This is a genomic window from Oceanobacillus sp. M60, from assembly GCF_053839645.1.
Window position 1 is genome coordinate 1 of the sequence record NZ_JBSSNH010000011.1, and the last position, 100,963, is coordinate 100,963.

The following is a 100,963-nucleotide window of genomic DNA, read 5'->3' on the forward strand; positions in this document are numbered from 1 at the left end:
CCGAACACAGAAGTTAAGTTCTTCAGCGCCAATGGTAGTTGGGGGCTTCCCCCTGCGAGAGTAGGACGTTGCCAGGCTTATTGAAAAAGAGTTAAGCATCATGCTTAGCTCTTTTTTTGCATATTTTTAGGAGAAATGCCGTTTTATGTCATCTGAATCTGTTCATAGTAGGTACGATGACAAAATATACAAATGTTACGTTTTTTCCACCATAAAATAGGATTTATTGTCGTAAAGGCGGATCCTTGAATGAATGCTTTGCCAGTGATAGCCATCCATGGGTTTGGTTTTTCCTCGACAAAATAGATATTTCTACATACGCCGTTTTGTGAATAACCCCGCAACGAAATGACTTTCTTCTCTGATTCCCTGCGTTTTCGCTTCACATAGACACCTTTTATTCCTAAATAACACCGTGGCAAATGAAGTGTATTTTTTTGTCTTCACTCTATCTATAATTGAAAACAAGAGGATGTGCCACACTTAGTATAGAGTCAAAAAATGTTTCATTGCTGATACGGCTCGTCTAATGGGTTTTTGCTTGTTTATCTTCAAATATCCTTTCTTTGGTATTTATTTCTGGAAGATAAATCAATTTACTGCTAAAGTAAAAATACACTTATTGCAATGAATACTTCTATTTAAATAGTTTAAAATTAATTTTCATGATAGTTGGTATGGAAAGACCCCCGCTGAATAAAGTTTTATTTTATAAAATGAAATGATAGCCTATACATATAAATAAACTGTAAAATATATAAAACAATAAGGGGGTGCAGGGAATGGAGTTAGAACAATTTATCGGTGATGATTTCGGAGTTATCGTGTTACGTTTGTTTATTGCTTTGCTGTTATCCGGTTTAATTGGTTTTGAGAGAGAAATTAATAATCATTCAGCCGGGTTTCGTACGCATATACTGGTAGGAGTAGGCTCTTGTTTGATGATGATTTTATCGATTTTTGGTTTTATTACATTTATGAATCAATACGATAACATTCAATTTGACCCTGCTCGTATCCCTTCTTATGTAATTAGCGGTATCGGTTTTCTTGGGGCTGGTACCATTATTGTATATGGAGGAACCATCAAAGGATTAACAACAGCTGCTTCTATATGGGCTGTAGCAGGAATAGGATTAGTGATTGGAGCCGGCATGTATAGTGTTGCTATTGTAACGACACTTATTATCCTTATCAGTTTAATATTTTTTAACCGGATGGAGCATTTTTTCCCTCGGTTTACAACCAGTAATTTTATTGAATTGATTGCTTCAGAGGAATTTGAAATACATGAAGCTGTAAAATCAGTGGAAAAGAACGGTTTTACGATAAAGCAGGTTGAGATAAAGCTGTTAGAAGGTAACAGGCGCAGAATTCATATATGGACAAATATGAAAAAGGATAATAAGTTAATTTATTTATTTGATGAAATATCGAAGCTTCCGGGAGTGGTTAATATAACAAAGCGAAATTAAAACATAAATATTTTCATAGATTTTTATAATTATGTTTTGTTTTTTGGCCTGTTTGTCCAAAATAGAAATATCATCCATTTGCAACTGTGGCAATTTCTTATTATAATAAAACCATAGTCAAAGTTAGTCAAAGTCAAAAGGAATAATTTATCAAATAAATTATTTGATTTGAGGTGCGAAGGATGAGTAACATTTCAGATATCATTGAACAATATTTGAAAAAAGTATTACAGTCAGAAGAACAACAAGCGATTGAGATTAAAAGGAGTGAAATTGCAGATCAGTTTCAATGTGTACCTTCTCAAATAAATTATGTTATTAATACGCGTTTTACCATTGAGAAAGGGTATATCGTAGAAAGTAAACGCGGCGGTGGCGGCTATATTCGTATTATGCGCATACGGCATCAGGATAAATCGGAATTGATTGATGAGATTATTTATTTAATCGGTGATTCGATTCCGCAGCGTGCTGCTATAGATATTTTAGATCGGCTTTTAGAGGAGGAGCTGATTACAGCACGTGAAGCAAAGCTGATATTGGCAAGTATTGATCGAACAACGTTAGCTTTTCAATTGCCGCTAAGAGATGAATTGCGTGCACGTATTCTTAAATCTGCATTAACTGCACTCAAGTATCTGAACGATTAATTACCTGAAGGGGGGAGGAATCGTATGGAATGCCAAGAATGCCATGAAAGAAAGGCTACCCTGCATTTTAAGCACATTATAAACGGTCAGGAGACGAAAGTGAGCCTTTGTGAAGTATGTGCAAAGAAAAAAGGTTATTTGACCTATCCGGAGGAAGGATTCTCATTAAATGACCTTTTATCTGGGCTTTTTCAAAAAGATGGAATACCTTTGAACGCTGCAGGGACAGCAAATTCCAATCAGCCTAAACAGCCGCAGGAGCTGAAATGTTCTTCTTGCGGGAGAACTTTTAGTGAATTTAAAAAAGCAGGGAAATTTGGATGTGCAAATTGTTATGCGTCCTTTGACTCCAAGGTAGAGCCTATTTTACGGCGTGTGCATGCTGGGAATACCAAACATACTGGCAGGATTCCAAAGCGTGCCGGGAAGTATATTCAGCAAAAGCAATTAATATCCTCCCACAAAGAGGAATTAAAACAGCTGATTGAAGATGAAGAATTTGAAAAAGCAGCAGTTCTGCGCGATAAAATCAGAGAGCTGGAAAAAGCGAATCATCAAGATAAGGAAGCGGGTGATAACACGTGACATTAGAATCATTTATCAATGAAGCGATTAGCCCGTGGATGCTGGAGGACGGTCCGGATAAAGACATTGTAATGAGCAGCCGTGTCCGTCTGGCCCGCAACTTTGCGGATAAATTGTACCCGACATCCGGTAATAAGGAAGCGTTGGAAGAGGTACTGCAATTTATAAAGAAAAATTATATAAAGGAAGAGGATACGGAGCAGGATTCACTAACTTTTATACCAATGAAGCAATTAAATATGATTGAAAAACTTGTTCTGGTGGAAAAACACTTAATAAGTCCACATTTAATCAAACATAGTGATTATGCTGCAGTGTTATTATCCGAACAGGAGCAGACCTCCATTATGGTAAATGAAGAGGATCATTTGCGTATTCAGGTGTATTATCCTGGACTTCAGCTGAAAAAAGCTTTAGAGGAAGCGTACTACTTAGATGATTGGCTGGAGGAAGAAGCCGACTATGCATTTGATGAAACAAAAGGTTATCTGACCAGCTGCCCTACCAATATTGGAACAGGCATGCGGGCTTCGATTATGATGCATTTGCCTGCGCTTGTACTGACAAAGCAAATCAACCGGCTTATTCCTGCAATTAATCAATTGGGACTGGTTGTCAGAGGGATATATGGTGAAGGCAGTGAGGCAAGAGGGAATATTTTTCAAATATCGAATCAGATTACACTGGGCAAGTCCGAAGAGGATATTGTGGAAGACCTGGAGAGTATTGTTAATCAGCTTGTGGAGCACGAACGGATGGCGCGGCAGTATATTTACGAGCAATCTGAGATTAGCTTGGAGGATCGTGTCTTCCGTTCCTATGGCACGTTAAAAAATAGCAGAATCATTGATTCGAAGGAGGCTGCTACCTGTATTTCTAATTTGCGTTTGGGAATTGATTTAGGCATAATAGAAAACATTTCCGAGAATATATTAAATGAACTGATGGTTTTAACACAGCCTGGATTCTTGCAGCACTATGCGAATAAAGCACTTCGTTCAGATGAACGTGATATCCGCAGGGCTTCAATTATTCGTGAAAGATTAAATTTGAAAAAATAGGAGGAAAAAACATATGATGTTTGGTCGCTTTACAGAGAGGGCACAAAAGGTATTGGCATTATCTCAAGATGAGGCCGTACGATTAGGCCATAATAATATTGGAACAGAACATATTCTTCTTGGTTTAGTACGTGAAGGAGAAGGCATAGCTGCCAAGGCATTGCAATCTCTTGGGTTGGAAGTAGCTAAAATTCAAGAAGAAGTGGAAAAGCTCATTGGTGTCGGCAAGCAGCCTTCTCAATCGATTCATTATACGCCCAGAGCAAAAAAGGTTGTTGAATTATCTCAGGACGAAGCAAGAAAACTGGGCCACTCCTATGTGGGAACAGAGCATATTCTTTTAGGTTTAATCCGTGAAGGAGAAGGTGTTGCTGCCCGTGTTTTAAATAATCTTGGTGTGAGCTTAAATAAGGCCCGTCAGCAAGTTCTTCAACTGTTAGGTAGCAATGAGTCTCAGACAGGCCGTCAGGGACGTGCAGGACAGCAAACAAACGCAAGCACCCCTACGTTAGATTCTTTAGCCCGCGATTTAACAGTCAGTGCGAAAGAAGGAAAAATTGATCCTGTTATAGGACGCTCTAAGGAAATTGAACGTGTAATCCAAGTATTGAGCCGCCGCACCAAAAACAACCCTGTGTTGATTGGGGAGCCTGGTGTCGGAAAGACAGCTGTTGCAGAAGGACTGGCACAGCAAATCATTGATAATGAAGTACCGGAAACACTACGTGACAAACGTGTGATGACGTTAGATATGGGTACTGTGGTTGCAGGTACAAAATATCGCGGTGAGTTTGAGGACCGTTTGAAAAAAGTAATGGAAGAAATCCGTCAATCCGGCAATGTTATTTTATTTATCGATGAACTCCATACGCTGATCGGAGCCGGGGGAGCAGAAGGTGCAATCGATGCATCAAACATTCTAAAACCGTCGCTTGCCCGCGGTGAACTGCAATGTATCGGCGCAACGACATTAGATGAATACCGGAAATATATTGAAAAGGATGCTGCGTTAGAACGTCGTTTCCAGCCAATTCAGGTAGATGAGCCGACCTTGGATGAAACCATTCAAATCTTGAAAGGTTTAAGAGACCGCTACGAAGCGCATCACCGTGTGACTATTACAGATGAAGCGATTGAAGCAGCAGCATCTCTGTCGGATCGATATATCACAGATCGTTTTCTGCCGGATAAGGCAATTGATTTAATCGATGAGGCTGGCTCTAAAGTACGTTTAAATTCTTACACGGTTCCGCCAAATTTAAAAGAATTAGAACAAAAGCTGGAAGAAGTAAGGAAAGAAAAAGACGCTGCTGTCCAAAGTCAGGAATTTGAAAAAGCAGCATCCTTGCGGGACTCTGAACAGCGTTACCGTGAAAAGCTTGAGAAAACAAAGGATGAATGGAAGGAAAAACAAGGACAGACCGATTCGGAAGTAACGATGGAAGATATCGCTGCAGTGGTATCTATCTGGACAGGGGTTCCTGTTGCAAAACTGACGAAAGATGAAAGTGACCGCCTGCTGAACATGGAAGAGATTCTTCATGATCGCGTTATTGGTCAATCGGAAGCAGTGAATGCTGTAGCTAAAGCAATCCGCCGTGCCCGTGCCGGGTTAAAAGATCCTAAACGTCCAATTGGTTCCTTTATATTCCTGGGGCCGACAGGTATCGGAAAAACAGAGCTTGCCCGCGCCCTTGCTGAAGTCATGTTTGCGGACGAGGATGCGATGATCCGAATCGATATGTCAGAGTATATGGAAAGGCATGCGACGTCCCGTTTAGTTGGTTCGCCTCCAGGCTATGTTGGCTATGAAGAGGGCGGTCAATTAACCGAACGTGTTCGCCGTAAACCATATTCTGTTGTGCTGTTGGATGAAGTAGAAAAAGCACATCCAGAAGTCTTTAATATCCTCTTGCAGGTTCTTGAAGATGGCCGGTTAACAGATTCAAAGGGGAGAGTAGTTGATTTCCGCAATACGGTTATTATCATGACCTCTAATGTTGGAGCAAGTGAATTAAGACGTAATAAATATGTCGGCTTTACACTAGACAATGATGAGAAGAGAGAGCATGAAGATATGAAGTCGAAGGTGATGGACGAATTGAAAAAAGCATTCCGTCCTGAATTCCTAAATCGTATTGATGAGACCATTGTGTTCCACTCCCTGGAGAGAAAACACATGAAAGATATTGCATCATTAATGCTTAAACAGCTGCAAAAACGCCTGGAAGAGCAAGAGCTGACCCTTTCCCTTACAGATAAGGCAATTGAAAAAATTGCTAATGAAGGCTTTGATCCAGAATATGGTGCCCGTCCGCTGAGACGCTCTATTCAAAGTAATATCGAGAATTTATTATCAGAAGAGTTGTTAAAGGGAACCATTCAAAAGGAACAAAAGGTGAAAATAGGGTTGAACAGCAAAGGGGAATTTATTGTCCTTTCTTAAACAGGATGTAAGGTACAGAAAGCTAGAAGAACACGGTTCTTCTAGCTTTCTCCATTTCTCAAAAAATGCTTGTGGCATAAGTATGGAAGATTCTTTGTGAATTTGATGCTTTTCTGTAACCTATGAAAACCAGAAATAGTCTATAATAATAAATAAGGGTGGTTCAAGAGAAGACGCTAGGCTTGAATCTCACTTGAAGGAGGTTAGAAACGTTGGCAAAAAGGAAAACAAAATTTGTCTGTCAGGAATGTGGATATGAATCGGCTAAGTGGATGGGGAAATGTCCAGCTTGCCATCAATGGAATACGATGGTTGAAGAAATTGAAGCTGCTTCTATAAAAGGCAGGACAGGATACACGTCTGGTGCAGCCTCCTCACAAAAACCCGAAAAGATTACCTCCATCGAATCAAAGAAGGAACCCCGCATTACGACGAAGATGCGGGAATTTAACCGTGTATTAGGCGGGGGAGTGGTATTAGGGTCACTGGTTTTAATTGGCGGAGATCCGGGTATTGGAAAATCAACACTCCTGTTGCAAATATCTGCACAGCTGGCAGAGAAGGCTTTACCGGTTCTCTACGTATCTGGTGAAGAATCCACAAGGCAAACCAAATTGCGTGCAGATCGTTTAGATATAAAAACGGATGAACTATATGTATTATCAGAAACGAATTTAATGGATATCAGCAGGCAGATAGAAGAAATCAATCCTTCCTTTGTCGTCGTCGATTCCATTCAAACCATTTTTAAAGAAGAGATAACCAGCGCGCCGGGGAGCGTGTCACAGGTCAGAGAATGTACAATGGAGCTTATGAAAATTGCGAAGACCAAAGGCATTCCTGTTTTTATTGTCGGGCACGTAACCAAAGAAGGTTCGATTGCGGGTCCGCGTTTACTGGAGCATATGGTGGATGCGGTATTGTATTTTGAAGGAGAACGTCATCACACCTATCGTATTTTAAGAGGTGTAAAAAATCGCTTTGGAAGTACGAATGAAATGGGGATTTTTGAGATGAAGGAGGAAGGATTACGTGAAGTAATGAATCCGTCTGAAATCTTTTTAGAAGAGAGATCCCAAGGAGCTGCCGGCTCGACCGTTGTAGCATCAATGGAAGGTACACGCCCTGTTTTAGTAGAGATTCAAGCGCTGATTTCTCCAACAAGCTTCGGGAACCCGCGCAGAACAGCCACGGGAGTAGACCATAATCGCGTGCCGCTTTTAATGGCTGTGCTGGAAAAACGCGTTGGACTGATGCTGCAAAACCAGGATGCTTATATCAAAGTAGCGGGCGGGGTCAAGCTGGATGAACCGGCGATTGACTTAGCGCTGGCGGTCAGTATTGCATCGAGTTTCCGCGATCACCCAACCAAACCAGAGGATATTTTTATCGGTGAGGTTGGGTTAACAGGAGAAATTCGCAGAGTATCCCGAATCGAACAACGGGTGCAGGAGGCTGCGAAACTGGGGTTTAAACGGGTAATCTGCCCGAAAAATAATTTAGACGGCTGGAATTATCCGGCTGGTATCGAAGTAATTGGTGTTTCCAATGTACAGGAAGCTTTAGAAATCGGATTACATCAATAGATTTTTTTGAGGATGAAAATTTAGAAGAATTCCGAGCAGATAAGCATATATTATATGTCATTTGGTAATACTACTAATACGAGTCAGGAGGTGAAAGGAATTGATGAAAAAAGTAGTACACTTATTTTTTATTATTTTAGGAGGTACCATGGGATATCTTTATATTCCAGAAATCGTCCAGCTGTTAAATGTTGCAGAATCAAGCTGGCTAACTTCATCTATCTTGGGAATGATTGTTGGAGCTATTATATTTTTTATCTTGTCTTATTTACTAGTAAACTATATTGTAAATTTCTTTCGTTGGGTGGAAGATGCACTGGTCAAATTACCAGCCATGGATTTATTTTTTGGCAGTATCGGGTTAATTGTCGGTCTAGTTATAGCTTACTTTGTTAATATGCCGTTTCAAGATATGAGTATTCGTATTTTCTCACAGGTCTTGCCGCTGTTCATTATGATTATACTTGGTTATTTAGGATTCCAGGTTGGCTTTCGCCGTCGTGAGGAATTTATGAATATACTCAAACCGGCGAAAAAGGACAAGCGCCGCAGCGGCGAGGAAGAGGACACAGATGCGGGTACGCAAAGCTTAAGCCCCAAAATTTTGGATACAAGTGTGATTATTGATGGGCGAATTGCTGATATTTGTCAGACTAACTTTTTAGAAGGAACCATTGTGATTCCGCAGTTTGTTCTTGGTGAATTACAGCATATTGCAGATTCATCGGACGCGCTGAAGCGAAACCGCGGCAGACGCGGTTTAGATATTTTGAACAAAATTCAGAAAGAGCTCGCTGTAAAAGTAGAAATTTATGAAGGCGATTTTGAGGATATTCCAGAAGTAGACAGCAAATTGATCAAATTGGCAAAAGTCATTGATGGCATTGTAGTTACGAACGATTTCAATTTAAATAAAGTATGTGACTTCCAGGGAGTGCCTGTTTTAAATATTAATGACCTGGCCAATGCAGTGAAGCCGGTCGTTCTTCCAGGGGAAGAACTGCATGTGCAGGTTATCAAAGACGGGAAAGAGCATAATCAAGGTGTTGCCTATTTAGATGACGGGACGATGATTGTAGTGGAAGAAGGCAGAGATTATATCGGCAAAAATATTGAGGTTGTTATTACGAGTGTTTTACAAACCTCTGCGGGACGGATGATCTTTGCAAAACCAAAATTACTTGAAAAAGCGTTGTAAAAAGGGTATAACTGATAAAGGATAAAAAAAGTGATAACATATATATGTTATCACTTTTCGTATAGAGCTTGTTTAGGAAGATAAGGGGAGGAATTCCTTTTATAAAAGATGTTTCAAAAGATTTCTATCAGATCTTTTGAACAGGTACAAGGCAGGCAGCGATGATATATAAACAATGAAGGAGGCATTTTAAATGAGTAAGGAAGTTCGCGTACGTTATGCACCTAGTCCAACGGGTCATTTACACATTGGTAACGCTCGTACAGCTTTATTTAATTATTTATATGCAAAACATTTTGATGGAAAATTCATTATCCGCACAGAAGACACAGATGATAAAAGAAACGTAGAGGGCGGCGAAGAGAGTCAATTAAAATATTTAAAATGGCTCGGCTTAGAATGGGATGAAGGTGCCGATATCGGCGGTAATTATGGTCCTTATCGCCAGACAGAGCGCTTAGATATCTATCAGAAGTTTGTAGATGAACTGCTTGAGCGTGATTTAGCTTATAAATGCTATATGACAGAGGACGAGTTAGAGGCAGAACGGGAAGCACAGCGTGCAAATGGACAAGTCCCTAAATACGCCGGGAAACATAGCAACTTAACAGAGGAAGAAATTCAGGGCTTTGAAGCAGAAGGCAGAACGCCAAGTATCCGTATTCGTGTTCCTGAAAATAAAACATACACGTTCCAAGACATTGTCCGCGGTGAAATCACGTTTGAGTCCAGTGATTTTGGCGACTGGGTCATTGTAAAGAAAAACGGAATTCCTACCTATAATTTCGCTGTGGCTATCGATGATCATTTGATGGAAATCACCGATGTATTGCGCGGGGAAGAGCATATTTCCAATACACCAAAGCAAATGATGATATATGATGCGTTTGGATGGACAGCACCGCGTTACGGGCATATGACGTTAATTCTGAATGAAGAGCGTAAAAAGCTGAGTAAACGTGATGAGCACATTCTGCAGTTTATTGAGCAATATCGTAATTTAGGCTATTTGCCGGAAGCGATGTTTAACTTCATCAGCTTGCTTGGATGGTCTCCAGTTGGCGAAGAAGAGATGTTTACACAGGATGAACTGATTACTATATTTGATCCAGAGCGTTTATCTACGTCTGCCGCTATTTTTGACCAGCATAAATTGAAATGGATGAACAATGAATATATTAAAAAAGCAGATTTAAGCCGTGTCATCGATCTAGCGTTACCGCATTTAATCAACGCGGGCAAGCTTCCAGAGAATATGGATGAGAAGACGCGTGTATGGGCGGAAAATGTAATTAGTCTATATCGTGAACAATTGCGCTACGGGGCAGAAATCGTTGAATTGACAGAGCTGTTCTTCCAGGAGGATATTACCTATGGTGAAGCAGAACGGGAAGTTTTAGGAGAAGAGCAGGTGCCTGAAGTATTGCAAGTGTTCACAGATAAATTAATTCATTTAGAGTCGTTTGATAAAGATTCGATTAAAGCGCAGTTTAAAGCAACCCAAAAAGAAACAGGACATCGCGGTAAAAAACTCTTTATGCCGATACGGGTTGCAACAACAGGACAAATGCACGGTCCAGAGCTTCCGTTTGCTATCGAATTGCTGGGGAAAGATGTTATCGTGAAGCGTCTTGATAAATTATTAAAGGAAATGGGAGCTTAATAGTTCACATTTCTTGTGTAATATAATATATTATCTTTATAAGTTTCGCCTATGTTATGATAGCTATGAAAATCAAATAAATTTAAATCGTTGAAGAGGTAAAGTAAAAATGAATTTCTTACACAGAGAGAGTCACAGTTGCTGCGAGTGACTTTAAGATTTCTTTTTGAAGTGCGCCTCAGAGTCTATTGTGGAACATAAAGTACATGGTAGCGGTTCTCTGCCGTTAACAGAGCAAAGGGGAGAAAGATATTTTTTTCTCTAAACAGAGTGGAACCGCGCTAAAAAGCGTCTCTGTGTTTTCAATAACACAGAGACGCTTTTTTTATATCTAATCAAAGAAAAGATGAATTCATTTTTACTTCATTAGGCAGTAATCGATTTTGCTAACTAATTTAAACAGAAGGGGCTGTATATAGTGGTCTTTCGGAAAATGAAGGAGGATATGGATGTTGTTTTTGAACAGGATCCAGCCGCCCGCACGTATTTTGAAGTTATGTTAACTTACTCTGGTGTACATGCGATTTGGGCGCATCGTATCGCACATTGGCTGTATAACAAAAATCTGAAATTCTTGGCTCGTTTTATTTCGCAATTCTCTCGTTTTATAACTGGTATTGAAATTCATCCTGGAGCCAAAATAGGAAGAAGATTGTTTATTGACCATGGCATGGGCGTGGTTATCGGGGAAACCTGTGAAATAGGTGATAACGTCACTATTTTCCAAGGAGTAACACTCGGCGGAACGGGAAAAGAACAAGGGAAACGGCATCCTACCATTGAAGACAATGCGATGGTTTCAACAGGGGCAAAGGTGCTTGGAGCCATTACGATTGGAGAAAACTCGAAAATCGGGGGCGGCTCAGTGGTATTAAAGAATGTTCCTGCTAACGCTACAGTCGTCGGTGTTCCTGGGCAGGTTGTTGTTCAAGATGGAATACGCCTGAACAGAGACCTGGATCATCAAAATATTCCAGATCCAGTTGCAGAAAAATGCAAAAGCCTGCAAGAGCAAATCGAGGAACTGAAAGCAGAAATGGAGCATTTAAAGAAAGGGAGAATGAACAACCATGACGATTCAAATATATAATACGCTAACGAGACAGAAGGAAGATTTCAAACCCATTGAGCCTGAGAAAGTGTCTATGTACGTATGCGGTCCGACGGTATATAACTATATCCATATCGGAAATGCACGTCCGGCAATTGTATTCGACACGGTTCGCAGGTATTTTGAATATCGGGGATATGAGGTCAACTATGTCCTCAACTTTACTGATGTAGACGATAAAATTATTAAAGCAGCCAAGGAAGCAGAAGAGGAAGTCGGTGCATTGGCTGACCGGTTTATCGATGCGTATTTAGAAGACGTGGGCGCATTAGGCGTCAAAAAAGCAACGAAAAATCCGCGTGTCATGGATTCGATGCAGGAAATTATAGCGTTTATCAAAGAATTGATAGACAAGGGCTATGCTTATGAAGCAGAAGGAGATGTTTATTTCAAACCGCGTTCCTTTAAAGGGTATGGAAAGCTTTCTCATCAGTCTATTGACGAATTACGTTCTGGTGCACGAATCCAAGTAGGGGAGAAAAAAGAGGATCCGCTGGATTTTGCTTTATGGAAAGAAGCAAAAGAGGGAGAAATTGCGTGGGAAGCGCCATGGGGCAAAGGACGTCCAGGCTGGCATATTGAATGCTCAGCAATGGCTAAGAAACATTTAGGAGATACCATTGATATCCATGCCGGGGGACAGGACTTAACTTTTCCGCATCATGAGAATGAGATTGCACAATCGGAAGCACATAATGATACCACCTTTGCGAACTACTGGATGCATAACGGCTATATTAATATCGATAATGAAAAAATGTCGAAGTCACTTGGTAATTTTGTGCTGGCACGTGATTTAATAAATATGCATGACCCGAAAGTGCTGCGTTTCTTTATGCTTTCTGTTCACTACCGCAATCCGATTAACTTTACAGAAGAGCTATTACAAAGCGCAAAAACAAGTTTGGAACGCATTGAAACAGCTTATCATAATTTAGGGCATCGACGCCAAACAAGCATGGATTTAAGAGGAGATAACAAGGAATGGATAGACCGTATTGAAGAGCGTACAAAACGGTTTGAAGCAGAGATGGACGATGACTTTAATACAGCTAATGCAATTTCTATTCTGTTTGATTTATCTAAAGAGGCGAATGTCTATGTCCAAGAGGAGCAAACGGCTAAAGAAGTCATTGATGCTTTCCGTGAAGCCCTTGCTTCGATGCTTGGAGTATTGGGAATTGACATTGAAAATGAACAGGAAGAATTACTGGATGAAACGATTGAAGCATTGATTGCAGAGCGGAATGAAGCCCGGAAAAATCGTGATTTTGCCCGTGCGGATGAAATACGCGATCAATTGAAACAGGAACAGATTATCTTAGAGGATACGCCACAAGGAGTAAGATGGAAAAGAGGTAAATAATGAAAGCCAGTGATGTCAGGCAAATGAAAAGTCTCGCTTTAGCCTATATCGGCGATGCGATTTATGAGGTGTATGTGCGCGAACAATTATTAGAGCGGGGAACCATTAAACCGAATCAACTACATCAGGCAGCGATTCGTTATGTATCCGGTAAGTCACAGGCAAAGGTTATCCTCCATTGGCTGGAACAGGATGCCTTTTTAACAGAAGAAGAGAGCAGAGTGGTCATCCGGGGGAGAAATGCAAAATCAGGCAGTATTCCTAAAAATATTAATGTACAGACGTATCGTTATAGTACAGCGTTTGAAGCGTTGATTGGCTATCACTATTTATTAAAAAATGAACAGAGACTGCAGGAATTGATGACGCAAGCAATGGATTTTCTAGAAGAAGGGAGTGCTTAAAATGACGCAGGAAAAGGAATGGATTATGGGCAAGAATCCCGTAATCGAAGCATTGAAATCTGGCCGTTCTGTTAATAAGGTTTGGATATCCGAACAATTGCAGGGAGCGGCTGCGCATAAAATACAGCAGCTTGCCCGTGAAGCAGGAGCAGTGGTTCAGAAGGCTCCGAGGTCGAAGCTGGATAAGATGCAGGAGGGGAATCATCAGGGAGTGATTGCTTCCGTTGCTTCTTATCCCTATGCCTCGCTGGAAGACCTTTTTGCCAAAGCGGAGGAAAGAGAGGAGGCTCCTTTCTTTATTTTGCTGGATGAATTAGAGGACCCGCATAATCTGGGATCTATTTTACGTACGGCGGATGCAACAGGGGCACATGGAGTAATTATCCCGAAGCATCGTTCCGTGGGTTTAACCGCAACGGTAGCGAAAACAGCAGCGGGAGCGTTAGAGCATATTCCTGTTGCCAGAGTGACCAATATAGCGAATACCATTGATGAACTTAAGGAAAGAAATGTATGGATTATTGGCACGGAAGCGGAAGCAGATGAAGATTACCGGCAGCTGGATGGAACGCTGCCTCTCGGATTAGTTATTGGAAATGAAGGAAAAGGAATGAGCCGCCTCGTGCGAAAGAAATGTGACTGGACGGTGAGCCTGCCGATGGTTGGACAAGTATCCTCCCTAAATGCCTCTGTTGCATGCAGTTTACTTCTTTATGAAGTGCTCAGAAAGCGTCTGCCGCTGGGGAGTGCTTAAATGGTTGTATTAATTGTAGATGGCTATAATATCATCGGTGCGTGGCCGGAGCTTGAGCAGCTGAAGGAAAAAGATATTGGACAGGCAAGAGACCGGCTTATTGAACTCCTTGCAGAGTATCAGGCATTTACCGGAGACCGCGTGATTGTCGTCTTTGATGCTTACTATGTTCGTGGAATTGAATCGAAAGAAGAAAAACATAAAGTGGAAGTAATCTACACAAAGGAAAAAGAAACTGCAGATGAATGTATCGAAAAGCTCGTGAAGACCGTAAAAAATATCCAAACGCAGGTGTATGTTGCCACGTCCGATTATGCAGAGCAGCGTACTATTTTCGGACAGGGTGCGCTGCGTAAGTCTGCAAGAGAGCTGCAGATTGAGATGGATGATATGAACCAGGAAATCCGTATAAATCTTGAGGTGCATCAAAAAGAAAAGCCTGCTGTTAAAATTCCGATAAACCAAGAGTTACGAAAACGGTTTGAAGAGATGCGCCGCGGGAAATAGAATAATACATGGAAAGTATAATAGACTGGAATGCCTCTCAGCCAGTTCATGAGAAGTGTTCCTGTCCATGTCGCTCCGAACAAACATGGCTTTGACGAAAAATATTTTTAGATAGGAAATAAAAATACAGCTTGAGAGCATGGCAGGTAAGCAGTTCACGTTTTTTTAGACACTCATTCATTAGGTGAAAAGTCTTAGTGATTTTCACGAAAACGACAAATTACGACTGCTTCTGTCATAAAAGGGTCGTTGACGATATTTCGGCTCGTCTAGTATAATAGTGCCTATCGTGGATATATTTGGAGATATCGATTTAGGAGGGGATTGTTGGTGAATGGTGGGCAAATCAATACACGCAGCAAGAAACTGGACAAGCTAGAAGATATTAATTTGCTGGAATTAATCGATCAAGGTGACAGTTATGCATTGGACCTCCTGATACATCGGTATTTAAATTTTGTACGGTTAAAAGCAAGAACCTACTTTTTGGTCGGCGCAGACAAAGAAGATATTATTCAAGAGGGAATGATTGGATTATATAAGGCTATCCGTGACTTTGATCTGGAGCAGCCAACTTCTTTTAAAGCATTTGCAGAATTATGCGTGACCAGACAAATTATTACGGCGATTAAAACAGCAACGAGGCAAAAACATCTCCCCTTAAATTCGTATGTCTCTTTAGATAAGCCAATCTATGAGGAAGAATCTGACCGGACATTGATGGATGTCATCTCCAGTCCAGAGGACAGCGACCCGGAGGAAACGCTTATTAATCGGGAAGCGTACGGAGCAATGGAATTTAAATTATCAGAATTGTTGAGCGGATTGGAAAAACAGGTGCTGCAGCTATATTTGGACGGCTGTACCTATCAAGAAATTGCTGAACAATTAAATCGCCATGTAAAATCAATTGATAACGCTTTAGTACGGGTGAAACGAAAATTAGAAATCCTGCTTGAAGAGAATGGGGTTACCATTTAAAACGCTGTTATCTGCCTGTAGATTTTAGAGAGGAAATCAAAGAAGTATATATGTGGAATTACCGGACTTCCTCCTTTTACATTTAACAAAATAAAATATTTATTTTTTAATAAAGCGCAGCGCCAGTAACGGAATAAATGCTTTTAAACAAACATTTTATCTTATCCTGTATAGAAACGGAAGAGAATGTCGTGCTTTTGAAAAGAGTGATAACATTGACATAATGATAGCGAAGTGCTATGTTAATATAGTCTATGTCCCTATGTATGGGGGTGGAAATTATGAGCAAAAAGATTGTCTTATCATGTGCAGTATGTTCTAGCAGGAACTATTCAACGAACAAAAACGCAGCCAATCAATCGCAGAGATTAGAAGTGAACAAGTTCTGTAAACATTGCCAAACACATACGCTGCACCGTGAGACCAAGTAGATATAGATTGATGGATAGATTCGCGTAAGTTCGGGGGGAAAGAGATAAAATGTTTAAGTTCTTAAAGAATGTTTCCAATGAAATGAAGAAAGTAAGCTGGCCAAAAGGGAAAGAACTAAGAAACTATACCTTTGTGGTAATTTCTACAGTTATCTTTATGGCAATATTCTTTTTCGTTGTTGATTTAGGCATATCAGAATTTTTAGATGCATTTTTTGAATAATTCCTTTATAATGCAGGTATAATGAAAAGAAGAAAAAGTCAGTGAAAACCCGATTTATGCGGGTTTTTTAAATTGGATAAGAAAAGCGGAGAGCGCCTGCTAAAAACGTAGAGATTGCGCCCCGAACTTTGGGGTGGTTCGACCTTAGTCGAACTTCCTTTGCTTAAAGAGATAAAGGAAACACGGTGAGGTAACGAACCGATGTTGACTTTCACCCGCAGGGCATAAGCGCGACGTGAAATCTCTAAAGTTTGGCGCTCGGAGCTAGATAAAAAAGCTATCGTTTATTCATGAAGAGGAGGGGACAGGACAGTTATTGTCCGATATAAATGGAAAAGAATTGGTATGTGGTTCACACGTATTCCGGCTATGAGAACAAAGTGAAAATGAACCTTGAAAAAAGAGTAGAGTCCATGGGCATGGAAGATAAAATATTCCGTGTAATTGTTCCGGAAGATGAAGAAGCAGAGATTAAAGACGGCAAGAAAAAAATGGTGAAGAAAAAATCTTTCCCAGGCTATGTTTTAACAGAAATGGTGATGACAGACGACTCGTGGTACGTGGTACGAAACACTCCTGGCGTTACCGGATTTGTAGGCTCCAGCGGACACGGCGCAAAGCCGACACCGATATTGCCGGATGAAGTAGACGTTGTGCTGAAAAGAATGGGTGTCAGCGAACCAACTGTTCAAGTTGACTTTGAGATCAAAGAAAGCGTTCGTGTCACAGATGGTCCATTTGCAGATTTCACAGGAACGATTGAACAAATTGATACAGATAAACAAAAACTGAAAGTACATGTGAATATGTTTGGAAGAGAGACACCAGTTGAACTGGATTTCTCCCAAGTAGACAAGCTTTCATAAGTCTTTCAGACCAGCAAGAATGTGACAGCAGTATAGACAAGTTCTGCGGAGTAAGGTATTTTCAAGAATCAAGGCTTGCTTTTTTCACAAATTCATGCTAAGATTCTTTTGTTATTCTTGTTCTCAATTAAAAGGGGAACAGGAAATGAGTGGGAGGGTAAATAAAATAAGAGACCCTATTACCACATCACGGACTTTAAGGAGGTGTGTCTCGTGGCTAAAAAAGTAATCAAATTAGTAAAATTGCAAATTCCTGCGGGAAAAGCAAATCCAGCACCACCAGTTGGGCCGGCTCTAGGTCAAGCAGGTGTTAACATTATGGGATTCTGTAAAGAATTTAACGCTCGAACACAAGAACAAGCAGGTTTAATTATCCCTGTAGAAATCACTGTATTCGAGGATCGTTCATTTACATTTGTTACAAAGACTCCGCCGGCAGCAGTGCTACTTAAAAAAGCAGCTGGAATCGAGTCTGGTTCAGGTGAACCTAACAAAACAAAAGTCGCTACTGTAAAACGCGACCAGGTAAAAGAAATCGCTGAAACAAAAATGCCGGATTTAAATGCAGCTGATGTTGATGCGGCAATGCGCATGGTTGAAGGTACTGCGCGCAGTATGGGAATCACCATCGAAGACTAATTCGGTATTCCGTAGACAAACGTTTTGTAGTTAAAAGGTTGCGGCTGTTTTCATCCGCAGCCTTATTCGGGAGAAGAATAAATCGATAGATGATTCACATGCTGGACAAGAGTGATTCTCTTGTCTCGTGGGAGGTACAACCGTTATAACCACAAAAGAGGAGGATATAATTAATATGGCTAAATATGGTAAAAAACATCAAGAAGCTTTAAAGCAGATTGATCGTACAAAAGCATATGAAATAAAAGAAGCTGTAGAGCTTGCAAAAAAGACTGCAAAAGCAAACTTTGATGAATCAGTAGAAGCTGCTTTTCGTCTTGGTGTAGACCCTAAAAAAGCAGATCAACAAATCCGCGGAGCAATGGTTTTACCGCATGGTACTGGTAAAACACAACGCGTTCTTGTATTTGCTAAAGGTGAGAAAGCGAAAGAAGCAGAAGCTGCTGGTGCAGATTATGTTGGAGAAGAAGATTATATTAATAAAATCAACCAAGGCTGGTTCGATTTTGATGTGATTGTTGCTACTCCGGATATGATGGCTCAAGTAGGTAAATTAGGTCGTGTTTTAGGACCAAAAGGTTTAATGCCAAACCCTAAAACAGGAACAGTAACTTTCGAAGTAGAAAAGGCTGTTCAAGACATTAAAGCCGGTAAAGTAGAATATCGTGTTGATAAATCTGCTAACATTCATGTTCCAATCGGGAAAATTTCTTTCGATGAAGAGAAATTAGTAGAAAACTTTACTGCTCTTACTGATCAACTTGTAAAAGTGAAACCTCAGGCTTCTAAAGGAACCTACCTTAAAAATGCTTCTATTGCATCTACAATGGGGCCAGGAATCAAAGTTGACGTTTCAAGCTTCCGTTAATTAGTAGTTGACTTTTAAGCCAATGTTCGATATACTAATTTTCGGTTTCATAAAATCGAATGTTATACCGTAGACAGCAGGGGCTCATCAGAGCTTAATCATCCAGCCGAGGTGTTTATTTATAGAAGGGCAAACCGACTTTGCCAATCTAGAGTAAGCTCTCATGTCTGCATGAGAGCTTTTTTAATAGAAAAGCACGTTCGAACGGTGTAATAATAGGGACTGTTATTAGGAGGTGGAAAGATGTCAGGGATTATTGAACAGAAGAAACAATTAGTAGAGGAAATCGCAGAAAAGTTTCGTAATAGCCAATCTGCAGTAGTAGTAGACTATCGTGGACTTGACGTTGCAGAGGTTACTGCATTGCGTAAAGAGCTCCGCGAAGCAGGCGTTGAATTTAAAGTATATAAAAATTCAATGGTTCGCCGTGCTGTAGACGCTGTAGAGCTGAGTGAACTTAGTGAAGTCTTAACTGGACCAAACGCCATTGCATTCAGTGAAGATGTAGTAGCTCCAGCTAGAATCTTAAACAACTTCAGTAAAGACCACGAAGCCTTAGAAATTAAAGGCGGTGTTATTGAAGGAAGCGTTGCTTCACTTGAACAAATCAAAGAGCTTGCAGACCTGCCAAACTACGAAGGTATGGTATCTATGCTGCTTAGCGTACTTCAAGCTCCAGTCCGCAACTTTGCTTATGCTACAAAAGCTGTTGCAGAGCAAAAAGAAGAACAAGGTGCATAATACACCAAACGGTTTAATTATAAAAACAAACTTATTATTAGGAGGATTTTAATCATGACAAACGAAGAAATGATCAGTGCAATTAAAGAAATGACTGTACTTGAATTAAACGATTTAGTAAAAGCTATCGAAGAAGAGTTCGGCGTAACAGCTGCTGCTCCAGTTGCTGCAGCAGGTGCTGCTGGCGGCGGTGCTGCTGAAGAAGAAAAAACAGAATTTGACGTTGTTCTTAACGATGCTGGTGCATCTAAGATCAAAGTTGTTAAAGCAGTTCGTGAAATCACTGGACTTGGCTTGAAAGATGCGAAAGACTTAGTAGATAACGCTCCTAAAGCAATTAAAGAAGGAGCATCTAAAGAAGAAGCTGAAGAAATTAAAGGTAAACTTGAAGAAGCTGGTGCTTCTGTAGAAGTTAAATAATTTAGCAAATATAAGAAAAAGAGCTCGTCGTATTTTAGGCGGGCTCTTTTATCACGAAACCATAAAGGTCACTTTTGTCACTAGAAAAAGTTCAAGTTTATATACGAGAATGTTTTTTAGTTGAACAGGTGACCTTTTTTTAAAAAAGAAAATATTTGGGTTGTTTCTATTAGATGTAAGTTGGTGTTGCTGGCTCGAACATCGTCCTATCATAAGGAAGTGTACGATTGCGGCCCAGGTATTTTTCTTAATTCATATAAAGTGGGTGCGGATCCATATGACAGAGCATTATTATTCTAAACAGCCACAAGCAAAATCGCTGCCGCAAAGCTGGTCTTTTGACCTGCGGGGGAAGACGTTTCAATTTACGAGTGATGTTGGTGTCTTTTCAAAAAGTGAAGTGGATTTTGGATCAAGGGTGCTTATTGAATCTTTTCAGGAGCCCGAGGTTGATGGACCAATATTAGATGTGGGATGCGGGTACGGTCCAATCGGATTATCCTTAGCCTCCGACTTTTCAGACAGACACATTTTTATGGTTGATGTGAATGAACGTGCTGTGGAATTGGCCCAAAAAAATGCAGAAATCAATAAAATCTCCAATACAACCATTCTTCAAAGTGATTTATATCAGCAATTAAATGAAAAAACATTTGCTTCCATTGTAACAAACCCGCCGATACGCGCCGGTAAAAAAGTGGTGCATGCTATTTTTGAAGAAGCCTGGGGTCATTTATCCAATCATGGAGATTTATGGGCGGTTATTCAGAAAAAGCAGGGAGCTCCATCTGCGAAAGATAAACTGGAAGAGATTTTTGGCAATGTAGAAGTAGTTGCAAAGAAAAAAGGTTATTTTATATTACGAGCGAAAAAGTTTGACTAATAAATGGGGATATGCTAAGATTGGAAGATGCTAAGATTAGGGTACGTTTGCCTAGCGCATTTTTCCAGGCTGGACGTATAAAATCTTTATAAATGGGAAAGGCTTGTAGAATCGGGAAAAACAAAGGTTCGACAAATCGCTTTTCTATAGTTTATCAAAATTCTTTCATCTGCACAATCTAAAATCACAACATCCTTGGAAAGGCTATATTTTTCAATGAGCGAAAAGAAAGTTTTATCTTTAAGAAAAATAAGCCGTAGAGAGGGAAAGTGATAAAGGATGCAAATGATAGGATAATGAGTTTATAGTTTTATTTTTTAAAGAACAGATGATTTATTCAGACGTTCTTTTAAATATGAGTTACATTTTGTAGAAACAACTACTAAAATGGATGATTTAAGGGGTGAAGCAGTTGACAGGTCAACTAGTTCAGTATGGACGGCACCGCCAACGCAGGAGCTATGCACGTATTAATGAAGTGTTAGAATTACCTAACCTAATCGAAATTCAAACCGCTTCTTATGAATGGTTCTTAGAAGAAGGTTTAAGGGAGATGTTCCAGGATATCTCTCCGATTGAAGACTTTACAGGAAATCTATCACTTGAGTTTGTGGATTATAGTTTGGGTGATCCGAAATATCCTGTAGATGAAGCAAAAGAAAGAGACGTGACATACAATGCTCCCCTTCGCGTGAAGGTTCGTTTAATCAATAATGAAACCGGAGAAGTAAAGGAACAGGAAGTATTTATGGGTGATTTCCCATTAATGACAGACACAGGAACATTTATTATCAATGGTGCAGAGCGTGTTATTGTATCACAGCTTGTGCGTTCGCCGAGTGTTTATTACAACGAAAAAATCGACAAGAATGGGAAACGCGGCATTGCAACAACGGTTATTCCAAACCGTGGAGCATGGTTAGAGTTTGAAACAGATGCAAAAGATGTTGCTTATGTCCGTATCGATCGTACTCGTAAATTACCAATTACCGTTCTGTTAAGAGCTTTAGGATTTGGTACAGATCAAGAGATTGTTGATTTGTTAGGCGAAAATGAATATTTACGAAATACGCTAGAAAAAGATAACACAGAGAATGCAGAGAAAGCTCTTTTAGAAATCTACGAACGTCTTCGTCCTGGCGAACCGCCGACAGTAGATAATGCGAAGAGTCTATTAGTATCTCGCTTCTTTGACCCGAAACGCTATGATTTAGCGCATGTGGGACGTTATAAAATGAATAAAAAACTCCATATCAAGAATCGCTTGTTCAACCAAGTGCTTGCAGAGCCTGTTGTTGATTCTGAAACTGGAGAAGTCATTGCGAATAAAGGCGACCGTTTGGAAAGAAAATTATTAGATAAGATTCTTCCATATCTTGAGCGAAAAGAAGATCGTTTCGGAGACAAAGCGATCACTCCGCATGACGGTGTGCTGGAAGAAGAAATCACAGTACAATCTGTGAAAATTCTTGATCCAACTGATCCGAACGGAGAACGTGAACTAACTGTTATCGGAAATGGGGAAGTAACAAAAGAAATTAAAAATATCACACCAGCTGATATTTTAGCTTCTATCAGTTATTTCTTTAATCTGCTTCATCAAGTAGGGGACACAGATGATATTGATCACTTGGGGAACCGCCGTCTGCGTTCGGTCGGCGAATTACTTCAAAATCAATTCCGTATCGGATTATCCCGTATGGAGCGTGTTGTGCGTGAAAGAATGTCTATCCAGGACACTTCCAGCGTAACACCACAGCAATTGATCAATATTCGTCCGGTTATTGCATCCATTAAAGAATTCTTTGGAAGCTCACAGCTATCACAGTTTATGGATCAGACCAATCCGTTGGGCGAGTTAACGCATAAGCGTCGTCTGTCAGCTCTTGGACCAGGTGGTTTGACGCGTGAACGTGCCGGATTCGAAGTACGAGACGTTCACTATTCTCACTATGGCCGTATGTGTCCGATTGAGACGCCGGAGGGGCCGAACATCGGTCTTATTAACTCGCTGTCCAGCTATGCGCGAGTGAATAAGTTTGGTTTTATTGAATCACCATATCGCCGTGTTGACCCGGAGACTGGAAAAGTAACAGATACGATTGATTATCTGACAGCGGATGAACAAGATAATTATATTGTTGCACAGGCTAACTCCCAATTAGATGATGATAACTTCTTTGTGAATGATGAAGTTATCGCTCGTTTCCGTGAAGATAACATTATTGTGTCACGCGATCGAATTGATTATATGGACGTATCACCAAAACAGGTTGTATCCGCAGCGACTGCATGTATTCCATTCTTGGAAAATGATGACTCCAACCGTGCACTAATGGGAGCAAACATGCAACGTCAGGCTGTTCCTTTGATGAATCCAAAGGCGCCGATTGTTGGAACTGGTATGGAATACGTCAACGGGAAAGACTCTGGTGCTGCTGTTATCTGCCGTCATGATGGAATTGTCGAGCGTGTGGAAGCAAAAACCGTTATGGTGCGCCGCATTTCAGAAGTAGATGGCAAAGAAGTAGAAGGTGACTTAGATCGTTATGGTTTACAGAAATACAAACGTTCTAACCAGGGAACTTGCTATAACCAGCGTCCGATTGTTGCAGAAGGAGAACGTGTGACAAAAGGAGAAGTTCTTGCAGATGGTCCTTCTATGGAAGACGGCGAATTAGCATTAGGTCAAAACGTTCTTGTAGGTTTTATGACTTGGGAAGGTTATAACTACGAGGATGCTATCATTATGAGCGAACGTCTTGTAAAAGATGATGTATATACTTCTATTCACATTGAAGAATTTGAATCAGAATCCCGCGATACGAAGCTGGGACCTGAAGAAATCACAAGAGATATTCCTAACGTTGGGGAAGATGCCCTTAAAAACCTTGATGAACAAGGAATTATCCGTGTCGGTGCAGAAGTAACAGACAGTGATATTCTTGTAGGGAAAGTAACACCGAAAGGAATGACAGAGCTTTCCGCAGAAGAACGCTTATTACATGCGATTTTCGGTGAGAAGGCGCGTGAAGTAAGAGATACTTCCCTGCGTGTTCCTCATGGCGGCGACGGCATCGTCTTAGATGTAAAAATCTTTAATCGTGAAGATGGCGATGAGTTACCACCAGGTGTGAATCAGCTGGTTCGTGTATATATTGTTCAAAAACGTAAAATTCATGAAGGCGATAAAATGGCAGGACGTCACGGTAACAAAGGGGTTATCTCCAAAATCTTACCGGAAGAGGATATGCCATTCTTGCCGGACGGTACACCAATCGACATTATGTTGAACCCATTAGGGGTACCATCACGTATGAATATCGGACAGGTGTTTGAGCTGCATTTAGGAATGGCTGCAAGACAGCTCGGACTGCATGTAGCAAGTCCGGTATTCGACGGAGCGACAGAAGAGGATGTTTGGGAAACACTTGAAGAAGCCGGTATGCCGAGGGACGCAAAAACCGTTCTTTATGATGGACGTACAGGAGAAGCTTTTGACAACCGTATATCTGTAGGTGTCATGTATATGATTAAACTTGCACACATGGTTGATGATAAGCTGCACGCTCGTTCAACTGGACCTTACTCTCTCGTAACACAGCAGCCGCTTGGCGGTAAAGCACAATTCGGCGGACAGCGTTTTGGTGAGATGGAGGTTTGGGCATTAGAAGCTTACGGTGCTGCATACACACTTCAAGAAATCTTAACGGTTAAATCAGATGATACCGTTGGACGCGTGAAGACATATGAAGCAATCGTAAAAGGGGATAATGCGCCAGAACCGGGTGTTCCTGAGTCATTTAAAGTACTCATCAAAGAGCTTCAAAGTCTTGGTATGGACGTGAAGATGCTTTCTAGTAACGAAGATGAGATTGATATGCGTGAACTGGAAGATGAGGAAGGTCAAACATCCACGAAGCTTAACATTGAAGTGGAAGAACCGCTTAATCAATAAAAATTTGTGCAGTAATGGTTCACTTTTCATGTGTTAGGGTGACTTCTACGTTGCCCGCAGACGCGGGTTACGTAGAATTTCCTTTTCCTTAGAACCATTCTGCGCTTTCTATAAAAACGAAACCTGATTTAAGAAAATCCCCGACTTTCGCCGAGACATGACGATAAGCCAGGTTTTCTCAAACTTTCTTAACTTGTAAAAGGGAGGATTGCCCCTTGTTGGATGTAAATAATTTTGAGTACATGAAAATAGGGCTTGCTTCACCAGAAAAGATTCGTTCTTGGTCTTACGGTGAAGTGAAAAAACCAGAAACAATTAACTATCGTACGTTAAAACCAGAAAAAGACGGTTTATTCTGTGAGCGTATCTTTGGCCCGCAGAAGGATTGGGAATGTCACTGTGGTAAATATAAACGCGTTCGTTACAAAGGTGTTGTCTGTGACCGCTGTGGCGTAGAAGTAACCAAAGCGAAAGTGCGCCGTGAACGTATGGGACATATTGAACTTGCTGCACCGGTATCACACATTTGGTACTTCAAAGGTATCCCAAGCCGTATGGGATTAGTATTGGATATGTCTCCCCGTGCATTAGAGGAAGTTATCTATTTTGCTGCATATATCGTAACAGACCCGGGAAGCACGCCGCTTGAGAAAAAGCAATTGCTTTCTGAAAAAGAGTTTCGCTCTTATTATGATAAATATGGCAATAACTTTAAAGCTCAAATGGGAGCAGAAGCTATCCGCAAATTATTGCAAGACCTTGATTTAGAAAAAGAAGTGGATGCACTGCGTGAAGAGTTGAAATCAGCTCATGGTCAGCGTCGTACTCGTGCAATCAAACGCTTGGAAGTAATGGAAGCATTCCGTAATTCTGGAAACGAAGCAAGCTGGATGATTTTAGATGTTCTTCCGGTTATCCCTCCAGAAATTCGTCCAATGGTTCAATTAGACGGCGGACGTTTCGCTACTTCAGATTTAAATGACCTTTACCGTCGTGTTATCAACCGTAACAACCGTTTAAAACGTCTGCTCGATTTAGGTGCTCCAAGCATTATCGTTCAGAACGAAAAACGGATGCTTCAGGAAGCTGTCGATGCCTTGATCGATAATGGCCGTCGCGGCCGTCCGGTAACAGGACCAGGTAACCGTCCGTTAAAATCTCTTTCTCATATGCTGAAAGGGAAGCAGGGGCGTTTCCGTCAAAACCTGTTAGGTAAACGTGTTGACTATTCCGGACGTTCCGTTATCGTTGTTGGACCGCATTTGAAAATGTACCAGTGTGGTCTGCCAAGAGAGATGGCGTTAGAGCTATTCAAACCATTCATTATGAAAGAACTCGTATCCAGAGGCCTTGCTCACAACATTAAATCAGCGAAGCGAAAAATTGAAAGAGTGCACCCTGATGTATGGGATGTTCTGGAGGATGTTATTAAAGAACACCCGGTACTGCTTAACCGTGCACCAACGCTTCACAGATTAGGTATTCAGGCATTCGAACCTACATTGGTCGATGGCCGTGCTATCCGTTTGCATCCGCTTGTATGTACCGCATATAACGCTGACTTTGATGGAGACCAAATGGCTGTACACGTTCCGCTTGGAGCAGAAGCACAGGCAGAAGCAAGAATCTTAATGCTGGCAGCACAAAACATTCTTAACCCGAAAGACGGGAAACCAGTTGTTACACCATCACAGGATATGGTACTTGGAAACTACTACCTTACCTTAGAGCGTGAAGGTGCTGTTGGAGAAGGTTCTTACTTCAAAGATACGAACGAAGCATTAATTGCTTATCAAACTGGGTATGCTCATCTGCATACACGTATTGCAGTGCAAGCATCCAGCTTAAATAATAAAACATTTACAGAGAAACAAAATAGCCAGCTATTGTTAACTACAGTTGGTAAGCTGATCTTTAATGAAATTCTTCCGGATTCTTTCCCTTACATGAACGAACCTACAAAAGGGAATTTAGAAGAAAAAACACCAGAAAATTATTTTATTGATCCTGGTACAGACATTAAAGAGGAAATTAAAAACCGTGAAGAGGTTAAGCCATTTAAGAAAGGCTTCTTAGGTGATATTATTGCGGAGGTATTCAAACGATTCAAAATCACAGAAACCTCTAAAATGCTTGACCGTATGAAAGATTTAGGCTTCAGCTATTCTACCAAAGCCGGTATGACAGTTGGTATCTCAGATATCGTTGTACTTGCTGAAAAACAGGGTATCTTAGATGAAGCACAATCGAAAGTAGATAAAGTGTTAAAACAATTCCGTCGTGGTCTGATTACAGAAGAAGAGCGTTATGACCGTGTCATTGCCATCTGGTCAGAAGCGAAAGATGTTATTCAGGATCGCTTGATGGGCTCATTGAGCAACCGAAATCCGATTTATATGATGAGTGATTCCGGTGCCCGTGGTAATGCATCAAACTTCACCCAGCTTGCTGGTATGCGTGGATTGATGGCTGACCCATCTGGTAAAATCATTGAAATCCCAATCAAATCAAGTTTCCGTGAAGGACTAACAGTAATGGAATACTTTATTTCCACACACGGGGCTCGTAAAGGTCTTGCCGATACAGCACTGAAAACAGCCGATTCAGGTTACTTGACCCGCCGCCTTGTAGATGTGGCACAGGATGTTATTATTCGTGAGGAAGATTGCGGAACGGATCGCGGCTTGAAAGTTGCTGCACTCGTAGACGGCTCAGAAGTGATTGAACCGCTTCTAGATCGTTTGATTGGCAGAACAGCATTCGAAAATGTGGCACATCCGGAAACAGGAGAAGTCATTGTCGAGAAAAATGAACTTATTCACGAAGACCAGGCAAAAGCTATTGTGGAAGCCGGTATCGAGGAAGTCATTATTCGTACTGCCTTCACTTGTAACACAAAACATGGCGTATGTCAGAAATGTTATGGCCGTAACTTAGCTACAGGCTCCGATGTAGAGGTTGGCGAAGCGGTTGGAATTATCGCAGCTCAATCTATCGGTGAGCCTGGTACACAGCTGACAATGCGTACCTTCCATACAGGCGGGGTTGCCGGAGACGATATTACGCAAGGTTTACCGCGTATCCAAGAGCTGTTTGAAGCCCGTAATCCAAAAGGGCAGGCAGTCATTACAGAAGTTGCCGGTACCGTTCTGGAAATGAAGGAAGTGAAGGATAAACAAGAAATTGTTATCCAAGGGAATGTAGAACAGCGCAGCTATGCCGTTCCTTACAACGCCCGTATGAAAGTTCAAGAAGGAGATCAAGTGGAAGCCGGGCAAGAGCTTACAGAAGGTTCCGTTGATCCAAAAGAACTTCTTCGAGTGAAAGGTGTAGAAGGTGTTCAAGACTACTTGCTGAAAGAAGTACAGCGTGTATATCGTATGCAAGGGGTAGAAATTGGAGACAAACACGTTGAGGTAATGGTTCGCCAGATGCTTCGTAAAATCCGTGTTGTATCTTCTGGAGATACAGAAGTATTGCCAGGTTCCCTGCTTGAACTGCACCAATTCCGAGATGCAAATCATAAGGTATTTAAAGAAGGTACAGAGCCTGCAACAGGCCGCCCGGTATTACTTGGTATTACCAAAGCATCGCTTGAAACAGATTCCTTCTTATCAGCTGCATCCTTCCAAGAAACGACTCGTGTCTTGACAGATGCTGCGATTAAAGGAAAACGCGATGAACTTCTCGGCTTAAAAGAGAATGTTATCATTGGTAAACTTGTTCCAGCTGGTACAGGGATGCCTCAATACCGTACGTTAGAAGCAGAGCTTGATGCGCCGGAATCAGATGAAGAAGTCGCAGACGAAGAAAGCACACAAAGAGTATAATATGTAATCAGGAGGGAGCCTCTCCCTCCTGATAATAAATAAGTGCGCTATTTTTGAAAGCAGTCTAAAAAAATACCATGAATATATTGACAAACAATATTGAGGGTGGTACTATATTCAAGGTGCTTCTGATTATGCTTGCAAAAGTAATTATCAGAGCAGAGCCTAATCGGAACTTCGGTTTATGCTAAATAATAATAACAAAAAGCAATCTGAGTATAAGGTAAATCATTTTTCGCATTGATTTGTGAGAGATTTTTTTATCACTAAAAATGAACCACCTGGATGTGTGGTATTACAAAAGGTTGTTGTTTGATTACTAAATTGAAATTGAGAGGAGGAAAATGCAATGCCAACAATTAATCAGTTAGTGCGTAAAGGCCGTGTGTCAAAGTCAAAGAAATCTGACTCACCAGCACTTAATAAAGGTTATAACAGCTTTAAAAAGAAAATGACTGATGAGAACGCTCCGCAAAAGCGTGGTGTATGTACTCGTGTAGGTACACTGACTCCTAAGAAACCAAACTCTGCACTTCGTAAATATGCGCGTGTACGTTTGTCTAACAACATGGAGGTAACTGCATACATTCCTGGAATTGGTCACAATCTGCAGGAGCATAGTGTTGTTCTTATCCGCGGCGGTCGTGTAAAAGACTTACCTGGGGTACGTTATCACATCGTACGTGGTGCACTTGATACTGCTGGAGTAGAAGGCCGTATGCAAGGTCGTTCAAAATACGGAACGAAAAAACCGAAACAGAAAAAATAAATAAAATTACTCATATGAAGGAAAGGAGGATGTACAATGCCTCGTAAAGGTCCAGTACCAAAGCGTGATGTATTACCAGATCCGCTTTATAACTCAAAATTAGTTACACGTCTCATTAATCAAATTATGATTGATGGTAAGCGTGGTAAAGCACAAAAAATCCTTTATAATGCGTTTGAATTAGTTGCTGAAAGAAGCGGCCAAAACGCAATGGAAGTTTTTGAGCAGGCAATGAAAAATGTTATGCCAGTACTTGAAGTACGTGCCCGCCGTGTTGGTGGTTCAAACTATCAAGTGCCAGTGGAGGTTCGTCCAGAACGTCGTCAAGCGTTAGGATTACGTTATATTGTTAACTACTCCCGTCTGCGCGGAGAAAAAACAATGGAAGAACGTCTTGCTAATGAAATTCTTGATGCTTCTAATAACACAGGAGCTGCTGTTAAGAGAAGAGAAGATATGCATAAAATGGCAGAAGCGAACAAAGCATTCGCTCACTACCGTTGGTAATATAAATCTAACAAAAGCTTTTTATAGGAAGGAGAAGAATACATGGCTAGAGAGTTCTCCTTGGAAAAGACACGTAATATCGGTATTATGGCGCACATTGATGCGGGAAAGACAACAACTACTGAGCGTATTCTTTTCTATACAGGACGTATTCATAAAATTGGTGAAACCCACGAGGGTGCTTCACAAATGGACTGGATGGAACAAGAGCAGGAGCGTGGAATCACGATTACTTCCGCTGCAACAACTGCTGCTTGGAATGACCATCGTATAAACATTATCGATACACCTGGACACGTGGACTTCACTGTTGAAGTTGAGCGTTCCCTTCGTGTACTTGATGGTGCGGTAACTGTACTTGATGCACAATCAGGTGTAGAGCCACAAACGGAGACAGTATGGCGTCAAGCGACAACATACGGTGTTCCTCGTATTGTGTTTATTAACAAAATGGATAAAACAGGTGCTGACTTCTTGTATTCAACGAATACATTAAAAGAACGCCTTGGTGCAAACGCACATCCAATTCAAATGCCAATTGGTGCTGAAGATGAATTTAACGGAATTATCGACTTGATCAAGATGGAAGCTCACATCTATTTAGATGATTTAGGGCAAAAATCGGAAACAACTGAAATTCCTGATGAATTAAAAGACCAAGCGGAAGAGCTGCGTGCTAACTTGATTGAAGGCGTAGCCGAAACGGATGAAGAGCTTATGATGAAGTATCTTGAAGGAGAAGAAATCTCTGAAGAGGAGCTTGGAAATGCAATTCGTCAAGCTACGTTGAATGTTGATTTCTATCCGGTACTTTGCGGTTCTGCATTTAAAAACAAAGGTGTTCAGTTAATGCTGGATGCGGTTATCGATTATCTTCCTGCTCCAACAGATGTACCTCCAATCGAAGGTATTGTTCCTGGAACAGAAGAAAAAGTAACTCGTCCATCATCTGATGAAGGTCCATTCTCTGCATTGGCATTTAAAGTAATGACTGACCCTTATGTTGGTAGATTAACATTCTTCCGTGTGTACTCTGGTACACTTAAATCAGGTTCTTACGTGAAGAACTCTGTAAAAGATAAGCGTGAGCGTATTGGACGTATCCTGCAAATGCACGCAAACTCCCGTGAAGAAATTTCGATTGCATATGCTGGCGAAATCGCTGCTGCGGTAGGCTTGAAGGATACTTCAACAGGTGATACTCTATGCGATGAAAAGGATCTTGTTATTCTTGAGTCCATGGAATTCCCTGAGCCGGTTATCTCGGTTGCGATTGAACCAGAAACAAAAGCAGACCAGGATAAAATGGCCATTGCTCTTGCTAAACTTGCAGAAGAGGATCCAACTTTCCGTACAGAAACAAACGTAGAAACTGGTCAAACAATCATCTCTGGTATGGGTGAGCTTCACTTAGATATCATCGTTGATCGTTTAAAACGTGAATTTAAAGTTGGTGCACAAGTTGGCGCTCCGCAAGTTTCTTACAGAGAAACATTCCGTGTTGCTGCTGAAGTAGAAGGTAAATTCGTACGTCAGTCTGGTGGACGCGGACAATTCGGTCACGTTTGGGTTAAATTTGAGCCAAACGAAGAAGGCGCTGGATTCGAGTTTGTTAACAATATCGTTGGTGGTGTTGTTCCTCGTGAATACATCCCGGCTGTTCAACAAGGTATCGAAGAATCCATGGAAAATGGTGTCCTTGCCGGATATCCATTAATCGACGTAAAAGCTACATTATTTGATGGAAGTTATCATGATGTCGATTCCAACGAAATGGCGTTTAAAGTAGCTGCTTCTATGGCATTAAAAGCTGCTAAAAACAAATGTAATCCAGTACTTCTTGAACCAATAGAGAGAGTAGAAATTGTTGTCCCAGAAGAATACATGGGAGACATCATGGGTGATGTAACATCGCGTCGTGGACGTGTAGAAGGTATGGAAGCACGCGGAAATGCTCAGGTAATTAAAGCTTTCGTACCGCTTGCTGAAATGTTTGGTTATGCAACTGCATTACGTTCAAACACGCAAGGACGCGGAGTGTACACAATGCACTTTGACCACTATGAAGAAACACCTAAAAGTATTACAGAAGAAATTATCAAGAAAAATGCAGGTCAATAATTGATTTTTTCTTCAATCTGACGTATAACATTTAATAAAGGCTGGGAAATTTTTAACGATTTCCTGGCATATAAAAAATTGCTATATATTTAAAGGAGGAACTATAAATGGCTAAAGAAAAATTCGACCGCTCGAAAAGTCACGTAAACATTGGAACAATTGGTCACGTTGACCATGGTAAAACAACTTTAACTGCTGCAATCACTACAGTAATGGCAAAAAGAAATGGTGATGGCACTGCAATGGCTTATGACCAAATTGATGGTGCTCCAGAAGAGAAAGAACGCGGAATTACAATCGCAACTTCTCACGTAGAGTACGAAACTGAAACTCGTCACTATGCACACGTTGACTGCCCAGGTCACGCTGACTATGTTAAAAACATGATCACTGGTGCTGCACAAATGGACGGAGCTATCCTTGTAGTATCTGCTGCAGATGGCCCAATGCCACAAACTCGTGAGCATATCCTATTATCTCGTAACGTTGGGGTACCTTCTATCGTAGTATTCCTTAACAAAACAGATATGGTAGACGATGAAGAGCTACTTGAATTAGTAGAAATGGAAGTTCGTGATTTATTATCTGAATATGATTTCCCTGGTGATGATGTACCAGTTATCGCAGGTTCTGCTCTTAAAGCACTTGAAGGCGATGAAGAGTATGAAGAAAAAATCGTTGAATTAATGGCTGCAGTGGACGAATATGTTCCAACTCCAGAACGTGATACAGATAAACCATTCATGATGCCAGTTGAGGACGTATTCTCTATCACTGGTCGTGGTACTGTTGCTACAGGCCGTGTTGAGCGTGGAGAAGTTCGCGTTGGAGACGAAGTAGAAATCATCGGTATCAACGAAGAATCTTCTAAAACTACTGTAACTGGAGTAGAAATGTTCCGTAAGCTTCTTGACTATGCTGAAGCTGGTGATAACATTGGTGCACTACTTCGTGGTGTTTCCCGTGAAGATATCAACCGTGGACAAGTACTAGCTAAGCCTGGTTCAATCACTCCACATACAAACTTCAAAGCAGAAGTTTATGTATTATCAAAAGATGAAGGTGGACGTCATACGCCATTTTTCTCTAACTACCGTCCACAGTTCTACTTCCGTACAACGGATGTAACTGGAGTAATCACGCTTCCAGAAGGAACTGAAATGGTAATGCCTGGAGATAACATCGAAATGTCAGTAGAACTTATTGCACCAATCGCGATTGAAGACGGAACTCGTTTCTCTATCCGTGAAGGTGGACGTACAGTTGGATCTGGCGTTGTATCTACTATCGAAAAATAATAAATGCTTTTCATATAGGAAGGCAGCGTGACGACGTTGTCTTTCTATTCCTAATAAAAAAGAACCTTCGATAAATTATCAGCTGATTATCGAAGGTTCTTTTTTATATTATACAGTAACTTTAGGGTGTTCCGTTGCAATATGGCGAAAGCATTTATCTAATCCATTTAAAACGATAGAATGTGTTATAAAGACATCTTGATTATTCTCAATTCCTTGTGAGAGCATATTACTGGTTATACTTGTAGCTATAAAAGCGCATTCATCTGTGTTGACCAGCTCATGGTGAGAAAGTGCTTCATTTGGGCGGGCAAGTCCCATAGATACGCAACGATTCCATTGCTCATCTGTATTAGGAAGCAACCTTGCCTGCATCTCTCCGCCTAAGCTTTTTACTCCGACAGCTGCCAGAACTCCTTCTGGTGCACCGCCGATACCAATAAATAAGTCAGCGTTGCCTTGGCGATGTATACATGTTGAAATGGCAGGGATAATATCGCCCTCTTCAAACAATTCTGTTCGAACACCTAAAGCACGTGCTTCTTCTACCCAGTGATTGTGTCTTTCTCTATCCTGTGTAATTATTTTTAATTCTTCCAGCTTCTTTCCTTTGGCCTCTGCAATGATACGCAAGTTTTTCTCCAGAGGAAAATCAATATTAATTTTGCCGGCTGCTTCCGGACCAGTTACAATCTTCTCCATATACATATCAGGCGCATGAAGCAGTGTACCTTTCTTTGCAATGGCAATGACGGCAATCGCATTATTTTTTCCTTTAGAAGTAGAAGTAGTCCCATCAATTGGATCAACAGCCAAGTCAATGCCTTTTCCGTGTCCAGTGCCCACCTTTTCACCGATAAACAGCATAGGCGCTTCATCGATTTCTCCTTCCCCGATAACGATTTCCCCGTCCATATGGATTTTATTTAGCTGGGTACGCATCGAATCTGTAGCTGCCTGATCAGCTTCTATTTTATTTCCCGTGCCAATCCAAGGATATGTTGCAAGTGCTGCGGACTCGGTAACATGCAGAAATTCTTGAATGAACTGGTTCATAACTGCCAACTCCTTTAGAATTTTTATTTGTAAAACGAAATAACGATTATGAAATACATCATTCAGAAGGTGCTTTTAAAGTGATATAACAAAATGAGTATTAAATTAATAGTAATACAGTTTTTATTTTATATCAATATATTTCATTTATTATTGATTATTATTTTTAGTTTTTATTTCGTGGTGCTTGTTAAGATAGCGATATGTAATGAAGGAATAAGACTGTGGTGTAACTGCCATATGGTATAAAAAGTTAGAAAAAAACAACTCCTCCAATAGATATGAATTTGTTATGATAAAAGAGCAGTAAATGAAAATACGTGTTAGTGAATTGGATATGCAATCAGGATTTTTGTGATGGGAGAGAGAAGATGCTTTTTAATAATAAGTACAGAGAAGAGATTATTGAAGCTGTATTTGAAAAAACTAATTTTTGTTTTGTTGTAGTCAATCGAGAGGGATTGATTACTTATTTAAATAAAAATTACTGTGATTTCATTGAGGTGACATTAGACGATGTGCTGGGTAAGCATGTCACCGATGTTATTGAAAATACCAGGATGCATATTGTCGCAGAGACGGGAACAGAAGAAATTGCAGATCTGCAATATATAAAAGGGAACCATATGATTGCAAATCGCATCCCGCTGTTTGCTGAAGGGGAGCTAGTTGGAGCTGTCGGAACCGTGCTATACAAAGACACCGAAGAATGGAAGAAAATGAACTCCCATGTGAAAGCGTTGTTATTAGAAATTGAAAACTATCAGAAAAAATTACGTAATCCAAAAGGGGCCACCTATTCATTAAATGATATTGTCGGCAGCTCTATCCAGATAAATGACATTAAAGAAAAGATTAAAAAGGTTTCGTCAGGAGATGCCTCGATATTATTAGAGGGAGGCAGCGGCACGGGAAAGGAGCTATTTGCCCATAGTATTCATCATTTAAGTGAACGCAGTGCTAAGCCATTTATAAAAGTGAACTGTGCAGCCATTCCAGTAGATTTACTGGAGTCCGAATTATTTGGTTATGAAGGCGGCGCATTTACCGGAGCTAAAAAAGAAGGAAAAAAGGGTAAATTTCAACTGGCTGATGGCGGAACACTGTTTTTGGATGAGATTGGAGATATGCCATTAACGGCACAGGTTAAAATTCTTCGTGCGCTGCAAGAAGGAGAGATTGAAGCAGTTGGAACGGAAAAAACACAGAAAATTGATGTCCGAATTATTTCTGCAACAAATCAGTCAATTGAAGAGCTGATAAAGGAGAATCGTTTTCGGGAGGATCTTTATTACCGGATTAATGTAATTTCCATTAAAATTCCTCCTTTAAAGGAAAGAGCGGAAGATATTCGGGTAACGGCAAAGTTTTTGCTGAGGAAAATCACACAGCGTACAGGCAAACGAGTGGTCAGCTTCAGTGATGCGGTAATGCATTTCTTTATGCACTATGATTGGCCGGGGAATGTCCGCGAACTGGAAAATGTGATTGAATCTGCAGTACATCTGACCAATACAGAAATGATTGAATTGGAAGACCTGCCTGATCATATGCAGCAAAGCCTCTATATAACGGAAGACGGGATGGGGTTGAAAGAAATTTTGAGCAGAGCAGAAAAACAAGCTTTGCTACATGCTATCCACAAATCAAATGGAGATAAGATAAAAGCTGCTGATTTACTTGGAATCGGCAAGTCGAGTTTTTATGAGAAAATAAAAAAATATGACTTATAGATTCCAGAAACGTGGAATAAATTCCGTGAATCCGGAAAAATTAAAACTCTTTCTGTGTAAGTGCTTACAAATACATAAATGTTAGCGGAAGGCCTGTATTCCATAAATCTGGAATACGGGCCTTCTGTTTATCGGCTTACTTTGTTGTCTATCCTTTATTCTTCTGTTTAATCATTTTTGGCATGTTTTTTGCTACTGTACTGTGGAGGGGGGAGATGCAAATGAAAACAATTTATACATCTTTTGAAGACGCTGTAAAAAATATTCAGGATGGTTCCACGATTATGGTAGGAGGGTTTGGGCTGGTCGGTATTCCCGAGAATCTTATTTTGGCATTGGTGGACTCAGGAGTTAAACACCTTACAGTTATATCGAATAATTGCGGAGTAGATGATTGGGGACTGGGATTACTTTTAAAAAATAAGCAAATAGATAAAATGATTGGTTCCTATGTTGGAGAAAATAAAGAGTTTGAACGGCAGGTGCTGGCGGGAGAATTAGAGGTAGAATTAACACCTCAGGGCACGCTGGCAGAGCGGATTCGGGCAGGGGGGGCAGGTATTCCTGCGTTTTATACACCGGCTGGAGTCGGAACCCCTGTTGCAGAAAATGGAGAAGTGCGTGTTTTTGATCGAAAAGAGTATTTGCTGCAGACTGCATTAAAGGCAGATTTCAGCTTAATCAGAGCCGCTGTCGGAGATGATGCCGGAAATTTAGTTTACAACAAGACAGCGAGAAATTTTAATCCGATGATGGCTGCTGCAGGAAAAGTAACCATTGCAGAGGTAGAGCAGCTGGTTGAAACAGGTTCTATCGATCCAGATCATGTCCATACGCCGGGAATCTATGTTCAGGGAATGATTGAAGGGAAACAGGAGAAAAGAATTGAACGTCTGACATTACGGCAGGAAATGTAATCGAGATCAAGGAGGATGAAGGTTATGGTAAAACAATTAGATAAAGCTTCTGTCAGAGAAAGAATTGCCAGGAGGGCTGAAAAAGAAATTGAAAGCGGTTACTACGTTAACTTAGGGATTGGAATGCCTACCATGGTTGCTAACTACATTCAGGAAGGGAAACAGGTTGTCCTTCAATCAGAAAATGGGCTGCTCGGGATAGGAAAGTCTCCTTTAAAAACGGAGGTTGATCCGGATTTGATTAATGCCGGGAAGGAGACGGTTACAGCTCAAATCGGTGCATCCTATTTTAGTAATGCAGAGTCATTTGCAATGATACGGGGGGAACATTTAAATCTTGCTATCCTGGGAGGGATGGAAGTTTCTGAAACCGGGGATTTGGCAAACTGGATGATTCCGGGAAAAATGATCAAAGGTATGGGGGGAGCAATGGATATTGTCCATGGAGCAAAAAAAATCGTTGTTATTATGGACCATGTTAATAAGCATAATGAGCCAAAGATCTTAAAAAAATGCAGCTTGCCTTTAACCGGCAAACAGGTCGTCAATCGAATTATTACCGATCGAGCGGTGATTGATGTGGAGGAAGATGGTCTTATGCTTGTCGAAGTAGCAGAAGGCTGGACGGCAGAAGAGATTATCGCGTCAACAGAAGCTGAGCTTCGAATTAGTGAGCATTTGCAACCGGGAGCTTATTAATCTCTTTGCCGGAAAGCTGGTATGATTGGATATAAAATGAAACTTTATTAAGGGTTAGTATTGCGAGGGGGATTATATATGATAGAAAATAAAGTAGTTTTTATAACAGGTGCAGCAAGCGGTATCGGGTATGAAATTGGCCGTGCGTTTGCAAAAAACGGTGCAAAGGTAGCTTTGTCAGATGTGAATGAAAAGAAAGTGGTGGAGGCTTCGGAGAATTTAAAGAAGAAGGGCCATGACTGTATCGGACTGAAATGCGATGTTACCAGTGAAGAAGAGCTTAAACAGGCTTTGGATTACACAGAAGAAAAGTATGGAAGAATCGACGTTTTAATTAACAATGCAGGGTTACAGCATGTATCTGCTATTGAAGATTTTCCAACTGAAAAATTTGAGTTTATGACTAAGGTTATGCTGGTTGCTCCATTTATGGCAACCAAGCTTATTTTCCCGCTGATGAAAAAGCAAGGATTTGGACGGATTATTAATATGGCTTCGATTAATGGGCTGATTGGTTTTGCAGGTAAGGCAGCCTATAACAGTGCTAAGCACGGGGTGATCGGTTTGACCAAGGTGTCTGCTTTAGAAGGAGCTGCAGATGGGATTACGGTGAATGCGATTTGCCCTGGGTATGTCGACACGCCGCTGGTGCGCGGACAGTTTGAGGATTTGGCAAAAAATCGTGGTGTGCCAATTGAAAAAGTACTGGAAGAAGTATTATACCCATTAGTGCCTCAGAAACGGCTTTTAGATGTTCAGGAGGTTGCGGATTATGTCATGTTCTTAGCCAGTGATAAAGCAAAGGGAATTACGGGGCAGGCAATTGCATTAGATGGCGGCTATACAGCTCAATAATAAAAAGAAGAGGTGAGAATAAAAATGACAAATGTATATTTGATTGAAGGAGCAAGAACACCATTTGGCACCTTCGGCGGAAGTTTGAAGGATGTCGGACCTGCTGAATTAGGTATAGCAGTTAGTAAGGAAGCAATTCGCCGCAGCGGAATACCGGCCGAAGTTATTGATCTGAGCGTTTTGGGCAATGTTATTCATTCCGAAAAGAATGCGCCCTATCTTTCCAGACATGTCGCGCTGCAGGCGGGCATACCGTTAGCGAGTCCTGCTTTGACGGTCAACCGTTTATGCGGCTCCGGCCTGCAGTCTGTCGTCTCGGCCGTGCAATCCATTTTACTCGGCGAGGCGAGTGTGGCACTGGCTGGAGGAGTCGAAAATATGAGTCAGTCTCCCTATGCATTAAGGGGAAGCAGGTTCGGGACAAAATTAAAAACACCTCAGGTGGATGACATGCTTTGGGCAGCTTTAACCGATGAATATATTGGTTCGGGGATGGGAGTTACTGCAGAGAATTTAGCTGAGAAATATCATATTTCCCGTGAAGAACAGGATGTATATGCTTGTTTGAGTCACCAGCGGGCTGCAAAAGCACAGAAAGCAGGAAAGCTGGAGGAGGAAATCATTCCAGTGGAGATAATGTCCAGAAAAGGAACAACAGTTGTAAATACGGATGAGCATATCCGTGAGAGTACGACGGTGGAGAAGCTTGCAGGGCTCAAGGGTGCTTTTAAGAAGGATGGAACGGTGACAGGAGGGAATGCCAGCGGGATTAATGATGGTGCTGGAGCAGTTATTGTAGCCGATGAGCACTACGTAGAGCGGCATCAGGTAAAGCCTCTGGCAAGAATCGTGTCATGGGGAGTTGCGGGCGTGGAACCGGAATATATGGGGATTGGGCCGGTGCCTGCGATAAAACAGGCCTTAAAAAAAGCCGATCTTACCTTGGATGATATAGATGTAATAGAAGTAAATGAGGCATTTGCTGCCCAGTATTTAGCTGTTGAAAAAGAGCTTGGCTTGGATCGGGAAAAGGTCAATGTCAATGGGGGCGCTATCGCTTTGGGACATCCGATTGGAGCCAGCGGAACAAGGGTGCTCTACACATTAGCAAAGGAGCTGAAACGAAGCAGGAAGAAATATGGCATTGCCTCCTTATGTATTGGTGGAGGGCAGGGGATTGCGATGATTTTGGAGGCTGTTTAACCTGAAATGATACATCAAGAATAGATTCTTCTCTGCTGTGAGAGGGCAATTTAATTTGCGGTAAAATGATTTGTTCTTTCTAATTAGCATAGCGACAAAAAAGAGAGAAATGGAGGGGTATGCATGTTTGGAATTATATTAGGCTTAGTTGTGCTGATGGTTCTTGCTTATTTAGGGTGGTCTATTATTTGGGTAGCGCCCATTGCAGCAGGAGTAGTGGCACTAGCTGGAGGTCTGGATCTTTTAGAGGCATATACAGACACATATATGAGCGGGTTTGTTAATTTTGCTAAGCAATGGTTTCCTGTGTTTATGCTGGGGGCAGTTTTTGGCAAGTTGATGGAAGACACAGGGATGGCGAAGTCCGTTGCTATTGCATTAACAAAGGTAATTGGCACGAAACGGGCTATACTGGGGGTGCTTGTTTCCTGTGCGGTTTTAACCTATGGAGGGGTCAGTTTATTCGTTGTCGTGTTTGCTGTTTATCCATTAGCGTTGACATTATTCCGGGAGGCGAATATCAGCAGACGTCTGATTCCGGGTACTGTCGCATTAGGGGCTTTTACATTTACGATGACAGCTATTCCCGGGACTCCTCAAATTCAAAACTTAATTCCGGTTCCGTATTTTAATACGAATGCGATGGCAGCTCCGGTTATGGGGATAACAGCAGCTGTTATTATGGCTGTTGGCGGTTATGGTTACATGCGATGGAGAGAAAAGCAGCTGACTGCAAAAGGGGAGGGCTATACCGAGCCAAAAGATAATAAAATCGTACAGGTAGAAGGGAACGCGCCTCATTTTATATTATCTATCTTACCGTTAGTCACCGTTGTGGTAACGTTGAATATTTTTCAATGGGATATTGTGATTGCTTTATTGTCCGGAATTATTCTGCTGCTTCTATTAAATATTACGAAATTCAGAGGGTTTGTGAAAGCAATTAATAGTGGCGCAGTAGGCTCTGTTACAGCCATTGTAAATACCAGCGCTGCTGTTGGGTTTGGTACGGTTGTTCAGGCGGTGCCGGGCTTTGATCGGTTGACGGCGCTGTTAATGGGAGTGAAAGGAAACCCCTTAATTTCTGAAGCCATTGCAGTAAATGTTTTAGCCGGCTCCACAGGCTCTGCTTCAGGCGGGATGGGTATCGCCTTGGAAGCTTTAGGGGAGAGATATTATGAGCTGGCACTCAGTACAGGTATTGCTCCGGAAGCATTCCACCGAATTGCGTCTCTTTCCTCGGGAGGACTGGATACGATGCCGCATAATGGTGCAGTGCTAACGTTGCTTACCATTACAGGGATGACACATAAAGACAGCTATAAGGATATTTTTGTAGTAGCGGTAGCTATTCCAGTTTTAGCAACAGCGGCCGCAATCATTTTAGCGTCTTTGGGCATCTACTAGAGGGATAGATAAAACACAAATCCAACAGCCGGGTTGTGATCGTATACGTTTTGAATTCTGTGAAAGGAGCAGAATGAAAACTTGGCTGCTGGAAGTTTTATTCATAAGAAGTCGTGCTAAAGAAACGGTATGTCATAATATATTATAGAAAGAACCGAAACGGTGATGCTGTTGGAAGAGTGTTTCGATTGATAATATAGCAGCATACAAGGGGGGAGCTCGATTGAAAGTTTTAACAAGATTCTTTGACAGGGTGGTACAGAGATATTTACCAGATGCATTTTTATTTGCTGTTATTTTAACGATTTTGGTTTACTTACTGGGTGTCACTATAACAAGTAGCGGCCCGGTGGAAATGATAACGTATTGGGGAGAGGGTTTTTGGGACCTGCTTGAATTTGGAATGCAAATGTCACTGGTGGTTGTGACAGGGTATATTTTAGCAAGTACACCTGTTGTGAAAGGTTTTTTAGCGAAACTCAGCAGAGCGGCAAAAACACCGGGGCAAGCGGTGATGCTGGTAACATTCGTTGCTTTGCTTGCTTGTTTAATAAACTATGGCTTTGGACTTGTTGTCGGAGCATTATTTGCTGTTCATGTGGCAAAGCGGGTTCCTGCAGTGGACTATCGGATATTGATTGCCAGCGCCTACAGCGGTATGGTCATCTGGCATGGCGGTTTTTCCGGGTCGGTACCGCTGCTCATTGCCACACCAGGGCATTTTTTAGAAGATGCTATTGGAATAATTCCTGTAACAGAGACATTGTTCAGTTCATTTAATCTGTTTATTGTCATTACCTTATTAATTACACTTCCGCTTTTTAATCGGTACTTATTAAAGGGAGCAGATCCTATAGGTAAAATCGATCCTTCATTATGGAAGGAAGAATCCGGAGAGGAAACGGAAGCGGAAGTTCCTCAGTCGGTAACACCCGCAGAAAGGCTGGAGAACAGTCAGGCCTTGTCTTTTCTGATTGGCATGATGGGACTCCTTTTTATTGGGTATCATTTCGTTGCCAATGGATTTGACCTAAATATCAATATCGTCAATTTTATTTTTCTTTTCTTGGGAATCCTTCTTCACAGAACACCAAGACGGTTTCTGGATACGGTAGGGAGAGGTGTGAAGAACGCCGGCGGAATTATTATACAGTTTCCATTCTACGCTGGAATAATGGGGATGATGGTGGCATCTGGATTATCAGATAAGATTTCATTATGGTTTGTCAGTTTCGCAACCGAATATACACTGCCTATTTTCACTTTTCTCAGCGCAGGTTTGGTTAATGCGTTAGTACCTTCCGGCGGCGGACAATGGGCTGTCCAAGGCCCTATCATGATACAAGCAGCGCTTGAAATTGGAGCCGATACAGCAAAAACAGCCATGGCAGTTGCCTGGGGAGATGCCTGGACAAATATGATACAGCCATTTTGGGCCCTGCCTGTACTCGCCATTGCCGGGTTGAAGATTCGGGATATTATGGGCTTTTGTGTCATGATTCTACTGTTTACCTTTATTCCGATTGCGATCGGGTTTCTACTATTATAACGGAAAGTTTATATAAGATTGTGAAGCGGAACGGTAAAACAGCCGATTCCGCTTATTCATTGTTTTATTTAAAAGTATTTAGCACAAGAACAAGCAGAATTTCTGATATTATATAAGGAAATAAAAAAACTTTTAAAATAAGCTTGCAATCATACTGGATGCTATGTATAATATAAAAATGTGCAAACTTGTAGATAGCTATGTATAAGCTTGCTAAGGTCAAAGATATTTGTTATACTAATGTAGTTGACCAATTAATGCGATGATGCGGAAGGTTGTTGGCACACCCGGCCCCTTTGCCATGGCGGTGTGTTAAGGAATTTTCGCGGAGAATGTCTATAATAATATAGGCGAGAAGGAGGGAAAATGATGGCAAAAGAGAAAATCAGAATTCGTTTAAAAGCATACGATCACCGCATCTTAGATCAGTCTGCTGTGAAAATTGTGGAAACTGCAAAACGTTCCGGAGCAAAAGTGTCTGGTCCGATTCCATTGCCGACTGAAAGAGCTGTTTATACAGTGTTGCGTGCGGTTCATAAGTACAAAGATGCTCGTGAACAGTTCGAAATGCGTACGCACAAGCGTCTGATCGATATTCTTGAGCCTACACCAAAAACGGTTGATGCGCTGATGCGTTTAGATCTTCCATCTGGTGTAGATATTGAAATTAAATTATAATTCGTTTTAAATACAGGAGGTGTAACGGATGACGAAAGGAATCTTAGGTCGTAAAATCGGCATGACTCAGCTTTTCTCTGAAAATGGAGAACTTGTACCAGTAACAGTTGTTCAAGCTGAGGCAAATGTTGTGTTGCAAAAGAAAACATTAGAAAATGATGGTTACGAAGCGTTGCAAATCGGTTTTGCTGATAAAAAGGAATCACGTACAAACAAAGCGGAGAAAGGTCATGCTGAGAAAGCAGGCACTGCCCCTAAGCGCTACGTTCGTGAAATCCGTGGCGCAGAGGTTGACAACTATGAAGTTGGTCAAGAAATCAACGTTGATATCTTTGAAGCCGGTGAAAAAATCGATGTGACAGGAACATCTAAAGGGAAAGGATTCCAAGGTGCTATCAAACGTCACAATCAACAACGCGGACCAAAAACACACGGTTCTCATTTTCATAGAGCTCCAGGTGCGATGGCTGCAATTGATGCAATGCGTGTTTTCAAAGGTAAAAAATTACCAGGTCATATGGGTTCTGAACAAAAAACAATTCAAAACCTTGAAGTTGTCAGTGTAGATACTGAAAAGAATTTACTTCTGATTAAAGGAAATATCCCTGGTGCAAAAAAATCTTACGTAAAAATTACGAGTGCAGTAAAAGGTAACTAATCACATAAACGAAGGGAGGATATGTCATGCCTAAAGTAGCACTTTTAAAACAGGATGGAAGTAATGTTGGAGAAATCGAATTAAATGACGCTGTTTTTGGTATCGAGCCAAACACACATGTACTTCATGAAGCGGTTGTTATGCAACGTGCATCTTTACGTCAAGGTACACATGCTGTTAAAAATCGTTCAGAAGTTCGTGGCGGAGGCCGCAAACCATGGCGCCAAAAAGGAACTGGCCGTGCACGTCAAGGATCTATCCGTTCACCACAATGGGTTGGCGGTGGAACTGTTTTCGGACCTACTCCACGCAGCTATAGCTATAAATTACCAAAGAAAGTTCGTCGCTTAGCGTTAAAGTCAGCATTATCTTCTAAAGTAAAAGAAGAAAGCTTGTTTGTTTTAGAAGCAATCACAATTGATGCTCCAAAAACAAAAGAAATTGTAAATATCTTAAACGGACTTAAAGTTGAAGAGAAAGCACTTGTTGTTCTTTCTGAGAAAGACGAAACAGTTGCCCGCTCTGCGAACAACTTACAAAACGTAAAGGTATTAACTGTAGAAGAATTAAATGTACTTGACTTGCTTACGCATGACAAGCTGATCATCACAAAAGATGCAGCTGAAAAAGCAGGGGAGGTGCTCGCATAATGAAAGATTTGCGCGATGTAATTAAACGCCCTGTCATTACAGAGAATTCTGCTGACTTAATGGCAGAGAAAAAATACACGTTTGAAGTAGCTGTAAAAGCGAACAAAACAGAAATCAAAGATGCTGTAGAAACCATCTTTGGTGTGAAAGTAGAAAAAGTAAACACAATGAACCTTAAAGGTAAATTTAAGCGAATGGGCCGCTACGGTGGATATCGTCCAGACCGTAAAAAAGCTATCGTTCAGTTATCGGCAGATAGCGAAGATTTAGATTTCTTTGAGGCTTAATCATACGAATGAATATATTCCAAACTAAAAGGAGGGACAACGATGGCGATTAAAAAGTATAAACCAACCTCAAATGGTAGACGTAATATGTCTGGATCAGACTTTGCAGAGATTACTACGAATACCCCTGAGAAATCCCTTTTAGCTCCATTATCTAAACGTGGTGGACGTAACAATCAAGGGAAATTAACGGTTCGTCATCACGGCGGCGGTCATAAGCGCCAATATCGTATTATCGACTTCAAACGCGATAAAGATGGTGTGCCAGGACGCGTTGCTACAATCGAATACGATCCTAACCGTTCAGCAAACATTGCATTAATCCATTATGCTGATGGGGAGAAACGTTATATCCTTGCTCCGAAAAATGTTAAAGTAGGGCAAGTAATTGAATCTGGTGAAAATGCAGATATTAAAGTAGGTAACGCATTACCGCTTGGAAGCATTCCAGTAGGTACTGTTATCCATAATATCGAATTAAAACCGGGACGCGGAGGCCAAATTGCTCGTTCTGCTGGTGCAGAAGCTCAAATCTTGGGACGCGAAGAAAAATATACACTTGTACGCCTTGCTTCTGGAGAAGTTCGTTTAGTATTAACAACTTGCCGTGCTACAATTGGTCAAGTCGGTAACATTGAACATGAACTCATCCGTGTAGGTAAAGCTGGTCGTTCCCGTTGGAAAGGTATCCGTCCAACTGTTCGCGGTTCTGTTATGAACCCTAATGATCACCCGCATGGTGGTGGTGAAGGACGCGCGCCAATCGGACGTAAATCACCAATGTCACCTTGGGGCAAACCAACACTTGGTTACAAAACACGTAAACGTAATAAACCATCTGATAAGTATATCGTTCGTAGACGTAAAAAATAAACGGAAAAACGGGCGGGCTAAAGCACCCGTCTCTAATCCCTGGAAGGAGGCTTATCCATGGGTCGCAGTTTGAAAAAAGGACCTTTTGCAGATGACCATCTAATGAAGAAAATTGAAGTATTGAACACAGAAGACAAGAAGCAAGTAATAAAAACTTGGTCTCGTCGCTCAACAATTTTCCCGCAATTCGTTGGTCATACCGTTGCAGTATATGATGGACGTAAGCATGTGCCAGTATATATCACGGAAGATATGGTCGGTCATAAATTAGGTGAATTCGCACCAACTCGTACGTACAGAGGACACGCTGGTGACGATAAAAAAACAAGACGTTAAATGAGAGGAGGTACCAGGCATGCAAGCTAAAGCCGTTGCGAAATCAGTTCGTATTGCTCCTCGTAAGGTTCGTTTAGTTGTAGATCTAATTCGAGGAAAAGAGGTTGGCGAAGCAATCGCTATTTTAAAACATACACAGCGCGGAGCTTCTCCAGTCGTAGAAAAAGTATTAAATTCTGCTGTTGCGAACGCAGAGCACAACTATGAAATGGATGCAGACAATTTAGTAGTATCTGAAGCATATGTGAACGAAGGAGCTACTTTGAAACGTTTCCGTCCACGTGCACAAGGACGTGCAAGCAGAATCAATAAACGTACCAGCCACATCACAGTTGTGGTAAACGAAAAGAAGGAGGGATAGTCAGTGGGTCAAAAAGTTAATCCAACAGGTCTTCGCGTAGGTGTCATTAAGGACTGGGAGTCTAAATGGTACGCTGGGAAAGACTATGCAGACTTACTGCATGAAGATATTAAAATCAGAGAATATCTTGAAGGACGTCTTAAAACGGCTGCTGTTTCTTCTATTGAAATTGAACGTGCAGCAAACCGTGTAAACATTACTATCCATACTGGCAAACCAGGTATGGTCATTGGTAAAGGCGGATCCGAAGTTGAAGCTTTACGTAAATCTTTAAACAACTTAACTGGCAAACGAGTTCATATCAATATCGTTGAAATCAAAAAAGTAGATATTGATGCAGCACTTGTTGCTGATAATATTGCTCGTCAATTAGAAAATCGTATTTCATTCCGTCGTGCTCAAAAGCAAGCTATCCAACGTGCGATGCGTGCTGGAGCTAAAGGAATCAAAACACAAGTATCTGGACGTCTAGGCGGTGCGGACATCGCTCGTGCAGAACATTACAGTGAAGGAACAGTACCACTTCATACTTTACGTGCTGACATTGACTATGGTACAGCAGAAGCTGATACTACGTATGGTAAATTAGGTGTTAAAGTATGGATTTATCGTGGAGAAGTCCTTCCAACAAAAACCGATAAATAAGGGAGGGGGCTCATTACTATGTTAATGCCTAAACGTGTTAAATATCGTAGACAACATCGTGGTAAAATGAGAGGCCAAGCAAAAGGCGGTACAACTGTTTCTTTCGGAGAATATGGTTTACAAGCACTTGACGCTTCTTGGATTACAAGCCGCCAAATCGAGGCAGCGCGTATTGCAATGACTCGTTACATGAAACGTGGCGGTAAAGTTTGGATCAAAATCTTTCCAGACAAACCTTACACTGCAAAGCCTTTAGAGGTTCGTATGGGTTCCGGTAAAGGTGCTCCAGAAGGATGGGTAGCAGTAGTAAAGCCTGGTAAAATTATGTTTGAAATTGCAGGTGTATCTGAAGAGGTAGCTCGTGAAGCACTTCGACTTGCAGCACATAAATTACCTATTAAAACGAAATTCGTAAAACGTGAAGAAATTGGTGGTGAAAGCAATGAAGGCTAAAGAAATCAGAGATTTAACCACTGCCGAAATTGAAAAAAATGTTAAAACGTTGAAAGAAGAGTTATTTAATTTACGTTTCCAATTAGCTACTGGTCAATTGGAAAACACTGCACGTATCCGTGAAGTGCGCAAATCAATTGCTCGTCTTAAAACCGTTGTTCGCGAGCGCGAACTAAGTGCAAATAACTAAAGATTCCAGAGGGGAGGTTAACCTCAATGTCTGAACGTAATGATCGTAAAGTTTATACTGGTCGTGTTGTATCCGACAAAATGGATAAAACTATTACAGTTTTAGTTGAAACTTACAAATTCCATAAGCTTTATGGAAAACGTGTTAAGTATTCTAAGAAATTTAAAACACATGATGAAAACAATGTTGCAAAAACTGGTGATGTTGTAAAAATCATGGAAACTCGCCCGCTATCAGCTACAAAACGTTTCCGTTTAGTAGAAGTAGTAGAAGAAGCGGTAATTATTTAATAAAGTTCGCTCGGAAGGTATCCGAAGGGAGGTCACAGTGTTATGATTCAACAAGAAACTCGTTTGAAGGTTGCAGATAACTCTGGTGCTCGTGAAGTATTAACCATTAAAGTATTAGGCGGTTCCGGTCGCAAAACTGCCAACATTGGTGATGTAATTGTTTGCACGGTCAAACAAGCAACACCAGGGGGCGTTGTCAAGAAAGGCGACGTTGTAAAGGCAGTGATTGTACGTTCTAAATCTGGTGCTCGTCGTAAAGATGGTTCTTACATCCGTTTTGATGAAAATGCTGCCGTAATTATCCGTGATGATAAAAGTCCAAGAGGAACTCGTATCTTCGGACCTGTTGCACGTGAATTACGTGAGGCTCAATTCATGAAAATCGTATCTCTAGCTCCAGAAGTTTTATAAGAAGAAATTTCCTCATCAAGGAGGTGCGTAAAGCATGCATGTAAAAAAAGGTGATAAAGTCAAAGTGTTATCCGGCAAAGACCGCGGTAAAGAAGGCACTGTATTAGAAGCATTTCCGAAAAAAGAGCGCGTATTAGTAGAAGGTGTGAACATGATCCAAAAACATGCGAAGCCATCTCAAGATAATCCGCAAGGCGGAATCTTGAATATCGAAGCTCCAATTCATGTTTCTAATGTATTGCCAATCGATCCGAAGTCCGGAGAACCAACTCGTGTTGGCTATGAAATAAAAGATGGTAAAAAAATCCGTATTGCAAAAAAATCCGGTGAAGCATTAGATAAATAAGTTTTTCTGTGAAAGGAGGGCTAACACATGAACGAATTAAAACAAAAGTATAACGATGAAATCACTTCATCTTTAATGAATAAATTCAATTATGATTCCGTAATGGAAGTACCTAAAATAGAGAAAATCGTAATCAACATGGGTGTTGGTGACGCAGTACAAAACTCTAAGGCATTGGATAGTGCTGTTGAAGAATTAGCTTTAATTTCTGGTCAAAAACCATTGATTACTCGTGCTAAGAAATCCATCGCAGGTTTCCGTCTTCGTGAAGGAATGCCAATTGGTGCAAAAGTTACTTTGCGTGGAGAACGCATGTATGACTTCTTGCAAAAACTGATTGCTGTATCTCTTCCACGTGTACGTGACTTCCGCGGTATTTCTAAAAAAGCATTTGATGGTCGTGGAAACTACACTTTAGGTGTGAAAGAACAGTTGATTTTCCCAGAAATTAATTACGATAAAGTCAATAAAGTTCGTGGTATGGATATTGTTATTGTAACAACTTCTAACACTGACGAAGAAGCTCGTGAACTTTTAGCTGGGCTGGGCATGCCTTTCCAAAAGTAGTCGTGAGCTAATACAAGGAGGGAAAATTTTGGCTAAAAAATCTATGATAGCGAAACAAAAGCGCCCGCAAAAATATAAAGTACAAGAGTACACTCGTTGCGAACGCTGTGGTCGCCCGCATTCAGTAATTCGTAAATTTAAACTTTGCCGTATTTGTTTCCGTGAACTTGCCTATAAAGGTCAAATTCCTGGTGTCAAAAAAGCAAGTTGGTAATCCCCGATTCGGGAAGGAGGTAATTAGTAATGGTTATGACAGATCCAATTGCAGATATGCTTACTCGCATTCGTAATGCGAACATGGTTAAACATGAACAATTAGAGCTTCCTGCTTCTAAAATTAAAAAAGAGATCGCTGATATCCTGAAACGTGAAGGCTATGTGAAGGATTATGAGTTAGTTGAAGATAACAAACAAGGTATATTACGTATCTTCTTAAAATATAGTGCAAACGAAGATAGAGTTATCACAGGAATCAAACGTATCAGTAAACCAGGTTTACGCGTATATGCTAAAGCAAATGAAGTACCACGTGTATTGAACGGACTTGGCATTGCTATCGTATCAACTTCTAACGGAATGCTTTCTGACAAAGAAGCTCGTTCTCAGGCAGTTGGCGGAGAAGTACTAGCGTACGTTTGGTAAGAACTATAATTTATCAGAGGAGGTGCAGAGAATGTCTCGTGTCGGACTTAAGGCTATTGAAATTCCAGAAGGTGTAGAGTTGAAATTCAACGGAACTACACTGACAGTTAAAGGACCAAAGGGTGAATTAACAAGAGATTTTCATCCAGATATTAAAGTTAACGTTGAGGGTAATATCGTAACTTTGGAGCGCCCGAGTGATCATAAAGAACACCGAGCACTGCATGGTACTACTCGCAGCTTAATCAATAACATGGTAGTTGGAGTAAGTAAAGGTTTTGAAAAATCATTGGAAATCAACGGTGTTGGTTACCGTGCTCAAAAGCAGGGAAACAAAACAGTTGTTAACGCTGGTTATTCACATCCTGTTGAACTTGACCCAATTGACGGTATTGAAATCGAAGTACCTAAAAACACACAAATCGTTGTTAAAGGTATCGATAAAGAGTTAGTAGGAGCAGTTGCTGCTAATATCCGAGCAATCCGCCCGCCAGAGCCTTATAAAGGTAAAGGAATCAAATATGCGGATGAATATGTACGTCGTAAAGAAGGTAAAACTGCTAAGTAAGTTTTTTAGCCCGAGAAAGGAGTGACCCAGATGATCACAAAGCCTGACAAAAATGTTATCCGTAAAAAGCGTCACAACCGTGTACGCAGAACATTATCAGGAACTGCAGAACGTCCACGTTTGAATGTGTATCGTTCCAACAAAAACATTTATGCTCAATTGATTGATGATGTCAATGGTGTAACCCTGGCAAGTGCTTCTACAGTTGATAAAGAGCTTGAAATCAACGGAAGCAATGTCGACGCTGCGAAAGCAGTTGGGGCAGCTGTTGCAAAACGTGCAATTGACAAAGGATATAAATCTATTGTATTTGATCGTGGTGGTTATTTATATCATGGACGAATCAAAGCTTTAGCAGAGGCAGCTCGCGAGGAAGGCCTTGAATTTTAAAAGTAAAAGGAGGTAACCATCTATAATGATTACGAATATTGATCCGAGCAAATTAGATCTTGAAGAACGTGTTGTTACGGTCAACCGTGTTGCAAAGGTTGTAAAAGGTGGACGTCGTTTCCGCTTTGCAGCATTAGTAGTTGTAGGTGACAAGAACGGTCATGTAGGTTTCGGTACTGGTAAAGCACAAGAAGTACCTGAAGCTATTAAAAAAGCAGTAGATGATGCGAAGAAAAACTTAATTACTGTACCAATCGTAGGCACAACCATTCCACACCAAATCCATGGTCAGTTTGGTTCTGGTAACGTATTGATGAAGCCTGCTTCTGAAGGTACTGGAGTTATCTCCGGTGGTCCAGTACGTGCGATTTTAGAGCTTGCTGGTGTAGGTGATATCCTGACAAAATCATTAGGATCCAACACACCAATTAACGTTATCCGTGCTACATTGAACGGTTTAACTAATTTAAAAACAGCTGAGGACGTAGCGAAATTACGTGGAAAGTCTGTTGAAGAACTGTTAGGATAAGGAGGGAATCACTATGTCTAAAAAATTAGAAATAACCCTCACTCGCAGTGTTATCGGAGGCAGTGACGTTCAACGTAAAACTGTTGAAGCGTTAGGGTTAAAGAAAATTCGTCAATCGGTTGTACGTGAAGATACTCCAGCCGTTCGCGGTATGGTTAACAGAGTGTCCCACTTATTGACAGTTAAAGAAGTTTAATAAATTTATTGTGAAGAGGAGGTGCTCGCATGAAACTTCATGAATTAAAAGCAGCAGAAGGAACTCGTAAAGAAAGAAACCGTGTAGGTCGCGGAACTTCTTCAGGTAACGGAAAAACTTCTGGTCGTGGACATAAAGGTCAAAAAGCACGTTCTGGCGGCGGTGTAAGACTTGGTTTTGAAGGTGGTCAAATGCCCTTATTCCAACGTTTGCCGAAGCGCGGTTTTACAAATATCAACCGTAAAGAATATGCAATTGTGAACCTGGATACACTTAATCGCTTTGAAGAAGGAACTGAAGTTACTCCAGAGCTATTATTAGAAACTGGTGTCGTAAGCAAATTGAATGCTGGAATTAAGGTTCTTGGAAAAGGTCAATTAGAAAAGAAACTGACTGTAAAAGCTCATAAGTTCTCTGCATCTGCGAAAGAAGCAATTGAGGCAGCGGGCGGTCAATCTGAGGTGATCTAATTTGTTTCAGACACTCTCCAATTTTTTACGTGTGAAAGATATAAGAAATAAAATTATATTTACACTGCTAATGCTTATTATATTCCGTATTGGTACGTTTATTACCGTGCCCTTTACAGATCAATCAGCAATTCAATTTATGATGAGCCAGCAAAATATGTTTGGCTTCATAAATACGTTTGGCGGTGGGGCGTTAGAAAACTTCTCCATTTTTGCGATGGGGATCATGCCTTACATCACCGCATCAATTATCATGCAGTTGTTGCAAATGGATGTTGTTCCGAAGTTTGCTGAATGGAAGAAGCAAGGAGAAATGGGTCGAAAGAAAATCGCTCAGGTCACACGTTATGCGGCTGTCGGTATAGCATTTGTTCAGGCAATTGCTATGTCCATCGGTTTTAATGCCATGGCAGGGGGATTACTGATTCAGGATCCTGGCGTCATCAAATTCTTAACGATTGCTATCGTATTAACAGGCGGAACAGCTTTTCTAATGTGGTTAGGTGAACAGATTACTGCTCACGGTGTAGGTAATGGTATTTCTATCATTATCTTTGCCGGTATCGTTGCTGCTATTCCGAACGGCGCTGGCCAAATATACAATCAATATTTCTCGAACCCGGGAAGTGAATTGTTTATCAATATCGTTATTGTAACGTTAATTGTGTTAGTGGTTATTGCTGTGACGGTTGGAATTATTTTCGTAAACGAAGCATTGCGTAAAATTCCAGTGCAGTATGCGAAAAAGTTAGTTAATCGTACACCAGTAGGCGGACAGTCAACGCATCTGCCAATCAAGGTAAATGCAGCAGGGGTAATTCCAGTTATTTTTGCGATTGCCTTTATGATTGCACCTACGACCATTGCTGGATTTTTTGAAGGAAATCAAGTAGCAAATATCGTAACGTACGTTTTTGATTACACACAACCTGTAGGTATGATAATCTATGTTGCACTGATCATTGCTTTCTCCTATTTCTATACATTTGTTCAGGTCAATCCAGAACAAATGTCCGAGAACTTGCAAAGACAGGGCGGCTACATTCCTGGAATTCGTCCGGGGCACAATACAGAAGAATATTTAACAAGGGTGATTCGCAGATTGACCTTTGTTGGTGCATTATTCTTAGCAGCTGTTTCTGTGTTCCCAATTATCTTGGGCGGTCTTGCAAATCTTCCGCAGACAGTTCAAATCGGCGGCACGAGCTTGATCATTGTTGTCGGTGTTGCATTAACAACCATGAAGCAATTAGAAGGTCAGCTTGTAAAGCGACATTATAAAGGGTTTATTAAGTAAATTTCCTGCCTACAAAAGCGAGGGGAAAGAATGAATTTAATCTTAATGGGGCTACCTGGTGCTGGGAAAGGTACCCAGGCCGAGAAAATCGAAGAAAAATATAACATCCCTCACATTTCAACGGGGGATATGTTCCGACTGGCGATTAAAGAAGGTACGGATCTTGGCAAGAAAGCAAAGGAATATATGGACCAAGGAAATCTTGTTCCAGATGAAGTAACTATCGGTATAGTCAAAGAGCGCTTAGCAAAGGACGATTGTAAAGAAGGTTTCCTATTAGATGGATTCCCGCGCACAATTGCTCAAGCGGAAGCACTTGAAGAATTGACAGCTGATTTGAATAGAACCATCGACTATTGTATACATGTGGATGTACCAGAAGAAAAATTGGTAGAGCGTTTAACTGGACGGAGAATTTGTCCGACTTGCGGAACAACTTATCACGTTGTTTATAACCCTCCTAAAACAGAAGGTATTTGTGATAAAGATGGCTCCCAGTTAATTCAGCGAGATGATGATCAACCTGAAACGGTGAAAAAACGGTTAGCCGTTAACGTAGAGCAAACACAGCCATTACTTGATTTTTATCAAGAAAAAGGATATCTTTTGAAGGTGGACGGTGATCGTGATATTAACGATGTGTTCTCCGATATTGAATCCATTTTGGATAAATAAGTCACCCCTTTTAGCAGACAGAATAAGTGCAAAACTTAGGTCTGCGAGTTATAATAGGTGAGATAATGTGTAATGCTTTTATCAAACACGATAAAAAATTGGTTCATCAACCTTTTGATATAAAACAAACAATTGCCTAGGTGATGGTGAGAGCTGATATACGTTAACAAATTGATTTTCTAAAAGCAAGGGTCAATTTGTACGTATGATGCAGGATAGTGATTCAGGTCAGTACAATTGATATCTCGGTTGTGAACGGCCGGTTGTCCTACGCTGGCCAATGGAAGAAGCAAGCAGTGCGTTTATAAATCATCTTCTGATGATAGAGCGCCAGATGTACGTTCAATGTTTCCCGGAAGATAAGCGAGCAGCATATCAAGACTGGCTTGTCACAAAAGGAAACGAAAGCTTTATCCTAGATTTAGATAAGGTTGTAACTGATTTGAAGAAGGGAGATCACACACAATGGCGAAAGACGATGTTATTGAAGTAGAAGGTACAGTGACAGATACATTGCCGAATGCGATGTTTAAAGTGGAGCTTGAAAACGGCCATACCGTATTGGCGCATGTATCTGGTAAAATCCGTATGCACTTTATCCGCATTTTACCGGGCGATAAAGTTACGGTTGAGCTTTCTCCGTATGATTTAACCAAAGGACGAATTACGTACCGTTATAAATAAACGAGCTCCGATCTAAAAGGAGGTAATGATGATGAAGGTAAGAGCATCTGTAAAACCAATTTGCGAGAAATGCAAAGTCATCAAACGCAAAGGTAAAGTAATGGTAATTTGTGAAAATCCAAAACACAAACAAAAACAAGGCTAATAAATAGGAGGTGCTAGCATTCTATGGCACGTATTGCAGGTATTGATATTCCACGTGATAAAAGAGTAGTAATTTCCTTAACATATGTTTATGGTATTGGAAAAACTACTGCACAGGAAGTCCTTAAAGAAGCAGGCGTTTCTGAAGATACTCGTGTCCGTGATTTAACGGAAGACGAATTAACAAGAATCCGTCAAGCGATTGATAGCTACACTACAGAAGGGGATCTTCGTCGTGAAGTATCCTTGAACATCAAACGTTTGATCGAAATCGGTGCTTACAGAGGTATTCGTCATCGTCGCGGATTACCAGTTCGCGGACAAAAGACAAAGAATAACTCTCGTACACGTAAAGGCCCACGTAAGACAATGGCTAACAAGAAAAAGTAATGTAAGGAGGTAAGCTTACAAATGGCACGTAAAACAAATACGCGTAAACGTCGTGTGAAAAAGAATATAGAATCTGGTATTGCTCATATCCGTTCTACTTTTAACAATACAATTGTTACTATCACGGATACACAAGGTAATGCTATCGGCTGGAGCTCTGCTGGTGCTCTAGGTTTTAAAGGATCTAAAAAATCAACTCCGTTTGCTGCACAAATGGCTGCTGAAACAGCTGCGAAGTCTGCAACCGAAAACGGCATGAAAACATTAGAAGTTACTGTTAAAGGACCTGGCGCTGGTCGTGAAGCTGCAATCCGTTCTTTACAGGCTGCTGGATTAGAAGTTACTGCAATTGTTGACGTAACTCCAGTTCCTCATAATGGTTGCCGCCCGCCAAAACGTCGTCGTGTTTAATTTAACCGTATAGAATTTTATCAACTTGGTCATACTGGTTGATAAAACATACGGTTATCTACATGTGTAGATAAACAGATTCCAAAGACAGTTTGTACAAAAGATTATTAGGTAGAGCAGAAACGCCAACTGCCTATTTGAGGAATTTCGGTTAGACTTTGTTGTCTAGCCGGGGTTTCGACGTTTTAAAGGAGGGTTTGTTAAATGATCGAGATAGAAAAGCCAAAAATTGAAACGATTGAAATTAGCGATGATGCTATGTTTGGTAAATTTGTAGTTGAACCGCTAGAACGTGGATATGGTGCCACACTTGGAAACTCCTTGCGTCGTATCTTACTATCCTCACTACCAGGTGCTGCTGTAACAACTGTTCATATCGATGGAGCACTGCATGAATTTTCAACGATTGATGGGGTTGTGGAGGACGTTACTACTATCATTCTTAATTTGAAAAAGCTTGCACTAAAAATCTACTCTGATGAACCGAAGACATTAGAAATTGATGTTCAGGGAGAAGGAGCAGTAACTGCTGCAGACTTGACATATGATAGTGATGTGGAAGTGATGAACCCAGATCTTCATATTGCGACATTAAACAGTAAAGCTAACCTTCATATGAAGTTAACTGCTGAAAGAGGCCGCGGATATCGCCCGGCAGATGAAAACAATTTTGATGATCAGCCAATTGGTGTCATTCCAATTGATTCCATTTTTACACCAGTATCACGTGTTACGTATCAAGTAGAGAACACACGTGTAGGTCAAATCGCTAATTATGATAAACTGACATTGGATGTTTCGACTGACGGTAGTATTCGCCCAGAAGAAGCAGTTTCTCTAGGTGCAAAAATCATTACGGAGCATTTGAATATTTTTGTCGGCTTGACAGATGAAGCACAGAACGTAGAAATTATGGTTGAAAAAGAAGAAGATCAAAAAGAAAAAGTAATGGAAATGACCATTGAAGAGCTTGATCTTTCTGTTCGTTCTTACAACTGTTTGAAACGTGCTGGCATCAACACTGTACAAGAGCTTGCAAATAAATCTGAAGAAGATATGATGAAGGTTCGTAATTTAGGACGTAAATCATTAGAAGAAGTAAAAGTAAAATTAGAGGATCTAGGATTAGGTCTTCGAGATGATGACTGATATAACAGTCACCTGACTAGTTTCAAAAAAGGGAGGGATAGTCCGTGGCTAGAAAATTAGGACGTTCAACAGATAGTCGTATGGCTCTTCTTCGCAACCTTGCAGCTGATGTAATCATTCATGAACGCATTGAAACAACAGAAGCAAAAGCGAAAGAGTTAAGATCGATTGTAGATAAAATGATTACTCTTGGTAAGCGTGGGGATTTACATGCACGCCGTCAAGCTGCAGCATTTTTATACAACAAAGAAGCGGATGAAGAAAATAATGTAATTCAAAAACTATTTGATGATGTTGCTGCGCGCTATGAAGATAGACAAGGTGGATATACACGCGTTCTTAAACTTGGTGAACGCCAAGGCGATGGCGCTAAAATGGCAATCATTGAGTTGGTTTAATTTACTACAAACGGCAAGGGGCAGGACTCAATCTCTCTCAGAGGTTATCCAAGCCCTTTTTTTGTATTGGAAAATGATTATTTACTAATCTTTGATATATATTGTTTCGATTAAGATATCCATTGTTTTTGGTTTATAGGGAAGAGAAGAACGAAATTTTTTACTAATACCCAGCGGAGGAAATACACGGAGACTCCTGTGGGAATGCGCAGTGTGAAGACCCCGCAGAAAAAAGCGAACTTCTTTTTTTGAGGAGGCTGAGGACAAGCCCACGGAAAGCGTAGTGTATTTCCGGAGCGTTGGCTAGAGATGCCCTTAAACTTTATTAACTTTTGTTTAATGTTTAAGTAAATACTTTCGTTCATCAACCACTATGAGTAAAATAATAACCATAATAGAAAAAACAAATTACATAATAAACAATAGGAGAAGGGGGTGTCTGGATGGACAGAAAAAAGCTAGTAGAGTTTAAGAATGTTTCCTTTCAATATGAGGAAGAGCTTGTGTTAAATCAGGTTTCCTTTGAGATTTATGAAGGCGAATGGGTTGCGATTATTGGACACAATGGCTCTGGAAAATCAACCATCGCCAAGCTGCTTAATGGATTATTAATGCCAAAAGATGGGGAAATCGTTGTCGATGGTCAAAAAGTAGATGATGATACCGTCTGGGATATACGTAAAGACGTAGGGATGGTCTTTCAAAATCCAGATAATCAATTTGTTGGGGCAACCGTTCAAGATGATGTGGCATTTGGAATGGAAAACAGAGGAATCCCCAGAGAAGAGATGAGAGAGAGAATCCAGCGCACCTTATCTGCCGTTCGTATGCAGGATTATTTAATCACTGAACCCCACCGGCTGTCTGGCGGGCAAAAACAGCGAGTGGCGATTGCCAGCGTCTTAGCGATTGCTCCAAAAGTATTGATTTTAGATGAGGCAACAGCAATGCTCGATCCGACTGGCAGAAAAGAAATTATGCATACCGTAAATGATATCCAGGAATCAGAAGGACTTTCTCTGATTACCATCACACATGACTTGCAGGAAATTGTTCAAGCAGATCGTGTGATTGTGATGAATAAGGGAGAAATTTGGGAAGAAACCACACCAAGAGAGTTATTCCTGCAGCGGGAAAGCTTGCGTGAAATTGGCTTGGACGTGCCCTTTGTTGCACAATTAACTGATGAGCTGATGAAGCAGGGCGTCGAATTAAAAGAAGCAGCATTAAACCACGAAGAGTTGTTGGAGGAATTATGGAAATTCAATTCAAAGATGTAAGTTATATTTATCAAGAGAATAGCCCCTTTGCCCACAAAGCCCTTGAAGACATTTCTTTCACGGTGGAAGCTGGTTCGTTTGTTGCTGTGATTGGTCATACAGGCTCTGGGAAATCAACACTCATCCAGCATTTAAATGGTTTAAGCCTGCCGAGCAGGGGAGAGATAACGATTGGTGATTTCCTGCTGAGTTCAGAAGGAAAGCCTAAGAATATCCGTGATTTAAGAAGAAAAGTTGGTGTGGTGTTTCAATATCCGGAGCATCAGCTATTTGAAGAAACCGTTGCGAAGGATATTGCTTTTGGTCCGAAAAATTTTGATGTGGAGCAGGAGGAAATTGACCGCAGAATAGAGCGGCTTCTCCCTGCCGTCGGACTGCCAGCAGAAATATTAGAGCGTTCTCCGTTTGATTTAAGCGGCGGACAGAAGCGGCGTGTAGCTATTGCAGGCGTATTGGCGATGGCTCCAGAAGTGCTTGTATTGGACGAGCCGACTGCCGGTCTGGATCCGCGCGGACAGCGTGAAATCATGGATATGTTTTATCAGCTGCACCAGGAGCGTCAACTGACGACGGTATTGGTAACGCATAGCATGGAGGATGCGCTCGCTTATGCGGATAAAGTGATTATTCTAAATGGCGGTAAAAAATATATGGAAGGTCTGCCGCTGGAAGTATTTAAACAAACAGACAAGCTGCAGGAGGTCCAATTGGACACGCCGGAGGTTATTCATTTTCTGAATCAGTATAATGAACGATTCGGTACTTCTTTAAACTATCAGCACCAAACCTTGCAGGAGTTAGCAAATGAGATAAAGGGGCAGCTGGAGGTGGAATCGGATGAATAATGCATTAATCATTGGTCAATATGTTCCTGGAAACTCCTTTATCCACCGGTTAGACCCAAGAACCAAAATCACAGTTGTCTTTTTCTTTGTGATTGTTGTCTTTTTTGCAAACAATGTACCGACGTACAGCTTATTAACTGCTTTCTCCTTGCTTTGTGTACTGAATTCCAAAGTACCGTTACAGTTTATATTAAAAGGATTGCTGCCCGTCTGGTTTTTAATTATTTTTACATTTATTCTGCATCTGATTATCACAAATGAAGGAAATGTCGTAGTCGATTGGGGATTTTTTAAGATATACAGCGGCGGGATTATCCAAGGTTTTGCGATTTCCTTACGCTTTTTCCTGCTTATCCTGACGACTTCTTTATTAACGTTGACAACCACACCGATTGAAATAACGGATGCCATGGAGGAAATGCTTCACCCATTGAAAAAAATTAAGTTCCCTGTTCATGAGCTGGCGTTGATGATGTCTATTTCTCTGCGGTTTATTCCGACATTGATGCAGGAAACAGATAAAATATCCCGAGCGCAGGCGGCACGCGGTGTTGATTTTCGTACAGGCCCGGTGAAGGATCGGATTATGGCAGTTATTCCATTACTGGTTCCTTTGTTTGTGAGTGCGTTTAAACGTGCCGAGGACCTGGCAATGGCGATGGAAGCGCGCGGTTATCAAGGCGGGGAAGGGAGAAGCAAGCTCCGTGAATTGCACGTAGGTACAAAGGATATTCTTGTATTGATTGCTTTTGTACTAATGTTGGCAGCCTTGTTTGTGTTAAGACAGTAAGGAAAGGAAAGGGACTGTGTAAATGGAACGGATAAAATGCACGATTACTTATGACGGTTCAGGCTTTGCGGGTTTTCAGGTACAGCCTGATCACCGTACCGTTCAGGGCTCACTGGAAAAAGCCTTAGCTAAAATCCATAAAGGGGAAACGATACGTATCCAGGCATCGGGGCGAACGGATACAGGTGTCCATGCAGTTGGACAGGTTATTCATTTTGATACCCCTTTAACGATACCTGAGCGAAACTGGAAACAAGCTGTCAACACCCTTTTGCCGGATGATGTCCGGGTATTATACGTAGAGAAAGTGGATGCTGCCTTTCATGCCCGCTACAGTGTAAAGCAGAAAGAATATCATTATATCGTCTTGAACCGGGAAGATCCCGATGTATTCCGCCGCAATTATGTATTGCACTTTCCTAAATGTCTTGATATAGAAGCCATACAAGCTGCCTGTAAGCATTTAGAGGGGACACATGACTTTACCACCTTTTCTTCCGCAAAGTCGTCTGTGAAAGGCTCTAAAATACGTACATTGTTCCATGCATCCTGCAGGAAGAAAGAAGACGATATTGAATTTGTTTTCCGTGGAAGCGGCTTTTTGTACAATATGGTGCGGATAATGGTCAGTGCACTTTTAGACGTGGGAATTGGCAAGCGGCGTCCAGAGGAAATACCAGCCCTCTTAGCTGCGAAAGAGAGAGGTCAGCTGGGGAAAACAATTTCTCCAAATGGACTGTATCTATGGGAAGTAAGCTATCATGAGCAGGAAAAAGAGAAGCATTCCGGAGATTGAAAGAATAGACACAAAAAAGAGAAGAATTTTTTCAATTACTTTCATACGAGGCTTGACTTTTGGTTGGGAAAAGTATAAGATGATATATGGCATTTTATTTCTAAACCATGATTAGCCCCGGAATCTAATTATGTTAAGAATAAAAATATGATTACGAAGAATAAAGAATGAACGATATATGGAGGGAAAAAATCATGCGCACAACTTTCATGGCAAATGAAGCGAACATCGAACGCAAATGGTTGGTTGTGGATGCGGAAGGACAACGTTTAGGACGTTTAGCAAGCGAAGTAGCTGCTATCTTACGTGGTAAACATAAACCTACGTACACACCACATGCAGACACTGGTGATTATGTAATTATCATCAATGCAGACAAAATTGAACTATCTGGAAACAAAATGAATGACAAAATGTACTACAATCATTCCCATCATCCAGGTGGATTAAGAGCACGTAACGCATACGAAATGCGTACAAAATACCCTGAAGAAATGCTTGAAGTTGCAATCAAAGGAATGCTTCCAAAAGGACCTTTAGGACGTAAAATGAAGAAGAAATTGCACGTATACAGAGGCGCTGAGCATAGCCATCAAGCTCAAAAACCAGAAGTTTACGAACTTCGCGGATAATTAAAGGGAGGTAAATGAATTGGCACAAGTACAATACTATGGCACAGGTCGCCGTAAAAAGTCAACTGCCCGCGTACGTCTAGTACCAGGTACAGGAAACGTTACAATCAATGGTCGCGATGCTAGAGACTATTTTCCATATGAAACACAACTTTTAATCTTGAACCAGCCGCTTGCTACTACAGAAACTCAAGGAACATATGATGTTCTTGTAAATGTACATGGCGGAGGATTTACTGGTCAAGCAGGTGCAATCCGTCACGGAATCGCACGTGCTTTACTGCAAGCAGATCCAGAATACCGTGCTTCATTAAAAACAGAAGGATTTCTTACACGTGATCCTAGAGCGAAAGAGCGTAAGAAATACGGTCTTAAAAAAGCCCGTCGTGCTCCTCAGTTCTCAAAACGTTAATAAATCAAGACTTGCAAATCCCTCAACCTCCTATGGTTGGGGGATTTTACTGTATATGTGGACGTTTAAATTGGTAGAAAAATTCACACGTAGCATACACGTAACATACGAGTAGCAGACAAATAATTTAGAGAAAAAGAAACTGTGGTTTTGAAATTAGGTTTGATACAATTACATTGATAAGATGGATTGGGATAGTGCAACAATACCAGCTAATAGTTGTCAATACTTAAGTCTAAAAAAGTTCCGAAAAACGTGTTACACTAAAATTAAGCATACCAAATAACCTTCATGCAACAACAAGAAGGTGTTTGAATATTAGGAAAACTATTGTTTAGAACTGATCAACAAACGGGCCATTTTGTTGTATAAGCAGAAGCTTCTGAGGTTGTCGAAGTAGTATTATATCTGATTTTATTTTTGTACAAAAGAGCAGCAGTTTACTTTAATGGGGGGTAATGTCAATGGAGAAGAATACCGGTGTAACATTTCAAGTGAGAATTACTGATTATGAAAAGGGGATAAAGTGGTATGAAAAGCTTTTTAACAGGAAACCTGACTTCATACCACACGGGGACTTTGCAGAGTGGGAGATTGTTCCTAACACGTGGCTTCAGGTTGCTAAAGGTGAACCAACAAATGGGAATGGTCCATTGAGGTTAGGTGTAGAAGACATTGAAAATGAAAGAAGAAGGCTTGTGGAAGTTTTAAACATAGAGATAGAAAGTGTTAACACCAGAGAAGGTGTCCCAGCTGCTTGGTGTTCTTTTGAAGACCCATACGGAAATAGGATTGGCTTGTATCAAGAAATTTAATGTAAAGTAATACATAGTTTAGACTTTATTCCAGACTAGGGCGCGTTTCTCTAAGAAATACGTCTGTTTTCATTTAAGGGACAGATTGTCAAAGTTTACTGGCTAAAAGATATTTAGAGGTTAATTTTTTTAAAAAAGACTAAATAGGCAGGATCATCTAACCTGCTTGTTGAAAATTAGAAATAACTTATCATGGAGGATGTCAATATGCAAAAAGTGGTTCCTGCATTCCGCATTACTGATTATAAAAAGAGTAAGGCGTTTTACGTAGAAGGAATGGGATTTCAAATTGATTGGGAGCATCGGTTTGAACCTGATTTTCCTGTTTTTGTTCAGATCACTAAGGATGAAATGACTATTTATTTAACTGAACATACTGGAGACTGCGAAACGGGTGGGTTAATTCACTTATTTGTTCCCAATGTTGATAAATGGTACTACGAATTAAAGAGTAAAAAAGATATCCGTATTACGGAACCTCCAAATGAGGATCTTGAAGGACTTCGTATGATGACAGTCGTAGATCCTGATGGAAATCAATTACGCATATGTACTCGTTTATAAACAATCTTTTAATACTAATTTAAAGGGTTTGATCTCCAGCAATAGGGCTCATTCGCGGAATAAGCCTTGCGCATATTGTTGATTCATCGGGCGCTATTCCCTAATAAGGAGAAGCACCCATCTTGCATATTAGGGCCATTTTGTTGAACAAGGAAATGAATTGGTACTAAGCATATCAAGGTGGTTTTACACGATAAAATATATTGCTTAGGGAACGTACGTTTGCTAGAATAAAGTAAACGACAGAGGGTGAGTTTAATGAGCAATTTAGTGCTTCGGAATGTGGATGAGGATGACCTTCCTATTTTTTTTAAGCATCAACGGGACAGTGAGGCAAACCAAATGGCCGCCTTTACAAGTAAGGACCCTAATGATTGGAATAGCTTCGCTGAACACTGGAACAAAATACTTACGAATAAGAATATTATTAAGCAAACTATCATTGTTGAGAACACCGTAGTTGGCCATATTGTACACTTCGAGCAGTCCGGAAAACCAGAAGTAACCTATTGGATTGGAAAGGAATACTGGGGTAAGGGAATCGCAACCAACGCTTTACAAGAATTTCTAAAACAGGTTTCAATTCGTCCACTTTATGCTCGCGCTGCAAAAGACAATACTGGATCCATAAAGGTTTTAAAAAGATGTGGGTTCATGATTTCGGGTGAAGATAGCGGGTATGCAAACGCGCGTGGTAAGGATGTTGAAGAGTTTATTCTCACCCTTAACTAAAGAAATTCAAACTATAGTGTTTATTGTGTTTATTCCTTTATAGGGCGCAGTTGTTGAATAAGCATTGCGCCGTTAAAGGGCCAGATTGTGTAATAATTAATAATAAGCCTACCCCTCAATCAAATAGAGGATTAAGGGGTAAGCTGATATTAAACAAATAATTATTTTTTTACAGCATGGATGTAATGAATCGTTTCAAAGGCTTTTAAATAATCCGAACGATCGCTAAAGAATTTATTATTTATAACATCGGGTGATAAATGTTCGTAAATAAGTAATCCTGCATCTTCTAACAATATTTCTATTTCGTCATAAGTAAAACATGATTTCATTGGTTCGCCACTAGCGGATGCCATTTGCACCATATTCTGAACTCGGTTAGACAATCCTTTTTCTTCAAATAGTTTATCATCTGCATAATCAAAAACGATGGAACTTCCCAATGGAATCTCTGCAAATAATTCTTTAATTAAATTTGAAATTTCTTCTTTTGTTAAGTAATAGGAAACACCTAAGAGACTATAAAAGGTTTTTTTGTTTGGTTGAAAACCCTCATCAATAAGGTTTTGTAGGATAATATCTTTGGTGAAATCCATTGGAACAAAGTGAAAATTATAAGGAATTTGATAATTAGATTTGGCTAGCCTATTCCTTTTAAAATCTTGTGTAGACGGATAATCAACTTCAAATATTTCCAACTTAGGGTCTAATTCTGGGTTCCGAAAACAAAATGTATCCAATCCAGCTCCTAGAATGACATATTGTTCAGCTCCTAGTACTATCTCATGGAATAATACTTTTTCACAATAGGCAGCACGTGCTAATGGAGTTGGTGAGAGTTGAACTTGTGTAATCCATTTTAATATTTCATCGGGTTGATCTTGAAATTTTATAGCAATTTCATGATTAAAAAATTGAATTCCTTGAATCATGTTTTTACGAATATCTTCAAATTCCTTTTGGGTAATTAAATCTTTTGCAATATAATCATCAAAAATCTTTGGTGTGTCATATTTACTATGGTATGCTCGACCAAAAGCTGAAATTAAGGAAGTTAAACTGGATTCATTTTTCTCCATACATTGATTCCCCCATATAATAAAAATAAGATTCCCCTGGCCAGGAGAATCTTATTATATACGAAAATATAATAACTGTAAATTATAGCATAATTAAATTATTTTGTCAATAATATTGACTTGTATTTAAATGTTATCTCATGAAAAAATCAAAAAATACAATACAACAATCGGGCGCGTTTGTTTAACACCAAAAGGAGGAAAATGGTCAAACCTATTTATAAAAAATGTATATCATTTCACAAAGAGAGAATCCATTTTGAACAATCCTTTTTTCAAAATGGATTCGTCTTGATTAGGGTATTATCCAGGCTTGTCATGCCTTTCTGATCAAACTTTGTTTCAAAGCTACAAAAAGCAGCTTTCTTATAGCCTGTCAATTGCCATAAGAAGCTGCTTGATATCTTTATGCGTATAAACTTTATCAGTGATATCTTTAGCAGCGTGACCCATGATCCGTTTGATTGATAGTTTATTTGCATCAGCATTATCCATAAGGGTTGCGAAGGTATGTCTGCAATCGTGTGGTCTATGATTTAATTCTAGTTGCTGCATAATCTTTTTAAACTTCTCGTGATAATAAACATAATAACTCAACTTACTACCCTCAAAGTTTGTAATCAGATATTCATTATTAGGATCCATACGATTTTCAATTAATTTATGGATTTTTTTATGAATTGGTATGACCCTATTCGTCCCAGCTTCCGTTTTGAAGCCACCCCGAAAATACCTTTCATCTAATTGAATACTTTTATTTTTTACTTCCACAAGTTCCCCAGGGCGCAAACCAGTGTAAATCATAATTAAAACAGAATCAATGTCATCGAAGCGGTCGATGTTTTCCCAAAGAATATTAATCTCATCCAAAGTAAATGGTTTTCTGGAATTCTTTGTATCATTTTTTGGAAGCTCGACAAATCTAGCATAATCTTTATGTGTTAAATCGTTTTCTAAAGCATGTTTATACATTTGATTAAATAATACTTTTATTTTTTTCTTTGTACCCCATGATTTATCACAGTTATCAATTACAGATTGCAGGTGAGCTTTCCTGACTTCATTAAATTTCATATCGTGTAAAGGTTCTGATCTTCTAAAAGCCATTTCATAGCCAAGTGTAACTGCTAAACTAAAGTAGACCATTATTGCTTGATAAGAATGAACACTTTTCTTGGGGGATAGGCATGTAACAGGCTGTTGCCCCGTAGGGGCGGCAGCCTGTTACATGCTCGCCGTTCCGTCAGGTACCAACTAATTATTGCAATCTTTCATTTACTGTATAATACATGTTTGTACGATACAGAAATGGGAGGAGTAAGAAAGGTGGAAACATGGAAAGTGTATATGGAAATCTATCAACTAAAACAAGAAGGATTTAAAATACGGAGAATAGCTAGAAAACTAGGTATATCAAGAACAACAGTATATAAATACCTTGAAAAGTCCCCTCAGGAAATGGCGGAGTGGGTAGCTTCCACACAGACAAGAAAGAAGAAATTAGATGCCTACGAATTACTTATTCATACTTGGCTAACAGAACATCCAGATCTTTCTAGTGCTCAAGTTCATGATTGGTTAAAAGAAAGGTTTCCAACTCTATGTGTTGGAGAAAGTACCGTTCGTAGTTATGTCAAAGCACTCCGGGAAAAATATCATATTCCAAAGACAGAGATGAAGCGTGTCTATCAAGCTATTCCAGATCCACCAATGGGGCAGCAAGCCCAAGTAGATTTTGGTCAGACGATACAGAAAACATCCCAGGGAAAGGAAAAGAAATTATATTTTATTAGTTTCGTGCTTTCGCACTCTCGTTATAAATACGTTGCGTGGCTCTCCCGTCCTTTTACAACAAAAGATATGATTCAAGCTCACGAAGATGCTTTTCAGTATTATGGAGGAATTCCATATGAGTTAGCTTATGATCAAGATTCCCTTATCGTAGTAAGTGAAAATGAAGGTGATCTCATCCTTACCAGTGAATTTCAAGCATACAGGGAAGAAAGAAAATTAAAGCTCTTTGTATGTAGAAAAGCTGATCCAGAAAGTAAAGGGAAGATTGAAAATGTCGTAGGATTTGTGAAGAAGAATTTTGCGAAGAACCGCGTATTTCACCATATAGATAAATGGAATGAATCCTGTTTAGCATGGCTGATTCGAACGGGAAACGGAAAAGTGCATAATACAACAAAAAAAAGACCAGTCGAAGTGTTTGCCCTAGAAAAACAACACTTAAGACCAGTCAACAAAAAAATTTCAATTTCAAATATCGATAATAGTATAACAAGAAATGTTCGTAAGGACAATACTATTATCTATCAATCGAATCGGTATTCGGTACCACTTGGTACATATAAAAAAGATAAAGAAGTTTTTATTGAAATAAGCGATCAAAACGAATTAATAATACGTGAAGAATCGAATGGAGCAATCATTGCCAAACACACATTAAGTATAGAGAAAGGGAAATTGATTCAAGATTCTCAACATACCAGAGACCGTTCTAAAGGAATAGCTGCCTATATAGAAACGGTATCGACGTACTTTGATGATAAGGAAATGGCTTCTGATTTCCTTCAGGAAATTCACCAAAGATATCCTCGTTATATACGAGATCAATTATCTCTTATTTTAAAGGTATCTAAAACAGTAACAAGAGAACGAAGGAACCAAGCTTTAGAAGAATGTGTCGCACGCAAAATATATAGTGCAACAGAGTTTAGAGATGTCGTAGAGTTTATCCAAAGACAAACGGATTCTCATCAAAGGCCTCCGCAAATAGAAGCTATCAAAACATTGCATGGTATGGATGATACGCTGCTTCAAATCAAGCCAAAAACAAGAGAATTGGATTCTTATATAGAGTTATTGAAAGGAGCAACGGTATGAGTCATTCAATAGAAGAAATACAACAACAGTTTCGATCGTTGAGACTCACAGAGACGGCAAATTATTTGCCATCTCTGATTCAACAAGCAGAGTCAGAAGATTGGACATATCAAGTACTTTTGAAACAATTGACTGGATATGAATTAAAACGTAGGGATGAAAAATTAATCGAAAAACGATTAAAATGGGCTGCATTCCCTTCCTATAAGACGTTGGAGGACTTTCATTTAGATGAGCAGCAATCACTCAGCAAAAGACAAGTAAATCAATTAAAGGAGTTTACCTGGCTAGATCAACTCTATAATTTAATCGTTTTAGGACCGCCAGGTGTAGGTAAAACACATTTAGCTACAGGGCTGGGCATAGAAGCCATACAAAAAGGATATAAAGTCTCTTTTATTTCCATGGGGCAACTGATTCAAACATTAAAAACAGAAGAAGTTACTAGAAAGTCACAAACGAGAATGAAACGAATTCGTTCCTCTCATTTAGTGATTATTGATGATTTAATGTTTATGGAAATGGATACACGTGAAGCGAATTTATTTTTCCATCTTATTAATGACCTTTATGATAAGGCTTCAATTATATTAACTTCTAATAAAGGACCAAATGAATGGGGAGAATTACTAGGTGATCCAGGGATTACAACGGCTATCCTAGATAGAATTTTACATCGAGCTGAAGTTATTCATTTTCATGATGATGATAGTTATCGAATGAATTATTTCTGCTCGATGCAGAATTCGATCTAAAATTGCCGTAGTAATTGCTGGATCTCCCAATAATTCTCCCCACTCTTTTGGCCCTTTGTTGGAGGTTAAAATAATACAGGCATTGTTATATAAATCGTTAATTAAATGAAAGAATAGGTTGGCTTCATTTTGATTCATTGCCATAAACATTAAGTCATCAATGATTACTAAATCTGCACTTCTAATTCGTTTCATTCTCGTTTGAGATTTGCGAGTGATTTCTTCGGTTTTCAATGTATGAACTAACTCACCCATAGAGGAGAAAATCACCTTATAGCCATGATTAATAGCTTTTATTCCTAGGCCGATGGCCAGATGTGTTTTACCGACACCCGGCGGGCCTAGAAAGATTAGATTATATAATTGCTCAATCCACATTAACTCTTTTAGTTGATTATATTGCTTCTTACTTAGTGATTCCTGTTCTTTTAAATTAAACTGATCTAATGTTTTATGATAAGGAAATGTTGCCCATTTCAAACGTTTCTCTATTTGTTTTTCCTCCCGTCTCTTCTGCTCATAACTAATGACATTCATCAGGAAGGATGCATATGTATCATCGTTTGCCTGTGCCATTTCTAATAGAGCTGGAAGGTGATTAGCTGTTTCTCCAAGGCGAACTGATTTTAATGTATCTTGTAACTCTGTTAATTGACTCATTTGACATCACCCTCTAACACAGAAACATATTTTATGAATCTTGTAATTACCTGTACGTTCAAGCCATTTCCAACCGGCTTCATTCCAGGCATCAAGCCCATGATACAAACGATGTCTCGCAAAATTATACTTTATATATTTAACGACGTTTTCTATTTTCCCTTTACTCTCTGGATCGGCTTTTCTACACATCCAAATAACTAAATGACGTTCTTCTTTGTATGATTGAAACTCTCTAGTTAAAACAAGATCTCCGCCATTTTCACTGACAAGTATTAACGCATCTTGGTCGTATACTAATTCATCTGGAATTCCACCGTAATAATGAAAAGCATTTTCATGGGCTCGTACCACATCTCTTGTTGTAAAAGGTCTGTCTAACCATTCCTTGTATTTATAGCGAGAATTGGCAAGTACAAAGGCTATAAAACGTAGTTTTACTTTCTTACCATCTGGAGTTAATTGCTCAGTTTGTCCAAAATCGACTTGCATTTGCGATCCCATTGGAAGTTCTGGTAGTGACTCATAGTCCCTAGGTGATTTTTCCTTTGGAATGTCATATTCTTCGCGAAGCCCTCTAACATAAAGCCTGACAGTACTTTCAGCTACCTGTAGACTTTCATGTTTTTCTTGCAACCAATCCAATATTTGTGCCGCTGATACATCTGGATGCTCTCGCAACCATAAAAGAATAAGTTTTTTGTAAGGATCTAATTTTTTACTTCTTGTTTTCGTGTCGTATATCCACTCTGCCATGCTTGCGGGGTTCCGTTTAAGATATCGGTAAACCGTGGTTCTAGATATACCAAGCTTTTCGGAAACCTTTACTTTACTGAATCCCTGTTTTAATAATTGTTGAATTTCCATATACATTTCCCACTTATCCACCTTTTCTACCTCCACCACTGAGTAATTCTAAGTTTGACAGTATTATCATACCAGTGATGAAGCGAAATTTAATAGTCTATCATTCTGCGAGGTAGTTTTTATGAAGCTGCCCTCGGGCAGCTTCATAAAAACTACCAACCCCAGCTAATAAGTGTTCACTTTTACTTATCGGAAACTGTATACTTTAGTTTATCAGTCACAAGGGGGCTGCCAACTTAGCTGCTTGGTCTGGTTTTTCTGAAATTACTATTTTCATTAGTTGTTCTCCTCTATTAATAGTAATATACTTACAATAGTTTGATAGTATTAATAATAGAATAAACTAAAACACGCTTTCTATCATGTAAAATGAATATGTCCACCTTTTTTATAGCATACTTTGTTGTTTACTTGTAGATAAAGTAATCCTTAACTATCTTTATGTCCGAATTAATTATGTCCATTCTTTTTTAGATAAAGGACGGACAGTCACTTTATAACTGATAGCGAATTTGGTTATATCAAAAACAATTTATCGAACTATCAAGAATGTATTGGAGTAAATGTTGATGTTGTTTATCCTGATGCCCAGAAGCGATATGTAGATAACACGAAGGTTGCCGAACACTATGCCCTCGTTCCGACAAAACAAACGCCAAATATAGAGTCTCTGAATGAAGAAGAAAGGAACATTTATCAGGAGGTTGTTGCAACTACTTTAGCAATGTTTGCTCCAGATTATGAATATGAAGAAACAAAGGTAGAGGTTGATGTGAAAGGGATTAACTTTGAAGCGACCGGAAAAGTAGAAAAACAAATAGGCTGGAAATCATTATTTAAGAATCAACAACAGGCAAGGAAAAAAGAAACGGTCTTACCAGCAATGGAAAAAGGTCAGGCTTGCCAAGTTAATGTAGAAATAGCGGAAGGACAGACAAAACCACCCAAGTATTATACCGAGGGGCAACTTATTAATGTCATGAAACATGCTGGGAAAGAAGTAGACGATGAAGCACTGCAGCATACTTTAAAAGAAAGTGAAGGGATTGGAACAGAGGCCACAAGAGCAAGTATCATAGAAACTTTAAAACACCAATTGTATATTGGAATTAGAAAGAATCAAGTAACTGTATTAGATAAAGGGAAAATACTTTGTCAGGCTGTAGAAGGAACGTTACTTGCTAGTCCCGAAATGACAGCGAAATGGGAAACGTATTTAAATAAAATTGGGGAAAATGAAGGATCTCAAGAAGTGTTTCTCGATAAAATTAAACAGATGATTGAGTCTTTAATGCAAGAAGCACCTAAGAAAATTGGTAGCATGGAACAGTCCTTGCAACAGGTGAATCAACCATCTTTTATTGGAAAATGTCCCCGTTGTAATCATGAAGATGGAAAGATTCAAGATAAAGGGAAATTTTATGGGTGCAGCCGTTATCGGGAAGGGTGTACATTTACATTACCGAAGAAATTCCTAGGCAAATCCATAAGTCAGACAAACATTAAAAAGTTATTGAACTGTGAAAAATCCAATTTAATTAAAGGATTTACAAGTAAAAAAGGAAAAAAGTTTGATGCGTATTTACGCTATGATCAAACCGAGCAAAAAATGACATTTGAATTCCCGAAAGGATGATCGTGATGGATATGTATGTAAATGGGGCATATAAGATGGTTGATTTAGGGTACGTAAAGGAAATTAAAGAAGCCACTATTGTTTTTATTGTCGATGCAGGGGAAATAGAAGTTGAAGTAGATGCCGTCACCAAGGATGTTATAGAAGTGATAAATCAAACAGATGAAGAAGCGTTAATTCCATTGGATGTGAAGGAGGAAGCAGTCATCTTAGATGGTGAACCAGCTTGAGATATGACTAAGGGGAAGCCGTTTCGTGAAAAGTCCATGTGAAAAATGATGTTGATCGCTGATGTAGCGGTCTTTTTTTATTTTGTATATGAAAGATTAATAGGCTGGGAGAATAAATTGCTGATATATCTAAGGGACTTCCTGATGGGAGTTCCTTTTATTTTATGGGAGGATGATATTTCATGAAAAGAAAAACATTCGAACAAAAACAGGAAGAAGTGAAGCAATTAACAGAAACGATGAATCAGTCCATTGAATCCTATTTTGAAACACCTGAACAAATGGCCGAACATCTAGCTTTCATGATGCAGTTTTATCAATATTCATTACGAAATACAGCCTTAATTCAGAGTCAATTTAAGGGAGCGCAAGCAGTAGGAAGTTATAAGTTTTGGCAGGAAAAAGGCTTTCAAGTGCAAAAAGGAGAAAAAGCCATTCAAATTTTAGTGCCAAATAAGACGCAGCCGAAATTTAAAGATGAAAGCGGCAGATGGAAAAGTATCAAAAAGGCGACAGAGCAGGAAAAAGAATTAATCAACAAAGGGGAATTAGAGAAAAAGGGAAGTGGGTTGTATTTTGGAAAGGGCAGTGTTTTCGATGTTTCACAAACTAATGCAAAAACTAGTGATCTTCCAGATGTTTTTCCAAATAGATGGCTGGAGGGTGACGTTGCAAACTATCAAGATATGTTAGAGGCCCTGCAAAAAGTGGGAGATAAACTGGATGTGACGATTGGCGAGCCTATGGAGGAACTAGGTGCTGCTAAAGGTGCATTTTACCAAGGAATAGATGGCAGGAAAAATCATATTGGTTTAAATCCACGCAATGGCGAATTGCAAAACGTGAAAACATTAATCCATGAATTGGCCCATGCCAAGTTGCATGGTACACCCGATAAGCATTTCAATCTAACTTCAGAAGAAAAAGAATTCCAAGCAGAAATGACAGCTTATGCAGTAGCCTCGTACTTTGATATTGATACAAGTGATTATTCTTTGGGCTACCTTGCGAACTGGACACAGGGAAAGGAATTAAAGGATAAAGCGCAATTACTCGAAGAGGTTAGGGGAGCAGCAGTTGAGTTTATGGAAATCATGGAGCCTAAATTGATGAAAGAACAGGAGAAAAACATGGATAATGGAAAAGAAGTGTTTTTACAGGCTGTTCAAGACAGGCAAGACCTATCAGAACTAACGGAAGTTAATCAGGTAGCAATGAATTATGTAATTGGCCATAAGGAAGAAGAGCATACAGAAGGATTGTATTATTGTGTGGATGGCGATGTAGTTGTGGGAGTGGATAATTCTACAAATGAAGCCTGGACGGAGGAATTTGACCATATTGTAAAGTGCAAGGCATGGTTAAAGCGGTACGATATTGAGCAACCACAAATATTCATTGAATGGTCAAAAGCACCAGAGTTAGAATCTGATTCGATGATCGATTTTGCAAAAGGTAATGCAATGATGGAGAAGCTGGAGGAAAGGTACCTTGATGATAATAGATACTACAAAACACGGTATAGCATTGTTCTTCCTGAGAGCGAGAATTCAAAGATGGAAGTTGTTAATATGGATCGGCTAGACGTTGGGGATGGCGAATTTTTAAATCCTCATCATCAGGCTAGAAGGGAAGGTAATCTTACTAATGAACAGCAAATGATGCTTGATGATGCTGTTTATGGTCATTTGCTTGAAAGTGAAAGACTTGATATTAATGATTGGTTGAAAGGCAAAAATGAGAAGAAAAAACTACAAACAGTAGACATGGATATGATGTGATAATCTTCATAGTTTGATATACTTGCTATTAGTGTAATAGGGCTTTCATGGGTGGTAGCTCACCCCTTTTCCTGAAAGGGGGTGATACGATGACAGTATTCGAAGCATTGATCCTGATGATCACGTTCGCAACCTTAGTTGTAGCTATACTGTCAGAACAAAAAAAGTAACCACCCGATGAATGCCTAGCCGCATTTTGGTTGGTTACTTTTCTGACCTAAATATGTGAGTTGCCCCCTTGAAGGGCTGTTACACACGAGACCGTTCCATGTACCAGCATGGGCGGTCTTTTATTATTGTATGTGTTTCTATATATAGTATACCTCAAATTGCGTTAGAAATAAACATAATGATTTTTATGGAAAGGGCGCTTAGTTCATAGGAAGTTATACGTAGCCAGTTATCGACTGATACGTACAAATATTACCTTACTTCCCATAATCTTATTGTATTGAAATTAATAGACTATAAACTTTAGACAAATGAATCTCCCTTGTAACCTTACAATATTGCAAGATTATCTAGAGTCTTCGTTTGATAATATGCTATAATATAGGTAACTTTTTGTTACATAGCTATAGGAGGACAAGCATGGTTATAAGCTATGATAAATTATGGAAGCTCTTAATAGACAAGAAAATGAATAAAACAGATTTAAAGGAACAGGCGGCGATTACATACAACATATTAGCACGTCTTGGTAAACGTCAACCCGTTAGTATGGAAAGCTTATATAAAATTTGCAAGTGTCTTCATTGTAATATCGGGGATATCATGGAATTTGAAATTGACTAAGTGATTTTTAAGATAAGATTACTAGGGAAAGGTAGGGTCTTATGGGAAAGCGTCATTTGTCTGAAGAAGATATTAAAGCAAGATACATTACTCCAGCAATTACAGGTGTAGGCTGGGATATTAAAAAACAAGTCAGGCTTGAATATGCTTTTACTGCGGGAAGAATCATACTACGCGGGAATGTTACTGCTAGGGGAAAAAGGAAAAGGGCAGACTATGTGCTTTTTTACAAGAATAACCTCCCTTTGGCAATTGTAGAGGCAAAGGATAATAATCATTCCGTTGGTGCTGGTCTGCAGCAAGCAATTGATTATGCCAAGCATCTTGATGTTGATTATGTTTATGCTTCCAATGGTGATGGATTTGTTGAACAGAATTTAATCACTGGAAAGGTAAGGGAATTAAGATTGGATGAATTTCCTTCACCCAAGGAGTTATACCAGCGTTATTTGGTAGACAAGAATATTGATGAGGATGAAGAGAAGGTTATTTTAGAGCCTTACTACTATATACCAAATTATAAAATGCCTCGTTACTACCAGCGAGTAGCGATTAACCGGACGGTTGAAGCAGTTGCTAAAGGACAAGAACGTGCGCTTTTAGTTAGTGCTACCGGAACTGGTAAAACGTTTATGACCTTCCAGATCATTTACCGGTTATGGAAATCTGGATTAAAGAAAAAGATTCTCTTTCTAGCAGATCGAAATGTATTAATAGATCAGACGATGACAGGGGATTTCAAACCATTTAGCGGAAAAATGACCAAAGTACAAAATAAAAACCTTGATAGTTCTTATGAAATCTATCTTGCTTTGTATCAGCAGCTTGCGGGAGATGACGGAGAAGAAACATACCGTCAATTCCAACCAAATTTTTTCGATTTGATTGTAATAGACGAGTGTCATCGCGGAAGCGCAAAAGAGGAGTCTGCATGGAGGAAGGTGCTGGATTACTTTTCATCTGCGACCCATGTGGGATGTACTGCTACACCGATTGAAACAAAAGAGGCATCCAGTATTACATATTTTGGTGAACCTATTTATGAATATTCTTTGAAGCAAGGTATTGATGATGGTTACTTAGCGCCGTATAAGGTCATTCGAATTGGACTTGATCGTGATCTTGAAGGCTACCGACCAGAAGCAGGAAAGGTCGATAAGCATGGCTATGAAATTGAAGACAGAGAGTACAATGTGAAAGACTTTGATCGACATTTGGTTATAGACGATCGTACACAAGTTGTCGCATCAAAGATTACAGAACTCCTTAAGAAAACAGACAGGTTCAGTAAAACGATTGTCTTTTGTGTCGATATCGAACATGCCGAACGAATGCGCCAAGCACTGATTAATGAGAACAAGGATTTATACAAAGAAGATCATCGCTATATTATGCGAATCACCGGTGACAATGATGAAGGGAAAATGCAGCTGGAAAATTTCATTGATGAAGAGAGTACGTATCCGGTAATTGCAGTAACAAGTAAGCTCATGACTACTGGTGTTGATGCGAAAATGTGTAAACTTATTGTTTTAGAAAACAATATTAATAGCATGACTGAATTCAAACAGATTATCGGCCGTGGCACAAGGCTTTTAGAAGATTACGGAAAGACCTATTTCACCATTATGGATTTCCGTAATGCCAGTCGCTTGTTTGCTGATTCAGCATTTGACGGGAAGCCGGAAGTAGTGATTGAGCTTCCTGGAGATGAACCAGTGATCGACCCTCCAGTTGATGACGAGGAAGATAATCCAGAAGGCTTTGAGCCGAAAGATGGAAATGATATTATTATTGATCCCGGTGGAATAGATATTCCGGGATCAGAAGATGATGATAAGCCTCGTAAATATTATATTGGGGATGTTGCGGTTAGTGTGCTCTCTGAACGGGTTCAATATGTCGATAAAGACGGAAAACTGATCACGGAAAGTTTAATTGATTATACAAAGAAAAATATTCTGGAGCAATATGCAAGGTTAGATGATTTCTTGAAAACATGGACAGAAGCAGAGAAAAAGCAGGCGATTGTAGATGAGTTACAGGAAAGCGGAGTTCTGCTTGAAGCTGTCAGAGAGGAAGTTGGAAAGCCAGAGTTAGATGATTTTGACCTGATTTGCCATTTAGCATATGATAAGGCACCATTAACGAAAAAAGAACGAGCAGAAAATGTAAAGAAGCGGCATTATTTATATCAGTATTCGGATATTGCACAAGAAGTTATTACAGCATTACTGGATAAATATGCAGACGACGGGATTAAAGAAATAGAAGATACCAAAGTGCTGCAGCTAAAAGAATTTGCGAAGATTGGCAGCCCGATGAAGATTGTAAAAGCCTTTGGCGGGAAAGAGGCGTATGAAAGAGCAGTACAAGAACTAACCAATGAAATTTACTACGCATAAAAAACAGACAAACAAGGCAGGTATACATGATGGCAATGAATAATTTTGTAAAAAGAATTCAAAACGTTATGCGTAATGATTCGGGTGTTAATGGTGATGCCCAGAGAATCGAGCAAATCGTGTGGATTCTATTTTTAAAGATATATGATGCAAAAGAAGAGGCATGGGAACTTTATGAAGATGAATATCAATCAATCATTCCAGAAACATTTAAATGGCGAAATTGGGCAGTAGATCGTAAAGATGGAGAAGCGTTAACAGGAGATGCTTTACTAGACTTTGTAAATAATAAATTATTTCCTACTCTTAAAGGGTTAGAAGTAGATGCAGATACGCCAATGAGTCAAATTATTGTAAAAGCAGCGTTTGAGGATGCCAATAACTATCAAAAAGATGGTGTATTACTTCGTCAAGTTGTGAATATTATCGATGAAATTGACTTTACAGAATATAGAGAGCGACATGAATTTGGCGCTATTTATGAATCATTCTTGAAAGATTTACAAAGCGCTGGAAATGCTGGTGAGTTCTATACACCAAGGGCAGTCACGGACTTTATGGTAGAAGTAACTAAACCAGTATTAGGTGAAAAAATTGCTGATTTTGCTTGTGGTACGGGTGGTTTCTTAACCTCTGCCTTAAATTCATTGGACAAACAAATCGATAATTCCCTTGAAAATAAAGAATTGTATAATGAATCTGTTCATGGTGTAGAAAAGAAATCATTGCCACATATGTTATGTGTTACAAATATGTTAATCCATGATATTGATGACCCAAATGTTCTTCATGGGAATTCGTTAGAAATCAACTATAGAGATTTGCGAAAGATGGAAGCTTATGATGTGATCTTAATGAATCCGCCATACGGGGGAAGTGAAAAAGAAAGTGTCAAAGTGAATTTCCCGATGGAACTTAGAAGCTCTGAAACAGCCGATTTATTTATGAATGTGATTATGTATCGGTTAAAGAAAAATGGGCGAGCAGCAGTTATTTTACCAGATGGATTCTTATTTGGGACGGATAATGCCAAATTCAATATAAAAAAGAAATTATTTAGTGAATTTAATGTACATACAGTGATACGAATGCCACACAGTGTATTCGCACCATATACGTCCATTAGAACGAATATTTTATTTTTCGATAATACAGGGTCAACGAATGAGACATGGTTTTATCGGCTAGATATGCCAGAGGGGTATAAAAATTTCTCGAAAACAAGGCCAATGAAGCTGGAGCATTTTAACGAAGCAATGGACTGGTGGGGGAGCAGAGAAGAAATTGAGGCAGATGGTTTTCCAAAAGCGAAGAAATTTGCCATTGGCGAGATTGAGGCAAAGAACTACAATATTGATTTATGCGGTTTTCCCCAAGCAGAAGAAATCATTCTTGAACCAATGGATTTGATTCAGGAATACCAAGAAAAACGAGCATCATTAAATGCCGAAATTGATCATGTACTAAAACAAATTACCGCATGTCTCGGAGGTAATTAAATGAATGGACTAGATTTGAAAAATAGTATTCTACAATTAGCGATTCAAGGGAAATTAGTGGAACAGCGGGAAGAAGAAGGAACTGCGGAAGAACTACTGAAACAAATTGAAGCCGAAAAAGAAGCATTGATTAAAGAGAAGAAGATTAGAAAACAAAAAGCGCTGCCGGAAATAACAGAAGATGAGAAGCCATTTGACATACCTGAGAATTGGGAATGGGTAAGATTAGGTTATTTGTCCAACTATGGAAAGTGTAATTCGGTAGCAACAAAAGATATTCCCCATGACGCTTGGCTCTTGGATTTAGAAGACATTGAAAGAGACTCCGGTAAAATTCTTAATAAAAAAAGAATGAGAGATACGAAATCAATGAGCAATAAACACGTATTTTACAGAGGAGACGTCTTATACAGTAAACTACGGCCATACTTAAACAAAGTCATTATAGCTGACGAAGATGGTTATTCAACATCAGAAATTTTACCGTTAGATTTTGGAGAAAATATATATAACCGATATGCACAAACTGTTCTAATGAGTCCTTATTTCATTTATTATACTGTTAAGTGCTCATATGGGGTTAAAATGCCTAGATTAGGAACGACAGATGGTCAATTGGCGATATTTCCTCTCCCTCCAATAGAAGAACAAAAACGTATCGTTGCAAAAATTGAAAAACTAATGCCTTACATAGAAGAATATGATAAAGCCTATACAGAGGTGATAGAACTTAACAAGAATTTCCCGGAAGATATGCAAAAGTCTATTTTGCAATATGCGATTCAAGGGAAACTAGTGGAACAACGGGATGAAGAAGGTACTGCGGAAGAACTGTACCAAAGCATTCAAGCAGAGAAGAAAAAACTCATTGAAGAAGGGGAAATTAAGAAAACAAAAGCACTTCCCGAGATTGTGGAAGAAGAGATACCATTTGAGATACCTGAGAGTTGGAAGTGGGTGAGATTAGGGGAGGTAAGTGAGAGAATCCATTATGGATATACAGCTTCTGCCAAGGAAAAAGGCGATGCTAAACTACTTAGAATAACTGACATACAGAACGATTTTGTTAATTGGGAAGATGTTCCATATTGTAATATTAAAGATACAGATTATGCTAAATATGATTTAAACAATAGAGATATTTTGATAGCTCGTACAGGGGGGACAATTGGTAAGACCTACATTGTTGATTTATTATCAGATAAAGCAGTATTTGCCTCATATTTAATTAGAGCAATCCCGGTTGATAAAATCAATGAAAAGTACTTGAAAAACTTCATGGACAGTCCACTTTATTGGAATCAATTAAAAGCTGGTTCTATGGGAACTGGACAGCCAAATGTGAATGCAACTACATTAAGTCAGTTATTAATTCCTCTCCCTCCACTCGAAGAACAAAAGCGTATTGTGGAGAAGATTGAAGAAATGCTGCCATACACAAAGAAATTGATTAAATAAATACCTTAATTTTAGTTTGTGGAGGTTACGATGGAAACTGAAAAAATTGACCAAGTTTTTATTTCTCATGCTGCTGACGTTCTAGGTGATACAAGTAATGGATTAAGCGGATCTCAAATTATCAAATACTGCAATACTTATGCCGTTGAATTTAATGTAAACATACCAATCATAAGTCCTGACTTTGGTAAGTTTGGAAGTATTGTTCCCAATAAAAGGACAGCTTTATATAAAAATCTAATAACTTTTAATGGGATGCAACAATTTACAATCATAAAGGAACTTTGTGCGTTGGACTTATTTAAAAGAAATGAAGAAGTCTCCAAGTTAAGATACAATTTATTTACACGATATAGTAGGTTTGCTTCAAGTGATTTGTATATGGAGGAATATCAACCAACCGGATGGGAACGTGTTGATAGAGCGATAAACGAAATGAAAACTAGATTAGAAGCTGCACGAACAGAGGAGCAGTTTCAAGCAATTGGAATGATTGGTCGGGAAACACTGATTACCATTGCTCAACAAGTTTATGTTAAGGATAAACACCCCACGCTAGATGGGGTTGAAGCCAGCAAGACAGATACAAAACGTATGCTAGAAGCTTTTTTAAAATATGAATTAAAAGACACATCAGAGAAAGCAAGGAAATTTGCAAGGGCTGCAGTAGACTTGGGGAATCAACTAACACATGATAGGGGAGCAACAAAAACAGAAGCAATAATGTGCCTCATTTCAATTCAATCTGTTGCAGCATTGATTAAAATAATCGGCGAAAATGATGACTATTAAAAATAAAGATATAAATGAAAAGCTGTCTTTTTTGTTCTACTCTACATTAAGATGGTACAGTTTTTAAAATTTTAGTTGCTGCCAAAAGGTAACTAGATATGATTATATCGAACCTTTCTAAATAAATATTTGCAGGCATATATTGTGCAGGCATCATTTCTAATAATCCCATGACTGTTCTTCTTAAGACTTTGGTAATTCCTGCATTGTTAAAACAATTAAAGGGGGTTGGGTTTTCAATGAAGTCAGTAAAATTAATTAAAATTTTTATAGCTTCACCTGGTGATGTTCATGTGCAACGGAATGAAGTTGAACAATTGATTTTAGATTGGAATAACGAACATAGTGATACGAAAAACATAGTTTTAATGCCTATCAGATGGGAGAATAATTCAACAGCTTCATACGCGGTCAATAAGAGTGGTCAGGCTATAATTAATGAAGAGATAGTAAAATCTAGCGATATTTTAATTGCTATATTTGGAAATAGAATTGGTACAAGAACTCCAAATAATAAGTCTGGTACTGTTGAGGAAATTAACGTTTTTTATGAAGAACATCATAGAGGGGTAGGTATCTTCTTTATAGATAATCCTGTACCAGAAGAATTGATTAATGAGAGAAAGTTAGTTCAAAAATATAGAGAATATTTATCAGATAACGAGCGTGGATTATATGGAACTTATGATCCTAGGAAAATCCGACACTTTATCACAAAAGAGGTAAGCAGTTTGTTGGAGGGGGTTGATTTTGATGAAGATATAAGTCGTAATTTAGCAGGAACAAATTTATCAAAAACTAATATTTTTGATGAAATGGAATTTGATAAGGATGAACAATTGTTCTTTATCTTTGTTGTTGAAGAAGAAAATCAAACTTTTGGGGCAAGATGGATGTCTGATGATACCATTTCAACAATTCAAAAATGGGAAGAAAAGAATAAGTTAGAAAATTATTTAAGTGAGAGATACAGCTCGGTATTAACTAAAATGGCTCAGCGTAAAATTATTGATGTAGAAGAAGTAACTGATTACGGTAATGCAAGATTGTACTCAATGAATCTCAAAGAGTATAGAAGTTTAAAAAAACATATTTATGATAACCAGCAAGAAGTCTTAAATATCAAATCATTGTTCCCAAAACAACCAACAGTGCCAATGCCAGAGTTGGACTTACCATTTTAATCTTTTAAAATGCCACAGTAAAAAACCATAATTGTTTCAAGCAAATACACTTTTAACAAAATTAGATTTTAAAAGAAAATCTGTATTAAACTTCATTTAGATATATTACGGTGAATCGTAACAAAATAGGGGTAAAATAAAGGTTTTTTTGAAATTAATTCCGTCTTATTAATAAATTCATGCAGTGATATTCAAGTGTCTATCAAAGAACAAACTTAAAATTCAAATACAACTAAAGGCAAAAAAGTATTCCTAATGTTATTTCAATTACTTTATAAAACCTGTGGATAATTCCACGTAACATACAAGTAGCATACAAAAACACCTGCAAGCCTTGATTCTACTGCCTCCCTCAGTTCTCAAAACGTTAATAAACAACTATATCAAGAGTTACGTTCATTTGGACAATTTCTCCAAATGGGCGTTTTTATATAAAAAGCAGCTGAATAACGTCAATCAATGTTATTTTTCACAATGAAAAATAGATTTAATGCTTATCATCCAGCTGAATGATTTTTACATAATGCGGATCAAGCTCAACCGCATAATAAGGAGGATATCTTTTTATTATCTGTATCTAACTATATAGCGATGAGACACAGTAATGATCCCAGAGTAGAAGTATACGCTTAGAGCTTATAAGAATTGCTAGGGTTAATCTTTTTTAGAGAGTCTTCCTGTAACATAACGAAGAAAATATGGAGGAATTGCTTTTGAGTAAGAAGGTAGATATTAAATTAATAGCTTTAACGATTACCTTGTTGATGTGTGTTGTTGTGCCAATTGTATTTTGGCCAGATGGAACATCCAAGATAATTAATGATTTTTTTCATATGATGACAACAGATTTTGCATGGGCATTTTTGTTAATCGGATTTGGATGTACGATATTTGTTATATTTATAATAATTTCAAAATACGGAAATATCCGATTGGGCGGAGAAGATGCGAAACCTCATTATAAAGGTTTTACTTGGATATCAATGATTATTACCTCCGCATTAGCCGCAGGAATACTTATTTTCGGTATTGTAGAGTGGATGTTTTATGTCGAATCCACTCCATTTGGGATAGAGCCCAGATCTGTGGAAGCATATGAAATGGCATCCGCCTATGGAATGTTTCACTGGGGATTTTCAGCCTCTGCATTTTACTTGCCGGCATCTTTAGCAATCGGGTATATGCTCTGGAATCGTAAGGGTAAATCCATGAAAATTTCAGAAGCATGCTCGGAAGTACTGGGTAAAGAAAAGACGAAAAATTCCTTATTCAAGCTCATCATTGATGGAGTCGTAACATTTTGTTTTGTAGGTGGTTTGTTAATAACTGTAGGACTGGGAACTTCCGTTATAGGAGAGCTTATCGGTGACTTATTTAACGTAGATAATACACTTACATTAAGAATTACGATTATCTTTGCATTTTGCGCATTTTTTATTGCCGCTACATCAAAATCAATTGCTAAAGGTATGGCGAAAATTAGTAATTTTAATATTTATTTAGCGCTTGCGTTTTTCTTGTTTGTCTTTATCGTAGGGCCGAAGTCATTTATTTTAAATAATGTTGTGATGGCTGTAGGTACGAATATTACAAACTTTGTTAAGATGAGTTTTTATACGGATGCAGTTGCCCAGACAGGGTTTATTCAGAATTGGACAATCTTTTATTGGGCGTGGTATTTAAGTTTATCTATTTCTATCGGTTTATGGGTAGCAAGAATATCTTATGGAAGAACATTTAGACAGATAGCAATAGGGGTTACCGTCTGTTTACCGTTAGCCTGCTGGTTGTCATTTGGTATATTAGGGAATTACGGTATGGGATTAGAAGTAAATAATATTGCGAATTTCTCAGAGATTGCAGTAACAGAGGGCAATAATGCAGCCACCCTTGCTGTACTAAAAACAATGCCTGTTTCAACGATAGCAATCATTGTATTTATCGTATTAGTCTTTTTTAACCTTGCGACCAGTGCAACGAGTGTATCAACAATGGTAGCAATGATTACATCTAAAAATCTGCAAGTAAATGAGGAACCGAATAAATGGTTTAAAGTGCTATGGGGGTGTATTTTTATGGTATTGCCTGTGACCATACTATATTTAGAAAATGCGGTGGAAGAGCTGAATATATTAGGCATCATGCAATCGATGACCTCCTTATTTGGCGTGCCATTATTTTTTGTTAATGTTTTTCTGATTTGGTCAGCGGTAAAAGCTATTAGGTCTGACTACAAAAATAATAAGCTGAAAATATAAGGTGCATTTACCTGTAATATAAAATGGATAGGAGGGATAAGGGTGTACGAGGACGTAGCTGTTGAATTAACAAAGGAATTTATTCGCATGGAATCCTTTTCCGTAGAAGGAAAACAGAAAATAATAGCGTTTATGTATCACAAAATTAAAGAAGAGACTGACGCAGAGGTTCAAATAGTAGATGGCCATACGGAAAATCCATATTTGATCGCACATCATAAAAATGGAGAAGGGTATCATTTATTATTGCAAGGACATCTGGATACCGTATCTTTAGATGGAGTACAAGACCCCTTAAACCCAATTGAAAAAGACGGTGAAATATACGGCCGCGGTTCATGTGATATGAAGGCAGGAAGTGCAAGCAATTACGCTGCATTTAAGTATGCCTGTGACCATCAGGTTAAAGGCGATGTTTACTTAATGTATTCTACGGATGAGGAGACATACGCACAGCAAACCGTATCTGCTTTTGAAAGAGGCTTGTTGCCAAGCTGTGATATAGGCATTATCTCGGAACCAACCAATCAAACCCTAATGGTAGCGCAAAAGGGTAATGCTTGGATAGAAGTAGAATTTATTGGTAAAAGCGCTCATTCCAGCATGCCTGAGCTTGGTGAAAATGCAATTTATATGGCGTCTGCATTTATACAGGCATTTCAGAAGTATACAGAGGAAAAATTCAAAAGGAATTCCCATCCGCTGTTAGGCGAAGCAAAAATGAATGTTGGGGCGATAGAAGCTGGTAAACAAGCGAATAGTGTACCAGCGAATTGCAGGATTGTGATTGATAAAAGATACTTGCCCAATGAAACCATAAATGATTTTCAAGAAGAAATTGATATTGTAGCAAAAAGGCTAAAGGATACTTATCCAGTATTCCGTTATCAAACGAACATCTTAGTGGATTGCACGCCGATGGAAATAGATAGCAGTTCAGAAAAATTTCTTCAACTTAAGGCGTTACTGGAGAAAGCGCTCGATAGAAAATTAGAAGTTGATGTATTTGGAGGCTGGGGAGAAGGCGGTACGCTTGCAAAATATGCTACCGATACATTGTATTTTGGTCCAGGAAATTCGATTTATGCACATACGGATGAGGAAAGAGTGGGAATAGAAGCAATTAAAGAAGTTACAAGCGGAATCATTGCTATTGTCAAAAGTAAGTGTGTGTAAAGTAAATAAGGATAAGTATAAGCTGGTGTTAAAGGCGATTTTAGCATGAATTTAGGGGAATTTATAAATAGTTAAATTCAAGAACAGGGTACTCGATACCTGTTAATATTCATCCCATAATATTAAAATCTCCTCAAGGCAGAAGCCTCGAGGAGATTTTAATAACAGCAGTTATGATTTATTGGGATCATCTCTTAGTATCCGATTAATATGAATGATTAAGTAAAGCTTCTCCTGCCTAGTCAGATCAATCGCATATTTTTGTCTCACAAAATGTGTAATGCTTTCAATAATCTTATTCTCCAGCTGCATTGATTGGCTCAATTGATCAAACAGGATGTCAGTATCGGTGTCTTTAAAAATTTGATTTTTGATGATTCTCTCAGCAAAAAACTTTAGATGCGTAATAAATCTTGTATAAGAAAGGCTTGCTTTATCGAAATGGGCATTCGCTTTTCTTTGAACGATTGCTTCAATATGATCGATCAGCTTGGCAATTTGCGCTTCCTCATGATAGGATTCTGAATTTAAACGTGCATTGACAAAATGCATTCCAATGGCAGAGGCTTCACTTTCAGGAAGATCTATTCCCATTGTTTGATTGATCAGGTTTACTGCGAATCTGCCAACTGCATATTCCTTTGGATAATATTTCACAACCTCCACATAGGTAAATTTCTCTCCAAGGTTTCCTTCATGAAATCTGCGGACAACAAAAGAAATATGGTCAGACAGTGACAGGTATAAATAATCCATCACTTCCATATCGTATTCTTTTGTGGCAAATTCAATGATTTCTTTTACAAGATTAAAATACCTATCATCCAGCTCACTTGCCAGCTGTATAAAGTTCTTCAAAATGGTTTTGTCTTTTAGGATAAATGTTTTCTCTATTTCAGAATCTTGAATCTGGCAGCCAATTGATTTCTTATATCCGATTCCCTTGCCCATTAAGATGTATTCATTTCCTGAATCATTGATTGCTAATACTAAGGAATTGTTCATCACTTTTACGATCTGCATGGCTACGTTCCTATTCCTTTGCTGATTAATTTAATCCATTATTTTTAATAACATCTTGATACCAGTAAAAACTGTCCTTCTTAATTCGACGCAATTCTTTGAGATCAAAATCTTCTCTGTCTATATAAACCAGACCATAACGCTTCATAAAGCCTTGACGGGAGCTTAGCAAGTCCATTACAGACCATGGGGAATACCCAAACAGCTCGACACCATCTGAAATGGCATCATTACATGCGGCAATATGATCTTTTAAGTATTCAATCCGGTAATCATCATGTATTTTACCATCTTCTGTTAGCTGATCGCCAGTTCCTAAGCCGTTTTCTGTGATAATCATCGGTAAACGATACTTTTCATAATAATCATTTAGTAAAAGTCTTAAGCCGGTTGGATCTACTTGAATCCCATAATCTGTTACTTCGAGATTTGGGTTCTTTTCAATTTTAAAGTATCCATATAAGTCGAAATCAATATCATTTTCCTTTGTTCCGAATGGATGAGCATCATCGGCAGGCAGATAGCTGGCTACCAGCGTACGGTAATAGTTTACGGCGATATAATCCGGCTTCGATGCTTTGAGAATTTCTTCGTCCTCTGGCTGTGTTTCTGGATAAATATCACATTTCTTCAGATATTCTTTATAGTATCCCGGATACTCTCCGAAACAATACATTTCTAAGGCATAATTGGTTTTGAAATTATCGTTCATTCTGGCTGCCCACACATCTTCCGGCCGATTGGAGCTTGGATATGTCATGGTGGAGGATACAGCCGGTCCGATTTGTCCATCTGGAAGCATTTCACGGCAAGCGTTCGTAGCAAGCGCATGCGCTAGAAACATATGATAATCCATTTGTGCTCTCACTTTTTCAGCCTGTTCACTTGGCACATCATACATATTCATGCGAATATTAACACGAATCATTAGATTTTGTTCATTATGCACCTGCCAATGCTTTACACGATCGCCGAAAGCTTCAAAACAGGTTTTTGCATACTTTTCAAAAGCAAAAGCACAATCACGGCTTTCCCAGCCATTGTACTTTTCAACCAGAGCAAATGGCAGGTCAAAGTGGTACAGCGTCACAAATGGAATAATATCATTCTCTAATAAGAAATCAATCACATTGTTGTAGAAATCAATCCCCTTTTGATTCACTTCTCCATCTCCATCTGGAATAATTCTCGCCCAGGAAATAGAGAAACGGTAAGCTTTTAAACCAAGTTCCTTCATTAAAAGAATATCTTCTTTATAGTTATGGTAGAAATCACTGGCAACTCTGGTATCTGCTTGTACATCTGATTTTTGGAATGCATTGTAATCCGCTACCGTTTTACCTTTGCCATCTTTGTCCCATGCTCCTTCAATTTGGAAGGCGGAGGAGGAGGCTCCCCACCAGAAATCTTTGCTGAAATAATTTTTCATTATCGTCACTCCTATATATTATTTAATTATTTTTTATCAAACAGTTCTATCCGTATTGCTTTCTACAATGGAAACACCTTGCAACTGCGAAGAATTGGTGACAACCATTGGGGTGGTGAGATCATAGCCTTTTGCTTCAATTTCTTCTATATTAAACGAGACAATTTTGGTCCCTTTGCGTATCTCATCACCGGCGCTCACATGGGCTTCAAATCCTTCTCCATTTAATTCAACGGTATTAAAGCCGATATGAATTAATAATTCAGCGCCATTTTCCAGCTGCAGCCCGATAGCGTGCAATGTCGGGTAGAGAACAGATACTTTACAGTCGGCTGGCGCTGCCACTTCACCGGTTGTTGGATAAACTGCTGCTCCTTCTCCTAATGCGCCTGATGAGAAAACTTCATCTTTTACTTCAGATAATGGAATCAGCTTTCCCTGGACTGGCGAAGGAATAGTTATTTCTGTGTCTGTTCCTGTCCTTGGAGCTTCCTCCTCGCTGTCTCCAAGGCCTTCATCCGAAGCATCCTCTTCTTCAGGAATATCCTTAAAACCAAATAACATCGTCATCGCTGCAGCCCCAAAGAAGGCAATCGCAATACCAATAATATAACATAAGAATGCTTTTGTCCCTGCTTCAATATAGACCGGGATGGTTAAAAAACCCTGGTTGGCAAAGGCTGTGCCATAGGATCCGCCCCAGCCCATCAGACCGCCGCCTATCGCTCCGCTGATTACTGCATAAATCATCGGTTTTTTCAGACGAAGATTAACCCCGTAAATGGCTGGCTCGGTAATTCCGAAAAGTGCTGTTACGGTTGCCGTTGCAGATAACGTTTTTAATTTCTTATTTTTCGTTTTTAAAAGTACACCTGCAGCAGCTCCTGCCTGAGAAAAGTTAGCAGCACCTGCAAATGCTAAAAGATTCTGCTGACCAGTTTGGGCCACATCATTAATTCCAATTGGCAGAATGGCTTTGTGAGCACCGAATATAACAAGCACACACCAGATTCCGCCAATAAAAGCACCTAATAAGGTTGGACTGATATCCATAATGATATAGTATAGCCAATTGATGAAGTTACCTAAGTGAATGCCGATAGGTCCAAAAATAATTAATGTCGCTGGTACCATCACTAATAGCGTGAAGGTTGGCACCATAATAATTTTTAAAACCTCGGGGGTAATGCGTTCAAAAAAGCGCTGAACATATGCCATGATAAATACAGCAATAATGATCGGGATAACCGTTGAGGTGTAGTCTGCTAATGTGACATTAACTCCTAAAAACGTAACGGCTGAACCGCTTGTCATTAAATCAACCAGATCCGGGTAGCATAGCGTTGCTGCCAGTACCATTGCAATTAATTCATTTGCCTTAAATACTTTCGCCGCTACATAACCAATCATAATCGGGAAGAAGTAAAATAAAGCATTGGAGGTGGCATCTAATATCCGGTACGTATTGTATTCTTTAATATCCACATTCCAATAATAAGCTGCAATCATAATCGCAAGAGCCAGAATTCCTTTCAGCATGCCGGATGCAGCAATTGCCGGGATAATCGGAATAAATATGGATGTAAATGTATTTAAGATTCGACTTCCGATAGACCCTTTATTCTCTTCTTTATTTACCGCTTTATTTAAATCACCCAGAAGAAGTTGAATTTGATCATGTACTTCCGCCACCTTATTTCCAATCACAACCTGATACTGGCCGCTATTCTCGACAACCGAGATAACCTCGTCCATCTTTTCTAAATTCGCCTTGTTTGCTTTTTTTGTGTCATATAACGTAAAACGCAAACGTGTATAGCAGTGGGTTAATCCAGAAACGTTTTCCTTTCCACCCACGTTGTTTAAAATTTCCTGTGCCACCTGTTGATAGTTCATGTTTTTTCTCCCTCGCTAAAAATTAATCCACTGGCCAACGGATAAAATATGAAGAACACATATTGACACAAAAAAAGACCAAACGCACACAAATAATCTCAAGGGGAAAACACAGCTTTCCCATGATTATTAAAGTGTACACTTGATCTTGCCTGCATTATCAGTAACACGTCAAATGTATTCCAGTATGAAGCTTTGCAAATATACTAACACGCTTTCATTTTCGATGCAAGCGATTTTTAAATCTTTTTTTCTGAAAAAATGAAGAAATAAATGATGCTTGTGCAAATTTTAATCTTAGGATATGATACTGCATTAGAACTTTGAAAATAGAGATTGTACTGAAAAATCTTTGTTTTAAAGCAGTTAGAAATGCAGGGGAAACGAATCGGGAAACCGCTAAAAAAACAGGAGAAAAAGGCCTGATTATATGCTGCGTAAACCTTGAATTCCCCAACATTTCACTGGAAAATAGAAGGAGTAATGAAAAGATGAATAATGCACAAAAAAAGCAGGCATCGTTAATTTTATGGGTTGTTGTCTGTTTCTGGTTCGCGCAATATGTTTACATTCCCTATCAAACGACCTACTTAATTATGGTAAATATTTCTAGTAATCTGGTAGGTATGATTATTGGTGCATATGGCATTTCACAGCTTATGCTCCGGCTGCCAGTAGGTATTTTGGCTGATCTTAGCAGCAATCACAAGCTGTTTATCATACTTGGATCTTTATTTGCGGGCGGCGCCTCGCTAAGCAGGGTTTTACTGCCGGATGATATTGGTTTTTTCCTTGGGAATATTTTATCAGGAACTGCAAGCGCCACCTGGATTTCTTTTATGATTCTTTATATGAGCTTTTTTAACCAAAAGGATCAGATACGCGCCACCAGCAGAATTATTATGGCTAACAATGCCGGCATGCTGCTTGGTTTTGTAACCAGCACGCTTCTCTATGATAAAGTCGGCATGATGATGATTTGTGCCTTCAGTTTAGCTGCAGGACTGATTGGTTTTGTACTCGCTTTCTTTCTTCAATCAACCAAACCATCTCATCACACAAATAACGTTTCCTTCAGGGAATTAATAAAGGTGACTGCAAATAAAAGCTTAGTTCTTTTTTCCTTCTTGGCATTAGTGCAGCAGGGTGTGCAAATGTCTACCACCATGTCCTTTACAAACCAGATTGTTCAGGAGCTGGGCGGCTCCAATCTAGTTATTGGTATGTCGTCTATTATTTATATGCTGTCAGCAGTCGTTTTTGCCAGATTGGCTTCGACTAAATTCCTGGCAATGATGTCTATGAAGTTATGGATTTGTTTCAGCTTTCTCTTCCTCGGCATTTACTGTGTACTGGTTCCCCAGACAAATTCTATCTTGCTTGTTTGCCTTTTACAACTGATACCGGGATTAGGTACTGGAATTTTGTTCTCGCTCCTGACCTCCAGTGCTATGCAGTCGATTCCTGACCAAAAGCGTTCTACTGCAATGGGCTTCTTTCAAGCTGTCTATGCGCTGGGAATGACAATTTTTCCAATAATTAGCGGGAGTATTTATGAGCATTTATCCATGAAGCATGCATTTATTTTTTTAGCGGGGACATGCTTTCTGGCTTGTTCAATTTCTTTTATTCACTTTAGAAGACAGGAAGTTAATCAAAAAAGGGAGCTGTATCAACAAATTTAATTGGCTTTAAATTTGTTGATAAAACGAAAGCCTCACTACTTCCTTCTTTGATATTTGAGCAAGCAGTGAGGCTGCATTATTTAAGTTTGAATATAGATTTAATAACCAATAAATTGATATAAGCAGTGAAAATTATTTTTTAGAGATGCATTACGAAAATAATTTTAACCCGACAGCCGCTCCTAAAACCATGGCGATACACACCATTCGCTTCCATTCCTTTGGTTCATTATAAAAAAGCATTCCTGCTATTGCCCCGCCAGAGGCGCCGATACCAGTCCATACCGCATAAGCAGTCCCCATAGGCAATGTTTCCATAGCGTACGAAAGGAAAAAGAAGCTGGCTCCAAAACCAAGAACGAGCAAGACCAATGCCTGCCAATTACGATCTTTATGCAGCTTGTTTATCATCGTTACACCAACTACTTCGAATAATCCAGCGATAATTAATGAAGTCCAGGCCATTACGATTCAGCTCCTTCTGTCTCTTTGTCTTTCGTTACTAACTTCAAACCAATGACACCAGTCAATAAAATGGCAATCAAAAGAATCTTTATGAACTGAAACGGCTCTCCGAAGAAAGCAATATCTGCAAATGTTGTTCCTGCTGTTCCCAGTCCGACAAAAACAGCATAAACCGTTCCAACAGGAAGCTTCTTCCCAGCCATGATCATTAAATAGAAGCTGAGAATGATCGCGATAATTGTCCCTGTCCAAGTCCAAAAATCATAGGCATGCTTTAGTCCAATCACCCAAAAAACTTCAATAACTGCTGCGATAATTACTTGTAACCACACCATATTCATGTAGATAACACCTCCGCGTTTATTCTTCCCAATAAAAAACAAAAAAGCCTGGGAGACAACTGTATAAACAGTCTCTCCCAGGCTTTTGTCCTTCCGTGGCACAGCTCAGGCTGTGAGTTTTCTCTCGGACCAGACCAATTCGCATTGCGGAACCCTAGAAAACATTCTTATATAATGAAGTTAATTTCCATTATACACAAAGTGCAGGTTTATTCAAGTCTCGTAACGTTCGTAGTGTCACCAAAAAACAAGGAAAAGAAATCAAAAGATATCAGAGGAAGTGCATTTAAAATTGGCATATTACTATTTTTATCAATTACTTCCTAAGCAGAATGATTAAAGAAAGAAGCCTGGACATTCGCTGTGAATGAAGCAGATAAGGTTAAAAACAGCAAACCTCCATTATTTTAAAATAGAGGATTGCTGTTTTCCCTATGCGTCCTTACCCCGCAATTTCCCCGGAAGCTTAAACGCCAGAGCCACGACAACTATACAAAAGGCAAAACAAATCATTGCAACGAGATGCAGGTGCTCTGTATCTAAATGACGATTAAATGTTAAACCAAGGAGGCTGGAGGATAAAATTGAACCCAAATAGCGGCTGGTTTGAAATAACCCGGAAGCGGATCCCGTGTCCTCTGGATCCACGTGTTCATAAAGTGCTGTTTGTGCAGAGATATTATTAAATCCATTACTCATGCCAAGGACAGCCATAATAATAAGCAGCCAGATTAAAGCGGATGCATCATTGTACGTTAAAAGCAGTCCCGTACCGCCCAAAAGTAATAATGCACCGATAACCATCGGCAGTTTAGAACCGTATTTATCAATCAGACGGCCGGCTAAGGGCGAAACAATGACACCGAATCCTGCCAGTGACAACATAATTACGCCCGTATGCTGCTCGCTATATTCACGAACCTGCTGCAGATAAGTTGGAAATCCAAAAAAGAAACAATAATGTATCAGGTTAATACTCATGAATTGTAAGTAAATAAAAGAAACATAGCGATTTTTTGTTAACCCTTTGACATCAATAAAGGGTTCTTCCTGCTTAAGCTCGAAAAAGTAAAAGCCGACAGCAGCAGATAGGAAGAGCAATAATGCCCACCAGCGAATGTTCTGATCCAGCGAAAGCAAGAACAGAATCAATCCTACAATCGCAATAATAAAGAGAAGGATGCCGCTGAAATCAATCCGTTTTGCCTCAAATTCTCCTTGCCCTGTATTTGGTAAAATAAAAAGAGTCAGCAAAAAAGATAAAATAATAAACGGAAAATTAATCAGGAAAATGGAATGCCAATTCCAAGATGCCACTAAAAATCCGCCAATAGAAGGACCGAAAGCAGCAGATGTGGAAGCAAAGATCGATAATACAGCCAATGCTTTCCCTTGTCCTTTTGTAATATGTGTCCGAACCATACTCATGCCGCTGGGGAATAAAGTCGAACTCCCAATCGCCTGCAAGGCACGGCAGCCCAATAGAAACGGGTAGTTTGGTGAAAAGGAAGCTAATATCGATGCGGCTGCTACGATAATGAGCCCGGCCATAAACAGCTTTTTCGGACCAAACATATCACTCAATTTGCCCATGACAGGCTGCCCCGCTGCGCTTGCGAGGTAAAAGATAGAAATCAGCCAGGAAGCATCCGCGAAGGTTAATGTAAATTCATTCTGTAATCGTGTTAATGCCACTGAAATCATCGATGAGTTTAACGGATTGAGCAGTGTTCCAAGCCCAATCGTTAAAATGAACAACCATGGTTTACGAATCGTTTCTGTCATTGTATGCATCACCTTATGTATGTAAATTACAGTCGTATTTTCTGCCGGAAAAAGGGCAGTTAAACAAATTTGTCGACGCAATGTGTATTGTCATGGATTGGTTAAGTGTCTATTTGATTATTTTAGTCCTTTTTCGAGTTTATTGCAAAAGGGCTAAAATAATGAAGCGCATAAAAAGCCTTGAACGATTATCGCTGTTCAAGGCTTGGGCATACATTTGCTGTAAATGAAGCGTGATAAAAAATAATTACCACATAGCATGTTAACAAGAATGTATCTATTTCATAGCGGTCTGATCCTCTTTTTCTAACACATTCTCAATATAATCCTTGCCCCATTCATACATTGCATCTAAAATCGGCAACAGCTTTTCGCCGTGCTCTGTAAGAGAATACTCTACTTTGGGCGGAACAACGGGATATACTTCACGGTGAACGATTAAATGGTCTTCCAGCTCGCGTAATTGATTAACAAGCATTCTTTGGGTAATCCCGGGCATCAGCGCCTTTAATTCACCAAAACGTTTTGTCCCTTCCTTGCCCAGATGCCATAAAATCAGCATTTTCCACTTCCCGCCAATGACCGCAAGTGTTAATTCCTTTTCACAATTAAAAGTTTTCTCTCCTAAATTCGGCATTTCCTTCACCTCTGCTTTATTTCCTTCAATGGTATACTTTTTAGCACTATATGCGGTAAAAGTGCGTACTTCTCATTTCTAGATATACTCAGTATACTTGATGACATGCTGATGCGTAAATAGGGTTTGAAGCGGTAATGCGAGCTTGCCTTCTAAAAACCATTTAGCACAATAAATTTAGAAAATGAGGGAGCGAAAATAATGAAATTACAATTAGCGCTAGATCTTGTCGATATTCCAGGAGCAATTGATTTAATAAAAGAGGTAGAAGAGCATGTCGATGTGGTAGAGATTGGAACACCTGTCGTGATTAATGAAGGACTAAAAGCGGTGAAGGAAGTAAAGGCTGCTTTTCCTGACTTAACAGTATTAGCAGACTTAAAAATTATGGATGCGGCTGGATACGAGGTAAGCCAAGCTTCTGCTGCCGGTGCGGATATTATCACCATTCTTGGTGCTGCAGAGGATGAGTCCATTAAAGGCGCTGTAGAAGAAGCGAAAAAGCAGGGCAAACAAATCCTGGTGGATATGATTGCTGTAAAAGATATCGAAACGCGTGCAAAAGAGCTGGATGAACTCGGTGCGGATTATATTTGCGTTCATACAGGATATGATCTGCAAGCTGTAGGGCAAAATTCCTTTGAAGATCTGCACACCATCAAGAGCGTTGTCAAGAATGCAAAAACAGCGATTGCAGGCGGAATCAAATTAGAAACACTTGCTGAAGTCGTGAAGCATCAGCCAGATTTAGTTATCGTAGGCGGAGGAATCACAAGTAAAGAAGATAAAAAAGCTGCTGCAAGCGAAATGAAAGAATTAATGTTGCAAGGGTAATGTAAAGATGAAAACAACCCAATATTTAACCAACATTGTTCAAGAACTTAGTCAAACAGCAGAACTTATTTCTGATTTAGAAACGGAGAAATTAGTAAATCAGATATTAGCATCCGAGAAGGTTTTTGTGGCTGGTGCAGGAAGATCCGGATTCATGGCGAAATCCCTTGTCATGCGAATGATGCATATGGGTCTGGAAGCATATGCAGTAGGGGAGACGGTAACGGCTAATTTAGAGAAGGATGATTTATTAATCATCGGATCAGGCTCAGGGGAAACGAAAACATTAGGAGCTATTGCTGAGAAAGCAAAAAGCCTTGGAGGAATTGTTGCGGCTGTAACCATTTCTCCTCAATCCACTATTGGTGAGTTAGCTGATATTACGATTGAATTACCAGGGGTAACGAAAGATCAGTCTGAAGGCGATTATAAGACGATTCAGCCGATGGGCTCTCTTTTTGAACAAACATCCTTATTATTTTATGATGCCTTGATTCTGCGCTGTATGGAGAAAAAAGGGTTGGATTCACATAAGATGTATGGTAAGCATGCTAACCTTGAATAAAGCAGAACAAAAATAATAGAGGATATGCAGTGAAACGCTATTTGTGATGTGTGCTTACTGCCTATCCTCTATAAGTAATTAAAATGCGAATATAATCAAGCAGAAGGTATGTTTACTTAACCCTCGTTTTCTCACATCAAAAAACAACCTGTACCAAAAACATATAAAATATGGTCCCGCCCGCAATAGACAGCAGCATGCTCCGCTTCCAATAGTGCAGGCCAATAATTAACCCAATTGCCAGAAGCTCTGGCAGGAAGCCTTCTAATGATGTAACCTGCACATCTTTTAAGGAATAAACAACCAATAATCCAAATACAGCTGGCGGTAAGACGTATCCTAAGTATTTAATATATTTTGGCGTAGGCTTATCTGCTTTAAAAATTATAAACGGCAGGAATCTCGTTAACAAGGTGCCTGCAACTACACAAGCAATCATAATGATTTGCTGGGTGATTGACATCATGATGAAATCACCTCATTTTTTGTAATGAACTTTTTAATGATGCTCAGAAAAATCAAGATGATAAGCATGGCAGGAATGATAAAGTTTTCTGTGCCAAATAGAATTAAACATAAAACGGAAGCGGCTATCCCGATGAGGGAGCTGATATGATTGCGCTCTTTCATCCACTGGTCTAAAAAGATAACCACGAACAAGGCCGTCATCACGAATTCCAGACCATCCGTATTAAAGGTAATCAGCGAACTGAATAAACTGCCGACAGTGGCGCCGCTGACCCAATAGATTTGATTTAATAAGGTGACATAGAACATAAACCATCCGCTATTTATATCCGAAGGTGTGCGGGCGGTATTGTTAATAACAAAGGATTCGTCGCACATCCCATAGATGAGATACATTTTTTTCTTGCCGGTTCCTTTGAACTTATCTAACATAGAGATACCATAGAAAAGGTGTCTGGCATTAATCATTAGCGTTAATAGAAATGCACTGAATGGGTTAAATGCCCCTAATAGCAGATTTCCGGCTACAAATTCCATGGAACCGGCGAAAATAAGAACACTCATGAGGATGGCATAGATTGGCGGAAACCCTAAAGAATGCATGTAAACCCCATAAGCAATGCCTAAAAAAGTAAACCCTGCCAGTATCGGCAACGTTTTTGGAAAGGCATATTTCAACGTAGATAGATGTTCATTTAAAGACATATTTCATTCACTCGCTTTCAAACAATGGAAACTATTTATTTTGCATAATAGATTAAAACAAGAAGGTGAAGTATCTTGTCACCAATATTTCTGTAGATATGGTTTTGATTCCCGTCAAAAATAATTGCTTCTCCTTCTTCAATTTTTTCGACAGTACCGTCAATATCCATTTCTAATTGACCCTCTTGTACAAATACGTGCTCTTCCACACCTGGATTGTGAGGAGATGATTTATGTTCATTTTCAGGGTCCAGCTCAACCATAAAAACTTCAAATTGCTTTTCCGGGGAAAAAGGTACAGCTGCATGGACTCTATAATGGTTTTCTGCTTCGGTAACCAAATATCTGTCTTGTTTTTTAACCACTCTAATCGGATTTGTCTGTTGACTGATCAGAGATGAAAAGGATACTTTCAGACCATTGGCAATTTTCCAGAGTGTGGTTACTGTTGGGGTAGAGTCTCCGCGCTCGATTTGTGCAAGCATGGCTTTACTTACTTCAGTGAGTTTTGCCGTTTTATCTAAACTTAAGCCCCGTTCTTTGCGGATGGTTTGCAGGTTTTTACTGATATACTCTGTGATTTCCTTCATCGCCTTCCTCCTTTATAAATTCTTCTGTTTTATTTAGAAAATCATTATCTAATAATATAACATACTTTTAGATGTTATAACATACAAAAAACGGCATAGCTCTATTCGCTATACCGTTCTTATGCTTTATCTGTTGCTATGAACTATCCCTTATACGCCTGGCGGTAAACCTCAGCCAATTCCGTTACAAGCGGCAATTTAGGATTCGCTGTGGTACATTGATCCTCGAAGGCACGGTCGGCAAGGTCATCTGCCTGCGCTTCAAATTCTTTGGCATCGACACCATTTTCCGCGATGCTCATCGGAATATTTAATTCTTCTGCTAATTGGTAGATGGCCTGCACAAGACTTTCTACTCCCTGTTCTGTTGTTGCTGCTGGCAGCCCTAATACACGTGCAATCTCTGCATAGCGTTTGTCAGCGATAAAATGCTCATATTTAGGGAATGAAACGAATTTTGTCGGTTTCTTGGCATTATATCGAATCACGTGCGGCAAGAGAATAGCATTGGCGCGGCCATGTGCAATATGGAATTGGGCTCCTAATTTATGGGCCAGGCTGTGGTTGATTCCTAAGAACGCATTGGCGAATGCCATACCGGCTATCGTAGAAGCATTATGCATTTTTTCTCTTGCTAAAGCGTTACTGCCATCATGGTACGCTTGAGGCAGGTATTCAAACACCAGCTGAATCGCTTTGATTGCCAGTCCGTCCGTATAGTCATTAGCCATATTTGAAACATAAGCTTCAATCGCATGGGTCAATACGTCCATTCCGGTATCTGCTGTAACCGTTTTTGGCACCGTCATGACAAATTGCGGGTCAATAATCGCTACATCCGGTGTTAATTCATAATCTGCTAATGGATATTTTGTATTGGTCTCTTTATCGGTAATTACTGAGAAGGAAGTCACCTCAGAGCCTGTTCCGGATGTAGTCGGAATCGCGACAAACTGTGCCTGCTGACCCAGCTTCGGATATTGATAGACACGCTTACGAATATCCATAAACTTTTGTTTTAAGCCATTAAATTCTGTGTCTGGATGTTCATGGAACAGCCACATTCCTTTAGCTGCATCCATTGCTGACCCGCCTCCAAGTGCAATAATGACATCTGGGTGAAAGGCATCGATTGCTGCTGCGCCGCGCATGACGGTATCCTTTGATGGGTCTGCTTCTACATCAGAGAAGATTTCACAGTGAACATAATCCGGGCGTCTGCGCAGATAATAGAGCACCTTGTCAACATAGCCTAATTCCACCATCATCGGATCGGTAACGATAAAAGCTTTAGATATATTTGGCATTTTCGCCAGATATTGAACCGCATTTTTTTCGAAATAGATTTTAGGAGGTACCTTGAACCATTGCATATTTACATTCCTTCTCGCCATTTTTTTAATGTTCATTAAATGCATTGCCCCTACATTGGAGGAAACAGAGTTGCCGCCGTATGAGCCGCAGCCAAGTGTCAGTGATGGCATATAAGCATTATAGATATCGCCAATCGCTCCGTGAGAAGATGGGGCATTTAAGATGATTCGTCCTGCTTTCATCCTTTTACCGAAAGCATCCTGTATCTCTTGATTATCTGAATGAAGTACGGCAGAATGTCCCAAACCTCCAAATTCCAGCATTTCCTCCGCGCGCTGCAGCCCTTCTTCGGTGCCGTTTACTTTATAAGCAGCTAAGACGGGGCTCAGCTTCTCGCGGGAAAGCGGATGCTCGGCTCCCACACCGGTTAATTCAGCAACAAGTATTTTCGTATCCTGAGGAACTTGAATACCAGCCATCTCAGCAATTTTCGATGCTTTCATCCCAACAATAACAGAGTTCACGGCACAGGTGTCCGCATTAATGACCAGCTTTTCTACCTTTGCTTTTTCCTCTTTGTTTAAGAAATATACGTTGTTATCTATCATTTCCTGTTTTACCTGCTCATAGATTTCTTTATCGACGATGATTGCTTGTTCAGAGGCACAAATCATGCCGTTATCAAAGGATTTAGATAGAATGACATCATTAACTGCACGTTTCACATTGACTGACTTTTCGATATAGCAGGGAACATTTCCGGCCCCTACGCCTAATGCCGGTTTTCCGGAGCTGTATGCCGATTTCACCATTCCCGGTCCGCCAGTTGCCAGAATGGTTGCGACGCCGTTATGCTTCATGAGTGCCTGCGTTGCTTTAATAGACGGCTTTTCAATCCACTGAATACAATTTCTTGGCGCACCAGCTTTGACAGCTGCTTCATGGACGACTCTTGCCGCTTCCGAGCTGCATTTTTGGGCAGATGGATGAAAGGCAAAGATGATCGGGTTTCCTGTTTTAATAGATATAATAGATTTAAATAAGGTGGTAGAAGTCGGGTTCGTTACAGGCGTTACACCGGCTATCACACCAATTGGTTCAGCTATTTCAATCATGCCTTCCTTCTCATCTTCGCTGATGACACCAATCGTTTTATCATACTTGATATTATGATAGACATATTCGGTGGCGAAGATATTTTTGATGATCTTATCCTCATAGACGCCGCGGCCGGTTTCCTCGACAGCTAATTTTGCGAGCTCCATGTGCTGATCTAATCCTGCAAGCGCCATTTCCTTTACAATGTTATCGATTTGCTCCTGATTTAACTGCCGCATTTCGGTTAATGCTGTCTGCGCGTTCTGGACCAGCTTATCAATACTTTCCTCAACGGTTACTTCCTGTTTCATCTGCTCTTTTGTAATCATGTTAAAAGCTCCTTTATATTA

The 100,963-nt window shown here is 39.7% G+C and carries 106 protein-coding genes, 1 rRNA gene, 1 pseudogene, 1 riboswitch and 2 other annotated features; of the genes and pseudogenes, 92 read left to right on the plus strand and 16 right to left on the minus strand.

Annotated features, from left to right (window positions below; all coding sequences use genetic code 11):
* The 29 genes from rrf to tuf form a co-directional block, all read left to right on the plus strand.
* Positions 1–77: ribosomal RNA gene (rrf, locus tag ACW0TQ_RS20785) — 5S ribosomal RNA — on the plus strand; the annotation flags it as partial.
* A 705-nt stretch (positions 78–782) separates the two neighbouring features.
* On the plus strand, positions 783–1,475 hold the full coding sequence (locus ACW0TQ_RS20790; protein ID WP_042530717.1) for an MgtC/SapB family protein: 693 nt from the start codon (positions 783–785) through the stop codon (positions 1,473–1,475).
* Positions 1,476–1,657: 182 nt separating this feature from the next.
* Positions 1,658–2,125 (plus strand): CtsR family transcriptional regulator, encoded by a 468-nt coding sequence (locus tag ACW0TQ_RS20795; RefSeq protein ID WP_193064161.1) that lies wholly within the window; start codon positions 1,658–1,660, stop codon positions 2,123–2,125.
* 24 nt (positions 2,126–2,149) lie between these two features.
* A complete protein-coding gene (mcsA, locus tag ACW0TQ_RS20800) occupies positions 2,150–2,710 on the plus strand; it encodes a protein-arginine kinase activator protein McsA (RefSeq protein WP_042530721.1) in 561 nt (186 codons plus the stop codon).
* Complete coding sequence (gene mcsB / locus ACW0TQ_RS20805; RefSeq protein WP_193064162.1) at positions 2,707–3,771, plus strand: protein-arginine kinase McsB; 1,065 nt, start codon at positions 2,707–2,709, stop codon at positions 3,769–3,771. The genes mcsA and mcsB overlap by 4 nt, the downstream gene beginning before the upstream one ends.
* Positions 3,772–3,784: 13 nt before the next feature.
* Positions 3,785–6,217: an ATP-dependent protease ATP-binding subunit ClpC gene (gene clpC / locus ACW0TQ_RS20810; protein ID WP_042530725.1), complete on the plus strand. Its 2,433-nt coding sequence runs from the start codon at positions 3,785–3,787 to the stop codon at positions 6,215–6,217.
* A gap of 212 nt (positions 6,218–6,429) precedes the next feature.
* Positions 6,430–7,803, plus strand: coding sequence for a DNA repair protein RadA (gene radA / locus ACW0TQ_RS20815; RefSeq protein WP_455725984.1), 1,374 nt, complete (start codon positions 6,430–6,432; stop codon positions 7,801–7,803).
* A gap of 100 nt (positions 7,804–7,903) precedes the next feature.
* Positions 7,904–9,001 carry a PIN/TRAM domain-containing protein gene (locus ACW0TQ_RS20820; protein WP_455725985.1) on the plus strand — a complete coding sequence of 366 codons (1,098 nt, stop codon included), beginning with the start codon at positions 7,904–7,906 and terminating at the stop codon, positions 8,999–9,001.
* A 193-nt stretch (positions 9,002–9,194) separates the two neighbouring features.
* Positions 9,195–10,664, plus strand: coding sequence for a glutamate--tRNA ligase (gltX, locus tag ACW0TQ_RS20825; protein ID WP_042530731.1), 1,470 nt, complete (start codon positions 9,195–9,197; stop codon positions 10,662–10,664).
* A gap of 81 nt (positions 10,665–10,745) precedes the next feature.
* Positions 10,746–10,963, plus strand: a binding site (T-box leader).
* 134 nt (positions 10,964–11,097) lie between these two features.
* A complete protein-coding gene (gene cysE / locus ACW0TQ_RS20830) occupies positions 11,098–11,754 on the plus strand; it encodes a serine O-acetyltransferase (RefSeq protein WP_042535862.1) in 657 nt (218 codons plus the stop codon).
* On the plus strand, positions 11,735–13,141 hold the full coding sequence (gene cysS / locus ACW0TQ_RS20835; RefSeq protein WP_042530733.1) for a cysteine--tRNA ligase: 1,407 nt from the start codon (positions 11,735–11,737) through the stop codon (positions 13,139–13,141). The genes cysE and cysS overlap by 20 nt, the downstream gene beginning before the upstream one ends.
* On the plus strand, positions 13,141–13,545 hold the full coding sequence (locus ACW0TQ_RS20840) for a Mini-ribonuclease 3 (protein ID WP_042530735.1): 405 nt from the start codon (positions 13,141–13,143) through the stop codon (positions 13,543–13,545). Before cysS ends, ACW0TQ_RS20840 begins: the two co-directional genes overlap by 1 nt.
* Position 13,546: 1 nt before the next feature.
* Positions 13,547–14,299 carry a 23S rRNA (guanosine(2251)-2'-O)-methyltransferase RlmB gene (gene rlmB / locus ACW0TQ_RS20845; RefSeq protein ID WP_193064164.1) on the plus strand — a complete coding sequence of 251 codons (753 nt, stop codon included), beginning with the start codon at positions 13,547–13,549 and terminating at the stop codon, positions 14,297–14,299.
* A complete protein-coding gene (locus ACW0TQ_RS20850) occupies positions 14,300–14,806 on the plus strand; it encodes an NYN domain-containing protein (RefSeq protein WP_042530739.1) in 507 nt (168 codons plus the stop codon). It abuts the gene before it with no gap.
* Between the two features lie 327 nt (positions 14,807–15,133).
* Positions 15,134–15,787 (plus strand): RNA polymerase sporulation sigma factor SigH, encoded by a 654-nt coding sequence (gene sigH, locus ACW0TQ_RS20855; protein ID WP_042530741.1) that lies wholly within the window; start codon positions 15,134–15,136, stop codon positions 15,785–15,787.
* A gap of 266 nt (positions 15,788–16,053) precedes the next feature.
* Positions 16,054–16,218 carry a 50S ribosomal protein L33 gene (gene rpmG, locus ACW0TQ_RS20860; protein ID WP_256705463.1) on the plus strand — a complete coding sequence of 55 codons (165 nt, stop codon included), beginning with the start codon at positions 16,054–16,056 and terminating at the stop codon, positions 16,216–16,218.
* A gap of 49 nt (positions 16,219–16,267) precedes the next feature.
* Positions 16,268–16,441, plus strand: coding sequence for a preprotein translocase subunit SecE (gene secE, locus ACW0TQ_RS20865; protein ID WP_042530743.1), 174 nt, complete (start codon positions 16,268–16,270; stop codon positions 16,439–16,441).
* A 329-nt stretch (positions 16,442–16,770) separates the two neighbouring features.
* On the plus strand, positions 16,771–17,307 hold the full coding sequence (gene nusG / locus ACW0TQ_RS20870) for a transcription termination/antitermination protein NusG (RefSeq protein ID WP_042530745.1): 537 nt from the start codon (positions 16,771–16,773) through the stop codon (positions 17,305–17,307).
* Between the two features lie 213 nt (positions 17,308–17,520).
* Positions 17,521–17,946: a 50S ribosomal protein L11 gene (gene rplK, locus ACW0TQ_RS20875; RefSeq protein ID WP_042530747.1), complete on the plus strand. Its 426-nt coding sequence runs from the start codon at positions 17,521–17,523 to the stop codon at positions 17,944–17,946.
* 175 nt (positions 17,947–18,121) lie between these two features.
* Positions 18,122–18,814, plus strand: coding sequence for a 50S ribosomal protein L1 (gene rplA / locus ACW0TQ_RS20880; RefSeq protein ID WP_042530749.1), 693 nt, complete (start codon positions 18,122–18,124; stop codon positions 18,812–18,814).
* 49 nt (positions 18,815–18,863) lie between these two features.
* Positions 18,864–19,008 (plus strand) — a sequence feature (ribosomal protein L10 leader region).
* 49 nt (positions 19,009–19,057) lie between these two features.
* Entirely contained in the window at positions 19,058–19,555 is a 498-nt protein-coding gene (gene rplJ, locus ACW0TQ_RS20885) for a 50S ribosomal protein L10 (RefSeq protein ID WP_455725986.1), read from the plus strand.
* A 54-nt stretch (positions 19,556–19,609) separates the two neighbouring features.
* Positions 19,610–19,975, plus strand: a complete 366-nt coding sequence (rplL, locus tag ACW0TQ_RS20890) for a 50S ribosomal protein L7/L12 (protein WP_042530753.1) — start codon at positions 19,610–19,612, stop codon at positions 19,973–19,975.
* A 277-nt stretch (positions 19,976–20,252) separates the two neighbouring features.
* Complete coding sequence (locus ACW0TQ_RS20895; RefSeq protein ID WP_193064167.1) at positions 20,253–20,858, plus strand: class I SAM-dependent methyltransferase; 606 nt, start codon at positions 20,253–20,255, stop codon at positions 20,856–20,858.
* Positions 20,859–21,270: 412 nt separating this feature from the next.
* Complete coding sequence (gene rpoB / locus ACW0TQ_RS20900) at positions 21,271–24,816, plus strand: DNA-directed RNA polymerase subunit beta (RefSeq protein WP_042530757.1); 3,546 nt, start codon at positions 21,271–21,273, stop codon at positions 24,814–24,816.
* Positions 24,817–25,031: 215 nt separating this feature from the next.
* Positions 25,032–28,646, plus strand: coding sequence for a DNA-directed RNA polymerase subunit beta' (rpoC, locus tag ACW0TQ_RS20905; protein ID WP_042530759.1), 3,615 nt, complete (start codon positions 25,032–25,034; stop codon positions 28,644–28,646).
* Positions 28,647–28,995: 349 nt separating this feature from the next.
* Positions 28,996–29,415 carry a 30S ribosomal protein S12 gene (gene rpsL / locus ACW0TQ_RS20910; RefSeq protein ID WP_042530761.1) on the plus strand — a complete coding sequence of 140 codons (420 nt, stop codon included), beginning with the start codon at positions 28,996–28,998 and terminating at the stop codon, positions 29,413–29,415.
* 36 nt (positions 29,416–29,451) lie between these two features.
* A complete protein-coding gene (gene rpsG, locus ACW0TQ_RS20915; RefSeq protein ID WP_040985105.1) occupies positions 29,452–29,922 on the plus strand; it encodes a 30S ribosomal protein S7 in 471 nt (156 codons plus the stop codon).
* Between the two features lie 42 nt (positions 29,923–29,964).
* A complete protein-coding gene (fusA, locus tag ACW0TQ_RS20920; RefSeq protein ID WP_193064169.1) occupies positions 29,965–32,043 on the plus strand; it encodes an elongation factor G in 2,079 nt (692 codons plus the stop codon).
* A 107-nt stretch (positions 32,044–32,150) separates the two neighbouring features.
* Entirely contained in the window at positions 32,151–33,341 is a 1,191-nt protein-coding gene (tuf, locus tag ACW0TQ_RS20925; RefSeq protein ID WP_042530767.1) for an elongation factor Tu, read from the plus strand.
* Between the two features lie 108 nt (positions 33,342–33,449).
* Here the strand turns inward: tuf and glpX are convergent, their stop codons facing one another.
* Complete coding sequence (gene glpX, locus ACW0TQ_RS20930; protein WP_193064170.1) at positions 33,450–34,397, minus strand: class II fructose-bisphosphatase; 948 nt, start codon at positions 34,395–34,397, stop codon at positions 33,450–33,452.
* Positions 34,398–34,768: 371 nt separating this feature from the next.
* Between glpX and ACW0TQ_RS20935 the strand changes: the two genes are divergently transcribed.
* From ACW0TQ_RS20935 to ACW0TQ_RS21155, 45 genes are all read left to right on the plus strand, one after another.
* Positions 34,769–36,130 carry a sigma-54 interaction domain-containing protein gene (locus ACW0TQ_RS20935; RefSeq protein ID WP_193064171.1) on the plus strand — a complete coding sequence of 454 codons (1,362 nt, stop codon included), beginning with the start codon at positions 34,769–34,771 and terminating at the stop codon, positions 36,128–36,130.
* 221 nt (positions 36,131–36,351) lie between these two features.
* Positions 36,352–37,047 (plus strand): CoA transferase subunit A, encoded by a 696-nt coding sequence (locus ACW0TQ_RS20940; protein WP_193064172.1) that lies wholly within the window; start codon positions 36,352–36,354, stop codon positions 37,045–37,047.
* A gap of 24 nt (positions 37,048–37,071) precedes the next feature.
* The gene (locus ACW0TQ_RS20945) at positions 37,072–37,746 is read left to right on the plus strand and encodes a 3-oxoacid CoA-transferase subunit B (protein WP_042530773.1); all 675 of its coding nucleotides are present in this window, start codon (positions 37,072–37,074) and stop codon (positions 37,744–37,746) included.
* A gap of 78 nt (positions 37,747–37,824) precedes the next feature.
* Complete coding sequence (locus tag ACW0TQ_RS20950; protein ID WP_455725987.1) at positions 37,825–38,601, plus strand: 3-hydroxybutyrate dehydrogenase; 777 nt, start codon at positions 37,825–37,827, stop codon at positions 38,599–38,601.
* Positions 38,602–38,625: 24 nt separating this feature from the next.
* On the plus strand, positions 38,626–39,804 hold the full coding sequence (locus ACW0TQ_RS20955; RefSeq protein ID WP_455725988.1) for a thiolase family protein: 1,179 nt from the start codon (positions 38,626–38,628) through the stop codon (positions 39,802–39,804).
* 123 nt (positions 39,805–39,927) lie between these two features.
* A complete protein-coding gene (locus tag ACW0TQ_RS20960) occupies positions 39,928–41,211 on the plus strand; it encodes a GntP family permease (RefSeq protein WP_455725989.1) in 1,284 nt (427 codons plus the stop codon).
* A 223-nt stretch (positions 41,212–41,434) separates the two neighbouring features.
* Complete coding sequence (locus tag ACW0TQ_RS20965; protein WP_193064173.1) at positions 41,435–42,760, plus strand: short-chain fatty acid transporter; 1,326 nt, start codon at positions 41,435–41,437, stop codon at positions 42,758–42,760.
* Positions 42,761–43,129: 369 nt separating this feature from the next.
* Complete coding sequence (gene rpsJ, locus ACW0TQ_RS20970; RefSeq protein WP_042530782.1) at positions 43,130–43,438, plus strand: 30S ribosomal protein S10; 309 nt, start codon at positions 43,130–43,132, stop codon at positions 43,436–43,438.
* Between the two features lie 28 nt (positions 43,439–43,466).
* The gene (rplC, locus tag ACW0TQ_RS20975; protein WP_042530784.1) at positions 43,467–44,096 is read left to right on the plus strand and encodes a 50S ribosomal protein L3; all 630 of its coding nucleotides are present in this window, start codon (positions 43,467–43,469) and stop codon (positions 44,094–44,096) included.
* 26 nt (positions 44,097–44,122) lie between these two features.
* Complete coding sequence (rplD, locus tag ACW0TQ_RS20980; RefSeq protein ID WP_042530785.1) at positions 44,123–44,746, plus strand: 50S ribosomal protein L4; 624 nt, start codon at positions 44,123–44,125, stop codon at positions 44,744–44,746.
* Positions 44,746–45,033: a 50S ribosomal protein L23 gene (gene rplW, locus ACW0TQ_RS20985; protein ID WP_042530787.1), complete on the plus strand. Its 288-nt coding sequence runs from the start codon at positions 44,746–44,748 to the stop codon at positions 45,031–45,033. The genes rplD and rplW overlap by 1 nt, the downstream gene beginning before the upstream one ends.
* 42 nt (positions 45,034–45,075) lie before the next feature.
* Positions 45,076–45,906: a 50S ribosomal protein L2 gene (gene rplB / locus ACW0TQ_RS20990; RefSeq protein WP_042530789.1), complete on the plus strand. Its 831-nt coding sequence runs from the start codon at positions 45,076–45,078 to the stop codon at positions 45,904–45,906.
* Between the two features lie 57 nt (positions 45,907–45,963).
* On the plus strand, positions 45,964–46,242 hold the full coding sequence (rpsS, locus tag ACW0TQ_RS20995; RefSeq protein ID WP_042530791.1) for a 30S ribosomal protein S19: 279 nt from the start codon (positions 45,964–45,966) through the stop codon (positions 46,240–46,242).
* A 19-nt stretch (positions 46,243–46,261) separates the two neighbouring features.
* Positions 46,262–46,603 carry a 50S ribosomal protein L22 gene (rplV, locus tag ACW0TQ_RS21000; protein ID WP_042530793.1) on the plus strand — a complete coding sequence of 114 codons (342 nt, stop codon included), beginning with the start codon at positions 46,262–46,264 and terminating at the stop codon, positions 46,601–46,603.
* Positions 46,604–46,606: 3 nt separating this feature from the next.
* Positions 46,607–47,248, plus strand: a complete 642-nt coding sequence (gene rpsC, locus ACW0TQ_RS21005; protein WP_042530795.1) for a 30S ribosomal protein S3 — start codon at positions 46,607–46,609, stop codon at positions 47,246–47,248.
* A gap of 18 nt (positions 47,249–47,266) precedes the next feature.
* Positions 47,267–47,701, plus strand: a complete 435-nt coding sequence (gene rplP / locus ACW0TQ_RS21010; RefSeq protein WP_042530797.1) for a 50S ribosomal protein L16 — start codon at positions 47,267–47,269, stop codon at positions 47,699–47,701.
* Positions 47,691–47,891 carry a 50S ribosomal protein L29 gene (gene rpmC / locus ACW0TQ_RS21015; RefSeq protein ID WP_042530799.1) on the plus strand — a complete coding sequence of 67 codons (201 nt, stop codon included), beginning with the start codon at positions 47,691–47,693 and terminating at the stop codon, positions 47,889–47,891. The genes rplP and rpmC overlap by 11 nt, the downstream gene beginning before the upstream one ends.
* Before the next feature lie 26 nt (positions 47,892–47,917).
* The gene (gene rpsQ / locus ACW0TQ_RS21020; protein ID WP_042530801.1) at positions 47,918–48,181 is read left to right on the plus strand and encodes a 30S ribosomal protein S17; all 264 of its coding nucleotides are present in this window, start codon (positions 47,918–47,920) and stop codon (positions 48,179–48,181) included.
* Between the two features lie 42 nt (positions 48,182–48,223).
* Positions 48,224–48,592 (plus strand): 50S ribosomal protein L14, encoded by a 369-nt coding sequence (rplN, locus tag ACW0TQ_RS21025; protein ID WP_040985075.1) that lies wholly within the window; start codon positions 48,224–48,226, stop codon positions 48,590–48,592.
* Between the two features lie 34 nt (positions 48,593–48,626).
* Entirely contained in the window at positions 48,627–48,938 is a 312-nt protein-coding gene (gene rplX / locus ACW0TQ_RS21030) for a 50S ribosomal protein L24 (RefSeq protein WP_042530803.1), read from the plus strand.
* Between the two features lie 27 nt (positions 48,939–48,965).
* Positions 48,966–49,505, plus strand: coding sequence for a 50S ribosomal protein L5 (rplE, locus tag ACW0TQ_RS21035; protein ID WP_042530805.1), 540 nt, complete (start codon positions 48,966–48,968; stop codon positions 49,503–49,505).
* Between the two features lie 28 nt (positions 49,506–49,533).
* Entirely contained in the window at positions 49,534–49,719 is a 186-nt protein-coding gene (locus ACW0TQ_RS21040) for a type Z 30S ribosomal protein S14 (RefSeq protein ID WP_010652082.1), read from the plus strand.
* A 29-nt stretch (positions 49,720–49,748) separates the two neighbouring features.
* A complete protein-coding gene (rpsH, locus tag ACW0TQ_RS21045; RefSeq protein ID WP_042530808.1) occupies positions 49,749–50,147 on the plus strand; it encodes a 30S ribosomal protein S8 in 399 nt (132 codons plus the stop codon).
* A gap of 31 nt (positions 50,148–50,178) precedes the next feature.
* Positions 50,179–50,715, plus strand: a complete 537-nt coding sequence (gene rplF / locus ACW0TQ_RS21050) for a 50S ribosomal protein L6 (protein WP_193064174.1) — start codon at positions 50,179–50,181, stop codon at positions 50,713–50,715.
* A gap of 30 nt (positions 50,716–50,745) precedes the next feature.
* On the plus strand, positions 50,746–51,105 hold the full coding sequence (gene rplR, locus ACW0TQ_RS21055) for a 50S ribosomal protein L18 (RefSeq protein WP_042530812.1): 360 nt from the start codon (positions 50,746–50,748) through the stop codon (positions 51,103–51,105).
* Between the two features lie 28 nt (positions 51,106–51,133).
* On the plus strand, positions 51,134–51,634 hold the full coding sequence (gene rpsE / locus ACW0TQ_RS21060) for a 30S ribosomal protein S5 (RefSeq protein WP_139089182.1): 501 nt from the start codon (positions 51,134–51,136) through the stop codon (positions 51,632–51,634).
* A 13-nt stretch (positions 51,635–51,647) separates the two neighbouring features.
* Entirely contained in the window at positions 51,648–51,830 is a 183-nt protein-coding gene (gene rpmD, locus ACW0TQ_RS21065) for a 50S ribosomal protein L30 (protein ID WP_042530815.1), read from the plus strand.
* Positions 51,831–51,859: 29 nt separating this feature from the next.
* Complete coding sequence (gene rplO, locus ACW0TQ_RS21070; RefSeq protein WP_042530817.1) at positions 51,860–52,300, plus strand: 50S ribosomal protein L15; 441 nt, start codon at positions 51,860–51,862, stop codon at positions 52,298–52,300.
* 1 nt (position 52,301) lies between these two features.
* The gene (gene secY / locus ACW0TQ_RS21075) at positions 52,302–53,597 is read left to right on the plus strand and encodes a preprotein translocase subunit SecY (protein WP_042530819.1); all 1,296 of its coding nucleotides are present in this window, start codon (positions 52,302–52,304) and stop codon (positions 53,595–53,597) included.
* 30 nt (positions 53,598–53,627) lie between these two features.
* Positions 53,628–54,272, plus strand: coding sequence for an adenylate kinase (locus ACW0TQ_RS21080; protein ID WP_042530822.1), 645 nt, complete (start codon positions 53,628–53,630; stop codon positions 54,270–54,272).
* A gap of 465 nt (positions 54,273–54,737) precedes the next feature.
* On the plus strand, positions 54,738–54,956 hold the full coding sequence (gene infA, locus ACW0TQ_RS21085; RefSeq protein WP_040985051.1) for a translation initiation factor IF-1: 219 nt from the start codon (positions 54,738–54,740) through the stop codon (positions 54,954–54,956).
* A 31-nt stretch (positions 54,957–54,987) separates the two neighbouring features.
* Positions 54,988–55,101 (plus strand): 50S ribosomal protein L36, encoded by a 114-nt coding sequence (gene rpmJ / locus ACW0TQ_RS21090; protein ID WP_010095733.1) that lies wholly within the window; start codon positions 54,988–54,990, stop codon positions 55,099–55,101.
* A gap of 23 nt (positions 55,102–55,124) precedes the next feature.
* Positions 55,125–55,490: a 30S ribosomal protein S13 gene (rpsM, locus tag ACW0TQ_RS21095; protein ID WP_042530825.1), complete on the plus strand. Its 366-nt coding sequence runs from the start codon at positions 55,125–55,127 to the stop codon at positions 55,488–55,490.
* A gap of 21 nt (positions 55,491–55,511) precedes the next feature.
* Positions 55,512–55,901 carry a 30S ribosomal protein S11 gene (gene rpsK / locus ACW0TQ_RS21100; protein WP_042530827.1) on the plus strand — a complete coding sequence of 130 codons (390 nt, stop codon included), beginning with the start codon at positions 55,512–55,514 and terminating at the stop codon, positions 55,899–55,901.
* 204 nt (positions 55,902–56,105) lie between these two features.
* Entirely contained in the window at positions 56,106–57,050 is a 945-nt protein-coding gene (locus tag ACW0TQ_RS21105) for a DNA-directed RNA polymerase subunit alpha (RefSeq protein ID WP_042530829.1), read from the plus strand.
* 44 nt (positions 57,051–57,094) lie between these two features.
* Positions 57,095–57,448 carry a 50S ribosomal protein L17 gene (gene rplQ / locus ACW0TQ_RS21110; protein WP_042530831.1) on the plus strand — a complete coding sequence of 118 codons (354 nt, stop codon included), beginning with the start codon at positions 57,095–57,097 and terminating at the stop codon, positions 57,446–57,448.
* 443 nt (positions 57,449–57,891) lie between these two features.
* Complete coding sequence (locus ACW0TQ_RS21115; RefSeq protein WP_332094586.1) at positions 57,892–58,728, plus strand: energy-coupling factor ABC transporter ATP-binding protein; 837 nt, start codon at positions 57,892–57,894, stop codon at positions 58,726–58,728.
* Complete coding sequence (locus tag ACW0TQ_RS21120) at positions 58,704–59,573, plus strand: energy-coupling factor ABC transporter ATP-binding protein (protein ID WP_256705470.1); 870 nt, start codon at positions 58,704–58,706, stop codon at positions 59,571–59,573. The genes ACW0TQ_RS21115 and ACW0TQ_RS21120 overlap by 25 nt, the downstream gene beginning before the upstream one ends.
* On the plus strand, positions 59,566–60,363 hold the full coding sequence (locus ACW0TQ_RS21125) for an energy-coupling factor transporter transmembrane component T family protein (protein ID WP_193064176.1): 798 nt from the start codon (positions 59,566–59,568) through the stop codon (positions 60,361–60,363). Before ACW0TQ_RS21120 ends, ACW0TQ_RS21125 begins: the two co-directional genes overlap by 8 nt.
* 22 nt (positions 60,364–60,385) lie before the next feature.
* Positions 60,386–61,159, plus strand: a complete 774-nt coding sequence (truA, locus tag ACW0TQ_RS21130) for a tRNA pseudouridine(38-40) synthase TruA (RefSeq protein ID WP_341172385.1) — start codon at positions 60,386–60,388, stop codon at positions 61,157–61,159.
* 194 nt (positions 61,160–61,353) lie between these two features.
* Complete coding sequence (gene rplM / locus ACW0TQ_RS21135) at positions 61,354–61,791, plus strand: 50S ribosomal protein L13 (protein ID WP_042530840.1); 438 nt, start codon at positions 61,354–61,356, stop codon at positions 61,789–61,791.
* Positions 61,792–61,810: 19 nt separating this feature from the next.
* Entirely contained in the window at positions 61,811–62,203 is a 393-nt protein-coding gene (rpsI, locus tag ACW0TQ_RS21140) for a 30S ribosomal protein S9 (RefSeq protein ID WP_042530842.1), read from the plus strand.
* 464 nt (positions 62,204–62,667) lie between these two features.
* A complete protein-coding gene (locus ACW0TQ_RS21145) occupies positions 62,668–63,018 on the plus strand; it encodes a VOC family protein (protein WP_141130782.1) in 351 nt (116 codons plus the stop codon).
* A gap of 207 nt (positions 63,019–63,225) precedes the next feature.
* The gene (locus ACW0TQ_RS21150) at positions 63,226–63,582 is read left to right on the plus strand and encodes a glyoxalase superfamily protein (protein WP_036578620.1); all 357 of its coding nucleotides are present in this window, start codon (positions 63,226–63,228) and stop codon (positions 63,580–63,582) included.
* Between the two features lie 258 nt (positions 63,583–63,840).
* A complete protein-coding gene (locus ACW0TQ_RS21155; RefSeq protein WP_036578618.1) occupies positions 63,841–64,314 on the plus strand; it encodes a GNAT family N-acetyltransferase in 474 nt (157 codons plus the stop codon).
* A gap of 161 nt (positions 64,315–64,475) precedes the next feature.
* Here the strand turns inward: ACW0TQ_RS21155 and ACW0TQ_RS21160 are convergent, their stop codons facing one another.
* Both ACW0TQ_RS21160 and ACW0TQ_RS21165 read right to left on the minus strand, forming a co-directional pair.
* Complete coding sequence (locus ACW0TQ_RS21160; RefSeq protein WP_077706763.1) at positions 64,476–65,393, minus strand: class I SAM-dependent methyltransferase; 918 nt, start codon at positions 65,391–65,393, stop codon at positions 64,476–64,478.
* Positions 65,394–65,759: 366 nt separating this feature from the next.
* A complete protein-coding gene (locus ACW0TQ_RS21165) occupies positions 65,760–66,467 on the minus strand; it encodes a tyrosine-type recombinase/integrase (protein ID WP_455725990.1) in 708 nt (235 codons plus the stop codon).
* A 234-nt stretch (positions 66,468–66,701) separates the two neighbouring features.
* Between ACW0TQ_RS21165 and istA (ACW0TQ_RS21170) the strand changes: the two genes are divergently transcribed.
* The gene (istA, locus tag ACW0TQ_RS21170; protein ID WP_455725991.1) at positions 66,702–68,282 is read left to right on the plus strand and encodes an IS21 family transposase; all 1,581 of its coding nucleotides are present in this window, start codon (positions 66,702–66,704) and stop codon (positions 68,280–68,282) included.
* Positions 68,279–69,037 carry an IS21-like element helper ATPase IstB gene (istB, locus tag ACW0TQ_RS21175; RefSeq protein ID WP_455725992.1) on the plus strand — a complete coding sequence of 253 codons (759 nt, stop codon included), beginning with the start codon at positions 68,279–68,281 and terminating at the stop codon, positions 69,035–69,037. Before istA (ACW0TQ_RS21170) ends, istB (ACW0TQ_RS21175) begins: the two co-directional genes overlap by 4 nt.
* Here the strand turns inward: istB (ACW0TQ_RS21175) and istB (ACW0TQ_RS21180) are convergent.
* Both istB (ACW0TQ_RS21180) and istA (ACW0TQ_RS21185) read right to left on the minus strand, forming a co-directional pair.
* Positions 68,954–69,697 (minus strand): IS21-like element helper ATPase IstB, encoded by a 744-nt coding sequence (istB, locus tag ACW0TQ_RS21180; protein ID WP_455725993.1) that lies wholly within the window; start codon positions 69,695–69,697, stop codon positions 68,954–68,956. The genes istB (ACW0TQ_RS21175) and istB (ACW0TQ_RS21180) overlap by 84 nt on opposite strands.
* Positions 69,698–69,703: 6 nt before the next feature.
* Positions 69,704–70,585 (minus strand): IS21 family transposase, encoded by an 882-nt coding sequence (gene istA, locus ACW0TQ_RS21185; RefSeq protein ID WP_455725994.1) that lies wholly within the window; start codon positions 70,583–70,585, stop codon positions 69,704–69,706.
* Positions 70,586–71,054: 469 nt separating this feature from the next.
* Between istA (ACW0TQ_RS21185) and ACW0TQ_RS21190 the strand changes: the two are divergent.
* From ACW0TQ_RS21190 to ACW0TQ_RS21250, 13 genes and pseudogenes are all read left to right on the plus strand, one after another.
* A pseudogene (locus ACW0TQ_RS21190) lies at positions 71,055–71,813 on the plus strand (DNA topoisomerase); the annotation flags it as partial.
* Between the two features lie 72 nt (positions 71,814–71,885).
* Positions 71,886–72,200 (plus strand): topoisomerase C-terminal repeat-containing protein, encoded by a 315-nt coding sequence (locus tag ACW0TQ_RS21195; RefSeq protein WP_455726006.1) that lies wholly within the window; start codon positions 71,886–71,888, stop codon positions 72,198–72,200.
* Between the two features lie 5 nt (positions 72,201–72,205).
* Positions 72,206–72,430: a hypothetical protein gene (locus ACW0TQ_RS21200; RefSeq protein ID WP_455725995.1), complete on the plus strand. Its 225-nt coding sequence runs from the start codon at positions 72,206–72,208 to the stop codon at positions 72,428–72,430.
* 218 nt (positions 72,431–72,648) lie between these two features.
* Entirely contained in the window at positions 72,649–74,211 is a 1,563-nt protein-coding gene (locus ACW0TQ_RS21205) for an LPD25 domain-containing protein (protein WP_455725996.1), read from the plus strand.
* A gap of 89 nt (positions 74,212–74,300) precedes the next feature.
* Entirely contained in the window at positions 74,301–74,381 is an 81-nt protein-coding gene (locus ACW0TQ_RS21210) for a putative holin-like toxin (RefSeq protein ID WP_369405161.1), read from the plus strand.
* Between the two features lie 421 nt (positions 74,382–74,802).
* Complete coding sequence (locus tag ACW0TQ_RS21215) at positions 74,803–75,006, plus strand: helix-turn-helix domain-containing protein (RefSeq protein ID WP_188944257.1); 204 nt, start codon at positions 74,803–74,805, stop codon at positions 75,004–75,006.
* 41 nt (positions 75,007–75,047) lie between these two features.
* Entirely contained in the window at positions 75,048–77,411 is a 2,364-nt protein-coding gene (hsdR, locus tag ACW0TQ_RS21220) for an EcoAI/FtnUII family type I restriction enzme subunit R (RefSeq protein WP_455725997.1), read from the plus strand.
* A 26-nt stretch (positions 77,412–77,437) separates the two neighbouring features.
* Positions 77,438–78,910, plus strand: a complete 1,473-nt coding sequence (locus ACW0TQ_RS21225) for a class I SAM-dependent DNA methyltransferase (RefSeq protein ID WP_455725998.1) — start codon at positions 77,438–77,440, stop codon at positions 78,908–78,910.
* Positions 78,911–80,368 (plus strand): restriction endonuclease subunit S, encoded by a 1,458-nt coding sequence (locus ACW0TQ_RS21230; RefSeq protein ID WP_455725999.1) that lies wholly within the window; start codon positions 78,911–78,913, stop codon positions 80,366–80,368.
* A 30-nt stretch (positions 80,369–80,398) separates the two neighbouring features.
* On the plus strand, positions 80,399–81,160 hold the full coding sequence (locus ACW0TQ_RS21235) for a hypothetical protein (protein WP_455726000.1): 762 nt from the start codon (positions 80,399–80,401) through the stop codon (positions 81,158–81,160).
* Between the two features lie 239 nt (positions 81,161–81,399).
* Entirely contained in the window at positions 81,400–82,344 is a 945-nt protein-coding gene (locus ACW0TQ_RS21240; RefSeq protein ID WP_455726001.1) for a DUF4062 domain-containing protein, read from the plus strand.
* Positions 82,345–83,057: 713 nt separating this feature from the next.
* On the plus strand, positions 83,058–84,602 hold the full coding sequence (locus tag ACW0TQ_RS21245; RefSeq protein ID WP_455726002.1) for a BCCT family transporter: 1,545 nt from the start codon (positions 83,058–83,060) through the stop codon (positions 84,600–84,602).
* 42 nt (positions 84,603–84,644) lie between these two features.
* On the plus strand, positions 84,645–85,778 hold the full coding sequence (locus ACW0TQ_RS21250; RefSeq protein WP_455726003.1) for a M20 family metallopeptidase: 1,134 nt from the start codon (positions 84,645–84,647) through the stop codon (positions 85,776–85,778).
* Positions 85,779–85,949: 171 nt separating this feature from the next.
* Here ACW0TQ_RS21250 and ACW0TQ_RS21255 read toward each other — a convergent pair whose 3' ends face one another.
* The 3 genes from ACW0TQ_RS21255 to ACW0TQ_RS21265 are packed head-to-tail and all read right to left on the minus strand — an operon-like array spanning position 85,950 to position 90,126.
* The gene (locus ACW0TQ_RS21255; protein ID WP_339181445.1) at positions 85,950–86,801 is read right to left on the minus strand and encodes a PRD domain-containing protein; all 852 of its coding nucleotides are present in this window, start codon (positions 86,799–86,801) and stop codon (positions 85,950–85,952) included.
* A gap of 25 nt (positions 86,802–86,826) precedes the next feature.
* Complete coding sequence (locus tag ACW0TQ_RS21260) at positions 86,827–88,230, minus strand: glycoside hydrolase family 1 protein (protein ID WP_256705484.1); 1,404 nt, start codon at positions 88,228–88,230, stop codon at positions 86,827–86,829.
* A gap of 36 nt (positions 88,231–88,266) precedes the next feature.
* On the minus strand, positions 88,267–90,126 hold the full coding sequence (locus ACW0TQ_RS21265; protein WP_455726004.1) for a beta-glucoside-specific PTS transporter subunit IIABC: 1,860 nt from the start codon (positions 90,124–90,126) through the stop codon (positions 88,267–88,269).
* Between the two features lie 491 nt (positions 90,127–90,617).
* Here ACW0TQ_RS21265 and ACW0TQ_RS21270 point away from each other — a divergent pair, with 491 nt between their 5' ends.
* Positions 90,618–91,811, plus strand: coding sequence for an MFS transporter (locus ACW0TQ_RS21270; RefSeq protein ID WP_256705486.1), 1,194 nt, complete (start codon positions 90,618–90,620; stop codon positions 91,809–91,811).
* Between the two features lie 150 nt (positions 91,812–91,961).
* On the opposite strand, the gene ACW0TQ_RS21275 is transcribed toward ACW0TQ_RS21270, so the two are convergent.
* From ACW0TQ_RS21275 to hxlR, 4 genes are all read right to left on the minus strand, one after another.
* The gene (locus ACW0TQ_RS21275; RefSeq protein WP_042530860.1) at positions 91,962–92,276 is read right to left on the minus strand and encodes a DMT family transporter; all 315 of its coding nucleotides are present in this window, start codon (positions 92,274–92,276) and stop codon (positions 91,962–91,964) included.
* Positions 92,276–92,617, minus strand: a complete 342-nt coding sequence (locus ACW0TQ_RS21280) for a DMT family transporter (protein WP_276540060.1) — start codon at positions 92,615–92,617, stop codon at positions 92,276–92,278. The genes ACW0TQ_RS21275 and ACW0TQ_RS21280 overlap by 1 nt, the downstream gene beginning before the upstream one ends.
* A gap of 72 nt (positions 92,618–92,689) precedes the next feature.
* Positions 92,690–92,786: riboswitch (guanidine-I (ykkC/yxkD leader) on the minus strand.
* A gap of 263 nt (positions 92,787–93,049) precedes the next feature.
* The gene (locus ACW0TQ_RS21285) at positions 93,050–94,402 is read right to left on the minus strand and encodes an MFS transporter (protein ID WP_455726005.1); all 1,353 of its coding nucleotides are present in this window, start codon (positions 94,400–94,402) and stop codon (positions 93,050–93,052) included.
* A gap of 277 nt (positions 94,403–94,679) precedes the next feature.
* Complete coding sequence (gene hxlR / locus ACW0TQ_RS21290) at positions 94,680–95,039, minus strand: transcriptional activator HxlR (protein ID WP_256705488.1); 360 nt, start codon at positions 95,037–95,039, stop codon at positions 94,680–94,682.
* A 201-nt stretch (positions 95,040–95,240) separates the two neighbouring features.
* Between hxlR and hxlA the strand changes: the two genes are divergently transcribed.
* Both hxlA and hxlB read left to right on the plus strand, forming a co-directional pair.
* Positions 95,241–95,873, plus strand: coding sequence for a 3-hexulose-6-phosphate synthase (hxlA, locus tag ACW0TQ_RS21295; RefSeq protein ID WP_193064198.1), 633 nt, complete (start codon positions 95,241–95,243; stop codon positions 95,871–95,873).
* Between the two features lie 7 nt (positions 95,874–95,880).
* The gene (hxlB, locus tag ACW0TQ_RS21300; protein WP_193064199.1) at positions 95,881–96,438 is read left to right on the plus strand and encodes a 6-phospho-3-hexuloisomerase; all 558 of its coding nucleotides are present in this window, start codon (positions 95,881–95,883) and stop codon (positions 96,436–96,438) included.
* Positions 96,439–96,574: 136 nt separating this feature from the next.
* On the opposite strand, the gene ACW0TQ_RS21305 is transcribed toward hxlB, so the two are convergent.
* The 4 genes from ACW0TQ_RS21305 to adhE all read right to left on the minus strand — a co-directional run bounded on the left by ACW0TQ_RS21305 (position 96,575) and on the right by adhE (position 100,942).
* A complete protein-coding gene (locus ACW0TQ_RS21305) occupies positions 96,575–96,901 on the minus strand; it encodes a branched-chain amino acid transporter permease (RefSeq protein ID WP_212928891.1) in 327 nt (108 codons plus the stop codon).
* On the minus strand, positions 96,901–97,611 hold the full coding sequence (locus ACW0TQ_RS21310; protein ID WP_256705489.1) for an AzlC family ABC transporter permease: 711 nt from the start codon (positions 97,609–97,611) through the stop codon (positions 96,901–96,903). The genes ACW0TQ_RS21305 and ACW0TQ_RS21310 overlap by 1 nt, the downstream gene beginning before the upstream one ends.
* 35 nt (positions 97,612–97,646) lie before the next feature.
* Positions 97,647–98,201 carry a helix-turn-helix domain-containing protein gene (locus tag ACW0TQ_RS21315; RefSeq protein ID WP_256705490.1) on the minus strand — a complete coding sequence of 185 codons (555 nt, stop codon included), beginning with the start codon at positions 98,199–98,201 and terminating at the stop codon, positions 97,647–97,649.
* A 143-nt stretch (positions 98,202–98,344) separates the two neighbouring features.
* Positions 98,345–100,942 (minus strand): bifunctional acetaldehyde-CoA/alcohol dehydrogenase, encoded by a 2,598-nt coding sequence (gene adhE / locus ACW0TQ_RS21320; RefSeq protein ID WP_256705491.1) that lies wholly within the window; start codon positions 100,940–100,942, stop codon positions 98,345–98,347.
* Positions 100,943–100,963: the final 21 nt, after the last annotated feature.

Coding starts and splice junctions, on each gene's coding strand:
- ACW0TQ_RS20790 (WP_042530717.1), top strand. CDS start 783: ATGGAGTTAGAACAATTTATCGGTGATGATTTCGGAGTTATCGTGTTA.
- ACW0TQ_RS20795 (WP_193064161.1), top strand. CDS start 1,658: ATGAGTAACATTTCAGATATCATTGAACAATATTTGAAAAAAGTATTA.
- mcsA (WP_042530721.1), top strand. CDS start 2,150: ATGGAATGCCAAGAATGCCATGAAAGAAAGGCTACCCTGCATTTTAAG.
- clpC (WP_042530725.1), top strand. CDS start 3,785: ATGATGTTTGGTCGCTTTACAGAGAGGGCACAAAAGGTATTGGCATTA.
- gltX (WP_042530731.1), top strand. CDS start 9,195: ATGAGTAAGGAAGTTCGCGTACGTTATGCACCTAGTCCAACGGGTCAT.
- cysE (WP_042535862.1), top strand. CDS start 11,098: ATGAAGGAGGATATGGATGTTGTTTTTGAACAGGATCCAGCCGCCCGC.
- cysS (WP_042530733.1), top strand. CDS start 11,735: ATGACGATTCAAATATATAATACGCTAACGAGACAGAAGGAAGATTTC.
- ACW0TQ_RS20840 (WP_042530735.1), top strand. CDS start 13,141: ATGAAAGCCAGTGATGTCAGGCAAATGAAAAGTCTCGCTTTAGCCTAT.
- rlmB (WP_193064164.1), top strand. CDS start 13,547: ATGACGCAGGAAAAGGAATGGATTATGGGCAAGAATCCCGTAATCGAA.
- ACW0TQ_RS20850 (WP_042530739.1), top strand. CDS start 14,300: ATGGTTGTATTAATTGTAGATGGCTATAATATCATCGGTGCGTGGCCG.
- rpmG (WP_256705463.1), top strand. CDS start 16,054: ATGGGGGTGGAAATTATGAGCAAAAAGATTGTCTTATCATGTGCAGTA.
- secE (WP_042530743.1), top strand. CDS start 16,268: ATGTTTAAGTTCTTAAAGAATGTTTCCAATGAAATGAAGAAAGTAAGC.
- nusG (WP_042530745.1), top strand. CDS start 16,771: ATGGAAAAGAATTGGTATGTGGTTCACACGTATTCCGGCTATGAGAAC.
- rplA (WP_042530749.1), top strand. CDS start 18,122: ATGGCTAAATATGGTAAAAAACATCAAGAAGCTTTAAAGCAGATTGAT.
- rplJ (WP_455725986.1), top strand. CDS start 19,058: ATGTCAGGGATTATTGAACAGAAGAAACAATTAGTAGAGGAAATCGCA.
- rplL (WP_042530753.1), top strand. CDS start 19,610: ATGACAAACGAAGAAATGATCAGTGCAATTAAAGAAATGACTGTACTT.
- ACW0TQ_RS20895 (WP_193064167.1), top strand. CDS start 20,253: ATGACAGAGCATTATTATTCTAAACAGCCACAAGCAAAATCGCTGCCG.
- rpsL (WP_042530761.1), top strand. CDS start 28,996: ATGCCAACAATTAATCAGTTAGTGCGTAAAGGCCGTGTGTCAAAGTCA.
- rpsG (WP_040985105.1), top strand. CDS start 29,452: ATGCCTCGTAAAGGTCCAGTACCAAAGCGTGATGTATTACCAGATCCG.
- fusA (WP_193064169.1), top strand. CDS start 29,965: ATGGCTAGAGAGTTCTCCTTGGAAAAGACACGTAATATCGGTATTATG.
- tuf (WP_042530767.1), top strand. CDS start 32,151: ATGGCTAAAGAAAAATTCGACCGCTCGAAAAGTCACGTAAACATTGGA.
- glpX (WP_193064170.1), bottom strand. CDS start 34,397: ATGAACCAGTTCATTCAAGAATTTCTGCATGTTACCGAGTCCGCAGCA.
- ACW0TQ_RS20935 (WP_193064171.1), top strand. CDS start 34,769: ATGCTTTTTAATAATAAGTACAGAGAAGAGATTATTGAAGCTGTATTT.
- ACW0TQ_RS20940 (WP_193064172.1), top strand. CDS start 36,352: ATGAAAACAATTTATACATCTTTTGAAGACGCTGTAAAAAATATTCAG.
- ACW0TQ_RS20945 (WP_042530773.1), top strand. CDS start 37,072: ATGGTAAAACAATTAGATAAAGCTTCTGTCAGAGAAAGAATTGCCAGG.
- ACW0TQ_RS20950 (WP_455725987.1), top strand. CDS start 37,825: ATGATAGAAAATAAAGTAGTTTTTATAACAGGTGCAGCAAGCGGTATC.
- ACW0TQ_RS20955 (WP_455725988.1), top strand. CDS start 38,626: ATGACAAATGTATATTTGATTGAAGGAGCAAGAACACCATTTGGCACC.
- ACW0TQ_RS20960 (WP_455725989.1), top strand. CDS start 39,928: ATGTTTGGAATTATATTAGGCTTAGTTGTGCTGATGGTTCTTGCTTAT.
- rpsJ (WP_042530782.1), top strand. CDS start 43,130: ATGGCAAAAGAGAAAATCAGAATTCGTTTAAAAGCATACGATCACCGC.
- rplC (WP_042530784.1), top strand. CDS start 43,467: ATGACGAAAGGAATCTTAGGTCGTAAAATCGGCATGACTCAGCTTTTC.
- rplD (WP_042530785.1), top strand. CDS start 44,123: ATGCCTAAAGTAGCACTTTTAAAACAGGATGGAAGTAATGTTGGAGAA.
- rplW (WP_042530787.1), top strand. CDS start 44,746: ATGAAAGATTTGCGCGATGTAATTAAACGCCCTGTCATTACAGAGAAT.
- rplB (WP_042530789.1), top strand. CDS start 45,076: ATGGCGATTAAAAAGTATAAACCAACCTCAAATGGTAGACGTAATATG.
- rpsS (WP_042530791.1), top strand. CDS start 45,964: ATGGGTCGCAGTTTGAAAAAAGGACCTTTTGCAGATGACCATCTAATG.
- rplV (WP_042530793.1), top strand. CDS start 46,262: ATGCAAGCTAAAGCCGTTGCGAAATCAGTTCGTATTGCTCCTCGTAAG.
- rplP (WP_042530797.1), top strand. CDS start 47,267: ATGTTAATGCCTAAACGTGTTAAATATCGTAGACAACATCGTGGTAAA.
- rpmC (WP_042530799.1), top strand. CDS start 47,691: ATGAAGGCTAAAGAAATCAGAGATTTAACCACTGCCGAAATTGAAAAA.
- rpsQ (WP_042530801.1), top strand. CDS start 47,918: ATGTCTGAACGTAATGATCGTAAAGTTTATACTGGTCGTGTTGTATCC.
- rplN (WP_040985075.1), top strand. CDS start 48,224: ATGATTCAACAAGAAACTCGTTTGAAGGTTGCAGATAACTCTGGTGCT.
- rplX (WP_042530803.1), top strand. CDS start 48,627: ATGCATGTAAAAAAAGGTGATAAAGTCAAAGTGTTATCCGGCAAAGAC.
- rplE (WP_042530805.1), top strand. CDS start 48,966: ATGAACGAATTAAAACAAAAGTATAACGATGAAATCACTTCATCTTTA.
- rpsH (WP_042530808.1), top strand. CDS start 49,749: ATGGTTATGACAGATCCAATTGCAGATATGCTTACTCGCATTCGTAAT.
- rplF (WP_193064174.1), top strand. CDS start 50,179: ATGTCTCGTGTCGGACTTAAGGCTATTGAAATTCCAGAAGGTGTAGAG.
- rplR (WP_042530812.1), top strand. CDS start 50,746: ATGATCACAAAGCCTGACAAAAATGTTATCCGTAAAAAGCGTCACAAC.
- rpmD (WP_042530815.1), top strand. CDS start 51,648: ATGTCTAAAAAATTAGAAATAACCCTCACTCGCAGTGTTATCGGAGGC.
- rplO (WP_042530817.1), top strand. CDS start 51,860: ATGAAACTTCATGAATTAAAAGCAGCAGAAGGAACTCGTAAAGAAAGA.
- ACW0TQ_RS21080 (WP_042530822.1), top strand. CDS start 53,628: ATGAATTTAATCTTAATGGGGCTACCTGGTGCTGGGAAAGGTACCCAG.
- infA (WP_040985051.1), top strand. CDS start 54,738: ATGGCGAAAGACGATGTTATTGAAGTAGAAGGTACAGTGACAGATACA.
- rpmJ (WP_010095733.1), top strand. CDS start 54,988: ATGAAGGTAAGAGCATCTGTAAAACCAATTTGCGAGAAATGCAAAGTC.
- rpsM (WP_042530825.1), top strand. CDS start 55,125: ATGGCACGTATTGCAGGTATTGATATTCCACGTGATAAAAGAGTAGTA.
- rpsK (WP_042530827.1), top strand. CDS start 55,512: ATGGCACGTAAAACAAATACGCGTAAACGTCGTGTGAAAAAGAATATA.
- ACW0TQ_RS21105 (WP_042530829.1), top strand. CDS start 56,106: ATGATCGAGATAGAAAAGCCAAAAATTGAAACGATTGAAATTAGCGAT.
- ACW0TQ_RS21115 (WP_332094586.1), top strand. CDS start 57,892: ATGGACAGAAAAAAGCTAGTAGAGTTTAAGAATGTTTCCTTTCAATAT.
- ACW0TQ_RS21120 (WP_256705470.1), top strand. CDS start 58,704: ATGGAAATTCAATTCAAAGATGTAAGTTATATTTATCAAGAGAATAGC.
- ACW0TQ_RS21125 (WP_193064176.1), top strand. CDS start 59,566: ATGAATAATGCATTAATCATTGGTCAATATGTTCCTGGAAACTCCTTT.
- truA (WP_341172385.1), top strand. CDS start 60,386: ATGGAACGGATAAAATGCACGATTACTTATGACGGTTCAGGCTTTGCG.
- rplM (WP_042530840.1), top strand. CDS start 61,354: ATGCGCACAACTTTCATGGCAAATGAAGCGAACATCGAACGCAAATGG.
- ACW0TQ_RS21145 (WP_141130782.1), top strand. CDS start 62,668: ATGGAGAAGAATACCGGTGTAACATTTCAAGTGAGAATTACTGATTAT.
- ACW0TQ_RS21150 (WP_036578620.1), top strand. CDS start 63,226: ATGCAAAAAGTGGTTCCTGCATTCCGCATTACTGATTATAAAAAGAGT.
- ACW0TQ_RS21155 (WP_036578618.1), top strand. CDS start 63,841: ATGAGCAATTTAGTGCTTCGGAATGTGGATGAGGATGACCTTCCTATT.
- ACW0TQ_RS21160 (WP_077706763.1), bottom strand. CDS start 65,393: ATGGAGAAAAATGAATCCAGTTTAACTTCCTTAATTTCAGCTTTTGGT.
- ACW0TQ_RS21165 (WP_455725990.1), bottom strand. CDS start 66,467: ATGAAATTTAATGAAGTCAGGAAAGCTCACCTGCAATCTGTAATTGAT.
- istA (WP_455725991.1), top strand. CDS start 66,702: ATGGGAGGAGTAAGAAAGGTGGAAACATGGAAAGTGTATATGGAAATC.
- istB (WP_455725992.1), top strand. CDS start 68,279: ATGAGTCATTCAATAGAAGAAATACAACAACAGTTTCGATCGTTGAGA.
- istB (WP_455725993.1), bottom strand. CDS start 69,697: ATGAGTCAATTAACAGAGTTACAAGATACATTAAAATCAGTTCGCCTT.
- ACW0TQ_RS21195 (WP_455726006.1), top strand. CDS start 71,886: ATGGAACAGTCCTTGCAACAGGTGAATCAACCATCTTTTATTGGAAAA.
- ACW0TQ_RS21200 (WP_455725995.1), top strand. CDS start 72,206: ATGGATATGTATGTAAATGGGGCATATAAGATGGTTGATTTAGGGTAC.
- ACW0TQ_RS21210 (WP_369405161.1), top strand. CDS start 74,301: ATGACAGTATTCGAAGCATTGATCCTGATGATCACGTTCGCAACCTTA.
- ACW0TQ_RS21215 (WP_188944257.1), top strand. CDS start 74,803: ATGGTTATAAGCTATGATAAATTATGGAAGCTCTTAATAGACAAGAAA.
- hsdR (WP_455725997.1), top strand. CDS start 75,048: ATGGGAAAGCGTCATTTGTCTGAAGAAGATATTAAAGCAAGATACATT.
- ACW0TQ_RS21225 (WP_455725998.1), top strand. CDS start 77,438: ATGATGGCAATGAATAATTTTGTAAAAAGAATTCAAAACGTTATGCGT.
- ACW0TQ_RS21230 (WP_455725999.1), top strand. CDS start 78,911: ATGAATGGACTAGATTTGAAAAATAGTATTCTACAATTAGCGATTCAA.
- ACW0TQ_RS21235 (WP_455726000.1), top strand. CDS start 80,399: ATGGAAACTGAAAAAATTGACCAAGTTTTTATTTCTCATGCTGCTGAC.
- ACW0TQ_RS21240 (WP_455726001.1), top strand. CDS start 81,400: ATGAAGTCAGTAAAATTAATTAAAATTTTTATAGCTTCACCTGGTGAT.
- ACW0TQ_RS21255 (WP_339181445.1), bottom strand. CDS start 86,801: ATGCAGATCGTAAAAGTGATGAACAATTCCTTAGTATTAGCAATCAAT.
- ACW0TQ_RS21260 (WP_256705484.1), bottom strand. CDS start 88,230: ATGAAAAATTATTTCAGCAAAGATTTCTGGTGGGGAGCCTCCTCCTCC.
- ACW0TQ_RS21265 (WP_455726004.1), bottom strand. CDS start 90,126: ATGAACTATCAACAGGTGGCACAGGAAATTTTAAACAACGTGGGTGGA.
- ACW0TQ_RS21270 (WP_256705486.1), top strand. CDS start 90,618: ATGAATAATGCACAAAAAAAGCAGGCATCGTTAATTTTATGGGTTGTT.
- ACW0TQ_RS21275 (WP_042530860.1), bottom strand. CDS start 92,276: ATGGCCTGGACTTCATTAATTATCGCTGGATTATTCGAAGTAGTTGGT.
- ACW0TQ_RS21280 (WP_276540060.1), bottom strand. CDS start 92,617: ATGAATATGGTGTGGTTACAAGTAATTATCGCAGCAGTTATTGAAGTT.
- ACW0TQ_RS21285 (WP_455726005.1), bottom strand. CDS start 94,402: ATGACAGAAACGATTCGTAAACCATGGTTGTTCATTTTAACGATTGGG.
- hxlR (WP_256705488.1), bottom strand. CDS start 95,039: ATGCCGAATTTAGGAGAGAAAACTTTTAATTGTGAAAAGGAATTAACA.
- hxlA (WP_193064198.1), top strand. CDS start 95,241: ATGAAATTACAATTAGCGCTAGATCTTGTCGATATTCCAGGAGCAATT.
- hxlB (WP_193064199.1), top strand. CDS start 95,881: ATGAAAACAACCCAATATTTAACCAACATTGTTCAAGAACTTAGTCAA.
- ACW0TQ_RS21305 (WP_212928891.1), bottom strand. CDS start 96,901: ATGTCAATCACCCAGCAAATCATTATGATTGCTTGTGTAGTTGCAGGC.
- ACW0TQ_RS21310 (WP_256705489.1), bottom strand. CDS start 97,611: ATGTCTTTAAATGAACATCTATCTACGTTGAAATATGCCTTTCCAAAA.
- ACW0TQ_RS21315 (WP_256705490.1), bottom strand. CDS start 98,201: ATGAAGGAAATCACAGAGTATATCAGTAAAAACCTGCAAACCATCCGC.
- adhE (WP_256705491.1), bottom strand. CDS start 100,942: ATGATTACAAAAGAGCAGATGAAACAGGAAGTAACCGTTGAGGAAAGT.